Source organism: Sarcina sp. DSM 11001, assembly GCF_900101015.1.
Taxonomy (GTDB): Bacteria; Bacillota; Clostridia; order Lachnospirales; family Lachnospiraceae; genus CAG-791.
Window position 1 is genome coordinate 27,221 of record NZ_FNFZ01000002.1, and the last position, 115,343, is coordinate 142,563.

The following is a 115,343-nucleotide window of genomic DNA, read 5'->3' on the forward strand; positions in this document are numbered from 1 at the left end:
AAAACGGACCGGGCAGGAGGACAGCTGATTTTTTTTTTTGGGTCTGTGACGCTTTTTTATATTAGATGCTTTGTATAATGTACTTGGTCGAAATAGTATTTCTACCTATCCGGCTTCAGCCTGTCCTATATCGCTGAGGCTTGATATAGAAATGAAAGGAAAAAGAAACCAGGAAAGATGCAGCCATATGACCTGCGGCGAAAGACTTTTTAGCTTGGAGGCATCACAATAATGTCAATATCACCAATAACGCTGGAGCATTTGGAAAAACCCGAAGAACTGGAACAGCCGGGACGGAAAACACGATCAGAGAAACAGGTGCGTCTGATCAGGGCGAAGTACCGGACGCGGGAAAGTGGTTCGACACGATCAGCACAATTCCCGAAGCCGGCAAAGATCTCCAAAATCACTTGTAAGGCCCGCTTTGGACATCTCACTGTCCTTGAGCAGACAGACGAACGAAAGAACAGATATGTAGTATGGCGCTGTCGATGCGATTGCGGAAATGATTGCACGGCGGCAAGCCGCGAACTGAAAAGCGGCAGGGCAGTTTCCTGCAAGGATCCTTCCTGTAAATATTACGCAGAAGTAATGATAAAACGCTGCGGCCGGGAAGATTTCACAGGCCGGCGGTTCGGGAAGCTGTTTGTACTCGGTCCGGTTGCGGCAGATCTCGCTTCAGTATCTGGAGAGCCTGTCCAGAGCAGAATTAAGCGGGACGCGAACGGCCGGGTTCTTTGGAACTGCAGGTGTGACTGCGGAAATACCGTTGAGGCCACGAGTACGGAACTTAAATCAGGAAACAGAAAGAGCTGCGGCTGTCTCTCGCGTCCTCCCCTCTACGATTGGGTGGGAAAACGATTCGGCAGGCTGACGGTCACAGCCTATGACGGGAAACGCAATGGCTGTCATTACTGGAGATGCCTTTGTGACTGCGGAACTGAGACGGTGGTTTTTTAGACCAGTCTTCTGCGGGGGCACACCTCCAGCTGCGGGTGCCTTAACAGGTCTCTGGCAGAACGCCGGACTCTGGTCGACGGAACCTGCGTGGAAATCCTGAGGTCCGCACTTTTGAAGGGAACGATCCCCCAGAATAACAGCTCCGGAGTCCGGGGAGTGTACTGGCAGAAAAAACAGCAGCGCTGGTGTGCGCAGATCATGTTTAAAGGAAAGATGATCTACCTCGGGAGTTATAACACGATCGGGGAAGCCGCGATTGCACGCAAACGCGGCGAACAGAAGTACTTTGGAGGCTTCCTCGAAGAGTATGATGCCAGGATTACGGGGGAAGAGCAGCAGAGAGAGGCCGGGGAGCAGCAACTGCAGGATTGCTCTGTAGGGGAAGACAGATGCGGGTGACCCGGCCGGCAATGACAATATAATCAGTCTTGTTAAATGCAGCGGATAAAACATTGTAAAATCATTGTACAGGAAGACCTGCGGGTGAAGCCTTACAGAGACATGCTCACAGGAAAACACTGTAGAAGATACAATGTAAAAGAAACTCGGTAAATGTGTCTGAATTTGAAAGGAATTGGTGAACACAGCGACGACTGTAAAAACCACGGCAGACATCAGACAGCATAAGTTAAGCAGAAGGAAGCGCAAGTAAATATGAAAGCATTACTCCGAAGAATCAGGCAGATATTAAGGGACCGTAGAGTGCGCCGCATTTTCACGAGATTTGTGGGCACAGTTGCGGCCATTGTTGTCTTTGTGACAACGTATGCTTTGGTATTACCGGCCATTACAATGGAGGCAGAGGCGCTGTGCGGCATCGAAGCTCACCAGCATGATGACAGCTGCTACACGGAGAATCTGATCTGCGGTCAGGAAGAGTCCGAAGGACATCATCACACAGAAGACTGCTATACAGTGACTAAGGAACTGGAATGCCAGATCCAGGAACATCAGCACTCCTTGGAAAACGGCTGTTTCGATGAAGAGGGCAATCTCGTGTGTGAGCAGGAAGAGCATACACATTCGGATTCCTGTTATAAAGAGCATCGGGAACTGACATGTGGGCTGGAGGAGTCTGAAGGGCACCATCACACGGATTCCTGTTATGAAAAGGTGCTGACCTGCGGAAAGGAAGTCCACACCCACTCGGCAGCGTGCTATAAAACAGATTTGAAAATCGAGTCTGCAGCTGTGGCTTCGACCGGAGTGACTAGTGCTGCTGCTGTCCCCGATCTTTTTAACGAAGACATCTATTCGGAGGAGCCGGAGCATTCACAGGATGATCCCGCCGCAAACGAAGCTCTGGATGAACAGGATCAGACAGATGAGGATGAAGAGCATACAGATAAAGAGCGTGCAGATGAAGATGCGGAAAACGGGGATGCCTATATCCCTGAAAAAGAAGAGCTGGATTTCAACACTGTTCTGAACAGCCGGACGGGCATTTACTACCATCACGTGGCGGAAGATGAGGAGATTGAGGACAGCTCCGCTATTTCCGACTGGGACAAGGCGGACGAGGACACAGAACTGAACCGCGCGGATCTCATCCGTATGTACCTCAGCTATACGCTCCCCAGGGATACTGTTAACGCGACCAATGACATTGCCAGATACCGCCTTCCCGATAGTCTTCACCTGACGGACGAGCAGGTCGACGCGATCAACGAGTGCGAAAACGGAATATCTTCCCAGTATATTGAATATGACAGTCTTGAGATCACAGATGTCGAGCGCCACACCGCTTACCTGGGACTGGAATCTGTAGAAGGCACCCGCCGCCCTGGTGAAGAGCCTGAGGAAGACGACCAGGAATATATCAGCGCCACAGTCAAAGCTGAAAAGATCTATGACGAGGAAACCGGTGAATACGAGGGAACTGATCTGATCTTCACTTTCAGTCCCTACACCGTCGAAAAAAACGCGCATGCCTATGACAAAAAAGGACAGCCCACCAGAGCCGGTGAAGAAGTGACCGGCTGGCTGACCCTCGACTTCAACATGGGCCAGATCGACTGGGCGGAGGACAACACTTCCGAGATCATTTTTGCGGAAGAAGACCGGGAAAACAAAGTCTCTGAGATCAGCACTGTCCTTAAGCAGGCAGAGGATGATGATCTGGCAGCAGCTGGAATGACAGAGGCAGCTGCCGAAGACATGACTGCAGACGAGGATGCAGCGGATGCAGCGACAGAAACCGCTGCTGCGGATGAGACTGCGGAGATCGCAGCTCAGGATGCGACAGAGGAAGCCGCCGCAGCGGATGTGACTGCGGAGGAGACCGCTGCTGCAGACAATACTGTTGATAAAGCGGAAGAAGCAGGCACAGAGAAAACTGCTGCTGAAGCCCCCGATGATGAAAAGGATAAAAAGGAAGAGTCAGTGGCTGCCGGCTACCCTGCAGCTGTCTTTGACGACTCCATCACTGTCCGCTCCGGCCGCCTTGACAGCGACCTGGATGACACGGACATTCCGAAGAAAACCAAGATGACGGTCCACGTTGAGGCCGATGAAGGGACATTCCCTGAAGGTACCAGGATGGTCCTCAGCGCCGTCGAAGACCTCGACGCCGTGGCCGAAGCAGTCGGTACTGCCATTGACGCAAAGACCCGCGGCTTCCAGGCTGTCGACATCACCTTCTATGACAAAGATCCTTCCGAAGAAGACGCGAAAGAGATTGAACCCCTGAAACCCATAAGGGTTTCCATTAAGAGCGACGAGATCAGGAAAGCTGCAGAGGATTCCTCCACAGCTCCTGTTGTCGTGCACATCGAAGATGACAACACCGCTACGGAAGTTGAGGGCACTGCATCCAAAACTGACAGCGCCGCAATTGAGATCGAGAAGCCCGGCGTGGAAGCGGAAGTGACTGCTCCCGGAAATGACAGCGCGAATAATGAGGACGAGAGTAAAGACGCCGCGAATAAAGCCGGAGACAATAAAGACTCTGAGAATAAGGCCGCAGAGGATAAAGACAGGGAGGATGCGGCCAATGAAGATGCTGCCGACGACAGTACCGAAGGCGTAACTGGAACGAATGATGCAGGTGAAGAGACAGATCCTGCTGCCGACGACAGTTCTGAAGGCGTGACCGGGACGGTTGATGCCGCAGCAGGCGACGCCGTGAGCTTTGAAGCGGGTTCCTTCTCCATCTATGCCGTGGTCTATACCGTAGACTTCCACTGGGAAGTGGATGGAAAATTATATGATTTTAGTATTCCCGGGGGTGGATTTGTCAGCCTTGAACACCTGGTTGAGGCACTGGGTATAGGCACAAGTGATAAAGAAAGCACAAGTGAACACGAGACAGCTGCCAATATTGAAGAAGCAGCAGAAACAGAAGATCACCCTGCGCCCTGTGACGAAGCCATCAAGCTGAACGAGGTAAAAATCAGTGACACTACAAGGAAATTTGTGGCGGATGTAGAGAGGGTAGAATTCTCAGTCCCGGAGCTGGTATGGGTTGGAAAGGCTGATTCGGACAGCACAGTCGGAAGACTCAAAGAAGCCAACGAACTGAAAGTAGAATACAGCGCGGAGCTTACAGAAAAAGAGATCGGGATGATCAATGCACAGACGGTAAAGGCCGGGGACTGGGCTTTGATCAGTTTGCAGCCGTTCACGAGTGAAGAGGCGCTGACTGTGACTATGAAGGATGGTGAGACATTCACGATCCGTGTTACTGATGCGCAGATTAAGAAAACTGTAATTGACGCCAAAGGCGACACCTGGGTGATCACTGTGACTTATGGAGAGGATGCGAAGATCCCGAATGGGGCAGAGCTGAAAGTCAGAGAAATCCTTTCGACCGATGAAGAGTATGAGTCTCTCTGTAATAGTGCGGCGACAGAAGCCTGCAGTGATGCGGGAGAGCAAGGCATCGACATGCCGATCCTTTCCGGTGCCCGTTTGTTTGATATTGAGATTCAAAGTGAAGAAGGTAAGGTTGAACCTTCTGCACCTGTTCAGGTGAGTATCCGTCTTCTTGGCACGGCCCCTGCGGACCATACGTCCGTGGTCCACTTCGAAGAAGATGGAGCAAGAGTGTTGACGGCTCAGAAATATGAAATTCAGATGCCTGAGACCCGTAAATCTAATGTTGAGGCACCTGTAGAAGCAGCAGATGAAACGCAGGGGTCTGCTGAGAACAGATCGAATGAGACAGATGCTACTGAGTTAAGTTTTCAGACGGATTCGTTTTCCGTTTACTCTGTGGTAAATGTAACAAATATGAGCAGTCTCGTTGGCAGCGACAAAAAGTTTGCTCTGGTTAGTGGTATTGCCCATGATCCGGGAGCAACTACGGGCTATTCGGAAACGTGGGGACGAGATTATTTTACTCTTATCGTAAACGCTCATGCGTTATCGGATCAGTATGTTTATGATAATCAAAACAGAGTTGATGGTCTCCGGGTGGAACCTGTCCACGCCTATGAGGATGGGAGCATTTCCTATATCGGCGGCAATCCGGCTCAGTGGCAGTTTGAGAGTGCAAGGAACGGAAAGTATTATCTGTGCGTCGATGGTAAATATCTGCAGAGATTTAACAAAGGCGAGAATAACAACTACGGCTGGGAAGCCCGACTTGTCGAGAATAAAAATAATGCAACGCAGCTCAGCATCACTGTCAATAGCGATGGAACGATATTGATTTATGATGATCTCGGTGGGCAGGGGCAGCAGTATTATCTGCACAACGAAGGACCCAGCCAAGGCAGCGAGTTTAATTCCCGCATCTTTAAATTTACAAATCAGAACGTCAATACAAACTCTGCGGCATACCGGTTCAGGGTTTGTGAGGAGTCTGATCAATTTGAAAGCTTTGCTGCACGTAAGGTTTCCGTGCAGAATCTTACGGTCAATGACAGTTTCCTGATCTACCGCAAGTTCGAGGACAGCCAGGGTAAAGAGCAGCTGTTCGCGCTTGCAAGCGACGGTACTTTTGTACGTGTATATGACGGCGGTGATAGTGTCTACTGGCGTGAGACGGATAAAAACATCTACTGGAACTACAGGCTGGAAGGTAACTATTACACTATCTACTCTACTCTTCCGGGAACCGGCGAACCCGTTTACATCAATCCGATGTATTCGTCTGATCCTAAGCAGACAATCACAAGTACACCATCCGGTCTGACTCTTATCGGGAAAGATAATGGCGAGTACGGAACTGCGATCGAGAACTGGGATCAGACCGCATACGATTATGCTGGTCTGCATGTGACTGTCAACGCACAGGGAGAAGCAAGTTTATCTGCCGGTACCCGAGTCGGAGAAACGTCCGATGTATTCCTGTTCGCGGTTGCCAGCAGCATGCCCGGAGAGACGGCGGAAACGGTTGATACTGTGGACAGTGACAGCCTCGGTATCAAGATTACCATGTTTGACTATGGGAGAGCGAAGGGCAGTTATAGTGCCGGCGATAAACTATCTGAAATGACAGCTGTGGCGGGCAGTGCTGAATATACCCCTCATGCTGCGCATCAGCTTGTCAAGGCCTACCTTGAAAACGGATTACCTTCCAGCAAAACAAACGGTGCGATGGAGGGATTATTTACAGAGGGCGGGAGTGCAGTTACTGCATATAAAGAAAATGTGAATCATCTCTTCCTTCAGAGTTATTATGACGAGAATGGCATGTTCCGTTATCGGTCAGAGGATAACTATGCTTATCTGTCTTATGATCCTGATACAGAAAAAATAACGGGTACTGACTTTACGGTTTATCGTCAGGCAGCTACGCCGTACCCTTATGATTCCCAACCGGGTCATTCATATTATACGCATGGTCATTTTATGCCTTTTAATGACATTGATATGACCCAAAACGTTTCCCGTCTAATGAACCAATACGGGAATATGTACGATCTTGCCCATCCAAATGACATTATCGGAGAATTGCCTATTGGTGATGGTCGGACCTACGAGGATATCTATGCCACACAGGGTATCCCCAACTTCTACACGGGAATGAAAATGGAAGCCAATTTTACCCAGCTCAAAGACGGTAAGCTGGAGAACGGCGATCCCATGGTTTTCAAATTCACCGGCGACGATGACATGTGGGTATATATTGACGGTGTGCTCGTGCTCGATATCGGTGGTATTCACGAGCCCCTGAGCGGGACCATCGATTTTTCTACCGGCAAAGTAAGCAATCCGTCCGGATCCAGTCTTGCCGGAGAGAAGACGCTGTACGATATTTTTATGGCGGTGAAGGAAGCAAATGGAACGCCGCAGGAAGTAAAGGACAAGATCAATTCCATTACCTGGAAGGATGTGGATGGAAATGGAAGGCCGGATACATTCGCAGACTACACCAATCACGACTTTAAAGCGTTCTATATGGAGCGTGGTGCAGGTGCATCCAACCTGGATATTCAATTTAACCTGAAGGTCATGCATCCGGATGAATTCGTTGTTACTAAACAGATTCCCGACGGCGTTGATCCGCGGTTTGTCAACCAGGAGTACAAGTTCCAGGCGACCTTTAAGGACTACACAAATAACGACGAGATCAAACCGCTGTTCGTGGGGCAGAAATACGGTACACAGCAAGAGCTCATCGCCTGCACCAGCATCGTCTACAAGGACCGGAAGGATGAAAACGGCAATCCTGTCCCGGTAAATGTGGGTAACGATGGTTGTTTCACGCTGAAAGCCGGCGAAGCCGCTGTGTTTAAGATGGCGGACAAAAAGCTGCAGTATACCGTTAAGGAAGTGGAAATCGACTCTGTTCAGAAGACTGAAAAGGTTGAAATCAATGGACAGGTAGTAACTATAGCGAATGGAACTGCGGAAGCCGCCTATGCCCGGGTACAGGATCGCAGCCAGCTCAACTACAAGAACCACCCCTTCCTTCAGAACCTGAACATTATTAAACATCTCCTGCCTGAAGGCACCAAGGACGGGCCGGGCGATGTGTTCGAGTTCCGCGTGTATTTGGAATCCACTGTAGAGGTGGAAGGCCAGCTTATGCAGCAACTGGTGCCTTACTCCTATGGGCCGTACTATGTCACCAAGATTGTTGACGGTCAGACCCACTACTATACTTTGACCGGAACGAATAACGCGCCTGTGGATAAGGGAACGACTCCCGTGGTTTGCTCCACCACCGGCAGAAGCGGTTCGATAAACAGTATTCCTCCCGAATTCACCGTTGAGATTCGTAACCTGGCGGTGGGTACACACTTCTACGTCGAAGAGCGACGTGATAATATTCCGTCAGGATTTGTTTTTGATCATGAAGATTTGGTTGAAGGCACTTATGACGGTCAGACATTGGGCACTAATGAGGATATTATAAGTCGTATTATTGCGCGCGACGAAAAGGATCATCAGTCTTTTGACCCCGATACGGTCGGTAAGATTAAAAAAGGCGTGGACGCGCAATCCGAAGTGTTCAATAAGAAGGTCAGTGTCAATGTCCGGAAGCAGTGGCTCAAAATGAACGGGCAGCCTTATACACTTGAGCAGGCCCGTCAGCTTCCCGGCAGCCAGAGCGCGGTGATCACGGCGGAGCTCTGGAAGAAAAAAATCGCTGAGGAAACAAGCGGAGAGACAGATAACCCCGTCACTGTGACCTTTATGGTCAACACAACTGCGGATACAGAATATCGTCAGGTATCTGTTCCGGTTACGATAAAGAATGGTTCAACACTGGAATTCTCTCTTGGCGCCAGAGGAACAAGCCAAGCCCAGGAGATCCATAGTGAACCTGAGTACACTATTTCACGCAGCAGCGTAACATCGAACCCGAAGATCCATTACTCCAATGGACGCCAGAAGGATAAGTGGAGCAAATATACGATCAGCGGGATTACTGAAGACACAAAAGTCTATGCGACCTTCGATGCGGACAAGGTCGGAGATGACTTTGTCGGTCTTTACATCGCTTCGAAGGTGGATCCCGGTTCTTCTGAGACGCCTGTCGAGGAAAAGGTTGCTGATATCACCCTGAACGACGCCAATGATTGGCTGCAGCAGATCCCGAAGGAATCGGGTTATACCTATTTCCTGATGAACGTTGTTGAGACCGGATTGGAGGGACATGCCCACGAGTATACCTTCATTGACTCTCCAACGGTTACCACAGATGCAGACGGGAATCTCATTCTTGCGGTCGCGAATAAGTATCGCGAACCTATCAACGTCACCGTTGAGAAAGTCTGGTCTCCTGCGCTGACAAGTGAAGAAGAAAGCGATGCACATGTAATCGTTGAGCTGCATCGTTATGCCAAAAAGACTAAAGGTCTTCTGGAAGTCGTACTCAAAGACAACTTTGGAGCTCCGATCGAGGGGGCCGTATTCAAGCTGTATAAAGACGGCGTTGAACAGGAACAGACTTATACTACGGACGTTAACGGAAAAATAGCAGCCGGCAACCTGGAACCCGGGACATATAAGTTTAAACAGATCAGCACGCCGGAAGGCTACAGCATGTCCGATTCTGCCCCGCAGACTGAAGATTTTGTGGTGGAGGATAACAAGACCGCTCCGCAGGAGATGCACTGCGAGCTCCAGAATCAGGCACTGGAGACGAATGGTGTTGCAACGTTGACTCTGCTTGATAATAATGGTGCTCCTATCCAAGGCGCAAAGTATGAGCTGAGGAGGAAGGGAACGGAAGAGATTATTAAACAGGGGCTTGTGACCGATGAAGATGGCAAAGTCACGGTCTCACAGCTTAAGGCGGGAACGTACTATTTCTTCGAAACAGAGCCGCCCGCAGACTACAACCTTCCCAATGAATGGCAGGATACTGAATTTACCGTGTTGGAACACCCTGGGATCGTACAGACTTTCAACATCAGCATGGTCAACAATCTGAAGGGAAAAGGCTACGTTGAGATTACCCTTACCGGTCCTGACGGACAACCGGTCAGTAATGCCACATTCGAGCTGTACAAGGGCAGTGAAAAACTGACGGAAAGGACTACTGGCAACGACGGCAAGCTGACTTTCGGTAATCCCGAGAGACTTGCCGCGGGCACTTATGTTGTAAAACAGATAAGCACGGACGCCAATCTGCTTCCGGCGAATCAGCAGTCGTTCACGATCCAGGATAATGGAAATGCGAACCAGAAAAATGAGCTGACCTTTAGCAACTCATACAGGGGCATGGGTACTGCGACTGTAACCTTGACCAGGAAAGACAACAATAATCCTATCAGCGGTGCAAAGTTTGAGTTGTACAAAGATAGTGAGTATTTTATGGAAAAGACCACCGACGAAAATGGTCAGCTGGTTTTCGGTTCTCCGGACAAGTTACCTGTTGGGAATTATTACATTAAACAGATTTCCACCGTAGATGGATTGGACCCTATAGTAAACAATTGGCCTTTCGAAATCCTGGAGAATGGTAATCCGAATCAGACGTATTCCTGGAATGTTCAGAATGAGGAAAATGCCGGGAATGTGACGATTAAACTGTGGAAGAAGGGGGGATTCGGACAATGGAATTGGTCGTGCTTGAATACTTATACAGATTTAAGGCCAGGGCGTACTTATTCGTTTACAGCTCAAATTAATCAAGGGTTTAATATAGAACATCTTTGGTGTTATCAGGATGAATCTGATCACATTAACGCGGATTCTATATCTAATGGTCAAGTGACAAATTTGAATCCTGCCGGATGGGATGATAGTACGTATACCTATCATTTTACAATTACTCCGACAAAGGACAATTCGGTATATTCGTATGTATTATTGACGGATTGGGATGCAGGCAATATTAAATCTATGACCATGGATGAATCGAGCCGTCAAGCGGCAGCCCCCGCTTCTGGTCGCTCCCAGTCTCAGCAGGTCAAGAAACTAGCTGTATCAAAGAACGGTACACCTGGTTCTGTGCAAGATTCCGCTCAGATGGCTCAGGGCGTTCAGAACAATACATCAACACCAGATAGCGGCAACAAGAAGAGTTCCAGTGAATCCAGTAAAGGTTCCGCTCTGAGAGACGTCCCTCAGGTTGTCAGTCCTTCCAGCCCCCCCAGTGATGATTATATCGTGGACGCCAACTTTACGAAGACCTATAAAATCACAAAGGAGGACAACAATTGGAAGCATGTATTTGAGAATCTTGATAAATACGACAATGATGAGAATCCCTACTACTATTACGTTGTCGAAACAGAATGTGTACCGGATTCCTATCATGTAACATCTTATACCAACGACAATCTGACAGAAACCGGTACGATCACGATTACAAATCAAAGAGAGCTAAAAGGTTCCCTTTCTGTGACGAAGCAGACAAATGGTTTGGATTCTGCAGATGCATCAGGAAAGACCTATCAGATTGGTGTGAAAGATGTATCCGGGAATTACTACACATTAAACGGAGAACTTTCAGGAACAAGCCCATATTATGTAACATTCAATGCAAATGATACAAAGACCTGGGTGGAATTGCCCAAAGGGTCATATACAGTTGAGGAAGCAGATGCTGCGGTTTCCGGTTACACATGGTCCGTCACAGGGACCGGCAGTATTAGTGTGCTGGATGGAGGATCAGCTTCAGCAACGGTAATTAACACATATACCAAAAAATATGTGAATCTGGATATTCTGAAAGTTCAGAAAGATACAGAAACACCTCTTGAGAACGCAACGTTTAAGTTGTGGAAGATTGACGGCGAAAGCAGCAGCATAAGCAAAGACAGCACGACAGAACAGACAGTAACAACAAATGCTCAAGGTAAGGCAAGCTTCATTAATCTTACTGTTGGTTACTATATCATCACGGAGACGAATACTCCCGCCGGATATGTAATTACAGGAGATGATTCATTCTATATCGAAATAACAGACAGCGGAATAAGCTTGCTCACAAAGGGAGAAGGCACTCCCAGTACCTGGCCAAAGAATGCTGCTTCTTATGGTATCGTGAAGACATTTACAGCGGCAACGGCGGATTCAAATGCACAGGCGACAATTGAGAATGAACCTGGCGCAGCCCTCCCCAACACGGGCGGTCCCGGCACGTGGCTCTTCACGATCCTCGGCAGCATCCTGATCCTTGGATCGGGCGTGCTGCTGTGGAGACGACGGAGATTAATTTAGCACAAGGTTAACAGAGAAGTCAGTCACTTCGGTGGCTGGCTTTTCTTTTGGGGATGGGTTAGCATAACCTAACTGCCAGATATAAAATGACGCCGCCCGGGACTGTGCCGGACAGCGTCGGTGTGATTATTTTGGTTCGTTTACTTTCTCCTGATAGAGTTTCATCAGCCATGCAACACAAGCTGCCTCGTCGGTCTCTTTGATCGGCATGCCGTATGCCTGCATAACCGCACGGTCATTGTTCATATGAGCTTTGCGGAGCTCAGGCGGCATAAAAGTTGGATCGTACAAATCAGCCAAGCAAGAATTCGAATAAAGAAAGCGGGCATCAAGGATTCCCTGTGCAGTTTCTGCTATACGCTGCTTTTCCTTTTCTGCTGGCTGTGGCCATGGGAAATTATTGTACACAGAAGCCTGGTATCTGAAATCAGACTTTATTCTACCACAGACCACTCTAACCCAAGCCATATGAACATTCGATGTCAAAATACCAAACTCATAGAGCCCCAGATCCGGAATAATAGTACATGCATCACCGGCTATTATTTCAGGCTGTATGAATCCAAATGGGATATATCGCCTTGTCTGTGAAGAATGCCTTGGAATCACCAAATATGTGGACTTGGGCTGGCGTATCTGGCAAAACAGATAAGGAAGATCAGCCTTTTTCTTTACTCTGTCGATTTTACTTTCAGTTCTGAGTTGCCGGACACGTTCTATTCGCTCTTTTACTTCTGGAATATTTCTGATTTCGGACAAGTCGGCCTTATCCAGCCAAAGACAATATCGGGAGTACTGGCCGATCCGATCATGTAGAAATTCGTGAGCGCCAATGAAGGGTTTAATGTATTTAGCCAGGACAGGATACTTCGAAACCAGCGTTTCTCTTTCCTCTGCATCAAGGATGAAATTCCCATAATCCATTGGTTGAGAGCCTGTGGTCATTTTTGGCAACGAGCCCTGCGGCTTGTTTGTACGACTTTCAAGCCATACATCAGGAGCAGCAATGATATAAGGGTTGATATGATCAACTTCCGTCACATCCGAACCATCAAATAGCTTTTTAGGCTTCCGGACAGATCCGTATGTGAAACCTACAATAACACAGTGGACATGGGCTTTAGAACTTGCTTCGCTGTCCCAGATAAACGTCGAATAGGCGAATTGGATCTCCGCTTTATGATCGACAACGAGCTGTTTCCAGAAAGCGGGTACAGATTCTCCTTGGCAAATAGAGTTTGTAGAAACAAAGGCTGCAGTAATGTGACTGACAGCTGTCTCCATATACTCAATTGCTTTTTGATACCAGCAAATGACATAGTCAAGTTTGGATTCAGTTTCCCCTTTTCCAAACACGATAGAGATATCTTCTTTTTGTGCATTTGATCTGAGGTTGTGTCCTACAAAAGGAGGATTCCCCATGATATAGTTCAGCTTGCTCTTGTCCACCACATCATTCCAGTCTATCCGCAGGGCATTGCCTTCGACGATATACGCGTTCGTCTTCAGTGGCAGGAAATCCAGCTGCATGTGGACAATGTCCTCTGTCTCTTTTAGCATCTGGTTCTCGGCGATCCACAGTGCTGTCCGGGCGACCGTGACAGCGAAATCGTTGATCTCAATGCCGTAGAACTGGCTGATGGAAACCTTGATCGGAGAGAAGCCTTCATAGCCAAAGGTGATCTGGCCGTGGGTCAGCAGGCGAAGGATCTCGTTCTCCAGCTTCCGAAGCTGTAAGTACGATTCCGTGAGGAAATTTCCGCTGCCTGCGCTCGGATCGAGGAACGACAGGGATGCCAGCTTGTCCTGCAGGGCATGGAGCTTTTTCTCCTGCGTCCGCAGCACAGAGATGTTTTTGATCTCCTCAAATTCCGCCTTCAGATCGTCGAGGAAAAGCGGGTCGATGACTTTGTGAATGTTCTCGATTGACGTGTAGTGCATACCACCGGAACGCCGGGTCTCCGGGTTCAATGTGCTCTCAAACACCGCGCCGAAGATGGTCGGGCTGATTTCCGACCAGTCAAAATCATCACTGGCCTTACGGAGAAGCAGATCCATGATTTCATCAGTGAAGGGCGGGATCTCGATATCGTCGCCGTCGAACAGGCCGCCGTTGACATACGGGAATGCTGCCAGCATCTGATCGTCGTCCGCAAGATACGGATCACGGTCTTCCGGTTTCTGGTTCAGTACGCGGAAAAGATCCCGCAGCCCCTTACGGGCGTGTGCGGCATCGAACTGCTGCATATAGTCATGGAACATGCTCTTCCTGCCAAAGACTGATGCGTCCTCTGCGTAGAGGCAGAAGACGATTCGGACGCAGAGCTTGTTCAGGGACTTCAGTGTCTCCTCATTCTCCGGATCTTTACTGCTTCAGGAAGGCATCATAAAGTTGACCAACAAGCTCACCGGCCTGCAGGGAGATCTACATCTCGTCGGTAACTTTCCTGACCTCTTTGTTTACGAGGAAATCCAGCATGTGATATTTTGCAGGGAGATCGGTCAGTGTGATCTTGACCGGATCGGGCTTTACAGCATCGCGGTCATAGATCCAGATCTCCTTGAAATTGGATGTGATGATCCAGCGGGCACACTCACTGAAGGGCAGATAGTTATCATAGTATTTGGCTTGCTCATACGGCGTCATGCCGTTGTGTCCGGCCTGCGGTTTATCAAGTGCGATGCCCAGAGATTTCTGTTCGATCAGGACATGGGTCTCCGGGATATAGACATCAATTCTTTTTGTATTGCCGTCGCCGCCGACAACCTTCTTTTCAAAATCCACGCGTTCTGTCACGCGGTCAAACCCGAGGATGTTGGTCAGGATCTCGATCCAGTAGGAGCGGGCATCCTCATCCTCGCGGCCCTTGCCGTTCCATCGATAGAAAAACTGGCGGGCAGCTTCCCTTTGTTGTGCATCTGTCATTGTGGCTTTCCCTCCGATCAGTCGTCTATGGTCTCCATGATATCATCCAGGTGGACATGAAGGGCTTCACAGATTTTCAAAAGAACATCTGTGGTAATGTTTTCCCCTTTGCCCAGCTTGGAGATAGAAGCGCCGCTGATTCCTGCAGCTTCTTTCAGATCCATTTTTTTCATGTTCTTGTCGATCAGTAGTTTCCACAACTTGTTATAACTGATATGCATGGCGCTCCCTCCCTTTTAATCGTAGACCGCGTACATCATTTTATAGTGCTGTCCCTGTTTCATGATTTCAAAAATCTTCTTGAATATGGCCTTGCAGACATCCGGATCGGCGGATTCTTCGACATAGTGAAGCCCGTCGTTGAATCCGATCCGTTCAGGACTGATGTAAGCAAGCATGGACTGTGCAAGGTCAAATTGCTCCTTATCTTCATTGCCGAATTCATCAACGAACGACTATCTTGCCATTTTTATCCAGTGTTGTTAGAATATCTATATCTAAAAATATTTTTCGAACAATTTCTCGGTTCATCCGCAAGGTGACACGCACAAAAGGATAAAATGAACAACAGGATTCACGGGTCAGTCCCCATGAAAACAGGTTGTTTTTTCTGGTTATTCGGGATAATATGTCCATGTGTTGTCCTGTGGCTGAATGTATTTGAGAGGACAATACAGATTGTTGTGTTAGGAGCACTTTCCTTCACCCACAGCGACGGTCGCTTCAGAAGACCTTTATCAGAGGCCAGGTCTTCTGAAGTGACCGTTGCGGGTGTGTGGATACTGACTTCTTCGCGGAGACCTCACGGGGGATTGTCTTGTGTCATATGTATGATTCATAGCACTTAGTGCATTTCAATACGGAAATACCTTACACAAAATAACAATAGCAACAAGGTGTAGGTGCAACATGAGAAAACTTCTTGCCAAAATTCGGAAAATCCTGAAAGACCGCAGGACGAGGCAGCTGCTTACGCGCACTGTCAGCGTCACTGCGGCCATTGTCGTTTTTGTGACAACATATGCTCTGGTACTTCCGGCAATCACAATGGAGGCCGAGGCTGACTGCGGCATCGAAGCCCACCAGCACGACAGCAGCTGTTATCAAGACCGGCTGATCTGTGATATTCCCGAATCCGACGGACACCAGCATACTGCCAGTTGCTATGAGAAGATCTTGATTTGCGGCAAAGAAGTGCACACCCATTCCACGGAATGTTACTCTCCTGCCAATAATACCTCTTCTTCCTGGTCGACGGAGTCCGCTGCCGTTGCGGCAACTGACAGTGCTGCTGCAGGTATCACAGTCCAGACATTTATGGATGATGTGGAAATATTGGAAGACGACTCTTTCTCCTCTTCCACATTTTCAACTTCTTCTACCGCGGACAGCGAATCAGACGATGCAGCAGATCTGTACGCAACATTTTCGGAGGACATAGATGCTTCGGGCGGTGATGCAGCAGAAACAGATAATCAGCTGTCTGAAACTGCTGATTCACCACTGGTTGCTGATTCACCACTGGCTGATGATTCGCCATCATCGGTGTCCGATGCAAATGCGGCAACAGAAACCGATACGGTTATCAATACCGCTGACGGTGCAGCTACCAATGAGATTGCAGCAACCAATGAGACTTCAACAACCGATGATACAGCCATTACGAACCCTGATGCATTTTCAGCATCCGGGACATCCACAAGTACCGAGGCACCTGCAGTTTCAACCACATCTGCTGCATCTGATACATCTGCAGCCGAACCCGCAGCAACATCTTCTACTGCCTCTGTGTCTTCTACAGCTTCCACAGCCTCCACAGCCTCCACGGCTGCCGGAGCTTTTGAGGAAGACAGCTATGTTCCCAGCCTGGATCCTTTGGATTTCAGCCGGATCCTCACTACCGACACTGGAATTTATTACTACCATGTGGAAGACAAAGACACCGCTCCCGAGAATTCAGGAGACATAAAAGACTGGAAACCGCTTGACGAAGACACTGTTTTAGATCCGGCAGATATTCTCCGGGTCTATTTGGCATACTCTATTCCCGCAGGAAGTCTCAATGCAACAAATCCCGTTGCCCGCTATCGCCTGCCTTCGAACCTGCACCTTTCAGAAAAACAGGTGGAGTCGATAAATGCCACCGTAAACGGCATCGCCAACCAGTATGTCAGCATGGACACTCTGGAAATCACAGATTCGGAGAAATATAAAGAGTCGCTCGGTGTTGAGGCGATAGAAGGAAACCGCATCCCTTCTGATGACATCGAAGAATACTTCGAAAAACACCGGGAGCTGGATGGGCAGGAATACATTTCCGCGACCGTCAAGACAGAGGACGTGTACGACGTCGATGAAATTACCGGTGAGTATGGCGAATACCTGGGGCAGGATCTCATCTTTACTTTTACCGACTATACCATCGCGAAAAACCGCCACGAATATAACAGGAACGGACAGCCCACTAAAGCAGGCGAAAAAGTCGACGGCTGGGTATGTTTTGATTTGAAGACCAGCCAGGTGGATTGGATCGAAGTCGAAAAAGATATCCAGATTGATGAACAGGAGGCTGACGGTGTAGAAGACACAGAATCAGTCAGGCAGGGACTGAACGAATCAGAAGATGGCGACAACCAGAAAGAGGATGGGGCGGCTTCGGAAGAAAACAAAGAAAAGGCGGCGTCAAATTCAACTGCTTTAGATTCATCAGCTTCAGCTTCTGCTGCTTCAGATTCAAATTCGTCACATTCTGGTGCAACAGATTCCTCAGATTCTGAAAGTATGGATTCAGAGGCGGCGTCAAAAATAACCAAAACAAGGACCGTCAAAAATGAGGCAAAAGTTGTATTTGCAGAAGAAGTCAAGGAAGATAAGAAAAACGATATCGATGGCATCGAAGAGATCAGCACGACTCTGACGATGGAGGAAACGGTCATCGATGGGCCAGAAACACCTGCGGAAACTGATCATTTAAATGATGAAAAAGAAATAATCAAAGAAACTGACAAAGAAGATAAATCGGATACAGATTCAAATACAGGCATAAAGGCTGAAACTAAGGATGAGTCAGAAGAAAACAATGTGTCTGAAGAAAATAAGGCGTCAGAAGAAAACAATGTGTCAGAAGAAAATGCCTCTTCAGATAAGACTGCCCGAGTTACACCGGAAACACATCCGGCAGCTTCTTTTGAAGAGAGCCTCACTGTTTACACAGGAAGATTAAACTCCGACACTGAAACCGGAAAACTTCCTGATGACACCAAACTGACCGTCAGCGTGTCGGCGGACGAATGCACCTTCCCCGCAGGTACAACCATGAAGGTGTCCGCAGTCACTGATGACCAGATGGATACTGTTGCAGCCGCAGTCGAAAGTGCAGTGGCCAGCGATGACACCGTCAGCAACAGGACCCGGGGATTCCAGGCTGTTGATATTACCTTCTATGATGCGGACGGAAACGAGATCGAACCCCTGAAATCCATCAGGGTTTCTATGAAGAGCGATGAGATCAGGAGAGCGGTTGAGGACGAGACCACCGCTCCCATTGTTGTGCATGTAAGCGATACCTCAACTACAGAGGATAAAGCTGGAATTGATACTACAGATGAAATTGATACTACAGCTGAAATAGGTGATATAGATGAAACCGGCAGAACCGCTGAGATCAGCCGAGACGATGATGATGAAAATGCTGATAAAAATGCAAATGATAATAAAGAAAACACAAATGAAAATGAAGAAAATACAAATAAGATTGAAGAAAATGCAAATGAAAATAAAGAAAAGAACAATGAAAAACCTGGAAAGGAGACTACTGATCTCATTGCCACAGTGATTGAGACATCCACAGGAGAAGAAGCAGAAAAAGACGCTGACCTGACCTTTGAGGCAGGAACGTTTTCCGTATATGCGATAGTTTATACAGTGGACTTCCATTACGAAATAAACGGAAAAATGTACGATTTTTCACTTCCTGGGGGCGGTTTTGTCACTTTGCAGCAGCTTGTGGAAATACTTAGTATAGCCAACAATGATACATATAATGAAAATGCGTCTAAAGCAGAGGAGAATAACGAGAATTTTCATACGGAAGATGACGAATACAGCGCAGGGAAAGTGCAGAGTGTAGATGATGGTGCATATGGGAAAGAAAACAAAAAAGTTGACAATGTAGCAGGGGTGCATGGGACTGATAGTAAAAGTGCGGGCGATGGCTCTGAAAATAATATTGCTGATACAGCTGATGCTGAGAGTACTGCATACGAAAAAGCTATCAGCCTGAATAATATGTCAGTAAGCGAGAAGACGAGAGAGTTCGTTGCGGACGTGATGAGTGTGGAGCTTTCGAATCCTGAGCTGATTTGGGTTGGTAAAGTTGAAGAGGCTGTCACAATAGGAGAATTGAAAAAAGCTTACGGTCTTCAATGTCAGTACAGCGTGGAACTGACTGAGGAACAGATATCAGAGATTGACGAGAGCACAGTTGAAGGTGGAGACTGGGCTCTGATCAGTATGCTTCCGTTTACTAGTGAAGAAACACTGAATGTCACCATGAAAAACGGAGTTCAGTTTACGGTGAAGGTGACGGATGACCAGATCAGCAATTTTGATTCGCTGGTCAATAATGAAAGATACGTCCTCTACATAGACGTCAATGGCACATATTATGCTCTTGACAATACAGGAAACACAGTCCTTGTTCCGGACAATGATTTGGACATACTTCCCAGTGAATATCTTTGGAGATTCTCCTCACAGGAGAATGGCTCCTATCAATATGACAATGCCTGCAGTTGGCTGAGTGGAGGTAATTATCTTGACGTTTACTATACAGACAAGGAGAAGCCTGTAGTCAACTCAGCAAATTCTGATAACTGGATTCCAATTGTAACACTGATCCAGCATGGTGACGGATTTTATTTCCGAGATCTGAACCCGGATCGTTTAAGAATGGACCAATTCTGGAATACTTACTATCAATGTCGTTTTTTGAAAGACAATTATGATTCTGACACGGACACGCACAATCTCCAGACTGTTTTTGGGAATGAGTATTATTACGATTTTTGGGGGGGACTCCATGGGAACCCTTATAACGGGGCAGCTGTCATCCATGTCTACAAACAGGGGTCGGCTTACACCGTAAAGACCCAGTCTAATGATGAGACGTTTGGCCATGTGAGATACACGCACGATACTACTAATGAGCAGACATCTGCATCGCATACATCTATAGAAGTTTTGACGGAAAACAATGTCGAGAAGAATAAGGCTGTTCCCGGCAGCTTTACTGCTGTTCCTGAAAACGGATACAAGTTCACAGGGTGGGAGATAATCCATATCAACTCATGGGATACCTGTGAAGTTACGGACTGGGGCCCCGGCGCCACGCGGGAATCCGCCACGATTCAGCCGACTGTCAACGGCAATCTCATCCTGCAGGCAAACTTTGCTCCGGAGAAGCTCTATCCGTTTACAGTAACAACCAATGATGAGACCATGGGTACAGTCGGCGGAGGGAACAAGGAAGGCTCTAATGTGGCAGGCCAGAATACCTTCACATCTATCTCAGGGGTTGTGATTGATGGAACGGGATGGAATGCATATGCATTGAGTGCCGTACAGAAACCACTGCATAAATTTGTCGCGTGGGAGCTGAAGAATGCCAATGGCGTAGTGGTTCAAACTATTGGGAATGACACTATTCCAGCGCATTACTTTGAGCTTACAGAGGATGGCATGACCCTCACGGCAATATTCCGGATAAAGACCGAGACGGAGATTGATGAGGGAGATATCGACACGCTGCTGGGTTCTTGGAAAACGGACATGACCAGCGACTTTGTCGGAGTTGATAAGACTGCGCATGTTCATGATCCTGAAAATCGTATCTATGAAATCGATTTGAGCGCATCCTCCGGCAAATGGGCAGTGGAGAATAATATTAATCTGGATTTCATCACAGATACCTCACGGTCAATGTATTTCCCGGCAAACCTGGAATATGCAAAAGGAACTGAAGAGGCAAGTTCCTGTACGAAGCTCAAGAGCTGGCTGAATGATAACGGCACAATAGGCGAGACGTATTATGTCATATCGTCTGATAATACTGCTACCATGTACGCAGTCCACTATGAAGATGGAGAATGGAAGTACCGAGATGCATCGTATTATTACTATTGGAAAGGCGAAAACCGGACCTCAACTCCTGTTCCAGATAGTTTGGGTCTGTCAAAAACAATAACAGGTATAATTTATAAATCGAGAACGGCACCTGCGTCTTACCAGGCTCATGGAGGTGTGCCATCCTCTTTGGAGGAGTACTGGTCGCGACTGGATTATCTTTATAAGGCGGTCATGACGGCTACAGAGACACTGAAAGCAATTGATCCGCAGGCTGCGGTCCATTTAACAACATTTAATAAACAATCATTTAATAATGGATGGATTGTAAAATCTACAGATTCTCCGCTAACGGAGGAACAAATATTCACCAGCAGCTTAACGGGCGTTACTCTGAGCGGAGGTACACGTCAGGACGAAGGCCTATATACCTCCAGAACGGGAGAGGATCGGACCGGCACAAGTGGAGATGGTCCAGGCCCGGGTACGATAGAAGGAGTTGGTACTGGCGAGAACTGTGCATTTGCTGACAGCAGTCACAGACATTTTGCAATCCTCGTTACTGACGGCGCTCCGAATGGCGCGACATGGGGCAGCGAAGACAATACTGCATACAATACAATTTTCGGTCAGGCAAAGCGGTTAAAAGATATTGAGGATGATAAACATAATCCACTTACATTAATGACTCTGGGCATAAGTTTGAACTTTGTAAATGAAACGGACAGAACTAATCTGCAACGTATATCTTCCAGTCCTTATTCTGACAAGTATGCAAAAGCAGCAAACAACGGCGGTCAGATTGTAACGGCTATCGAACAGCTTGTGGAAAGCATGGCCTGCAAGGCCGCTATGTTCGGAACTGTGTCCGATACGCTGGATCCCGCTTTCTACCCTGTGAAAGCTGACGGAACTCCCATCACACCTGGTTATTACACGATGGATGGAGACTCTTACAGCCCAGCGGCAAATGACACAAACGAGTACTGTCAGTGGAGCAGAAACGGCGATTCCTGGACGGTCACTTACTATAACCAGACTTTTAAATGGCCTGAAAGAGATGGCAACGGTAACATTACCACAAACGGATGGGAACACGCTTTTTATGCCAAGGCAAAAGAAAACTTTATGGGTGGGAATGCCATAGAGACTAATTCTGTAGGCAGTACTACCTTTACCGGGACTCACACCATTTTAATAGATAGCTCCGGAAATGTTCGGCCAGATACGAAAAAGGAGGTTGTAGATAATTTAAACCAGGCGAAACCCATTACCAAGAGCGACATCCCGACACCGCATGTCAATGTCAAACAGCTGACCCTCATGGAGAACAATACCGAGTGGAAGGTTTACGTTCAGACGGGGGTTGAGCCCCTGCCCCAGATCAAAGCTCTGTATGACAATATCTTGGTTCAGGAGGTCGTTGACAGCTCTTCAGAGCACATGATCACGAACAAATCTGCCATGCTCTTCAATCCTCCTAAGGAAACCGACCCCGAGACCTTCTATTTGAAGGATGTGTTTGGGGATTCAACTACTATAGACTGGACGGTGCTAACCGCAGCCAGGGAGGAAGGTGAGCCGCCTGCTTATGTGGACTTGCTTTACAATAACACAGACCTTAATTATGGTCATACCACTGGATACATTCGCGTGACACTGACAAAGGAAGGAGATACTGCGAATTATGATGATCATTTGACGAGCAGCAATCTGAACGATGTTGAGACCTATGTATTGTCAGCGCAGTTCATTCCTTATACCGCGAGTGAGATGATCGATGCGCACGGGGAGGAGACGGACACGCATGACCATTTGTATCATACTACGTCGCTTCAATCACCCGGTGTGGAACAGTTGAGTGGTAAACCTTCAGAAAACACCCACATAATCGATCTGTTCGTACGAGGTCTTGGTATCACCAAGACAGATGAAAACTTCGCACAGGGATTAGCGGGAGCTGAGTTTACGGTATATCGCCCCGCTACAGCAGAGGAAGTCGCAGACAGTGAAAATGAGATCAAGACATTTGAAGGTGATTCCGGCAATTACATCTTTGACAGAAATCTTTCTTTTGATAGCAATGGTGTCGCATTTGTAAACGGTGTTCAATCACTCACTGCTCCCAGAACCACATACTATCTGGTTGAAACGAAAGCCCCGGACGGGTATGACCTGCGTGCTGACCCCATCCCCGTTGTGCTGGAGGTCACGAACGAGTATACCCCGCTTCCTGTCGCGAAAGGAGAACAGCCTGTTACACAGAACACGAAACCTGAGTCTGGAATGTATAACTGGGTAGAGAAAGCCAGCCTTAAAATGGTCTCTGACTATGGGATTTTGCGTACAACTGGTTCTTATGATCCAACAAATCCAGACACCGTGTATGGTCATGATGCAGAACCCACTTCTGAATACGAAGTAATGTATTACCGAATTTCTAATAACCCGGGAGTTGAACTTCCAGCCACCGGCGGTTCCGGCACAAACCTCATTTACATCCTTGGTTCCATACTGACAAGCCTTGCGAGCGTAGGGCTCGTGATGAAACGGAAAAGGAGAGACAGAAGTGCTGCAGCGTAAGAGCAACCGAGGACCGGCCCCCAATTCACATAAGAATTGAGTGGTAATTCAGCTGAAACTGCGTGTCTGATCTACGAAAAAATGAAGCAAATGTGCAAAAAGTTGATGACTTTTGGCGCATTTGCTTCATTTCTCAATTACTGTTTATCAGGAATACCGGAATCTATACGAGCCCTATTTTTCTTTCTGATTCTATTCTCAGTAAAAAGTCCTTTTGAAATCCCGATTTTAGATGCAATGGTTTTGACAAGGACCATCTTAAATCTCATATGACATAAGAAAAGCTCCAAGTGAATAACGAACAGAAAACAGAGCATTGAAGATATCTTCATCGCTCTGTTTTTTGTTCGCTATTATCATTATGGAAGAGTGGCGTAGTGAGCAGCTTGACTCAGTAATCACTGTTATTGGGTGTAATGAATATTGTTTATGACGGGACGGGTGCTTGCTTTCAATGAAGCTTTCAGACTATACTTCCTGCTCTTTGTGACGGTTTTTTAGAGGATGATTTGATAGACTCTATTTAAATAGGTCTCTATGACCTTTTTTGACTGTGAATGGATCTTTGACGGGAAACAGCTTTGGCTGTTATCGGATTACCGTTACAGTTTTACATGGTGAATGCTCTGTCTTAAGAGCATTTTGCCTCTACGATACACGCTTCTATTTAAGATACATATAGCTTAAGATACATATAGCTGTTAAGATACAGGCAACTATTTGATCAGTATCAGCTTCATCGGTGCTCATACTCTCATAAAAGCACCAACTCTATCCGGTGCGTATACCCATAAGGAGTGCAGAAAAATGAGAAAACTTCTGGCTAAAATACGGAAAATCTTACGTGATCGCAGAACCCGCAGATTCCTGACGCGATTTGTTTCAGGAACTGCAGCCATAGTCGTTTTTGTAACGACCTATGCGCTGATTCTTCCCGCCATCACGATGGAAAAGGAAGCTAACTGCGGCATTGAAGCACATCAGCATGATGATTCCTGCTATACCGAGGAGCTGATTTGTGACATACCGGAGAGCGGCGGACACCACCATGACGAGAGCTGCTACAGTATAACATCCACCCTCATATGCGGGATGGATGAGCATGAGCACAGCGTGGAAAACGGCTGCTATGACGAAGACGGAAACCTCATTTGTGAGATAAAGGAACACAGGCATAATGACGAATGCTATGAGGAGACCCGGGAGCTGACATGCCGGATTCCGGAGTCGGAAGGCCACCAGCACACAGATGCGTGCTATGAGAAAGTCCTTACCTGCGGCAAAGAAGTCCATGTCCACAGTACTGCCTGCTATGAATATGATCCTGTGTCTGATTCTGCTGTGGCGGCAAGCACAAGCAGTGCTTCCGCTGCTGCTACAAGTGCCGGCAGTGTTTCGTCCGCAGGGATGACGCTGAGTTTTGTAGATGAGACCGTCAGACCAGGCGGGACTGATGAACAAGCTGCTATGGACCAGCCGGTCGATAATAATAGAACCAGCGATAACGGTGGGTTCGTTGATAATGATGGATTGGGTGAAACGGATGGACCAAGCGGATCAAGCGAGATTGGCGGATTAAGCGAAACTGACAGATCCAGTGAAACTGCTTCATCGGGTGAGGGGAACACGGAAGTCCCGATGGAAATGACATATGGTAGCGAAAACGCCGGAACAGGAAGCACAGAAGCTTCAAACGCTGCATTGACCAATGCGGACAACAGCGCAGCTGCCTTAACCAGCTCAACAGCTGCAGATCAATATATTCCTCTGTTGGAGACTGTTGATTTCAACACAGTCCTCAATGACCGCACCGGCATCTACTATCATCACGTAGCGGACGGAGAGACTGTAGAAGACAGTTCTGCCATCCCAGCAGAAGACTGGAACCGGATTCCTAATAACACTGATAATACTGACCTGATGGAGAATATGGATGACGTGGAACTCGGAGGCAATGACCTTCTCCGGGTCTATTTGAGTTACACGATTCCTGCCGGAAGCCTCAACGCGACCAACCCTGTCGCCCGCTACAGGCTTCCTTCCAACCTCCACTTGACAGATTCCCAGGTCAAAGCCATCAACGAAAATGTCAACGGCCTTGCCGGACAGTATGTTGATCTGTCCACGTTGGAAATCACAGACCCGGACATGTACAACGCTTACCTCGGGGTAGAAGCTGTAGAAGGAACCCGCAGACCGGACGAAGCTGTTGAGGATTACCTGGCAGAGCAGGCCCGAAAAGCCGGCACAGACCCGGATGATGCCGCTGAGTACATCAGCGCAGCAGCCCGTGTGGAAAACGTCTATGATGCTGACGGCATTTACGGGGAGAAGGATGCGTATCTGGGGCAGGACCTGATCTTCACTTTTGCCCCCTATAGCATTGAAAAGAACCAGCATGAATATGATTCTAAAGGCCAGCCGACAAAGGCAGGCCAGGAGATCAAAGGGTGGCTCACCCTGGACCTCAACCTGGGACAGGTGGATTTCGGTGAAGCAGAGATTACCACGTCGACGGTTGACTTGTCAGAGGCAGAAGACGTAGACGGCCTCATCGAGGATGACCTTGCTGAAGACGGCCGCACCGAGGATGATCGTAATGAGGATGAGCACACCGAAGACGGCCGTATCGAAGATGACCGTAATGAAGGTGACCACACTGAAGACAACCGCACTGAAGATGGCCGTATTGAAGATGAAGACGCATCAGAAGGTCAGACCGAAGATGAACATAATGCGAATGATAACAATGCAGAGAATTCTGGCGAGGATAACGAAAACAATGCAGCCGGAGAATCCGGAGAAGAAACTGAAAACAGGCAGAACAAAGCTGTGACCATAGAGCGTGCAGAACGTACTGCTGAAATTGTTTTCGTCGAAGAAGGGTGGGACCAGAAAGACAATAAGATTGACCAGATCAGTACAAGGGTCACAGTCGTAGAGAAAACTGTAATTCAGACTCAGGATAATGATACTGAGGAGAATGATGCAGAGGCTGCCGCAGAGAATCCTGAAGAGCCAGGTGCGGGAAATACTGAAAAGTCAGCGGAAGGGAGTACCGAAGAGTCAGTAGCAGATAAAGATGCAAATCAATCGGACAAAGGAGATACAGACCAGGTCATCATGCCTGCCATGAGTTTTACTGACTCCATCAGAGTTTCCACAGGCAAGCCTGCCGGAATTGATGAGGAGGCGGAAGGTACCCTCGGCAGTGCTGTGAGATCTCTCCCTCAGGAAGCAGAAGTCTCCGTACGTGTGGAGGCTGATGAGGGCACATTCCCGGCCGGCACGACAATGGTGCTGAAAGCAGTAGAAGACCTTGATGCTGTGGCAGAAGCTGTCACAGAAACGGTGGAAAACAGCGATCCGTCCGTATCTGCCGATGGCGCGGATCATCAGTCGGAACAGACGGAAGACAGTAAAAACAATAACGGTACAGAAGAAAAGAAAAATCTGAAGACTTACGGCTTCCAGGCGGTGGACATAACCTTCCTTGACAAGGATGGTAAAGAGATCCAGCCTGCAAAGCCTGTTCGTGTTGCAATGACCTCGGAGATTGCGGAACAGGTGAAGGAAGAAGCAAAAACCGGTGCAGTGCCTGATCCTGTCGTTGTCCACGTGGACGATGACGGAAATGCAGAGCAGATGGAACTGGTTACGCCGGAGGAAATAGAGCCGGCACAGGGAAAGAAAGAGGAAGATCTTCTGGAAGAGGACCGAACTTCAAACGGTGAACAGGAAGAAACCGGAACCATGGATGTAGCTGGTGAAGCTCCTTCCGTTGGTTTTACCGCCGACTCTTTCTCAGTCTATGCGATCGTTTATACTGTGGACTTTCACTACGAGATAAATGGCAAAACTATGGAATTCAGCATTCCCGGAGGCGGTTTTGTCTCACTTGAACATGTAGTGGAAATGCTGGGTATAGCATCAGCTAATGAGAACAGGGAAAATGGGGATGAAAATGCCGCGAACGATGCTGAAAACGGAGATGCATTCGTAGGAGAAGTGCTGGGTGCAGATGTAAATGATGAGAACGATAAGGTCTACGAAGAGGCAATTAAGCTGAACGAAGTTGAGGTCAGCGAAGCTGCGAAGAGATTTGTCGCGGATGTCCAGAGCGTAGTGTTCTCTGATCCTGAACTTGTGTGGGTTAGCAAAGTTGACAGCGATACCACGGTAGGACGGATCAAAGAGGACAGAGGGGTAGAAGTTGAATACGGTGCAGATTTGACAGAAGAGAAGATCGCGGAGATTAATGCGCAGACGGTGGAAGCCGGAGACTGGGCTTTGATTAGTGTACTTCCATTTACGAGCGAAGAGACGCTGACTGTGACCATGAAGAATGGGGATCAGTTTGTCATTAAGGTGACAGACGCGCAGATTTCCACACATGTGATAACGGCAGACGGACAGGACTATAATATCACTGTGACTTATGACGACGCAGCACAAATTCCGGAAGGCGCGGAGCTGAAGGTTACAGAGATCAATGAAAAGGATGTACATTTTGCAGATTACCTGCGACGAGCTCTTGTAGAGATCGAAGGATCAGATGCTGTTGAAACGTCTGATGAAATGGAATCCAATGCAGAATCGCTGCCGGATGTAATACCGGATGACAGTGAGAATGCCTGGACGGCGAAATCAGTATCCGCAACAGACGCTCAGACATATTCCCGTTTCTTCGATATTGAAATTCAGGCAGATGGTCAGGACGTGGAGCCTAAGACGGAAGTCTTTGTACAGATATCTCTGACGAATGTTCCGGAGACTGCCCAGAATGGTCTGAAGGTGATACATTTTGGGGAAAATGGCGATGAGCTGATGATGGTAGATGCGAGCTCAGATTCAGATAAGAATACTTCCGAGATATCCTTTGTGACCGAAGGGTTCTCTGTTTATGCCATCGCATCTCGGGGTGACGGCACAGATGTCAATATTTTCAACAAGGAATATGTATTGGTTCATAACAATGTGGCGCTCTCCCCAGAGCCAAATCCGGGCAACAATAATCATCTTCGTGGTATTTCTGTTAGCATTAGCGGAGATTTAATTTCCACCAGTGAGAACTCTCTGCCGGTGTGGAAGATTGAACGTTACTGGGATAATGCAGCAAATGACTGGCGTTACTATCTGTCAACGATGATGGATGGCTCGAAAGTCTACCTGAACCTTCAGAATCAGAGCGGTGGTTCAGCTACTGTTTCTTCTACACCACAGGCTTTGCTTCTGGATACTCAGAACAATGATCATTATGAATGCAGGTTCCGCGTGGCGGAGAGTCCCAATGCGGCATTGGATTTGGATTATAACAGTATTAATAACGGCTTTCATGCGTATGTTAACGGAAGTAATGTGTATTTCAGACTTTATGAGCTGGGCGATGAGGTTTACAACAAAGTTACAGTACATTTTGTTGACCGCGAAGGAAATCCTGTGCCCAGCGTGACGAACTACAATGGACCGTACAAAAGTCAAGTAACGGCTAAAGGCAACAACACATTTGAGATTCGATATGATTGGAAGAGCCAGGATGAAGCCATCGTTAATTTGAAAAATGATTTTGCCACATCTGGTTATACTTATGCCAGCAGTCACTTAGCCGGAACTCGTTCAGGGGAGAACGAACTGACTTACGGAGGTCTCACCATTGATGAGAAACTGCATAGCACGGGCAGTTCACTTGAGTTTTATTCCGATCGCGGCAAAAATCAAATGCCGGTCGGAGTTGCTTATCCTTATGCTAATCCTAATGAAGTAGGAAATGTAGGATATTTTCATCCGGTACAATACAATTTCAACAATGAACTAAAAACATGGAATTCCAACAATCAGGAGGTACTTTATTCCCCTGCGGGAGTAGATAAGGATGTATATGTCATATTAGATCGTAAAATTGCGGGTGCCGGATCAAGCAACAGTGGGTCTGGGAGTGGCTCTGGAAGCGGATCCGGAGACAGCGGAGACTCCCTGGAAGTGGATGCCCCTAACTTCAATAAGAAATTAGATAAAAACCCGGATGGTACGTATACCTTGTCTCTGAGTGTAACAGGACATGCAAAGAATATTGAAGAGCGTCCAAAAGCAAATATTTTGCTGGTAGTAGATACATCTTCCAGTATGACTAAACCAACTACAGGCAGCAACACTCGCCTGAGTGACACCAAGGCAGAACTTAAAATACTGGGAGGCCAGTTGCTGGACAAAAATACGCCAGGAGATCCAGACCCTAGTGTAGAGATTACTATGATCTCTTTTGACGGTGGCGTTAAGAATGAAATTACTGATGAAAATAATGAACCGATTTGGATAGATGATAAAAACACTTTTAACAGCATTGTAACATCTTCTTCTCATCTGGTTCCAACCAATGGAACGGACTGGGAGGACGGGCTCAAGCGGGCACTTGAAATTGCTAACGATAAAAAAGCTTCAGAACCGGATCAGCCGGTATTCATCGTGTTTTTCACGGATGGTGAACCTTCCCAGTATACGAACTTTCACGGTAAAGGCAGCGATGGGTACTATCATTATTACGGATATTATCTTTCCAGGGAGGCGTCTAAGGATGAATTGCGTACTATCGTTCAGGCGGGGCATCGTCTTTACGGTGTGTATGCTTTCAATAGTTATACTCCATCTACCAATTATGAACATCCGACTAATCCATATAACGCTGAGACAGGTGATCAACTTCTTCATCACGCAATTCAATATGGTTATGACACAACGGCGAATTTAGAAGGTTCCTATTATCATTATGCTTCAAATAGGACAGACTTAAATAATACCTTTACATCCATCCTTCGGTCTATCAATGAAATTGTCGGCTTTGATGACCTGGTGCTGAATGATAGCATTACTTCGCTTACCAGCGTGGGTGCCACTATAGAAGACAGCAATACTTATGGGTTCAAATATACCCGTTCCGGAGGCAAGTATGGTGATGGGGAAACCTGGACTGACGCGCCGCAGGTGACTTTCACGGAAGCGCAGGGTGATGAGCTTGCCAAGGTGTCCTGGGATTTGTCTAATATCGGATATCTGGAAGATGGCGTGACCTATACGGTTAGTTTTACCGTGTGGCCCACTCAGGAAGCTTATGACTATGTCACGAAGTTGAACAACGGGTTTATTGAAATAGATGATATTCCGGAAGAAGCAAGATCCTGTTTCCTTTACAATGAATCTACCGGGAAATATGAGGTACAGACCAATCCCGTGAGCGGTCCTGATGGTGAAGGGAATGTGACCAACGAGATCGACTATAAAAAGGATCAATCATATACTGTCAACGAGGATGAGATACCTGCAGACGCTTCAAGAGATCCCGAAAATCCGGATATTGTAACTTTTCAGGAGGGCGACTGGCCTCAGGTCACGACGGAAACCTGGTATGAATATATCGAAGAGGATGATACATGGATAAAGCATGTGACAACTGAAGTGGTGACAGCTTTCGGTCCGCCTGACAAGAATATGGAGTTGGAGGACAGCGCTTTTAAAATCCAAAAGAAGTGGGAAGTCAGCAGAGAAGAAGAAATGATCCACTTCCTTTATGATGCGACAACGGGCTTGCCCAATGAAGATCACAAGTATTTAAGGTTTGACGTACAAAATGTGGACGTCCCTGTTGCTCCTGTGATTTTTTCAGGGGTTGACATGGGTTACGACGAGCAGCTGGGTGATTATAGATGGGCGGATACTACGCATACTGTTTACGTGCATGAAATTCCTCATCAGTTAGGCAAGATCTGGGAGAAGGATCTGGACATTTCCTATGGACTGATGATCAGCCCTGAGTATGCTGCTGAACGCAACTTGTATCTGGGGGATCCCAGGTTTATCCCGATTTATGCCAGTGAAGTTGCCAGACAAACCGGTACTGTAAGCTACTATGTGCTGGAGAAGGGGCATGATTACAAGATCGCTGAACCGGCTCTGGATTATCGTTTTGAATTCCGGACAGAGGTTTACCACCCCATGCTGGTGAACGGCACGCCTTCAAATGTCAAGATTACGTACAACGGAAATACGTACGGTATCCTTGAGGAATCGGAGAGCGAGTCTATACTGATGGGTAGGAACGTGCTCCGCGGCGAACTAAAGATGCGCAAGGTCGTAATTGGCCCGGATGGTGTGCCTTTTACAAACAACCAAACTGTGTTTGATTTCAAGGTTACCCTGACCAATAATGATGATCCGGGTCCATTCTATGATGATCCTGATAACCCTGATGAGCATAACATCCCCTGGTACGGTGTTAAGCTAAATGGTGTAGGAGATTATTTGTACTATCATAAGACAGAACCGAACCCGGATGGAAGTATCGAATACACCGATGAACTGAATGCATGTGTTAACGGCAACTACAACAACGGATTGCGTGAAGGATATGAGGGCAATAAGATGGAGCCGGACAGCGAAACGCCCCAAAATATTGTTACCGCAGACATCAAGATTAAAGCGACAGACGAGTGGAACATTACCAACATCCCAAGCGGGACAGCGTATAAGATTGAAGAAACCACGACAGATGGATATGTATTTGTAAAGGCCGAGGAGAAAGGTAATACCGGTAATCTGGTCCAGGCATCATCGAATCCTGTAATTGAAGGTAATATCCCTATTAATGCCGCTACCGAAGTTATTTTTACCAACACTATTAACACGGCCGTTAAAGTGCAAAAGGTGTGGGCTGATGACGGATATGAGGGAGTCGATCACACAGGACAAACGATAAAGTACAAAATCTACAGAATCCCGTATCGGATGATTAACGACCCCGAAAATCCTGAGGGAGAAAAGATAAGGGTAAATTATCCTGTGGAAGAACTGGTCAAGACATCAGGTGAACAAGGAGTCGGCAAGGTCTACGTGAAGTCTATGACGGGTTATACCGGACAGCTCAAGTACAATGCTGACGAGGAAAAGTGTTGGAAGGAAACAGTTACAAAGCTTCCTAAGGCAGGCCAATATACAGATGGCGATGACACAGTCTACGTATGCTACGACTATTATGTCTTGGAAGACGAAGAGGTTCCGGGATATAAAACTTCAATTGATGGCGGCGAGATAACCGAGGGAGAAAACCAGGGCACATTTTCTTATATAATTACAAATGAGCCAATGGGTCCCACGGATCAGGAAACATCGATAGATGTCAGAAAGGAGTGGAAGAATGCAGATGGTGAGCCTGATGAGGATCCACACAAGACGGATTCCATCGTGATGACCGTTACCCAATACAAGTACGAAGCGAAGGTGCTTATAGGAACAGGAGAACAAGCCCAGCAAAAGATGCTGTATCCGATAACGATTAACCTGAATGACAAAAATGGTGATAATAACAATCCTCGTGTAAATCACACATATGTTGTATATGTGCCGGAAGGTGCTTCTTTTACCATGGAACCGCATTGGGTTGAGAACGGAGATAATGTGAATAATCATACGGTGTATGTATATGGTAACGATGTTACAGCGATTCCTCGTAACCAGTCACCGGCGACCATTATCTATGAACAGTATCCTGCTCGAACGTATTATTATCCCGGTGCCAAATTTACAATAGAAAATGTCGACTCTGCGAAAGAAGTCACACTTGTGCTTCACGCCGGAGATGATAAGTGGATGGATTTGTACGATATGTACCATTTGTCCGAGGAAGAGGTGCCTACTTACACAAACAAACATCAATGGACCTGCGAAATGACGAGTCCCTATGAAATTATTTGGGATTTGAATGAGATGCTTGATAACGTGCTTGAAGGCGCTGCTGGCCCTGCGAATATAGAGCCTGTTCTGGTAAACACCAGTTATCCTAACTACACGATGAAGCTTACCAATAATGAAACCGGTTTACCTACGGTTATCACTAAAGGTGAAAATGCGCCGGGTCATGGAGAAGGCTCTGAAGATGAAAAATGGGAAGGCAGTATAACACATCTTCCATGTTATGAATACAAGGCACCGACAGGAGAAACAGCAGGCGCCTCATACATATACACATATGAGGTGGCAGAGAATGCGGTTGGTTCGGACAATGTTGACACCACCAATAAACCTGTTGAACCAGCTGATTATTGGAATGGCCAGACTAAGTCCTATCTCGTAAAATGGGAACAGAATACTAACGAGGAAGACGATGAGTATGAGTTGTGGACCATCATAAATCAGAGGAAGCCGGATATTTCCATTCACAAGGTAGACAAGGATGACCTGGAAACGGATGATCCGGATCTGTTGGCAGGGGCCAAATTTAAGCTGATCAAATACTCTTCACTGACGCCAAAGAGTATCGACAGTTATTGGGGAACAAATGGCATATCTGAAGTGGTTTCAGATAATACTGAGAATCCGGGCATCTTTACTTTCCGGGATTTGAATGCCGGGTATTATGAAATTGTAGAGACTAAATATCCGGACGGCTATATTCAGACAACTGAGAGTCCGATTTTCCAGGTGCAGTATGAAATTGTTACAGAACCCGATACTGTAATTGATCCTGAAACTAATGAAGAAACCAATATTGAGAAGATCGTCTCTGTTAAGCCGAATATCTTTCTTGTTCACGTAGTAAATATCGCGAGTGAAGATCCTTATGAGTCTGAGGAGCGTGTAGTTGAACCAATTATCGGAAATAAGACTGACATGGTGAGATTTGATGTTGATAACAAAGACTTCATTATCGGCAATACCCCAGGCGCGGCCCTTCCGAGCACAGGCGGTCCCGGAACCAATCTGCTTTACCTCCTCGGAATCATGCTCACAGGCTTTGCAGGCACGAGATTAGTGATGAAGAAGAGAAGAAGAGATGCGGCATAATATCGACGACCCCGGAACAAGGCTCTTTACGATTCTTGGATCGATCCTGATCGCAGGAGCAGGCTTGTTGCTGCGGAGGAGACGAAGAACACTTTAACATGATTTATGGAGAGGCCAGTTCACTTCGGTGGACTGGCCTTTTATCTGAACATCGCACTTTAGCGCGGAGATTCGTTAAAGCGCACAGATGCGGGCGCTATTGCGGCACTTCTTTCCAAAAGGGATGATTCAGCAGAATATTCGATGAACAACAGAAACTCTATCCCGGAGACAATGCAAAGATCGTTCAGGAAATAATCAGAATCTGCTATGGATTTACAATGAAAACTGGTCCTTCCGCATGTCTTAGTGATTTGCTGCGTTTATCCGGATATCTCCGTAAAAAGTGCAAGCTGATGCGGAAGACCCAATATTCCTTGAACAATCAACATGTGTCTACGCGTTTTCAATGCGACATGTGTGATGCTTAAAATCAGGTTTTTTACTGGACACGTCTTTGTTGTAATCAACAGCAACCAGCAGGATATTTCCTTTGTAATGTTCCAGTCTGTCAGGATATCTCTGTTTTCTGATCTGAGAGATGGCTGTCTCTGCTGACTGATCATATTTCAGCTCAATGAGCAGTACTGGGAGTTCAGGGTACAGGGGAGCAGGAAGATAGACAATATCCGCATATCCTTTTCCACTGTCCAGTTCCAGAATCGTAGTGTAGTATTTCTGCGCTGCATAATATCCAAGTTGAATCGCATAACTGAGGGCCGCTTCATCATGATAAGTTTTATTGCCGGCGTTATTGTGCGCTTCTTCCAATAATTCTGCAACTCTGGCTTCATTCTTATCCCAGGTTGCGCGGAGCAGCTCCTGGGATTTTTCGTAAGCGCGGAAAGCACCTTCCCATTCTTTGGTTTTCGTGGAAGTTCTGAACTCACCCAGGATTTCCCTGTTTGGGATGAAAACTTCGCTCCTCTCGTCATTAAACCCCAGATATCCCAGATGGATCAGGAGTGAGAGCACATCATCTCTTCCGTGAAATGTTGTCATATCGTTCTGATAGGTAGATGTATCTACTTTGAGTCTTCCGCCATCCATTAAAAGCGTGACAGCGTCTTGAAGCCCGTCAAAATCCTTACAAATGTACTCCACTAATGCCTCATATGTTTCCGTTTCATTCCAGTAATCTCTAATCACCCCTGTAGTCATTGCTTCTACGACGGAAAGCGGACTGTACAGCTCGTAGCGGGCTGCTTTCGGGGCTATTCCGGTTGCTTTTTGTTCTTCGTGATCCGGATCCGGAGGCACTACATCGCTGACAGCATAGCCATCGTACCAGTTTTTGACAGCTTCATAGTCCCGCCCATAACGATTACAAAGAGAGAACACTTCTTCTTCTGTGAATCCTGTATATTTAGCTGCCTGGCGGGGAAACATCATGGAATATTCCGTAAACATATTCAGGGCGGAGTGCCTGCCGTATTTCTTGATGGGGAGAATTCCGGTCATATAGGCGAGCGCAATGTAGGGCTTGTCTTTCATCCAGTCCCTCAGGAAATCAAGATACTCCGTCTGCCCGGCTCTGTCTTCTTTTTGAATGCGGAAGACGGCGTCCCACTCGTCAATTAAAATCACAAACTGGATATCGGATTTTCTGTAAAATCTGTCCATGCTGTAGATCAGATCGTTCGGATCATAACGCACACCGGGATACATCTCTTCCAGTTCTTCCAGGATTCTGGAGGTCATCGTCCGGATACCATCAGCAATTTTCCGGCCCTGTTTGAAAAAATCAGTCATGACAAGTCTGATCACATCAAACTTCCCCAGATAAGCGTCCCAGGGAATTTCATTTTCACCATTCTTAACAGGCGCAGAAGCGGCCAGTTTTCTCTTCTCGAATACTTTCCTGCTGTCAGCCCCGCGGTCATAATAAGCGCAGAGCATGTCTACAGCCATGGATTTTCCAAAGCGGCGGGGGCGAGACACGATGGCATACCTCTGCTGCGTGTTGACCAAAGTGTTCAGAAAGGCGATCATCTCGGTCTTGTCTACAAAAATTTCGGAATTGACCGACATTTGAAAATTATTCCTGCCGGGATTCACATAGGTTCCCATCCCCAACCTCCTGTGCTGTTGAAGCATTCTGTGACTTTTCTTTTTCGTTAACGAATATATTTTAACAGTCATGGCTTGACGACGCAATTAATATACTTTCCAGATACCTGAAAAAGAGCAATGTGTATTTCCACATCAGGGGTGGGTCAGTTTTCCCTGACAATCAACACGCCCTCCCGAACACCGGCGGTCCGGGAACAAGGCTCTTTACGATCCTTGGATCGATTCTGATCGCGGGAACAGGTCTGCTGCTGTGGAGGAGATGGAAATTTGTATAATGGAAAGGTATTATGACACAGGGGATTTTGGGAATGCGGATCGTGGACTGTCCTGAGTATTTTGAAAGATCAGGCTCAGGTATGGGGTGATATAATTTTCATCATTATAAATGGTGTCATATTTTTATCAATTTGAGCAGTATGCGGCATGATTACCCGCTGAAATGACTGAAAATAGTTTTTTTGGGGTTTTTTTGGCTTTTTTTGACGGGTTTTGTGACGCAAGAGACTGTACAATTAGTTGAGAATTAGGTTATACTTAGCCATAGTATAACCTTTTTTTATGCTTGGTAAGGTTGATGTCGGGTAGCAGTCATGGTATAACAATATAAGTAAATTGAAACGCTCCGGCATCTACGATCCGACAGCAGGCTTTATTTCTTAACAGAAAGCAGGAAAGCCAAATGAAAAAACTCATCGCTAGAATTCAAAAAATTTTGCATGACCGCAGAACCAGACAATTCCTCACCCGGTTTGTCAGTGTAACTGCGGCTATTGTCGTGTTTGTGACGACATATGTTCTGGTTTTGCCTGCCATCACAATGGAGAGGGAAGCCCATTGTGGTATCCAGGCGCACCAGCATGACGACAGTTGCTATGAGGAAGTACTTGTCTGCGGCCTGGAGGAATCTGAGGACCACCAGCACACGGCTGATTGTTATGAGAAAAAACTGGTCTGTGGTATGGAAGCACATACGCACTCTCCTGCGTGTTATAGTGATGAGGTTTCTGCAAATGATAAAGAAAACGCAGCCGTGGCAGCTACGCATTCCCTGGCCGGCGCGGTCAGCGAAACCGAAGGAAATGACAACAGCTTCGATGCCTATGCAGGTGATTTTGAAGGGACTGATGCCGCGGTAAATAAGAGCATTCAGGAAGCTGATGACGAAGCCGATAACTATGAAGAGAATGCAGCCGGTGCTTCCTTCGACGAAATGAGCACCGATGCCCCGACAGATTCCCCGGATAAAACAGACAATAGAACATCTGCGGGAGAGACAGTATCAGATACCATTTCAGAAGAGAAGGATTCTGAAATATCTGCAGGAGAGGCAGCATCTGATACAATTTCAGAAGAAAAAGATTCTGAAATATTAGCGGAAGAGAAAGACTCTGAAATATTTGCGGGAGAGACAACATCCGGAGCAGTTTCTGAAGCGAATTTCGCTGAAATAGACCAGGCAGACACTGCCCGTACGGAAGAGGTCTCAGGTGAAAACATCAATGCAGATCCATATGTTCCTGCCCTGGAGCCGGTAGACTTTAATACTGTGCTGACTTCTTCAACCGGGATCTATTATTACCACAAGGATACACACAAGGATACAGAAGCAGACGCTGAAACAGACGCTGATACGGACGATAAAACAACACCTGTGACCTCTGCAGAGATCACTGATTGGAAACCCGTTGAAGAAGATACCATTCTGGCCCCGGAAGACCTGATCCGGGTGTATCTGCGTTACTCTGTCCCGGCTGGACAGCTGAACAGCACGAACACCCTTGCCCGATACAGGCTCCCCGAAAACCTCGTCCTTTCAGAAGAACAGGTAACAGCGATCAACAAAGCTGAAAACGGGATTTCGGCACAGTATATGGATTACGACACCCTTGAGGTGAAGGATCCTGTTGCACACGAGGAATCCCTCGGCGTTGAAGCCATTGAGGGGACCCGCACCCCTGACCAGGACGTGGACGAGTACCTCGCCGGCATTGCCGGCCCTGAAGGCGATGCCCGGGAATATATCTCCGCAACCGTAAAAGTTGAAAATGTTTATGCTGAAAACAGCTATGCTAATGAAGAAAACTACGAAAAAGAAACAGCTGCTTATGAAAATGAGGGCCACGCAGATAACGGAGAAAGTGGATCTGACAGCGCATGGCTCGGCCAGGACCTGATCTTTACCTTCACCCCTTATACAGTTGAAAAGAACCGGCATGAGTATGACTCTTCTGGTCAACCGACCAAAGCAGGACAGGAAGTCGATGGATGGCTCGCCCTGGATTTCAATATGAGCCAGGTTAAATGGGTTGAAACAGACAGAGATGCTCAGACTGTGGAGCAGGTGACCGATACTGAGCCTGAGGATGATATTGAAAGCAATGAACACAACAGCGGCGAAACTGCTGATCATTCCGACCTGGGGACAAAGGATGAGGTTCCTTCCGATAAAGAAGAGGAAAACCCCAACTCCGGGAAACAGGACACTCTGGATCCTTCAAAAACCGTAAAAACGATTACGACAACAACAGTCAGGAAAGAAGCGGAGATTGTTTTTGTAGAGGAAATTAAAAAAGACAGAGATAGTAACATCGAATCCCGTGATGAAATCAGCACAAAACTGACACTTGTTGAGACAAGTGCTGAGGAAACGGAAGCACATGCAGATGGAGCAGCCGTGGATGAAGAAACGACGGCACGTTCAAAGACACAGAATGCGGATGATTCCAAAAAACAGGGGGGAGATAAAGAAAAAGAAGAAAAAGATAAAGAGAATGATCAAGAAGAAGCAGAAAAAGAATCTGAAAAAGAAGTGAACAAGCTTACTGTCACTATGCCGGCAGCCACCTTTGAGGATTCCATTGTTGTCCGGAGCGGAAGCTTAATCTCCGACACGACAGCGACGGAACCGGAAGAAACAGAGATCAAAGTCCATGTAGAGGCTGACAAAGACACCTTCCCGGAAGGTGTGAAAATGGTGCTCAAAACCGTATCTGAAGAAGATCTGGAAGCGGTCGCATCAGCAGTTGAAGATGCTGTATCTAACGATGACACTGTCAGCAATAAGACCAGGGGATTCCATGCTCTGGATATCAGCTTTGTCAATAAGGACGGCAGAGAGATCGAGCCGTTAAAACCGATCAGAGTAAGCATGAGCAGCGAGGCCATCAGAGCCGCAGTCGAAGATCAGACGACGGCTCCGGTTGTGGTACACGTGAAAGACGATAATTCAGATACTGATACAGAAACTGCTGATCCAGACAAAACAGAAAATAGAGAAACTCCTGAGATTTCTGAAAACCAGGATCAGGACACTTTCGGGAACCGGGAAGAGAATAAAGGCACAGTTACAGAAGCAACTGTTATCGTAACAGAACCTGTGAAACAGAATGCTGCGGAACAAAATGCCGCGGAATCTGAGGAAGAGAACTCTACTGACACCATCACATTTACATCGGATTCCTTCTCTGTTTATGCAATAGTCTACACCGTCGACTTCCACTTCGAAGTAAATGGAAGGGTGTTTGAATTCAGCATTCACGGTGGTGAAACCGTGAGCCTGAAGACCGTTCTTTCCGCGCTGAACATAGTACCCGGAGAGGAAGGGGAGGAAAAGTATTCCGGATCGGAACAGAATTTCACGAATGCAGACGTTGATTCTGCGCCTGGTGACAATGATGCTCAGGAGACTTCTGAGGAACCTGCAGAGGACAACAGCGACTCCCCTGCTGACGGAGATGATAAAACAGCTGCGCCCCTATATGAGGATGCAGAGGAATTTATTTCAAATATCAAATCGGTGACATTCACCGATGAAGACCTGCTGAGGGCAGCACAGATTACCGGGAAAACAACTGCCGCAGCGTTGAAAAAAGCGCTGGGGCTGGTTGTCGAGCCGTCCGCTGAGATCACAGAGGAAAAACTTGCCGAGTATGACGCGCGTGAGTTAACTGCGCCGGACTGGGCTCTGATCAGCTTGAAGCCGTTTGATACTGAGGAAGAGTTGACTATCACCATGAAGAATGGGGATCAGTTCCTGATCAAGGTGACGGATTTGAATGAAAATCCTTTTGGGTTAAACGGGAAATCATTCAAGATAGTAAATAATTCAACTGCCATGAGGAATAATGTGGCTGGAACATATGGTGCCGGACAGGTTTTTGATCAAACCAACACTCTCAGCTCAGGTGAAACATGGACATTTGAATACACTGGCACTGATACCAAATTCCTGTTAAAAGACCATCAAGGGAGTTATTTGGTGATGATACCGAGTGCTGATCCGGCAAATGGGCTTGTAAAAGGTCTTCAATTGACTGCAGACAGAACGCTTGCTGAGATGTATCCGATAGTTGTCCAGGAGGTGATTGACAGAAACGGAACTCGCGGATATGCGCTTTTAGACTCGACATCAACACATGGGCTGATGCATAACAATAATAGTTATTATCTGGCAGAAGAAAACTTTTCGGGAAACAATACTAAACCAGAATACTGCATGCAGCTTCGGAATCCATCCAATACCGGCAAGCCCGGCACGATAGGCACGGCGGATACCAGGTCAGAAGGAATTACCATCAATCTGTTTGATTATAAATCCATTGTCACTAAGTCCTATCAGAATCCGAACTACCCGTGGAATTGGATTTCCTATGAAACTGATGAGCTGGACGAAGCGGCCAATGCAGTGCCAAATGCATATAATACAGGAATCAATAAAGGTCATGATTTAAAGTTTACATCTCATGGTACAGCCCCGGATTCTTCCAGTAATGTGTCTATAAATAACTGGGCTGATCCTTCCATGAACAATAGTAAATATGTATCTATACAGGGTGTCGTACAGTCTGAGCTTGAGAACGGCTTTCCGAAGCTGGCTACCGGCAGTAAGGAAAATCTGGGATATCTATTCAATACGACAGCGATTGAAAATGCAAAAGATGTTTACGCTGACGTTAACCATCTTTTTATCAAGGACGAAAGAGGATATTATCGTTACAACAGCGACCAGAACTATGCCTTCTATAATTCTACGGAAGGTGGAGGTGACTTTACAGTCTACGCCGGAACATTCAACGAAGAAGGTGGAGATGGTCATCTGAACGAAGCAATCGGTTTTTTCCCGTTCAATGACTATGATGCCAGTCATACCTGTATACACGGCGATGGAAATGATTTTTATTATTATAATGGTCACAATTCATCGCAGACCCCCGGCTGGTACAACCACCAGTTTGGCATGACGCTGGAAGCAAATTTCGTCATGACACCGGACGGCAAGTATCTTGGCGATGATATTGTGTTCAACTTCTCTGGCGACGATGACCTGTGGGTGTTTGTGGACGGTGTGCTGGTGCTGGATATCGGCGGCATACATAATCCCGTTGCTGGCAGCATCAATTTCAACTCAGGCAAGGTTACTGTGAGGGATGATGTTAACGGCGGGACACCTTCTCAGATGGTCGTAAATGGTGGAGTGGCGGGTCCCGGGTCGATAGAGGAAGCTTTTGAGCGTGTTACTGGTAAGGAGTGGGATGACAGTCCTTATACTCGTCACAAACTGCAGGTGTTCTATATGGAGCGCGGTGGCATGTATTCCAACCTGTCCATCAACTTCAACCTGCCCGTCTACAAGACGGTTACCGTCCAGAAAGAACTGGACGGTCTCACCGAGGCACAGCTGGAGACCTACAATGATGAATACTTTTACTATCAGGTGAATATCGACGGTCAGCCGTACACCGGCCCGTACGGCGTACTTACGCGACCGGCAACACCAGAAGAACTAGCAAAATGGGAATGGGATACAGAAGATCGTACCAGCGGCCATTGGACCGATGGCGGTACTCATACAGAAACTATCAATAAAAACAACGAATTGGTCAAATGGCACATCTATGTAAAAGACGGCCTCGTGCGCGTAAAGCCCGGCTGGTACTTCACGATTGAAGAATTGCCCCAGAATGCCACTTTCTCTGTGGTGGAGCTATACGGATATGATTCCAGTTATGCAGGTAAATTCCATGACGGACAGGTTGATACTCCACAGACTGCCAATCTGATGGATCCTTTCCTGACCCCCTGGGCGGATTACAGATATAAAACTGACCCCCTTAATCCCTTGATCGAGGAAGATCTACCTTTGCATGAAGTGACTGTAGACGGCCGCAAGGCCTGGAGCAGCCCTAATAACCCTGAGAAGCCGATACGATATTCCGATTGGGTCTTGTTCCACAATCATCTGTCCACAGCGCTTCAGGTTGAAAAGGTGTGGTATGATCGCGAAGGGCATGTAGTCACCCACACAACGGATCCGATCAATTACAAGATCCACCGGATTCCTTACCAGATAGTCGATGATGATGACCCTGAAAATGAGACGGGGAAGAAACGGATCGATTACCCTGTGCAGGAAGTTGTAGATTCGCCTGAAAAGGTAGTAGGAGCAGGTCAAGTCTACGTACAGTCTATGCAGGGCTATACCGGAACGCTTGCCTACGACGGAGAGAATCCTGAGAATTATTGGAAAGAAAAAGTAACAGGACTTCCAAGAGTTGGCATGTATACGCCAGCCGGTCAGACAGACCCGATTAAAGTGCTTTTTGAGTACTACGTCACGGAAGAAACTCATGTTAATGGGTATAAGCATTTTATCGAAGGCGGCGAGATAACAGATACCGATGATCCAAATTACGGTGAGTATTCGTATGAAATCAAAAACGAACCGCTGAATCCGACGGATCAGCAGACGCAGCTCGATATTGAAAAAATATGGGAGGACGATGATGATGACCTTCACAAAAACGACACCATTGTCTTTACGGTTACGCAAAAGAAATACCTTGCCGAGGCTAATTTGAACGGGACAAAGCGTAAGCTGTACCCGATCACCATTAACCTGGTCGACGAAGGCGGTCATGCCGGAAATCCTCGTGAAACAGATACGAGAGTCGTGTATGTTCCCGAGGGCGCATCATTTACTCTGACGCCCTACTATAATGATTCAGGAAATGAAAATGAACATGTGGTGAGTGTGGGCGGCAATGGGGTTATTGCCGGTACTACTACCGGCGCTTCACCCAGAACCAGAACAATTGTCACCAGCAATGGAGCTCCAAGCACCACATATTATTATCCTAATAATCATATTTCGGGGTATCCCGGCAATTCTCAGCTAACGTTTACATTTAATAATGTCAACGAGGCCAGGGAAATTACGCTGTGGCTTTATGCTGGAAATGATGAGTGGGTCAAGCTTTATGACGTTGACCATCCGACAGTTAATTATCTCGATAAAACCATTCCGGGCGGTCAATCGGAATATCATCACTGGACGTGCGAACTGTCCAGTAATGGACGGATTATCTGGGATATTGAAGAGGTTTTGGATAACATTGTCCCGGGCCACAATCCGAATATTGATCCGAATAACCTGTCAGAGCCTGTGTTGACCACTTCGTACGAGTACACGATGAATCTCACCAACAGCAGCGAGAACGGATTGCCGACGCTTTTCACCAATGGTGTCACAGGTGGTGTTGTTGCACTGGGATATGCTGAGGGTGCCGATGACCAAACATGGAAAGGCAGCATTACGGAACTTCCACGTTACGAATATAAAGGAACTCAGAATTTACCTTACATCTATACATATGAGGTGACAGAGGCGCGTATTGGCTCGGAGACTGTGATCGTTTCGCCGGTCTATGATACGGAGACTCCTCCGGGATTGTACAATGGCCAGACTTCGCAATATCTTGTGAAGTGGAAAGAACAGTCTGAAGGAAACTGGAAGTTCACGAACAAGGCAAAAGAAACAACAGAGGTGAATGCGTCTAAGAAATGGGTGGATTCGGACGGGAATCCAATGACGCCGCCCGAAAGCGCAACCGTGACCTTTGAGCTGTTGGCGGACGGAGAATCCACAGGAAAAACCATCATACTGAACGGCACGACAGTTACGGAACAGATTGCCCAACTCGAGGCAATTACAGATATGACGGAAGAACAGGCTGCAGAATTAGCATCTCTGAAGGCTTTGGCGTTTGGGGAGCTGACAACAGCCTGGAAAGCCGAGTGGAAGAATCTGCCCAAATATAAATATGAGGTAATAGAAGAAATACCGGGAACGGCTCCAACCGTGACTCCGAACCAAATTATTGCTTATACCGTGAAAGAAACGGTGGAGTATTCTGGTTATCAGAATATGAATCCGGACGGCGTCGGAAATAATGGCGAAATAACTAATAAACAACTCAAATTCAGCCTGAAGATCTTAAAGGTTGATGCAAACAGCAGAGAAAAAGCTCTGTCAGGAGCCACATTCCAGCTGATGCGAAGGCTTCCCGGGGAAAGCATCTTTACAAAATTTGAGAACGACAGCTTCGAAGTAGAGGATAATAATAAGAGAACGGGGCCGTTTACAGTGTCATCACCGCAGGGCATCACCCTTGATGGGCTTGTTCCGGGCGAATACCGGATAGAGGAAAAGGTGGCTCCGGATGGTTATAATATTATTTTACAGCCATTTACCTTTACGCTTGTCACAGATGGAACAGTAACGACTTCGGATTCAGATAATTCACTGGTGGTGCTGTTCCAGAAGAATGGTGACGATCCGTCAGGATTGCAGATTGGAAACACTCCCGGTTCTGCGCTTCCGCATACTGGCGGTCCGGGTACCAAACTTTTCATCTTCCTCGGAATAATGCTTACAGTATTTGCCGGAGCTGGCCTGATCATACGGAAAACAAACTGATTTTTTGCAGAACAGTGTCAGGTATCGACAGCAATAGTAAGCGATAGTAATAAAGATAAAGATACAGATAAAGATACAGATAAAGATAAAGATAAAGCCCTGTGGAGATCATCCTGCTTCACAGGGCTTTATCTTGAGTTTTGCCGCTTTTGCGGATTAACGCGATAAAGCGCATTTAGAGCGTTTGAATAAACAAAAAATGATTCCGTCCATATCGGGTACTGATTTGCCATGAATACAAAGAGAAATTTTGTTTAAAATTTCACACAATTATGCTTTTTCCTCAGCTTGTGACGCTTTCTTATATTGTTCAATTCGTATAATGCATTTGGTCATACCGCCGAGTCTGGATATGACCATGATAAGGACATCATAGATAACAAGAAACCAGGTAAGATGCAGCCATATGACCTGCGGCGAAATACTAATTAAGTTTGGAGGCATCACAATAATGTCAAGGCAAATGATAGTGCCGGAGCACTTGAAAAAAACGGAAGAACTGAAACGGTCAGAACGCAATATACAGTCGGAAAGTCAGAAGTGCCTGGTCAGGGCAAAGTACCGGACACAGCAAAATGTTTCGACCCGGTCCGGCCAGCCTCTGCAATCGAAAAAGACTTCCAGAATCATATGCGGAGCTCGTTTCGGTCATCTCACTGTTCTTGAACAGACAGAAGAACGAAAATGCGGATACGTGGTATGGCGCTGCCGCTGCGATTGCGGAAATGAATATGGGGCGGTAAGCCGTGAACTGAGAAGCGGCAGGGCAGTTTCCTGTAAGGAGCCTTCCTGTGAATATTACAGAGAAGCCTTGAATAAACGCTACAGCCGGGAAGACTTCACAGGACGGCGGTTCGGGAAGCTGCTGGTACTTGGCCTGGCTGCAGAAGATATTACTTCACCATCTGGAAAGCCTGTCCAGAGCAGAATCAAGCGGGATGCAAACGGCCGGGTCCTCTGGAACTGCAAGTGTGACTGTGGAAATACCGTAGAGGCCACGAGTTCGGAACTTAAATCAGGTAATCGAAAGAGCTGCGGCTGTCTTTCACGCCCGCCCCTGTACGATTGGGTAGGAAAACGATTCGGCAGGCTGACGGTAACAGCCTATGATGGAAAGCGAAACGGTTATCATTACTGGAAATGTCTTTGTGACTGCGGAAATGAAACTGTCGTTGTCCAGACGAGCCTTCTGCGCGGACACACCTCCAGCTGCGGATGTCTCGGCAGGTCGCTGAAAGACCGCCGGACTTTGGTTGACGGAACCTGCGTAGAGATCCTGAGATCTGCTCTTTTGAAGGGGACGATCCCACAGAATAACAGTTCCGGAGTCCGGGGGGTGTACTGGCAGAAAAGACAGCAGCGCTGGGTCGCGCAGATCATGTTTAAAGGAAAGATGATCTACCTGGGAAGCTACAATACCATCGGGGAAGCAACGATCGCCCGTAAACGCGGCGAACAGAAATACTTTGGAGAGTTCCTCGAAGAGTACGATGCCAGGACTGCAGAGGAAATGCAGCAAACAGGTACCGGGGATTAACGGCAGACATCAAACAACATATGTTTTAACAGAAAGAAGCGCAAGTAAATATGAGAGCATTACTTCGAAGGATCAGACAGATATTGAGGGACCGCAAAACGCGCCGCATTTTTACCAGACTTGTGAGCACGGTTGCGGCCATTGTTGTCTTTGTGACAACGTATGCTTTAGTATTACCGGCCATTACTATGGAGGCAGAGGCACAGTGCGGCATAGAAGCCCACCAGCATGATGACAGTTGTTATGAAGATGTGCTTGTCTGTGACATTCCGGAGAGCTCCGGGCACCATCATGACGAGTCCTGCTACAGTGTGGATCTGCAGTTGATTTGCCGGATTGACGAACACCAGCATGATGCCGGCTGTTATGACGAGAATGGCAAGTTGACCTGTGGAAAGGCCGAACATGTCCACAGCGAAGAGAATGGCTGCTACAAAGAAGTCCATGACCTTGTGTGCGGCCAGGAGGAGAACGCCGGACACAAGCATGATGACAGCTGCTATAAGAAGGTGCTGACATGCGGGAAGGAAGTGCATACCCACAGTCAGGCCTGTTATCGTTCTGATGATGCAGAAATAAACACGGAGAGTGCGGCAGTCAGCAGTACGGGTTCAGCGGCGTCCATAGAGACAAACGCGTCTTCTGCGTCGACCGAAACAGTCGGCAGGGAGGGGGCGGGCGCATCAGCTTCCACAGCAGAAACGGATATTGAAAATATAGATAATACAGGTTATACAGATAGTACAGGTGCCGTAAATTCCGGGTCTTCTGCAGCATCCGGATCTTCTGAAGGTTCCGGGAGTTCTACAGCCTCCGGGAAGACTACAAATGATGAAGCATCTGATGAAGCATCTGCTTTATTTACTTCATCTACTACATCCTCTGCATCCGGCACATCCACAGTCGTGGGCACTGCCTCAGGAGATGCATATGTTCCTGTGCTGGATTCTCTGGATTTCGACCGGATCCTCACAGACAGCACCGGCCTCTACTATTTTCACGCCAAAGACGGAGAAACTGTTCCTGAGAATTCCGTGGATATAACGGACTGGAAGCCCCTGGATGAAGATACCGTTTTAGCTCCGGCAGATATCATCCGGGTCTATTTGGCGTACTCCATTCCTGCAGGGGGCCTCAATGACACAAACGCCGCAGCCCGTTACCGCCTGCCTTCGAACATCCATCTTTCAGACAGTCAGATGGAGTCTATCAATTCCAACGTAAACGGCATCTCGAACCAGTATGTCAACATGGACACACTGGAGATCACGGATCCCGTCAAATACAGCCAGACTCTTGGCGTGGAAGCTATTGAAGGAACCCGCAAGCCTTCCGATAACTTTGAAGACTATTTCGCAAAGCACAAGGAGTCGGACGGGCAGGAGTACATTTCTGCGACCGTAAAAGTCGAAGATGTCTATGATACAGACGATTTCGATGCAGCAAAGAACGGGACCAGAACCAGGTTGGGAACTGACCTCGTTTTTACCTTCACTCCCTACTCTGTTCGGAAAAACCAGCACACCTATGACAGTGCCGGAAAACCCACCAGTGCCGGACAGGAGATCCAGGGCTGGATGACCTTTGATCTCAGAACCGACCAGATTGATTTTGAGACCATTGATGTAAAATCAAAGAAAAATAAGGATTCGGAGCAGAGCAAAGATGATCAGGCCGAGACGGATCGAAGCGAGACTGATGGAGCCAAGGCTGATCGAACTAAGGCTGGTTCAACCGGAACTGATCCAGTCAAAACTGATTTAGCTAAGACTGATCTCAGCGAAAAAGAGACTGTAGAGAAAGAGGCAACTATCGTCTTTGTTCCGAAAACCAGTAAGTCACAGTCGGGATTAGATATAGACGAGATCAGCAAGACCCTTCATCTGCGGGAAAGCGCTGCAGGTTCTGTAACTGCTTCCGATGGCAGAACAGAAGAAGCAGATAAAAAATATGATTCAGATAAAGGGACAGAATCAGAGGAAAAATCAGATTCAGATAAAGACGTAAATCCGGATACAGCAGGGATAGGTGACAGGGCGGAGAAACTGCCTTTGCGTTACCCTGCCCTGACATTCCGGGATTCCATCACAGCTTCCATGGGAGCTTTGTCCACAGATACAGAAAACGGACAAACGAACTCGATTCCGGAAGAGACCGAACTGACTGTCCATGTGGAGGCAGACGAAGGAACCTTCCCGGAAGGGACCACCATGAAACTCTCCACCGTTGAAGACATGGGCACCGTCGCCTCCGCTGTCGAAGAAGCCGTGACCGCTGACGATGCAGTCAGTAGTAAAACGCGTGGCTTCCACGCCGTGGACATCAGCTTCTGGAACACGGAAGGCTCCGAGATTGAACCCCTCAAACCCATCAGGGTCTCTATAAAGAGCGAAAGCATCAAACAGGCTGTCGAGGATAACTCTACGGCTCCGGTTGTTGTACATGTAACTGATTCCGTGACGGATAAGACCCCTGCTGGCAAGACAGATGAAGCCGAGACAGAGCATTCACGGGTAATGAACAAGGAAACAAATAGAGGATCGGCAGAGGAAAAAAGAGAAACGGAAGAGGATACGGAGACCGAAGAAACCATAGACGAGGAGGGGGACAGCAAGACTCCTTCTGCGACGATCGTAGAAACTGAAAAGCAGATTTCAACTGAAAATAGTAAAAAGGACGATACTGACACCATTACATTTGAAACAGGAACCTTCTCTGTCTACGCTATTGTGTACACAGTGGATTTCAACTGGCAAGTAAATGGGAAAATGTATGAATTTTCTATACCAGGGGGCGGATTTGTAAGTTTTTCAAAACTTATGGAAGTCCTCGGTGTAGCAGAAAACAACACGCAGAGTGACTCCGGGAAAAAGTCTGCAGGAGCCCGGGAAGAGGAGAATATGCCGGTTACATCTGCGCTGACACAGGACGACCTGCAGATAAGCGAAGAGACAAAAGAATTTGTCGCAGACGTGGATAAAGTTGAGTTCTCCAATTCGGATCTGGTATGGGTTGGGAAGGTTGACAAAGAGAGCACAGTCGGCCTTCTGAAGAAAGCAAACAAACTGGACCCAGAATACAGCGCAGAACTGACAGAAGAACAGATTGCGGAGATTAATTCGCAGACGGCAGCCGCGGGCGATTGGGTCCTGATATCTTTAAAACCGTTTTTGAGCGAAGAAAGCCTGACGGTATATATGAAGGACGGTGAGATATTCACAATCAGTGTCACCGATGCACAGATTAAAAAGACTGTAATAAGTGCGAGAGGAGACACCTATGAGATCACTGTCACATATGGAGAAGACGCGCAGATTCCGAAAGGAGCTGAACTGAAGGTCAGGGAAATCACTGAAAAAGACAGTCAGTATGAGGAACTCAGGAAGAAAGCTGATCGTGCTTACGAAGGTAAACAGGGCTCAGCTCCTGACAGCCTTGCTTTCTTTGATATTGCTATCATGGATGGAAATGTAGAAATTGAGCCGGCAGACGGCAGCACTGTTGCCGTGGAAGTCCGTATGCTCAAGGAACTTGCGCAAAAAATGCTGAGCAATGATAACGATGAGGATCAGTTGGAGTCTTCCTCCAATGGAAACGTGCCGGATGAATTCAAAGACGAGGTCTTTTTGGAAGGATCGGGCGTCTGGCTGAATGGTGTCCCCGTTTCTCAACTGTCTGCATCAGAAATTAAAACTGAGAATGATGGCTCGGTGGCAGATCAAGTACCACAGGATGTTTTTTCAATCATTCACTACGATGAGACAAATGAGACATCGTTCGTGAGAGATGTCAAAAATGATTTAGAAGAAAAGCCGGGTCTGACCCTGTCATTCTATACAGACTCCTTCTCAGTTTATTGCTTTGGTTCTTATTATGGTGATTACACAAATCCGAATAGTGTTAATGCTATTCCAGATACACTCTATATCGGCGAGACTATGCAATTCCAAGGATATGATGCAAAAAACTATTTGGTGTCAAATGTAACTAATGAATGCATAGATCTGAGTGAACGTGGTGACAATCAGCATAGGGTGCTTTCAATCATTAATGAAGGTACTTTTACCCTCCAACACACAACGTATCCCAGAGCGACTAAAACATTTACTGTTAAAAGCAGAAAGACAACGCCGTATTCAAATACCATTGATACGGTCAATAATAGTGATATCGGAATCACTATGAGTCTGTTTGATTATGACCTTGACAATCAGCTGAATGAGCTTTGGTGCCGAACGTATGATGGCCAATGGAGCACTGTCAGAGATTATTATATGAAACATGGTATCAATAATGGCCACGTCCTGAAATTCTGGGCAGGTGGACCTACCTATACCAGTGCGGCAAACCATCCCGAATACAATGCATGGCTCGGTGACGAACTCGGAAAGACGATTGTGTCGACTGACATAAATAGCAAGGGTTATCCACAGACAACAAGTGGAGAGTCACTGGAGTATTTGTTCGAAAAGAAAGATGGTACAGATAAGAAATATTACCCGGCTAATAAACTGTTCTCCGAAGAAAATGGCTATTATGTATATAACAGTGGTATGACTTCGGACGGAGGAGCCGGACATTACGCTTATTACAATAAAGATACGAAGGAATTCGAAGTATACGACAAAACATATTATTACACAAAGGATGGGAAGCAGTTCCCGATCGGTTTCTTCCCGTTTTCTCAGCTTGATGAAGACGCGGTCAAAAACGGATTTCTGAGTTCTAACCAGTATCCGAACCATCATTTTGGGATGTCCATGGACGTGGAATTTGACATCCCGGAGGACAAGCTTGATCCGAAAGACAATCACATTACCTTTGAATTCTCTGGTGATGATGATATGTGGGTCTTTGTTGACGGGAAACTTGTTCTGGATATCGGAGGTATCCACCAGCCTATCGGCGGAAAGATTGACTTTACGACAGGTGAAGTTACATACCAGGACAAGAATGGCGGTACTCTCATAGACAATGCATACAGCCCTGACCTGGACAACCTGATCGGGGATCGAAATGTAGCCGTCAATTCGTTTGGAACGCATAAGCTGCAGGTGTTCTATATGGAGCGTGGCGGCGGTGACTCCAACTGCATGATCGAGTTTAACACAATTCCATATAAAAGGATAAAATTCAATAAGATTGATGCGGATAACAACAGGATTCCCGGCGCAGAGTTTAAACTCTATAAGGATGAGCAATGTACCCAGCCTCTCATGATCCCCAGATCAAAGATTGAAGGCGGTCATATGGTGAACTACTATGAGGAAGCGACCTCCATTTCAAATAGCAGTGGTGAGGTTATCTTCGACAAGATTCCCATCGGCACTTATTATATGAAGGAGACAAGCGCTCCCACGGGATATGACCCGGACGGAAAGGTGTACACTGCCGTAGTTACGGCATCCCGTGTCGGGGATCCGGCCGATGACAATTATGCGACGATCTATTGGAAGAACAAAGACCATCTGATTGGAAACGGTGTCATCAACTACAAGCAGCGCCCGCTGCAGGTTACTAAGAAATGGGTAAAGGCCGGAACGACCGACGAGGCTCAGTGGCCGGAAGGATGTCAGATCAGTTATAAAGTCATCAGGCATGTGTATCTGGAAACCGACGATGGTTTGAAGGAGATTCCCGATACGTCAGCTGTTATATTCACAGCTGAAGACGACGCGCTTCTGACGAAGACGCATGACTCCCATATTATAGAGAACCTTTCCCAGGTTGGGAAATGGAAATCTCCGCTTGCTATAACTGTGGAAATGCAGGCTTTGGGCATTGAATCGAACAAAGAGTATCCGGTGACATACAAATATACGGTTGAAGAAAATCCGGCGGGGTCCGTTCTGCCGGCGGGCTCTCCGTATGTACTGCTGCCGGTGCAGGCTGAGATGACAGAGAATACAGACGTCACGGTCAATAATGAGACGGTACATGGCATCAAGGGCCTCCTGACCAATGAGATCACTGAGCTGTCTGTGCTGAAGAAATGGTCGGATGATAATAAGAATCATCCCAATGACAAGGTGACTGTTCAGCTGTATCGTGTGAGCGTGGAAAATGATACTCCTCCTATTCACGATGATCCTGCAGATGAAAAGATTTCAATCCTTGTAAATACACGGTGGCTGTATGAAAACGGAACCAGTGCTGACCTGAAAAACATCCCGAAATCCGGGAAAATCGTCGCACAGATCTCTGACGGAGAGAACAGCTGGACAGTGGAACTTAATCCGGACAACAACTGGGCCGCTACAAAATCAGACCTGCCTAAGAAGGGTGAGGACGGGAAGAATATCACCTACACAGTGACATATCTTCAGCAGCAGAGCGGCGGATTCGGCGGAGTAAATGTACAGCGTGTTGTTGTGACACAGCCGTCCGCAGTTGTCGGCGCAAACGGTAAGGTCACCCTGGAGGCAACAGTAAAGAAACCTGATCCGGTAAATACGACCATGGCTGTTCCGTTTGACGTCACCTGGGTAAACGACAAAGGCGAAAGCGTTACTCCGCCTGATAATGGAGAGATTACCGCTGTGGTGAAAGACGCTGATGGAGTTACTGTAGCCACAGTGGTACTGAAAAAGTCAAATAACTGGGCATACACGCAGACGCTGCCTTGTATCAAGGATGATGAAACTGTCCAGTACACCGTCGAGTATTCGGGCAAAGGGGACTATGTGACCGGAGCCGATGGAACGAGAAGCTTTTCAGGGCAGGGAAGCGCTGCTCATGCCGTTGGACAGATTACGATACCAGAGGTTTCCGAGGGGAAGATGGCGCTGCAGGTAGTGGCAAACGGGATCAAAGCCACCGGAAATGACCAATGGATGATCCAGATAAATCAAAGCGTCCACAGGGTCGACCAAAATGGTAATGACATCTGGGACAAGAACCAGTACAGTTTCCCGGATGGTATTCTGAATGATTCAACCACAAGCAGCACGATCACGGAAATGAACGTAAAGGATTCGGACAATCAGACAATTCGCTACAAACTGCATGTGCAGGCGGAGCACATTACAAGCGGAACCATCAGTGTGGTTAATCCGAATGGAAATGTGATTAAGTCGCAGAACTTCACTGATGGATGGACTGGCGATCTGTATTTTAACGCTCAGCCCGGCACATTTACGGTCCGGATCAATGGGGAGAATGCAGCAAAATCCAGGAAGACGGCAGTTCGAAAAATGAATGCAGCCCCTTTGAAAGCAGGGGGAGACCAGAAGACATTTACAGATGAAATCAGCCATTCCGGTCTCATTCTTCCGGCAGATGCAGATCCCGTAGGTGAACCGGTCGAGCTGAACAGCGGGAATGAGTGGGAATTTCAGTGGCAAAACCTTCCCGTAAAGGACAGTGAAGGAAATACTTATTATTACTATTTGAAAGAGGTCTCTGCCACAACCTCTGGAATCGTCTATGAACTTGGAGCAGTTTATGAATACGATAACTACTCCGGGGAAAGTGGAAGAATACGTGAACTGACAATTACGAATACGCCAATAATTATTAAATCAGATGTCCAGATTAAAAAGGTGGATGATGATGAAACACTTTTGTCCAATGTTCCTTTTACACTCTGGCAGAAGGGAGGAACCGGCAGTTCAGGCGGAGAATATATCAAAGTGGAAGGCTATACCGATGTAAAAACAGAGAATGGGATCCTTACATTCGAAGATTTACTTCCAGGTGATTACAAGATCACCGAAGGAACGCCGCTTCCCGGGTATTTGGATTTTTCAGAAGAGATTCCATTTACGTTGAGTGTAGATGGAAAACTTACAGGATTTGAGAATACTGAACTTGTAAAACTCAATGAGGAGGATGGTACATTTATTTTTACCATTATAAACCAGAAAGGCGTAGAACTTCCTTCCACCGGCGGGCCCGGAACAAGGCTCTTCACGATCCTTGGGTCGGTCATGATCTGTCTGGCCGGTGTGCTGCTGTGGAGGCGGCAGAATCTTGTTTAGGAAACTTGTGTAATAGGACGATAAACGGGCTGTGAGAAAGCGAGAGTGATGATCAGTTGCTCTCAGTTTTATCGATGAGGATGACATCATCTTTTATGAAGCCGCCATGGAGAAGCATCGGTCTTACGGATCGGTGCTTTTTTCCTGCTTAAAGATAATTGTAAAGACATTCCCCATCGTTCCCAGGACAACAAAGATCACCAAGGTCAAAGCCGGGAAAAAGAAGCTGACTGTGAAATGGAACAAAAAGGTCCTGTCGTCAGGAGGTTATCTGATGCAGTATAGTTTGAGTCCAAAGTTCACAAACGCCACAAAAGTGAGAATCACAGGTTCCGGCACCACATCCAGGACATTCAAGAATCTGAAATCCGGAAAGACCTATTACATACGGATCCAGGTATCCGGAAAATCGAAAGCTGACGGTAAGTATTATTATTCAGCTTGGAGCCCGATCATGAAGCAGAACCCGGTACAACAAAAACAGAGAGAAGCAGATCCTTTTGGAAATGCTTCTCTTTGTTCTTTATTTGATAGAATGTCATTGCGCTTTCCATGCAAAACAAAATCTTTTTCCCAATTTACCTCCTGAAATGATACAATAATGCAATACAGAAAACATCAGGATCCGCATGGAATTAATGGATCAGGCTGTCGGATTTACTGGCAGCAGCGGTCATTTACCAGTACGCACACAGGAAAGGACCAAAAATAAATGTATTACCTGGATACCGCAAACGGGGCATCCATGTTCCGTGAAGCCCGGCAGCACACGGATTTCGTTGACAAATCTGCTTTGATTGACGATATTTACAGATATGCCCGGAAGGAGAATAAATATATAGCCATCACAAAGCCCAGACGTTTCGGTAAAACCATGGCAGCTAACATGCTTTCCGCTTTTTTTACAAAAGGGCAGGATGCGGAGGAACTTTTTTCCGGGCTTGCTGTCGAGGAACGGAAGGAGATATGGGGGCTTCGGAACAGTTTTCATGTGATCCACATGGATTTCCTGCCTGAGCTGGGAGAGGCCTATTCTTTTACGCAGTTTCTGGACCGGATTCGGACCCGGCTGCGGATGGACCTGGTAGAAGCTTTCCCTGCGATGGAAGTCACCGATGTGGATGATCTCCCATCCCTGCTGTCAAAAACGGGGGAGTCCTTCGTCTTTATTCTGGACGAGTGGGACGCTGTATTTGAGTCGGGCTTTATGACAGAAGAAGACAGGCTTTCTTATGTTCTTTTTCTGCGGGGATTGTTCAAAAACAGAGCTTATGTGCATCTCGCCTTGTTGACAGGGATACTTCCCATTGCAAAATATACTTCCGGATCGCCGATGAATATGTTCCATGAGTTCAACAGCTTCGGGAGAATCGGGTTCGAGGAGTACTATGGTTTTTCCGAAGAGGAAATACAGGGGCTGATTGAAAACAGGAGGGCACGGGTTCAGGAAAGGCAGGTAAAGGTTCAGGAAAGGCAGGTAAAGGCCCAGGAAAGCCAGACACAGGCTCCGGATAGGAGGGTACAGGCTCAGGAAAGGCAGGCAGGGGCCAACGGTATGAGGACAACAGTTCCGGATATAGAGGAGATTCGTCTTTGGTACGACGGATATGTCCGCAGGTCTGATGGCGGGCATATTTATAATCCGGATTCTGTCTGCAAGGCGCTGATTGACGGAAGGTGTCAGAATAACTGGGTCGGAACAGGCCCTATGGACGACATAGCGAACCTTATTGCGGGAAATGCTTTTGAAATCCGAGGGGATATACTCAGGATGCTCGCCGGAGAATCAATTGAGATCCAGCTGGACGGATTTGGAGCGGAGGAGAGGGTCCCTACGACGAAAAAAGATATTCTTTCCGCAATGGTCGTTTACGGGTTTCTGGCCTATCATGATGGAAAACTGTCCATCCCGAACCTGGAGCTGACTCAGAAGTTTTCCAGAGTGCTGGACAGAGGGACCCTTGGTGTGCACATGACACTGGAGGAATCGAGAAAGCTTCTGGAAGCTACTCTGTCAGGCAGGGAAAAAGAGGTGGCGGCAGCAATAGAAAGAACTCACGATGAGCAGATCCCTTTTATTGTTTATTCTGATGAAAACTCTCTCGCCTGCGTCATCATGTATGCATATTACGCCGCATCTGACTGGTATGAAGTGCGCAGGGAGGAAAAATCCGGGAAAGGCTTCGTGGATTTCCTGTTTTCCCCGTTAGACCACAGACACATTCCAATCATCATGGAACTGAAATATAACCGGAGTGCCCGTGCTGCTATCGCCCAGATCCGTGATAAGAATTACATCCAACGCATGAAGGACAGTCCGGAGGTACTCTTTGTCGGAATTAACTACAGCACCAGGACGAAAAAGCATACCTGTCTGATCCGCCGGACGAATTACGCTGCCGAAATGGCGCTCAAAGATTCGGAATAAAAACAGAGAGAAGCAGACCCTTTTGGGAAAGCTTCTCTCTCTTCTTTTTATTTGAAAGCTATTCATTCAGCAAAGGAAATGCAGGATTCAGCTGAAAATGTCCGGAATTTCTTTTACGCCTCTTGAGAGGCAGATCAGCGGGGTGGGGCCATCCCACGTAAGGGGATTTCCCTCAAGGTCTGTAACAGTACATCCGGCTTCTGCCGCGATGAGCGCGGCTGCGGCGTAATCCCAGAGCTGGATCCACAGTTCAAAATACAGGCCGCACCTGCCCAGGGCCACACAGCACAGGTCCCATGCGGCACTGCCGGATCTGCGCAGATCCACACAGAGCGGCAGCAGGTCCTTTGCCAGCGCAAAGGTGCGGTCCCTGAATCCGTCATAGTAGGGCGAGGTTCCGAACACTGCCAGAGACTCGGACAGGGGAGATTCTGAGGACATGATTCTCTCCCCGTTCGAAAAGGCGCCCTGTCCGGAAACGGCATGCAGCATCATATTTTCAAAGGGATTATATACGACCCCCATGTATGGCTTTCCGTCTTTGAGGAGGCCGACAGAGATCACTGAGGGGCGGTAGGAAAACATAAAATTGGAAGTTCCGTCGATCGGGTCGATCACGAAGCAGTAGCCGCTGCTCATTTTTTCGGTGAACACATCCTGCCCGTCCTCTTCGCCCAGGAAGGCAGCTTCAGGCAGCACTGTCCTCAGATTTTCAATCAGAAAAGCCTGGATCTTTTCGTCGGTTTCCGTGACGAAATTCGCATGACCGCCTTTCTCCATTACTTTCGGATGGACAGCTGTCAGCATGATTTTTCCGGCTTCTCTTGTGATGTCTTTGATTTTTTCCATCAGCTTTTCTTCGGACATTTCGCTGCTCCTCCTTGTCTGTAATGACCTGGAAAATATCCTTAACAGATCTTATATTTCCGGATCAGTTCAACCAGGCTTTTATGTTTTGCCTTTCGAAGAGTTTTATCGAATTCTGACCGGACTTCTTCATTGGGAATCCATGCCAGGCCGGTCAGCACATCTTCTTCATCGTCATCATAGGAATCCGTTACTTCTTCATAGGTCAGGTAGCCAAGATGGATAAGAAGCGTCAGTACGTCATCTTTGCAGGTAAAAGTTTTGACATCATTCTGGAAGAAGTCCGGGTCCACCACAATGCTTTCACCGGCAATCAGCCTGGCAATATCTTCCTGAAGTCCGTCCTGATCCATGTCGATGTAGGTCATGAGCGCTTCCGCGGCAGAAGTCTTTTTCCAATAAGACTTGATTTTTCCGGTATCAAGAGCCTGCATCACGGAATAGGGATTGTAGACAGAATGCCGGTCTCCGACAGTGTACCCGTCGTACCATCTCTTTATGGCGGTAAAGTTCCTTCCATGCAGTCTGCACAGTTTCTGTACTTCCTCCTCCGTGAAGCCCACATATACAGCAAAGTCCTGCGGATCCAACATGGAATATTCCTGAAAATCAGAGATTGCGGACTGAGAACTGTCTTTTTTTATAGGAAGGATTCCTGTCATATAAGCGGCCGCAACAGCTTTAGGTGTGAAATTGTTGTTTTTAAACCATCCCCTGAGCAGGTTCAGATATCTTCGCTGAGCCTCTTCGTCGGTATCCGGTTCTCTGATGATGGAATCCCACTCGTCAAGGACAAAAACGATTTTTTTCCCCGTTCTGTTTACCAGTTCAATCAGCACATCATTTAGAGATTTCTTCTTTGTGACATCCGGAAGGATTTCCTCAACCTCGCGCCGGAGCGCGTCAGAGATCTGCATAGGAATCTCCCGGAGAGAGAGGCCTTCTTTCCTTGATTCTGAAATAAAATTTGTGATATCAAGATCAATGACATGATATTTGTTGAGATGCTGCTCATAAGAAGGATCCTTAGAAATACTGTATTTTTCAAACAGTTCGTGTGAATCGCAGGTCGCATCGTAGTAGGCGCACAGCATCTGCGCCGCATAGGATTTTCCAAAGCGGCGCGGTCTGCTGATGCAGGTGAGATTTTTTGTGGTGCCTATGGCTTTATTCAAAAGTCCGATCATGCCGGTCTTGTCAACATATTCGTTGTTGGCAATCCTGGCAAACCCGCCGTTTCCCGGATTCAGATATGTCCCCATTTTTTGTTTTCCCTTTTTACTGTTTATATGATTCTATCTGAAAAAGATATGCCGCCTGTGAGCATTCCCGGTCAAATCTTTTTTTCTTCAAGGTTCTCTGCCTGATACCATTATAGTCTATTCCTGCCTGTTTTTCATCCGGAAAATAGGACCTCAGGGGATCAGAGGGACGGCTCCCAGGTCTGCTCCTCGTCTACTCCTCATCCTGCAAATCTTTCTCCCAATCCCATCCCTGAAATGTTACAATATTGCAATAGATAAAGTCTGTGACTTCATATATAGAGACAATTATTAGTGAAAACCGACTTTTTTTACTTGTTGGTGACTGGAGGTGGAGAATGAAGTGTCCTTTTTGCGGCAGTACACGTCTTGCACCTATTATCTTCGGACTCCCGGATTATACGGAAGAGCTGGTGCGCCGGGTGGAGAATGAAGAAGTATATCTGGGCGGGTGCCTCATTATGGATGGGTATCCGCAGTACCATTGTTTCGCCTGTAGGCAGAATGTTGGCAAGAGGCCTGTTCTCCGCTCCAAACGCGGCCTGGAATACTATCGCTGCATTGTCACGGGCATCCATTTCCGCGATGACGGCTTTCCGCAGATTTTTATGGATAAGAAAGACGGTCATATCCGGCTGGAGATCCGTCCTGCCTGCACGGATACAGAACCAGTCTGTGAGCGGCAGCCTGCTTATGAGCGCCTGATGTCGGAAACAGAATGGGATGACCTGCTGAATCTGCTGTACACAGAATTGTATCTGCACGAATGGGGTGGTTTTTTTGTCAGCCGCAGTTTTCCTGACGGGGAACGATGGGAGCTGACGATAAAGTTCACAGAGGACAGGGAAAGGATCTATAGAGGTTTCGGAGGCTTCCCGCCCTACTGGGAAGAACTGAAGGCAGCATTCCGGCCCTTCATCGAGGAGAGAGGGATTTGCTGAAACATTCTGGTGGGGGAAGCAGAATATGCAGAACATAGGAAGCGGAATATACAGGGCATAAAAAAGACAGAGAGACGGTTCTTTTGTCTGCTGATTGGCAGAAAAAGAACCGTCCATCTGTCTTCCTGAGGTTTATGTATTCCCGGATTTACCACATTTCTTTTTTAAATACAGAAAATTTAAATACAGAAAAGTTTGACTGTCAATAATTTCTCTTTTATAAGTTTTTATGGGTCGGTATTAGTCTATTCCCCTTACTCGATCAGAGTGGATCGTGCACAGAAATTTGAAAATCACTTCTTCTGGATGAATATTTTATAGTTGTAGTGGTTGTAGCTGTCATTCTGGTTGTTTACATGAATGAAATAGGCAACGCCTTTTTTCAGGTTCGTTGTCACGCTCATGTACTGCCCTTTCTCAATGTGGGAATTTCCGCCCAGCTTTGTATTGCTTCCATTCACCAGAGACCCTCTGATCCAATCAGTATTATCCAGGTTCTTGACAACTACTCTGTACTTTCCTGTCGCCTCGGGTACGAATTTGAAATAGTCATTATCCAAAACAAAGTCATTTGTCCCATAGTAGTTCTTGCCGACTTTCAGACTCTTTGCTTCGCGCATCAGAGCACCTTCCGGATCTGCAGCGGACAGGATATGGAAGCCGACCTGTCCCGCACCTCTGTTAGAGTTTTTGATAATGATGTAGTACCAGCTGTTCGTCTTCAGAGGTTTCGTGTCTGCCTCAAACAGGCATCCATTGGTTTTTACAATATTTTTGTTGTTACTGACTGCACCGGCGTCTTTTTTATCTGTTCCGCGCAGATATACACTGATCGGCTGTGAAACACTTCTGTTGGAAACTGACACTAAATAATAGGACCGGATGCTGCTTGTTTTAAATTTAAAAATAGAATAGGTTTGTGAACTCTTGATCGTAGTGTAATAAGATGTGTCCGTTTTGATGGTTTCAGCAGTTCCCCTGCTTCCTCCGCCTGTAACCTTTGTATCAGCCGCCGAGACCGGGAATGCAAAAGCTCCCAGGATCAGCATCAGACATAAGACAGGTACTGATTTCTTCCACATTTTACGCATAATGTCCCTCCTCAAATGTCGTGTGGTATCCGGTATCCCGTTTGTTCGGGATGAGGAACTGCCCGCCGATAATCTGACCATTTCGAACGCGCAGGTTTTTAGGTGACAGGTCCTGAGGTACAGGTTTTTTGCGGTTACTTCATATATAGATTTAAATAAAACTGGTTCATATATTGCCCCTGTTTTAATTATCCCTGTTTTCCGCAGTGCTGCAGTCCCTTTATTTAATCTTAGCACAAAAGAACAGATTTTGTATAAATTTAAAAATTAGCACAAGCCGATTATGCCGGAATTTGCCTTTTTAGCTGACATTTAATGTCCGCTTTGATATAGAATGATCATGGAAAACGGATATTATTATTCCAGACAATTTCGGACGATTTCCAATAGGGGGTGGATATGGTGACGATCGAGGAAATGAAAAGATGGAAAAGGACACTGGGCATGACTTCTCCAGGATCCTGCGCAGGATTGAACGATACTACCTGGACTGACAGCCGACCAGAAAACAATCCGATGTGCACGCTTCTTAGCGGTACCAGTGTGCCGTCTCAATCATAATTAGAATTAAAATCACCATCTCGGACACTGTGAAACTGTGTTGCCGCCCGCATCGTTGTTGTCAGTCGCCGATGGGCTGGTGAGTCGGGCATCTGCAGTAAAACCCGCTGCGGGGAGCCGCACCTCTGTTTTCGAGGCCTTATTTTGTGTCAAATCTTGTCACGATCATGTGGACGATGTAAGGGATCAGGATGACCGGGATGGCCAGGTAGGCGATGGTACTGTAGGCGCGCTGGATCAGGGTCAGCAGGCCGAACTGGGCGATGCCGAAATCCGCCAGGCAGCATACCAGGGCAATCACGATGGTCTTCAGGACAGGTTTTCCCTGATCAGTGAGCGCTTTTTCTTCGTCTGTCTCGATCGCGTTTCCAATACGCCGGACCATGGCGGCGACCATGTTGACAGCGGTAGTCACTGCCCCCAGGATGATCAGTATGGAAATGAGAGGAGTCAGAACACTGGCGCCCACACCCTGCTGCACCATGAACAGTGTGGGGACGGACTGTTCCGTCATTTCAGGCTTGGCGTAGACGGTCAACAGGCCCAGGACTACGACCAGCATGAGGGCGGAGTTGATCACCCAGCCAATCAGCATGCTTTTTTTGGCGTCGCCCGGTTTCTCAAAAACCTGGCCGTGCTGGACGAAGACTGCGACGTTGCACAGCTGGAAGGTACCGTACAGGAAAGCGGAATAGAGAGCCTTTCCAAAGGGGACCGGCGCAGCCTGCATGGCTGCGACGGATGCGCGGATCCCATCGGCGTTCACAATGATATTCGGGACATAGACGGCAACCAGGCTTACGATGATAACGATTGACAGTACGGAGGAAACGCGCCGTACCAGGTCTGTACCAAAAATTGCCACAATGAAAATAAAGATTCCGATGAGCAGTGTACACAGCAGGTAGGGCAGGCCGGTGACCGTGCTGAGCGTTGCGCCGCCCGTCGCGAAGGCCACTGCCGGGGCTACGCACATTACGACGATATAGAGAAATTCAAAGAGATTCGAGAAAACCGGTGCGAACCGTCCGTAAAAATGGTTGTTGTAGGAGCGGTAGTCATACACTTCATGTTTTCTGGCATACCGCAGACAGTAGCTGAAAAAGAAGGCATTATATGCCATAGCCAGCACCGGCATCAGGAGGCACCAGAGCCCGAACCGCAGATAATAGGAATACAGCTGGGCGCCGGAGGCGAAGCCTCCTCCGAAATGCGTGGTAAACCACACGAACGCAACTCCCATGATCAGCGAGCCGGGTGTACTTCTGTTTTGTTTCATTTTCAACCTCCATACCTTTATAATAATTAGTTTATAGCTACATGCCCGCGCAGCCGGGCGCGGTGACAATCCTGCCGTTGCGAAGTCAGCCCCGCAACATGTGATCGCGGTCTGACTATCTACGGCGTCATTTCGCTCGACCTTCCGGCGAGGAGGAGACATCTGGTGATAATCGTAGTGATTATCGCGATGGTTGTCGATTATTTCGTGATTTTCTGCAGTTCTTCGAAGGCCTGCACCATCATATCCCTTGTGATCACATAGGGGTTGTGGTCAATATCCGGCATGGCGAGGGCCTTGTCGATGACGGCATCCTGATCTGCGGCGGACAGCCCCAGATCCTCCAGACGGGTGGGAAGACCTGTTGCGCGGCTGAAGGCCAGCATGCGGTCAAATTTTTCCCGCATGGACGGATCGACCTGAGACTCGACCAGGAGCAGGACCAGCACTCCGAAAGAGACGATCTCACCGTGCAGGTGATTGTGCTCTACCTCCGGGTAAGAAGTCAGACCATAATTGATAGCGTGCGCCAGGCCGGTGTTGTAGTCAATGATCTTGTCCTTTGTGACCAGAATGGAGGTCAGGGCGGTTGTCACGTTGATGGCCAGGACGACATTTTCAAGCGCTTCGGACGCGATGCCTGCCTCATTATCCCGGAGTGCCTGTTCACCGTACTCCAGAATCGGTCCCAGACACATGCGGCTGATCGTCACCCCCAGCCCGACATAATGGCTCAGTGATTCGCCCCGGGAGGACATGTCCGCCTCGAAAAACTTCGCGTACGTGTCACCCATCCCGGCCCACATGTAGCGAGCGGGGGCCGCGGCGATGATATCCAGATCCAGGAAGGTGTGGAGCGGCGGTCTGGTAATAAAGAAGGGCTTCAGGAAGCTCCCGTCCGTGTTGTACATAATGCTCACGCTCGTGCATCCCGCGCAGTTCGAAGTGATGGTCGGGAAGGCAAAGACAGCTTTGTTGATTTGTTCCCCGAGAGCCTTTACCGTATCTGTGACTTTGCCGCCTCCGACTGCGAACAGAAGCTTTGCCTCCTGTACAGCCTGCTCCGCGGCCAGCCGTTCGACATTCTCATACGCGCATTCTCCGCCGTACCACAGGATGCCGGTAACAGTGATCCCCCCTTCCCGGCATGCCTGCAGAAGTTTGTCCTGCGCGGCCGCCAGTGCTTTATGCCCGCCGATGATGACGGCGGAAGTGCCGTAGTCACAGCAGACCTTTCCGACCTTTTCATAGACGCCGTGACCGATCGTATAACAGGGAAAATACATGCTGTAGCCTTCCATAGACTCCTCCTTGACCCTTTTAAATACTTTGTGTAAACATCCTGTTTCCTGGAACTTCCCGCACCGGAAAAGTGCGAAGCCTGTTTTACTATGGGGGATTTTCGTTATCCGGTGACCCTTTTAAACAGCCTCCGCCAATGCAGTTTTTCTGAAAAACAAAAAAGCCCGCCCCTGCAAATCTTCATTTGCCGGGACAGGCTGATCATTCATCCTGCGGTGCCACCCTGCTTGGTACAATAATACTTGTACCCACTCTGTGCGTACTGACATACGCCGGCCTTTGTTCACGGAGGGCCATCTCCGTCTCGCATACTCAAATCCCGTCCGACCGTATTCTCAGATTCAGAGAGTACAGATCCTGACACATGATTTTTTCCGCTTGCCCTCAGAAGTCCATTCAACTGCATATTGCCTGCTGCGATTCCACCATCCGCAGCTCTCTGTGAGGCCAGGGAAACAGTCTACTCACTCTTCTTCAACGGTTTGAAAGCAAGTTTAACACATGATATTTTGAATTGCAACAGATACTTTAAGGGGGGTGTACAGGCCGGGAAACAGGATCCGGGAGCGTTTCTGACGCAAAAGCTCTGAGGCAAAAAGCGAAATGGATTGTAGGCGGCTCTCTAATTGTATATAATCATTTTGTATGCATAACTGTGACCGAGGGCATTAAGAGTGCTCCCGGGAAGGATTAAGGGTATTCCCTGAGCGGCACTTGGAGGAGAGGAGTTTATGGGTGGAATAACATTTTTTGTAGATGCCATTTATGATGTTTACAACAAAGCGGTTCCTAATGTTGAAGAAGACCAGAAGCTCCCTGAAAGGGAGGTGCTGGACGAGGTGTGTCAGATTCTCCTTAATGTCGGATGCCTGCGCGAGGAAGGCCGGTTTCCTTCTTTCAGGGTTTGCTTTATCCCCCCGGAATCGAAATTTCTGGATGCTTATATCTACGCACACGTCCTTCTTTTCAATAAGCCCGTAGGTTTCAACACCAGGGAGATCCATAAGCTGGCCCCTGCACTGAACGCCGATATGAGTTACCTGATCGTGGATACCAGCAAAAGGCCCTTTATGGCAACGGGGATTCTTGCCGCTTATACCACCTGGGAGCGGATCATGACGAGGGAGCTCACATCCGGAAACAGGATGCCCAGGATCCCCAATATTCTTGTGAACGGTCCGGGGGAGCTGGGAGCCTGTTTCGGAGAAATTCCTTTCGTCAACTATCATGCAGGCAGCTGTGTCTTTTTCCGCACGGATACGTTTACGTCGACACTGATCGCAGACCAGCTCAGAGAAGGTACGACCGTACCTGAAAAAGAACGTCTCCGTCTCCTTTACAGGATACTCTGGCATGCGGGCAATTACGGACATGGCGGTACGGTCCTGATCGTTCCTTCCGAGGAGTCGTGCGCGGAATATATAGACATGAAATATCCTTTGCCGGGCCGGTATTTGTTCGAAAAAGAGAACCGGTCGGGGAAGCATTCGGAAATGATGGTCGAGAAGGAGACCGTCACCTATGCCGATCTGATCGCCAAGTTTACCTCTGTAGACGGGTCGGTTGTCCTGACTAAAGATCTTGATCTTGTGGGCTTCGGAGCGGAAACTCTTGTTGACAAGATGGAAAACAAACAGCCGGACATGAGGTTTATCGGATATAACGACTCCGAAGATAGTACTAAACTGTTCAAAGATTATGGAATGCGCCACAGGGCCGGATACAGGTTCTGTGATACTGTGGAAGGAAGTGTAGCCATTATTATTTCACAGGATGGTGTGATCCAGGCCTGCACAAAGCACGACGGTAAGGTCGTGGTTTATGATAATGTTGCGCTGCCGATGTTTTAGGAGCTGCTGAAAAAACAACCAGGGGAGCTTTAAAGCTCCCCTGTTCTTACCACTACAGTAGTTATGGATACTTGTGACAGTTAAATACTGCCGCATTTGGATTTATGCTGGTGCACATGCGGCTTTATCGGTTCAGTACCGTGCGGACAGCGCCGTACATGCCGGCATCGTTTCCAAGGACAGCGAGTTTGAATTCGGTGTCACGGCAGGCGTGGAAAGCCGCAGTGCGATAGTGTTTTGTGATAGCATCGATCAGGATCTGTCCGGCTTTGGAGACACCGCCGCCAATGACGATGACATCAGGGTCTACAACCGCGGTAATGTGGGCGAGGGCTGTACCGAGCATTTCTCCCAGGGTGTCGACCAGGCCGAGGGCGGCATCATCGCCGGCTTTGGCGGCGTCAAAGATCTCTTTGCTGGTGATTTCTTTTCCGTCCAGAAGGCTCGGCAGCTTTCGCTCTTCTTTAAGTGCGAGATGAGCCATACGGACAATACCGGTGGCAGAAGCATATTGCTCCAGGCATCCTTTTTTGCCGCAGCCGCAGACGGCGGTCTCGTCTTTCCGCATCTGGATGTGGCCGATCTCTCCTGCCGCACCGTGGCCGCCCGCAAGGATCCTGCCTCCGACGATGATGCCGCCTCCGACTCCGGTGCCCAGAGTCACCATGACGACATTCTGATGGCCTTCACCACCGCCCTTCCACTGCTCACCAAGGGCGGCGACATTGGCATCATTAGCTGCGACGACAGGAATACCACCCAGAAGACCGGAGAGCTCCTCAGCGACATTGAACACACCCCATCCCAGATTCACACAGCCATTGACTACTCCGTTCGCCAGAACCGGACCGGGGACACCGATGCCGACGCCTTCCACATCTTCGGGAGAGACATTGCGCTCTGAGAGTTTTCCCTTAATGGCAGCCGCGATATCCGGAAGGATCTGCACTCCGCCATTGTCTTTTATTGTCGGGATTTCCCATTTTTCAATTAAACTTCCATCATTTTTAAAGAAACCGCACTTGACGGTCGTTCCGCCGAGATCGATTCCGAAAGCATAGGGTTTCATCTTTGTTCTCTCCTTTCTGAAAACCTGCATCAGTGTTCTTTTGCCTGGCCTTTTCATTATACACGATTTTATCCGGAAATTTTACGGAATAAAAGACAAAACTTTACTATCGGGTCATTACCAGTGTAGAATGCTACAGTACACGCCCTATCCAGGGAGTGTACTGTAGCTTGCGAAAATCCCGTTCCAAATCGCTTCGCGATGGGGGGGTCGCCGTAGAACCCGGGCTTTTCGCGAAAAAGCCGCGAAAAAACACCGTTATCTCGAGTTTCGAGGGAGACTTTACTCCTGTAGAATGACACTTATATACATTACGGACTTATATACGTTATGGAAGAAAGATACATGGGGCCGGAGTATGAAATTGATCGTTGAATTGATCCGCCATGGAGAGACAGAGCTGCAGGCACAGGGACGCTATCAGGGCGCTGTTGATGTCCCTCTTTCCGGAGAGGGAAGACGAAAACTTTCTGCCGGGAGAGAAAGTTTGTCGACCGATGGGATATACCGGGATCCGGCTGTGGTATATGTTTCTCCTCTCAAAAGGGCAAGGGAAACGGCTTCAATCCTTTTTCCGGAGGCAGTTCAGGTTGTGATTCCGGGATTCTCTGAGATGAACTTCGGGAAATTCGAGGGCAGGAATTATAAAGAAATGGAAAATGATCCTGATTATCGCGCCTGGGTGGCGGGCATGTGTCTGGGAAAATGTCCCGGGGGAGAATCCAGGGATGAATTCTGCGCCAGGACCTGCGAGGCTTTTCTCGAAGTGCTCCGTCAGGTGCCACAGAATGCAACGGAGACTATTTATAGGAATTTTAATATAGAAACCGGGAAAACCTGGGAAAGTGGAGAAACCGGAGAGAGCAGGGAAACCTGGGAAAGTGGGGAAACCGGAGAGAGCAGGGAAACCGGGGAAAGTGGAGAAACTGGAAAAACCGGGGAAACCGGGGAAAGTGGAGAAACTGGAAAAACCGGGGAAAGTGGAGAAACTGGAAAAACCGGGGAAAGCAGAGAAACAGGGGAGAAGATTTCCCGCCTTGTAATTGTTGCCCACGGCGGCACGCAGATGGCGGTGATGAACAGATTTAACTGTGATCATTTTTCGGGAAAGGAAAGCAGAGAGAGCCGTACAGATGATTATTATTCCTGGCAGCTTCCCTGCGGACAGGGTTATGTACTCGAAGCACAGACAGATGGGAAGGAATGCTGTATCCGTGTACTGGGGATCCGGGACTATTGTAAGCCGCAGGAGCAGGAGCCCTTTGCCGGATAGATATGGTTCTTCCGCATCTGTTTGTATTTTTTGAAAACCCCGGGCTTCAAGGGAGCTGACCAGCAATAACCATGGGCTTTATTGGAATTGATCATTGATAACCCCCGGGCTTCATTGAAATTGATCATTGATAAACCCCGGGTTTCAAGGGAGCTGACTATCCTGCCGCAGCGGCTGCAGGATCACGCTCCATGCTTCAGCCAGTCGGTCAAGGCTCCATGCGGCATTGGCCGGGCTTGTGGAGGGCAGGGTGATGGAGTCTGCCGGGCAGGTGAGTTCGTCTTCGTTTTGCTTCAGTACCTTTTCCTGATATTTTCGATATAATCGTCCTGCAGTTTGTCCGTTGGTGTAGATCTGCCGGATGGGGGCGGCATTCAAAATGATTCGAAGGTCATTTGGCGTCACATTCCGGATGCTCGAATCGGAGGAGCCGCGGATCTCGCAGGATGCAATAACATCCCAGACAGCTATGTGGCGGCGCAGAAGCAATGCCCGTCTGTCCGGGATCGTCTCGGGGAAGGGTTCTTCGAGAAGCCTGCTCAAAACTTTCCAGAAGCGGTTCTGGGGATGCCCGTAAAAAAATGCGGTTTCTCTGGACTTGACCGAGGGGAAACTGCCCAGGATCAGGATCCTGGATTCATGATCATATAGCGGCGGGATCGGATGGACGATCAGACCGCTGTCTTCTTTTTTTATCATAAGATGATTCCTTAGTGATCAGTGAGTATTAACTGGAATTTTGCGATATTGCGATAAGGAAAATCCGCTGTTTTCTCTCTATATAATCTTATGATATAATCAAAATTGTTCCGGCACAAGGAGCGGTTTTTCTGAGAAACGAGACGGAAAACGGTTGGAAGACAGATGGGAATGGAAAAAAAGAGCGGAATTCATTATTACGAATCGAATGATTCTTTGAATATAGATCGCAGAGCGGGGACTGCAGCCGGAGATGAGCTGACAGCTGGTGATAGTTCTGGCTCTGATGCCGGTCATCGGGTCCGTATGGATAATAACGGACGGGAAGATCTTGATGTCCTTTTTCCTGCTTATGGAGAGAGACGGAATCAGGCTGTGAACAGAGCGCAGAGACAGGCAGGGGCGGGAACGGTTTCTCTTGGATATAGAAGAGCTGGTGCCGCGGCTTATGGCAGTGCGCCGAGGGGAAGGATTTCTTCTGCCGGTTCTTCTGCCGGCACTGCAGATCCGATTGATGCGGGAGCAGGGAGGCGTACCCGGAGCAGCAATACAGGACGCTCTGCCCGCGGCTATTCTTATGAAAGCAGAGATCCTTCCGGGGAAACGGTGATCAGGAGGCGTGCGCAGAGCAGCAATACAGGACGCCCTGGCCGCGGTTATTCTTATGAAAGTGGAGATCCTTCCGGGGAAACGGTGACCAGGAGGCGTGCGCAGAGCAGCAATACAGGACGTGCCGCCCGCGGTTTTTCTTCTGAAAATAGAGATCTTTCCGGAAATGCATATTCGTCCGGGAGCGCAGTGACAAGGAGACGTGCGCAGAATCGGAATGCAGAACGTACTGCCCGCAGTTATTCTTATGAAAATACGGATCTTCCTGAAGATGCAGAAGAGCAGATGCGAGCCCGCCGCCGTCGCCAGAGGGAGAAGCTGAGGCAGCAGCGCGCCAGAGAAGTCAGGAGAGTGAGGTTCCGGATCGCGATTGGGGCGGTTTTGGCGATTTTTATTATTTTTATGGGCTCAAAACTCATTAACAGGGCATGGGCTCAGAGCAAGCTCTCTGACTCTGTGCTCAGTTACAGATCTACCGTGGAGCATTATGCGCAGCAGGAAGGCGTCGAAGATTATGTGGACACTCTGCTTGCGATCATGATGGTGGAATCGGAAGGTCAGGGCAAGGACGTCATGCAGTCCAGTGAATCAAAGGGACTTGCGCGCAATTCACTCAAACCGGAGGAGTCCATTGAGCAGGCATGTATTTACTATGCAGCGCTGATCGAAATTTCCGAAGATCTGGGGATCGATGATGATAAAGCCCTTATTCAGGCTTACAATTTTGGCCCCGGGTACCTGAACTATCTCGCCGAGCATGGGGGAAAACACCGGCAGAAATACGCGATCGAATATGCCAAGGAGCTTTCGGGTGGAGAAAAGATCCGGTACCTGCACCTGTATGCGATCCGTAAGAACGGAGGATGGATCTATAAGTTCGGAAATATGTTTTATGATGCTCTTGTGGAACAGTATCTGTAGATCTGCAGGATGAACGAACTGGTAATATAGCAATGGTAATATAGCAATGTTGATCGGTACGTTAACCGGACTGCAGCAGTCAGGCAGTCTCATCAAAAAAGGAGAGAAAGAATGGCGGCTGTTCTGTCTAAGATTAATGATACTCTGTACACATGGCTTTTGATTTATCTGCTTGCGGGAAGCGGGATCTATTTTTCAATCCGGACCCGCTTCGTCCAGATGCGGCGGTTTAGAGATGCCCTGCGCTGTATGATGGAGAAAAAGGAAGGGGACAAGGGTGTCTCTTCCTTTCAGGCACTGATGATCGCCACGGCTTCCCGCGTCGGCACGGGAAACATGGCGGGTGTGGCGACCGCGATCATCATGGGAGGCCCCGGCGCGGCTTTCTGGATGTGGCTTATGGCGATTCTGGGTTCCTCGTCGGCGTTTGTAGAGAGTACGCTGGCGCAGATTTATAAGAAGAAAGAGGGAGATTCCTTTAAGGGAGGCCCGGCTTACTATATTGAGAGGGCGCTGCACGCCCGCTGGCTGGGCATTATTTTTGCCATTTCCCTGATCGCGACCTTTGCCTTTGGCTTTAACGGGCTGCAGTCCTATAATATCGTATCCGCCTTTGGCGTCTATGTGGAGGATCTCGAACACAGCATCCTGCCCACGGCGATCGGTCTGATTCTGGCCGTTTGCGCTCTGATCATTTTCTTTGCAGGAGACATTATCGGAAAGATCTCCTCGGTACTTGTCCCTCTGATGGCTGGTCTGTATATCCTGATCGGAATCTTTGTGATCCTGACCAACATCACGCGCATTCCGGGCGTGATGGCTGTCGTGCTGGCCAATGCATTTGATTTCAGGTCTATTTTCGGCGGCTTTGTAGGTTCCTGCATGGTGATGGGCATCAAGCGGGGACTGTTTTCCAATGAGGCGGGCATGGGCTCCGCCCCGAACGCCAGCGCATCCGCGACAGTTTCACACCCTGCCAAGCAGGGCCTGGCGCAGATCATTTCTGTTTACATTGATACCCTGCTGATCTGCTCCACGACAGTCTTCCTGATCCTGCTCACTGGTGACTGGTCGGATACCGGTTATTCGGGAATCCCGCTCCTGCAGCAGTGCGTAGCCCGGGTCATCGGACCCATCGGGATCCATTTTGTGACGGTCATCGTCTGCCTGTTTGCTTTTACCTCCATTATCGGTAATTATTTCTATGCGGAGGCAAACATCCTTTTTATCACAAAAAACAAAACAGCCATGACTGTTTTCAGGATCGCGGCGGCTGTCATGGTCTTTATCGGTGCACGCAACAGCCTGAGTGTCGCCTGGGATCTTGCGGATATTACCATGGGTCTCGAAGCGGTCGTCAACATCATCGCGATCCTGCTCCTGGGCCGCATCGCTTTTGCCGCACTGGATGACTATGAAAAACAGAAGGCGCAGGGCCTCGACCCCGTCTTTCACGAATCCAATATCGGCCTGAGCGACACGGATGTGTGGAAATAAGTTATTGTGTCCGGATAGAGACAGGTTATGCATACTGAGCGACACGGATGTATGGAAATAAGTAAATGTGTCCGGATAGCGACAGGTTATGCATACTGAGCGGCACGGATGTGTGGGAATAAGGGATGTCAGCCTTCCAGATAAAGCTCCCGGAGCTTTTCGCGTTCGTCCTGTGTGATCCCCAGGCCTTCGGACAGATAGGTGTCCATATTCGAATATTTTTGTTCAACTGTATTGTAGAAAGTCAGAATATATTCCTCTTCCGCGCTGAAAAGGTAGCGGAGGGATTCATCAGCGAGGGGACTGTCCGTCCCCTCTTGTTTTTTATACATTGCGGACAGACGGAGGATATCTTCAGCGAGGCATTCGCGAGTGTAGAGATAGTCTGCGATGATCTCTTCCCGGGAGACCCCAAGGAGCTCCAGAACGATCACTGTCGCGACCCCGGCCCTGTCTTTGCCTGCGGTGCAGTGCCACAGCACGGCTTTGTCCCGGGGGACTGTCAGCAGCCGGATAAATTTCGCATACTGGGAGAGGGCGTACTTACCCATGGCAAAGGAACTGTACATATCGCACATATACTCCTTTGCTTCTTTCGGTTTGTGCAGCAGGAGGGCGACGGCGCCCTTGTCGGATTCCTCCTCCCTGGTGATACCCGCTGTGAGAGAGTCCACTACGGGAATATGGTGGTATTCCACACCGGGGATCTCCTGGTCAGGCTGCTTGTTTCTCTCCTGGTTTGTGCGGAAGTCTACGACTGTACTGAGCATCTGTGAGAGCAGGAACCGGTCATCATCCGACAGATTAGCCAGGTGGCCGCAGCGGATCAGACGGCCCCTCCGGATCCGGCGGCCGTCCCCGGTCTGTATTCCGCCCAGATCCCGGATGTTGTGCAGATTATCAAATTTTAGCAGTGTACTAGGCATTTCTGATATTTCCTTTCATTTTCACTTCCATATTCATTTGTATCATTATCTCACGGAGCAGACAAAACAACAATCACCGGATTCTCCGGATAAAGCTGACGAAAGGAAGATTATGCTGAAAATTACCATAATTGTCTAAATTATCTGAATAAACAAATAATTTTAAAAAATATAGATATTTTTATTGACAATTCAGGCCTAAATGATATAATAAACACATCAAAACGATAGACGTTACCCGGGTAAAACATATACGATCGTCGATTGAAACTGTTGTTTAGCAAAACATTAAAAAGCAGTTCATTGTAAACGTCTTGAAGTATTTTATTTAAAATAGATTAGATTCATGATATGAAAAATAATCTGTTTGCCGTAACATTGGAATCTGGGTAAAGGAGGTACGGTCCGAAGAAATACTAAAGTTTCACCATCATTTTAACCAGACCAGTTTTTGTTTTCAGCAAAGATCAACCAGTTTGTAACCGTCGGAATCCAGGAGAGGAAGGTACGGACCAATTATCTAAGAATCTTTTTTCTCAAAACAATTCGAAAATCACCGATATTGTGAAGCGAGTTCGTTAAGGGGCAGGTTTGATAGATAATATATTAAGATGAAACAGGATCATCTACAAATATCGGTTGATTTGCGAAGATGAACTGCAGCACTATCGATATATAAGAGAACCAGTACATCCCATATGAGTGATGAAAAGAGTTCCGGGTACCATCTGCAGACGAGAAATGCAGGCGGGAAATAAGATCGATCATCCTGCAGTGAATCAAAAAAATTTAATACAGGAGGTACAAACCATTGGACAAGAATTCCTGAGAAGGGATGTTGATCGCAGGCAGAGTGGACAGCCGCACAACATCCCTTCTCTTTTTTTTGTGTCTTTTTTGGATATTCAAAGTTTTGGATATTCAAAGTTCTTTAGGGTTTGCCAAAGTTTTTTGTGTTTTTTTGTGTGGAGACTTTGTGGTGAATTTATTGTGGAAATGTGGAAATCTTTTTGAGAATAATGGATTAATCCCACATCCGCCTTGAAATCCCTGATGAATATGATAATGTAAGAAGCCAGAGAAAAAATGGACGGAAATGGACGAATTATCTATCTTTAAGAGGTGATTTCGATGTGTGGAATTTGCGGATTTACCGGTCAGAATGTTGACCGGGGGCAGGTGCTGACCGATATGATGAACCGGATCATTCACCGGGGACCGGACGGTGCAGGGCAATATATGGACGATGAGATCGCGATGGGCTTCAGACGCCTGTCGATCATTGATCTTGAGGGCGGGGATCAGCCTATGCGTACTGAAGACGGCAGGCTGGTCATCACTTTTAACGGGGAAATTTATAACTATCGTGAACTGCGGGAGGAGCTCAAGGGCAGAGGACACAGCTTCCGGACCAGGTCGGATACGGAGGTCCTGCTGCACGGGTACAGTGAGTACGGTGTGAAGATCCTTGACCGGCTGCGCGGAATGTTTGCCTTTGTGATCTGGGATACCCGGAAAAAGGAGCTTTTCGGTGCCCGCGATATGTTTGGCATCAAGCCTTTTTATTATGCGCAGGCAGAAGGAAGCTTTATTTATGGCTCCGAGATCAAGAGCATTCTGGAATATCCCGGATACGAGCGCGAAGTGAATCTGGAGGCACTGGAGCAGTACATGTCCTTCCAGTACTCGGTGCTCCCGGAGACTTTTTTCAAGGGGATCTTCAGGCTTCCGGCGGGACATTATATGATATGGAAGGATGGAAAACTGCGGACACGCCGGTATTTCGATCCCATGCTGACACCTGTGAAGGCAAAGGACAGGGAGAAAGAAGAAGGCAGGAAAACAGTCGGAGAGAAGGCTGTCGGGGAGAAAGCTGCCGGGGAAAAAGCTGCCGGGGAGAAAGCAGACAGTCATAATTGTATTGATGGATCTGGAGCCGGGCAGAGCGCGCACGACCGTCTCGTCGATGAGATCGACCGCGCTGTGCAGGAGTCGGTTCGCTACCACATGGTGAGCGATGTGGAGGTTGCCTCCCTCCTTTCCAGCGGAGTGGACTCCTCTTATGTCGCCGCGACCTTTAAGGGAGCCAAGACCTTTACGGTGGGCTTTGACTACGAGACCTACAATGAGATTCCTTATGCCGAGGCGCTTTCCGGCGAGGTCGGGATCAGGAATTACAGCAAGATCATTTCCACCCGGGAGTACTGGAAGGAATTTCCGAAGATCCAGTATTATATGGACGAGCCTCTGGCAGACGCGTCGGCGGCGGCGCTCTATTTTGTGGACCGCGAGGCGTCCAGGCATGTCAAAGTCATTCTTTCCGGGGAGGGGGCCGATGAGTTGTTCGGCGGTTATGTGATCTACCATGAGCCCTTTTCTCTCAATGCTTATCAGAAGATTCCGGCCGGAGTGCGCCGCGCCGCGGCCGCAGCTGTTTCCGTGTTGCCGGGACATCCCAAGGGGAAAGGCTTTATCATGCGGGGCGCGAAACCGGTCGAGGAAAGGTTTATAGGTAATGCCAATGTCTATACTGTAAAGCTGCGGAACAGGGTCCTCAGGCACACGACAAAGAATTTCGACCCGAAAAATCTGACCGCACCTTATTACAGACGGGCACGCCATCTGTCGGACACGGAAAAAATGCAGTACATCGACCTCAATTTCTGGCTCCAGGGGGATATCCTGCTCAAGGCGGACAAAATGAGCATGGCCCATGGGCTCGAGAGCCGGGTCCCCTTCCTGGACCGCGGTGTCTTCACGACGGCGAAAAACATCCCCCTTGAAGAAAAGATCAGCAGGACCAATACCAAAACAGCTTTCCGCGAGGCGGCGCGCAGATATATCCCTGAAGCGGCTGCCCAGAAAAAGAAACTGGGCTTCCCGGTCCCGATCCGCATCTGGCTCCGCCAGGACAAATATTACGGTATTGTCAAAAAGGCGTTCCTGAGCAAAGAAGCACAGCTGTTTTTCCATACAGAGGAGCTTATGAAGCTTCTGGACGCACACCGGGCCGGTCGGGAGGACTACAGCAGACAGATCTGGACCGTGTATACCTTCCTGGTCTGGTACCGCCAGTACTTTGTCCCCGGAGCCTGCTCCGTCACGATAGAAGATGAACTTGCCATGGAGCACATGCACGAGGAAAAAAACCGCGAAGCTCTGGAAGAAAGCGGAGCAGCAGCCCCTGCCCTGGCCCGGTGATTCCTCTTTGTTTGTGACGAGGAACAGAGAACAGGCTGGACTGACGTATGTAAGTCAGACAGACAATAAATAGATTAAGATGGGTGAACACCGCTAAAAAAACACTTAGCAGAACCAGGAAGGGGACGGTTCTTAGTCTCTGTCCCCTGTCTCTTTTCAGGCAGGTCTGTAACAGCAGCAGGGAACTGGTCTTTGTTCTGTAAAAAGAAGATTGCTATTTTTATCTTTCTGTGGGAAAATATTGGAAACGCGAAAGCAAGAAATAATGGAAATACAGGAGGCGGACTCAGTTATGGAACTTGGTGTTGTAGTAGGGATTGCGGCGATCAGCATTATGACCCTGATCGCAGTACTCATGGGCATTGTTGCGGCAGTTTCCACGGTCTCGGGAATTGACACACGGGACAATGAGGGAGACTGACTGAACGGCCTTGTTCAATAGAATCTCTGCCTGAGAATCTCTGCATGCCGTGAAGGATAAAGACTTATGTCCGAAGAATTTATGGACCACTCGTGATCAAGGGAATGATGATCAGGAAATTTATGATCATGGGATTTATGAGCAGCAGATGATAATAGTATGCCCCGGCGCAGGACCTGAAAGAGGAATCCAGCCGGGGTATTGTTGTGCAGGAATTTTCATTTCAGTTTTTACAGAGTCTCATAACGGCAGATATACACCATCAGAACAGCAGATATACACCAGACAATCAGCAGGTATGCGGCAGATAGCGATTTGACAGGAAGAAATAGTTATGCTCAGAGGCAATTTTCACACACACACTACGTTTTGCGACGGGAAGAACAGTGCTCAGGAAATGGTTGACCGGGCTCTGTACCTCGGCTTTACCCATCTGGGCTTTTCCGGGCATATGGATCCCGATATCAGGATGGATCTGGAGGCTTATGATAATGAGATCCGGCGCCTTCAGAATCAATACCGGGGGAAACTGGATATCCTCCGGGGCGTCGAGCTGGATCTGCTTTACAGCCCTCAGAACAGGCAGGAGCAAGAACTTCTGGAGGGGATGGAGTATCTGATCGGATCGGTGCATTTTCTGGAGATGGACGGAAGGGCGGCTTTTGCGGTCGATGATACAGCCGGGCGGCTGGATGCGGGCTGCAGAGAGTTTTTCGGCGGGGATTATTACCGCATGGCAAAGGCCTATTATGAGCAGGAGGCGCAGATCTTTGACCGGCTGCACTGCACATTTGCAGGGCATTTTGATCTCATCACCCGCTTTAATGACGACCGCCATGATCTGGATGAAAGCGACCGCAGGTATTATATGCCCGCACTTGAGGCGATGGAGTACCTGGTATCGAAAGAAATTCCTTTTGAGATCAACTGCGGGGCGGTCAACAGAGGCAGAAAGGCCGAACTTTATCCCAACCGCTTTTTACTCGGAAATCTGCGGAAAATGGGAGGACAGATCCTGATCAATTCGGATGCCCACCAGAAAGAGCTTCTGAACGGAGGATTTGATATTGCAGTGCGCACAGCTGTCGAGTGCGGATTCACCCATACCCTCTTTCTGGAACATGCCGGGGACGGCAGTGTGCGTTTCTGTCAGATTCCTCTGGATTGAAGTGCTGGGCGGAAATGCTGGACTGAAGTGCTGAACTGAAATACTGGGTTGAAGTGCTGGGCTGAAGTGCTGGAATGAAGTGCTGGGCGGAAGTATTTGAAGTTTCGGCGGGCTGGGGCTGCTGACGGAGCAGATTTGCCGGTTCATACTACGGTCCATACTACGGTTTATACTATATGTAACGGGTCAGGGAGAAATCCGTCTTATTTTGCAGTGAATCGCCAACTGACAATTGCCCGCTGCCCGGGCGTACAGCTCCAGAAACGAGAGGACAGGAGGAACATAATAAGATGAAGAGGAAGAATGTAATGCTTTTGAAAAAGGCTGCACTTTGTTTTCTGATGCTGAGTCTGATGCTCGGAGGCTGCGGCGGCTCTGCAAAGAACAGCGCTTCAGAGTCGCGGGATTATTCCGCGGAGAACAGCTTCCCGGGAGAACCGTCGGCTGTGTATGAGGCAGACGAGGATATGGAGGAAGAGTATACAGAGGAGGAGTATACAGAGGGGTACGACCCCGATGATTCCGCCCTGGCAATGGGGGATTATTCGCAAACCGTTGCCTCTGCGGCTCCAAAAGACACGGGAGGGACTGCGGCTCCGGAAAACGGAGGAGAAGGGAGCACAGAGCTTCCTTCTTCAAACCGCAAGATCGTCTACACCGGCAATATTTCGCTCCAGACACTGGAATATGATAAATCCTCTCAAAGTATCCACGATAAGATCAACAAATACGGCGGGTTCGTAGAAAACGAGGATACTTTTAATGAAGATCCTTACTGGTATTACAAAAACCGCACCGGCGCGGCGGCAAACCGCACAAAACGGAACCTGAACATCACGGCGCGGATCCCGGCTGAAAAGTTTAACGCCTTTATGAAGGATCTGGAAGAGGACGGGCAGGTCATCAATACCTCGGTTAATGCCAGGAACATCAGCGTGCAGTATGCGACTCATGATGCCTCCAGGAAAGCACTCGAGATCGAGCAGGGCCGTCTCCTGGAAATGATGGAAAAGGCAGAAACTGTCGAGGAGATGATCGCTGTCGAAGAACGTCTGACGGAGGTGGAGCGGGAGCTCAATGATGAAAAGACCCAGCTCTCGGCCATGGACAGGGATGTGGGCTTTTCCACGATTTATATCAGCCTTCAGGAGGTATTTGAGTATTCAGAAACCGTTGTGGAAGTCAGTTACGGAGAGCAGCTCAAACGGGCATTTGGCAGGGCATGCGAAGGGTTTGTCACTTTCTGGAAGGATCTGATCCTGTTTATCGTGGAGACATTCCCCTTCCTGATCATGCTCGGAGTGATCATCACTGTGATCGTAAAGCTGATCCGCCGCGGCCGCAGGCGCAGACTTGAAAAAAGAGTCCGGATGGAGGAACAGCGCAGGGCTGCTATGCAGGCCGGAGCCGGTCTGACCGCAGACAGCGGCCTGACAGGAGACGCTGGTCCGAAAACAGATGATAGTTCGGAAGCAGACGAAAAAAGGCGGAAACGTTAGAGGATGAATGCTCGGGAAAATCATGCTATAATAAGTTTTATCGGAAGCAGGGGAGATGCCTCTGTATGGAGAATCTTTTGTTTAAGAAGATCATCAGAATCATTATAATCACAATATTTGCTTAAATACATGAATCTTAAAATACCTCGTTTAAATACTAAAGAAAAAAAGAATAGGCGCACAGATCCGGCCGGGAACCCCGCCTCAGATGCTGCTCCGGATGATTTTTCGAGCGGCAGTTATAATCCCGAAGAGGCTGAGGGGGCGGAGCATTCCCGCGATGCGGAGGCCGGAACTCCTGAAAGACGTGTGGACACATCAGTGGGTACTCTGCTCAGGGGATATGCGGTCTGGGCGGTTCTGGTCCTTGCAGTCTGTATCCTTCTGGAGCTGGTCATTTTCAATTATGATCACTGGGGGTCTCCCCGCGGGAGGGAACTCACGGCAGGTTTTTATGAACCGGCAGCCGAAGACGGACATGAGGTAAAAGGAGACTTCCTCGCGGTTCTGGGACCGGGGCTTGAACTGACCGAATACGGGACTTTTGAGATCACGGACAACGAAAAAGCCTATATTGAGCTTCAGGAGATCCATGCAGAGGTGGAGAATATCTACCTGCATGTCATCGATCCCGCGTCCGCGGTGGTCTATTATTCTGTCCAGTATACAGACAGCGCCAATGCCAGTCTTCGTGAGCTGGGGGAGAGACCGCTTGTCAGCACAGTGCCGGAGAGCCGCTATATCAGGCTCCATCTGACCGGTATGACGAGAAATATGAGGATCTGTTTCCATGCGGAAAACGGGGAGGAGCTCCATATCCGCCAGATCCGGCTCAATGTCCATGAGCCTCTCTTTATCCATCCGGGCAGGGTAGCCTTTCTGTGGCTGATTGGGATCCTGCTCGTCATCTTCGGACCGCGCTCCTGGATCTACACGACCCGTCTGAATCTGCGCCAGGGACGTCAGCGCTTCCTGGTCGCGGCTGTCCTTGTGATCAATATCATCGCCACTTCCTGGGCGGGACGGGCTGCTGACCCGTCTGTCTGGCGCGAGATGCGCGATGAGCGCGACTATCAGGAAAAGGAGTACGAGCTCTATGCGGATGCCCTTCTCAAGGGGCACACGTATCTGGACATTCGTCCTCCGAGATATCTGACAAAGCTGCGCAATCCCTATGACAGGCTTCAGAGGGATTCGGTTGCCCACCAGTATGATGAAAAGGTCCTCTGGGACGCGGCCTATTACAACGGCAGGTACTATGTCTATTTCGGCATTGTACCCGCTCTCCTGAGTTTTGTGCCCTACAGGCTGGTGACAGGATCTCCCCTGCCGACCTGGCGGGCGGTGCTCATGATGGCAGACCTGATGTGGATCCTGTCCTTCTGGTTTGTTTATATCCTGATCAGGAAATATTTTTCAAGGACAAGCTTTGGAATCTACCTGCTGCTGGCGGGGGCCTTTGTCCCGGCGGCGGGAGTCATCTATCTGGCGGCTTTCCCGGTGGTCTACAGCGTTCCCTTCATCTACGGTCTCGTATTTACGATGGCCGGGCTGTGTCTCTGGATGAGGGGCTTTGACAGAAAAGGCCATGTCCACCGGATCCGGCTGGCAGTCGGATCACTGTGTATCGCCCTGACCCTGGGCTGCAGACCGACCATGATCCTGTCCGTGATCCTGGCCTTCCCGATCTTCTGGGAGGAGATCCGGAAGGGGCGGTTTTTCCTCCCGAAAAAGAACAGTCTGCTCAACACAGCCGCTGTGATCCTGCCCTTTATCCCGGTCGGCCTGCTGCAGATGCAGCTCAATAAGGCGCGGTTCGGTAGTCCCTTTGACTTCGGCGCGGACTACAACCTGACCGTCAGCGACCTGACTAAAAAGACATTTTCCATCGCGAAAAATGTCCCGGCGCTTTTCCAGGAGCTGTTGCAGCCGCTGCATATCCAGCCGCAGTTTCCTTTTATTTCGGAAATAGAGGTCGCTACCGGATACCAGGGCTATATGTTCACCGACAAAATGATCGGAGGCTTTTTCGTCCTGAACCTGCTCGCCCTCTTCTGCTTCTGGATCTTCCGGATCCGGAAAAAGATGTCCGCGCAGAAGGTATTCGGCCTGGCGGCGGTCTCTTTTGCCCTCGCAGTCCTGCTCATTGAACTGGACGTACAGATCGGAGGGATTTCTCAGAGATATATGATCGATTACGGCTGGCTTTTGATGCTGACCTCTATCCTGGCCATCCTCACGATCCTGGAGAATACGGATGCCCACGGCTACTATGCATATCTCAAAGTGATCCTCGTGATGGCGGCGCTCTGTATCGGGATCAATTACATGAGCGTTTTCAGCGACGGACAGGCGATTTCAGTGAGAAATTATCATCCGGAGCTTTTTTACAGGATCCAGTATCTGTTCACTCCGGGGTAAACCGGGAGCACTGACCGGGAACCCTAACCGGGAGCATAAAACGGTTGTGTTATCAGGAGCATAAACGGGGAGTGTAAACCGGGAACATAAACCGGGGGCATAAACCGGGAACATTAACCGGGAACAGCAGAGCCGGAACTCGCCGGCGGGCAGCAGGTATACAGTATTTCGGGTAAACTGAGCAGACTAAACGAAAGGATTTTCGGCATAAAATGAAGAAAAAAGTCATTATTATAGGCGGAGGACCCGCCGGCCTGACAGCGGCCTATGAACTGCTTCGCACGCCGGACGAATATGAAGTTGTGCTCTTTGAAGAGGGCAGCCAGGTCGGCGGCATCGCAAAGACTGTGAATTATAAGGGCAACCGGATGGATATGGGAGGCCACCGCTTTTTCTCCAAGATGCCGGAGGTGAATGCGTGGTGGAACGAGATGCTGCCTGTGCAGGGAGCGCCGTCTTATGACGACAAGGTACTTTTCCGTGACTGCACGCTGGAGGAGGGAGGACCGGATCCCGAGAAGGAGGACCGGGTCATGCTGCGCCGGAACAGGATCTCGCGCATTTTTTTCAACAATCGGTTTTTTGACTATCCTATTTCCCTCAAACCGGAGACCTTTACCAATATGGGGCTGGGGACGACGATGAGCGCCGGATTCAGCTACATGAAGAGCATGGTGCACAAGCGCAAAGAGGTCTCGCTGGAGGATTTTTATATCAACCGTTTCGGCAAAAAGCTGTATTCCATGTTTTTTGAGCACTATACGGAAAATGTGTGGGGCCGCCATCCTTCGCAGATGACGGCGGAGTGGGGTGCCCAGCGCGTCAAGGGCGTTTCGATCACAGCAGTCCTCAGGGATGCTGTCGGCAAGGCTGTCCATCTCAAGGGGAAAAAGGGCGGCGAGATCGAGACCTCTCTCATCGAGGAATTCAGCTATCCCAAATTCGGGCCCGGGCAGCTGTGGGAGATCACAGCCCGGGAGATCGAAAAGAAGGGCGGCCGCATTGAACTGAATGCGCGGGTGACGGCCATTCACAAGATCAAAAACAAAGAAAAAGGCCGCCTGCTCACAGGCATCATCTGGGAGCGCGGCGGACAGACCTTTGAAGAGAAGGGTGATATTTTTATTTCATCAATGCCGTTAAAGGACCTCGTGGGCGGCATGAACAATGTCCCCGAGGTGCCCGCGAAGATCGCGGCGGGCCTTCCCTACCGCGATTACATGACTGTCGGCGTGCTCGTCCCGAAGCTGAAGCTCAAAAACAAGACACATATTCCGACCATTGGCAACATCGTGCCCGACGACTGGGTCTATGTCCATGACCGGAATGTGAAGATGGGCCGTTTCCAGATCTTTAATAACTGGTCGCCCTATATGGTGGCGGACATCGAGCACACTGTCTGGGTGGGGCTTGAATACTTCTGCAACGAAGGCGATGAGATGTGGTCCATGGCAGATGAGGACTTCGCCAGGATGGGTATTACCGAGATGGTAAAGATCGGCATGATCGAGAGTGAGGACGAAGTCATCGACTCCCACGTCGAGCGCGTCAAAAAAGCCTATCCCGCTTACTTTGACACCTACAGTGACATCGACCGCCTGCGCCGTTACCTCGATCTGATCGGCAACCTCTACTGTGTCGGCCGCAACGGCCAGCACCGCTACAACAACCTCGACCACTCCATGATGACTTCCTTTGAGGCCGTTAAAAACATCCGCAGCGGCAATACCGACCGGTCCAATATCTGGAATGTCAACACGGAACAGGTTTATCACGAGAAGAAATAGGGCGTTTTACATTCGTTTATTTTTCCCGGAGCGGGAGCGTGATAAAAATATGACGGAGGGACGGTTCTTTTGCCATCTTTCAAAGAATGGCGAAAGAACCGTCCCTCTGTCTTTTTTTCTGTCTTTTTTCCCTGTATTCAAATCATTTAGCTGCCAAAGCAGATAAGCTGCCGCTGCTCTTTATTTCAGCCGTTTTTCATTATGCCCGGCTTCATTGAGTTCGGGGATCACGACGAGGAGCATGGTGACAAAGCATGCCATGCCGCCGAGGACATTGGAGACGGGCTCCGCCGCGAAGACTCCGTTTGTCCCCATGTGGAAGACATAGGGCAGCAGGTAGGTCAGCGGGACGACGATAAAGGCCTTGCGCAGCAGGGAAAAGAAGATGGCATAGTTCTTTTTGCCCAGCGATTTGAAGACCATCTGGCCGGAGTGCTGGAAGACCATGAAAATAAAGGTCGAAAAATACAGGTGGAAGGCGGGGAGGGCCGTCTCCAGGATGGACTTGTCGGAGCTGAAAATACCGATGAAAAACTGCGGGAAGAGGCAGAGGAGGATCCATATTGAACCGGCATAGCCCAGGCCGAGCAGGACCATGATCCGGATGGCGTTCTTGACGTCCTTGTACCTTCCGGCTCCGTAGTTATAGCTCATGATCGGGGAAGTGCCCTCGGTGACCGCGAGCAGGGGTGTCTCAAGCATCTGGCGGGCGGAGTTGATGATCGTCATGATGGAGACGTAGAGGTCTCCTCCGACGTGGGCGAGCACGCTGTTGCAGCTGATCGAGACGACGCTGTTGGTGAGCTGCATGATGAAGGCGGCCATGCCCAGACCGATGATCCTGCGGGCCCGGGAGAGGCATTCGGGAATCTCGTTCAGGCGCAGCAGATGCAGGCGGTATTCGACCTTGTTTCCGAAGAGGAAGCGCAGGACAAAGAGGGCGGACAGCGCCTGGGAGAGTATGGTGGCGATGGCGGCGCCCCGGACGCCCATGCCGCAGACAAAGATGAGGATAGGATCCAGGATAATGTTGGCGACAGCACCGATGATGACAGTTGTCATACCTACGGTGGAGTATCCCTGGGCATTGATAAAGGGGTTCATGCCCGTCGCGATCATGGAAAAAACGGTTCCGATCAGATAGATCCGCAGGTAGGGAAGCGCGTGGACCAGCGCCTGTTCAGAGGCTCCGAAAGCGATCAGGACAGGGCGGCCGACGATCTCGCCGATGATGGTCAGTACTATAGCTGTGGAGATCTCAAGGAAAAAGGCCGTATTCTGGATCCTGTGCGCTTCTTCCCGGTTTCCTGCCCCGCGGGCGATTGAGAACAGGGGAGCGCCGCCGCTGCCGTACATGTTGGTGAAGGCTGTGATCAGGATCACGATCGGAAAGCACAGGCCGACTGCGCCCAGGGCCGCCGTCCCGATCTCAGGAATACGGGCGATGTAGATCCGGTCCACGATGTTGTACAAGAGGTTCAGGGCCTGCGCCACGAACATGGGCAGAGCCGTCGCCAGTATGTTAGTCAGAGTTTTTCCATTTCCAAAATCTACTCTTTTCATTTTTTAAAGACCTTTAATGTTTCTGAAAGCCTTTTTTCGTTCAAGACTCACACGCGAGTCTTGCGCCCCGCGTGCGGGTTTTCCTTTTACGCTTGTATCCCATGTCTGAGACAAGGGTATTACGCGATGAAGAATAAAGCCTCTTTTCTGAACAGCCTTTCCTGCGTTTGATCCGTACAGATGATGGGGCAGAATGCTGCGGGCCTGCTTCTCATTCAGCCGACGGAGATGATTCTCACTAAGCCAGCCGGGGCAGTTCTCATTGACTCAATATCCCTGTTCCGTCAAAAACCGGAATATAGGAAGGTGAAACAGTGCCGCTTTCCTGGATGAACCCGTTTTGTATGCCGAGGTCAATGGCGTAGTCGACCAGGGCGTCGTATTCCTCATCCGTAAGATGGCGGCAGAGGTTCGGATCTGATATGGTTTTTTCTCCTCTCTTTCCGTCAAACACCTGGGGCATGGGCGTGTACTGGTTCATGATACTGATGAAGATCCTGTCTCCGTAGGTTTCGTGGAGATAGCGAAGTACTGCCCGTGAGTCTTGCCCGCAGCCCGGCAGGGCCAGGTGGCGGACCAGAACACCGCGGATCATGAGCGGGTCATCGGCGTCGTCCGGGCAGTCGATCGTATGGCTTCCGTCTGAGAAGACCGGTTCGGGGCATTGGCGCACCATTTCGGCAATGGCGGCGGAGGCGCAGGAAAAATAATCCGCGGCTCCCGTATGACGGGCGGACAGGATGGAGGAGACGTACTTGAGATCCGGGAGCCAGACGTCCACGAGGCCTTCCAGGGCTTTGACTGCCTCCACCTTCTCATAGCTGCCGGTGTTATAGACGACCGGTATGGTGAGCCCCTGCCTTTTGGCCCTGTCCAGGGCAGGAACCAGGAGAGGAACGAAGTGCTCCGGAGTCACCAGGTTGATATTGTGGGCCCCCTCTGCCTCCAGTTCAAAAAAGATCTCCGAAAGACGCTCCGGGGAGAGCTCGATCAGCCGGGGAAGCCGGGGTTCTCCAGCTGTTTTTTTACCATTTTCATTTCCGGATTCATCGGGAAAACCAGGTGTTCCACCGAAAAAAACAGGTGCTGCAGCCGGAAGGTCCCTGCCGGGCCGGGAGATCTGCCGGTTCTGGCAGTAGATGCAGCCCAGATTGCAGCCGGAAAAGAAAACAGTCCCGCTGCCGTTCCTTCCGGAGATCACGGGCTCTTCCGTGTAGTAAAGAGCGGCGCGTGCCGCCCGGAGCACACCGCTTTCGCCGCAGAAGCCGCGCTGTCCCTGCAGCCGGTTCACATGACAGTCCCTGGGACACAGGGCGCAGTCAGAGAGAACGCGGACGGGGTCTGACAGGGACAGGCTTGCAGCTGCAGGAGTATTTTTATTCTGATTCATTTGCTGGCTGATTACGATTCATTTGAAGGAAATTATTTCATCATTTTTTTGGCGGGTTTTGTAAATAAAGCAGTCATGATGGAGAACATGACTGTAAAACACTGATTTAAAATCACTAATCCCAAAACAGGAAATCCCCGCCGGGATGAAGCGCTGAAAGCTGCCTGCCGGCCACAGAGCCAGGCACCCTCGCGGCACATGAAAGATCCCGCTTAGTGCTGCTATGTTCCCATCCTGACACGGTTCACAGGTTTCCATTGCGCGAGACCCGAACCCATGCGTGCAGACAGGCAGCTTTCAAAACTCCATCCCCCGGCGGGGATGCTTTGTATACTATAGTCAAAAGATTCCGGAATGTCAAGTGCCGGCGGATGAACCGGAGTGGACGGAATGGCCTGAGGAAACGTTTCCTGGTCCACCTGATTCAGGGCAGGTTAAACAGCTGCTTTAGGTTCTCCGTATTCTCGCTTCATGGCATCGGATGAAATAACCCACTGCTTGCCAAACTTGCAAACGTCGATACCGTTAATTAGTTTTCCATATGCTATTGCTTTCCGCAAGGTGCTTTCATTGAGACCCCAAAGCTGCGTGGCATCGCTGAAAGCAATCAGTCCGTCAAAAGGCGTTTGAATAGTTTTACCATTATAGAAGAGTTCGTCACAGGTAATATCAATATCATCGTTCCAGATGATACCGTAGCCTCCGACATCTACTTCAACGGAGGTGAATAGCCCGGGATGATCCTTCAAAGGGAGAAACATCGTATATTTGTCAAACAATGGATTCATATCGTACTGTTTGGTAACGCCTTCAGAGAACTGGACAAGGAGCCTGTAATCAGGCGATGGTGTTACACTCTTGATTTTATGGAACATAAAGCACCTCCTTATTCAAGTGGATCAATAGAACGAAATTCCTGAGTTTTCCAGATGGAAAGAAGATCTTCCTTGTGAAGTTCGATTCATTCCCGGACCATTGACAATGCCTTAGGCGGCAGATTCCCTTCAAGTAACTCGCCTGTGCGGAGAGCAATCGCAGCTGCTTCTTCACCATAAATGGCGTGGATATGCGGTGGGTTGTGTTCGGCCTGAATGAAGTACATAAGGATAATGATTCCGTAGAAGCGTGACAATACCGGCATAAAAACATTTTCTCCCTGCAGCAGATTTTACTGTAAATGCCCGACATACTGGTGTTTCGCCGGCATCATACTGTTGATTCTTCTTGATAGAGAATTTATCACGGTATCGTGATATCGTCAAGGGGAGGAATAGGCGAAACCGGGGGTGGACTGGGGAAACTGTCCCCCGGTCCGGTGGAATGTCAAGTGCCGGCGGATGAACCGGAGTGGACGGAGGAAGTGGCTGAGGAAGTGGCTGAAGAAGTGTTCTATGGTTCACTTGCTGCGTTCGCGGAAGCGGCTTCCTGCATCCGCAGCATCTTTTTCCGCTCCTTGTTGCGCCGGCGCAGGTCCTTGAAAAAACGCTGGAGGATCTCAGTGCATTCCTCGCGCATGACATCGTACAGGACCTCGGCCTGGTGGTTGAAGTCGGGATTCTGGAGGATATTGAGAAGTGTGCCGCCGCAGCCGGATTTGGGGCTGGTGGTGCCGATCACGACCCGGTCGATGCGGGACTGGATGATGGCGCCGGCGCACATCTGGCAGGGCTCGAGGGTGCAGTAGAGGGTACAGCCCTCGAGCCTCCAGTCGCCGATCTTTTTGCAGGCCTTCCGGATGCAGGTGATCTCGGCGTGCGCCAGGGTCGTCTTATCGGTGTTGCGGCGGTTATAGCCGCGGGCGATGATCTTTCCTTCATAGACGATCACAGCGCCGATGGGGACTTCGCCGATGGCGATGGCTTTTTCCGCCTGTTTCAGGGCGGCCTTCATATATTTGATGTCTTCGCGGGAGGGGGCTGGTACAGCCTGAGTGGTTTCATTCATAATTATTGGTTTCATTCATAATAATTTCAGCATAATTTCAGCTTTTCAGGTCTTCTGTTTGTCTTTTTTGTCCAGTACCCGTCTGCCCGGCTTTTGCTTCACGTCACCACAGTTTTTGAAGCCTTTCATGGCGGCATCTCAGCATCCTGTTTCGTTTGCGCAATTCTTCACGTCACCACAGTTTTTTGAAGCCTTCCGTGACTGCGCCCCAGCTTCCCGTTCCGTTTGCATAGGCTTCCAGAGCGTTGTTGATGGCATTGATCCAGGAATCATAGTTTCCGTTTTTGTAGTACTGGATGACCGGGGGTCTTCCTTCCTCTTCTTCTTCGAGGAGTTTACGGAGGAAGAGGTTGTCGGGAGCGGACGCGCCCTTGTAGGGAATGAGAAAATCCATGTCTGACGCCATTGTCTGGCGGCCGTCGTCCGAGGTGACCAGCCACTGGAGAAACTGCAGGGCTGCCTCGATATCATCAGCAGAGGCATATTTGTTGACGCACCAGAAATAGGAGGTTGTACTGCACTGTCCATGATCTTCCTCTCCCGGGATTCCCATGTAGAGGGGAAGTACGTCAAGGTTATTTTGCATCGAATCTTTCAGCATCCTGTAATCCCAGGAGCCGTCCTGATGGAAAACGGCTTTTTGCTGTATGAATTCCTGCTGGGCGTCCTCCAGGGTTCTTGAGGTCGCCTGTTTGGGAGAAACACAGGAGTTGTTCAGGCAGAGGTCTATGTAGTCTTTGAAATAGCCCATGTAGTCGCCGTGCAGCGTCATGCCGGTGTTAAAGTCGTTATCCCTCAGCTCATAGTAGAGGGGCACGGCCGGCGCGTGTTCCGCATACCGGTAATAACCGTGGGCGGAGGGGCCGATGGAGGGAGAGGTAAAAGCGGAAAATCCGAGGGACTTTTTCCGCGAAGTGATGTCCTCTGTTATCCTTTTCAGGTCCCGGAAAGACTGGATGTCCGAGATGCTGTAACCGGCCTTTTCGAGCAGGTCCGTGTTGACAAGAAGGCCGTAGGACTCCACGATGCAGGCGAGGCCGTAAGTCCTGCCGTTTGTGCCGTGCAGGGCGTAGTCCTCACTCAACAGTTCTTTCGCGGCGGCGCAGTCCGTCAGGTCCAGACACTGTGAGCCATATTTCTCAAAATCCCTTGTTCCGCTGAGTATAAAGATCGTGGGATCGCTGCGGCTCCCCGTCAGGTTTTCGGCGAGAGTTGAAGTATATTTACCTGTTTTGGGAGATTCCACGGAAGTGTCTATCCCGCTTTCTCTGGCAAAACGAGCCGCCAGAATATCAAATTCTGCCCTTTCTGTATATTTTTTGTTCAGGATCCGGAGATGGCCCTCCGTGTTGTAGACAATGGCCGGTTCGCTTTCGGACGATTCTTCCAGTTCGGATTCTTCCTGCACCGGCTCTTCCCGGGATGTGGGAACCTCTTTATAGATGAATACCACAGTGTTGTCCTGTGCGTTGTCGGAGAGAACAAGGGTCTGCCTGTCGTTATCCAGGGTATATCCTTCCAGCTCAGGGGCAGTGACCTCGATTTCTTCTCCCGCTTCACCTGTCCCGGAATCATTATCCAGAACCGGACTGCCGTCTGAATCCATGTACATGACGAGATAGCTGACAGAAGAGGATGGATCAGCGGATTCATTATTGTCTGGATCATGCTGAGCGGAACCGCTGTCTGCATCATTTTGTCCGGCTCCGTTGTCTCCGGCGGCAATGGGGGTATGACCGCTTTTCCCGGAGGTGTCCTGCTGATTTCCGTTTCTGTTAAAAAGGAAAAAAACGGCCAGGAGGATCAGGATGCCCGCTGCCGCTCCGATAAGGGCAGGAACCGGAAATTTGTTACCGGGTGGGTGAACAGGTGTGCCCGGTATTTGTCTGCCGCCGGATGAGGATCCCCTGCTTTCAGACTGTGAAGTCATGGAGAAAGATCTGCTGCCGGAGGCGGAAGCATTTTCTCCATTGGAAATAGATATTGAAAAAGGGCTTCCTCCGCTGCTGGGGGCAGCTCCGTCCTGATAAGCCTGCAGGGCGCTGCTAAAGGCCGCGGCGCTCTGGAATCGGCGGTCGGGATCGGGGTCGCAGGCCATGCAGAGGATGGAGGCGAGGTTTCGGTCGGCACGGGAGGGAGGCGGGAGAGGTTCCCCGCGCAGACGGCGCATGTTCGCGCTGTGGATCTCCGCGTGAGCGGGCCGGCGGGCACCATAAACCGGGATCAGGGATCCGTTATTCGGAGATGCGGTGCTGCCGGGACCATAATCGGAGCTCTGGCCGCGGGAGACATTGCCGGTATCACAGAAGGGGGGAATGCCCTCGTTCATGAGCAGGTAGAGGACCATGCCCAGGGAGTAGATGTCGGCCGTGTGGTTATAGCGCTTTCCCAGATAGATCTCGGGGGCCATGTACTGGATGGTGCCTGCGCTGGTCATGGACATCCGTTCATGGATGGAGTCCATTGTCCTGGAGATCCCGAAATCCCCGAGCTTGTATCCCGCCCTTTCGCTGTAGTAGATATTGCTTGTTTTGATGTCGCGGTGCAGGATGCTGCATTTTTCACAGGAGTCCAGCGCCGAGCAGATATCCATGCCCATCCGCAGGATTTCTCCCAGTGCCATACCGCCTGACCATTTCAGGCGGACGTCCAGACTTTCCAGCAGCTCCATGCGGATCAGTATCGTGCGCTGCCCCTTTTTGCGGAGGACAGCATAGTCCTCGATGGCTACGATATGGGGGTCGCCCTTGAGCTTCATCATCAGGTCGATCTCATTGCTGATGCTGCGGACAAAATCCTCGAGGGCATCTTCTCCGTCCTGCGGGGAGAAGCGGTCAGAGCGGTAACCGGTCTGATCATAAGCCTGGCTGAGCCCGGAATCTCTGGTCCCGGGTACCTCTCTAAAGCCCTGCTCTGTAATGCCGGTACCGGATCTGTCCTCTGAACCTGAATAGCCATGCCCGGTGTTTAAGGGAGTTCCGCCGGATTCATCCAGGCGGCCGGAGGCTGTGTCATAGACTGTATGGCCGATGCGGACTGTCCGGTCTTCTTCTGCACTGCGGAGCAGGCCTGCACAGGAATCCTCTGCGTCTTCGTCTTCCATCTGGAGGACCTTGAGGGCGCAGCGGTAGCCGGTGCCCAGGTCATCCCGGAGGATCTCATAGACGGAACCGTAGGTGCCTTTTCCGAGCTTCCGGGTTATCCTCCACTCCGGCCAGACGGAGGAGAGCTGCTTCTGCATATAATCGAGTTCACTGTTCATTTTTCTTCTCCAGTATCATCTCCAGCCCCTGCTGCTTTCATAGGCCAGGATTTTTTCCAGATTACGCCGTTCGTATTCGTTCAGGACAGAATAATCAAAGGACGAGGGATCTGAGGAGCTGTCAGGTTTGTACCAGGTCCTGATTGTAAAGAAATCCTGAAGTCCCCTGTCAGAAAAAACATAGCCGTGTCTGGCATAGATCTCACTGCGGATCAGGATGAGTTCTATCCGCGTCAGAGAGGAGAGCTGCTTGTCTGTAATGACGGCGGTGTCGGTGGGAAACAGGTATCTGCCGGTTGAGAGTTCATCGGGAGAGATTTTTTTGGCATAATCGCTCCTTGCATAACCCCAGACTCCCGGTTGTACCATGACATGGTACCAGGTATGTTCTTTGTGGTCGGAACCCTCTCCGCGTCCGGTTTCACCAAAGAAATACAGGGCTGTGTTCTCATCCGTGGAAATGACCAGATCGCTCTCGTGCTTTGGCTCACTGCGCAGGTTGATCTTGTTGGGGGCGATACCGCTGACATAGAAATCGATGGCGATCCTGTCGTCCGGCAGCGGAAGGGAAGCACTTTCCAGGCTTGAATCCTCAAAATTGTTTCCCGTTTGGGAAGCTTCTGACTGAGATATTTCTGTCTGAGGATTATCTGTCTGAGGATTTTCTGCCTGAGAAATTTCTGTTTGAGGATTTTCTGCCTGAGAAATCTCTTCCTGAAGATTTTCTGTCTGGAGAGCTTCCGCCGGTTCCTCCTCGTATAGAAAGACAACGACGTTCTCAACGGGATTTTTCTGCAGGACGATAGTCTCTGTCTCCTGCTGTGCTCTGTATCCGGGAATATCTTTTGCAGGGAGTGTGATCTCTTCGCCGATATTACCTGAGGCGGTCTCATTGCTGCTCAGTGATTTCCCGACTGCACTGTCCTTGTAGATGACAGTATATCCAACAGATCCCTTCGGGATCCTGTCCTGCGCGGTGAAGATCCTGACAATGACCACGACAATAAGAAGAGCCGCTGCGGCCAGAACGAGGTAAGGGGCTTTTGAAGGCTTTTCCGGAGGTTCAGGGGGCACTGGCTGGCGGCCGGCCTGACCAGTGTGTGCTGTGCTCTTTTTACCTGTCTTAAGATCACCGGATACCTCTTGCCCGTAAATGGGATCCGGATTGGAAATCAAATCCGGATCCATGCATTCAGAAAGTGCAATTTTAAATGCGGAAGCAGATCTGAACCGCCGGTCCGGATCAGGGGAACAGGCACTGCGGATCACTTCTGCCAGAAGCATGTCAGCGTTGGAAGGCGGCGGCAGGGGTTCGCCCCTGAGCCGTCTCATATTTGCGCTGTGGAGGGCGGCTCTGTCCATTGTCGCGCCGGGAGAGGTAAGCGTCCTGTCGTAGAAAGGCGGATAATTGTCATTGAGCAGCTCGTAGAGTGTCAGACCCAGGGAGTAGATGTCAGCAGTATTGTCATACTGCCTTCCGAAGTAGACCTCCGGTGCCATGTAACGCGGAGATCCGACTCCGCTCATGGACATTTTTTCCCGGACGGAAGCCATTGTCCGGGAGATTCCGAAGTCACCCAGTTTGAAGCCTGCCCTGTCGATATAAAAAATGTTGCCGGGCTTGATGTCTCTGTGAAGGATGTTTTTCTGGTGGCAGTATTCCAGAGCAGAGCAGATGTCCATACCCAGTCGGATCACTTCAGAGCGGTCCCTGCACCTGCCGCGGCTGAGCATACTGGAAATGCTCTCGAGCTTTTCCATGCGGATCAGGATCGTGCGTTCGCCGTACTTTCTGAGGACAGCATAATCTTCGATAGAGACAATATGCGGAGCACCCTTAAGCCGGATCATCAGGTCGATTTCATTGCAGACGTCCCGCACAAAGTCCTCAAGTTCGCCTTCGCTGTGCCCTGACAGACCGGCGGCCGGATAGATCAAAGGTCTGTTTTCCTGCATGATCTTCACCGTGCCTGAGGGGCGGGACGTTTGAGACCGGGGACCCTGCAGGTGTCCGAGGCCTACGGTACGGGTAATGGATTCTGTCGGTTCCGGGTCGGAAATGTCCGCATGCATCTGCAGAACTTTGAGGGCGCACCGGTAGCCTGTGCCCAGATCATCCCGGAGGATCTCGTAGACGGCTCCATAGCTGCCCTTCCCGAGCCGCCTGGTGACCTTCCATTCCGGCCAGACGGAATTGAGCAGGGATTGAATATAGGTGAATTCGTCAAACATGTTTTTCGTCCTGTGATCTGCCTGTTAAAAGGCACACTGATCTGTACCCTGATTGATAAACAGGGCTGTTCCGATTCGTACGTTTTATGAAGGATATTCCATAATTTTATAGTATAGGGGGACAGATGGAAAAAGGCAAATGCCGGATAAAGAATGTGGACAGCCAGCTCCGTTACTGTCCACGCCCCCTCGAAGGGCGTGGACATGTAACGCTTGCGCGCGGCGATTCCAATACGCTTCGCTTGCGCCGCGCGCCGTTGCACTCGGGTTTTTCGCGAAAAAGCCGCGAAAAACGCCTCGAGTTTCGAGCCGGTCTGTACTGTAACCCAGCTGCCCCGGGAAGCATCCGCCCCGTCCATTATGTCGTACACTTTTTTTACAGGATGTGTTAGAATTTAAAACAAATCGTCTGCTTAATACCGGGTGTGACGTCTCAATCATAATAAGAATTAAAAATGATGGAAACGGCACACTGGCATCTTTACTATATCTGGAAAGTAAGAGGACGGCGGCCTTGATGATCGAATCTTTTCAAAATCTGATTTCCGGGCACTGGCAGGAGATCCTCCTGGTGCTGATCCCAATTCTTCTGATCAGACTGGTCAGATATTATCTCCATAAAAGAAAAATGAATAAAAAGCTCCGGGAGGAGAAGGAGCTGGCGGCGCGGCTGATGCAGGATGAAGCCCTCAATGACGAGATCCTCAATCCTGCCAGGCGGGAAGGGGATGTCGAGGAGAAGAAATATCCCTATAAGGTCAGCTATGCCGAAAACGGGAGAGCCCGTAGAAGAGGAAAGGGCAGGGTTTTACAGGAAACCGCAGAAACGGAGGAAGACGTTCTATTCAGCCGCGGAAAGACTTCCCGCGATGAAGACTTCCCCGGGAAAAACTACTCAGGGGGAAACTATTCTGAAAATCCCTCTCCTGAAAAAAACTTATATGGGAGGCCTTTTTATGGAAAAGCTTCTCTGGACGAACCCTTTCCTGAAGAGTCCGGCCTGGATGGTTCCGGCCGGGGAACGCAGGGCGGGAGACCTGATCAGGAGCATGCGGGTGTGTTCCTGAAAGTGGAGGAGCACAGCGGTTTTTCTGTAAAGTCCTACATGTACAGGCAGCAGGAGGTCATGAGGGTCGGAAACCGGTACGGGAAGACGGATATCATAGCCGGGGACACGGGCGGATGCACGCTCTACTTCGAGATTTTCTGCAGGGACGGTGTTTTCTGTGTACATTCATTCGGAAATGCCGGGGTGACGATCCAGAGAGGAAAGCAGCGGAAATCTCTCGGGGCGGCAGCCGTGGTGCTGCGGAGCGATGACCGCATCAAAGTAGAGGACCGGGTCTACGTCGTCAGTTTTGTGCGATGAAGAATAGATGAAGAATAAAAGGGGAAACGGATCGATCAGGCAGAGAGCCTGGAAAAAGCAGAGAGGGGACCTTATGAGTGTTGTTCTGATGATCTACAGCCGGAGCGCATGCAGGGAGTTCGTGCTTCCCGCACTGCACAATGAAGAATACAGCATCAAAATTGACAGCGAGATCTTTGAGCTGTACCAGGATGTTTCGCTCCATCTGGAGGAAAACCGGGGAGAATGGTTTTTCCTCGCGGACGAACAGTATATTGTCTACGGGGCAGCTGGAAATGTCGGCGCGGGATCCGGCCGGAAGCATTCGGGCAGGGATGCCCATATCCGCCTGCTGAACGGCGCAAACTATACGCTGGATCTGGGGAGGGAGAGGCTGGCTGTCATCGTGCGATTCAAGGAGACCTCCTTTGTCAGCTACCGGAAATACGTGCCGGAAAATGTGGCGGAGATCACCATCGGCCGGGCGTCGGGCAACATGATCCGCTATTCCTACAGCTATGAGGGAAATCAGTATATCGGCCGCAATATGGCGGAGATCCGCTTTTCCAACGACGGCGCCCTCCTGGTCGACAACCAGAGCAAGAACGGGCTCTATGTCAACGACCGCCGGGTCAACGGCAGCCGGCTCCTCGCTTTCGGAGACCACATCCATATTTGGGGTCTGGACATGGTCTATCTGGGACAGGTCCTGGCGATCCGCGAGGAAGAAGACCTGCAGGTGGATACTTCCTATTTGAAACTGTTTGTTCCTGAAAAGAAAGAAGAGACTGCCGCCATGGAATCCGGGACCGCAGAGCCCGGGAGTGCAGAATCCGGGACCGTGGAGACCGAACCCTACAGGAGGACGCTTTACCACAGAGCGCCCCGCAGTCTGGAGGCAATCGACAGGGAATCTGTGGAGATCGAGCAGCCTCCTGCCAGAAAAGAGATCCCTGATCCCAATCTCATGCTCACGCTGGGACCTTCCCTCACGATGGCGATCCCCATGGCCATGGGCAGCGGCCTCGCTATCTTCGGGACCAGGCTTTCGGGCGGTAACGCGAGCCTCTTTATGTATACCGGTATCATCACGGCAGTGGGGGCGGCGACGATCGGAGCTTTCTGGGCCCTGATGAACCTCAATTACAATCAGAAGAGGGCCAGGCAGGAGGAGACCCACAGGTTTGAGGCCTACAGTGAATACCTGATCCGGTCCTCAGACAAGATCAAACACAGTTATGTCAATAATGCGGAGGCGCTGCGCAGGATGTATCCGGCCGCGTCATTTTGTGTGACGCCTGAGATGGAGACGCAGAACCTCTTGTGGGGCAGGAACAGCACCCACGCTGATTTCCTGGCCCACAGAGTCGGCATGGGGGATATCCCCTTCCAGGTTCAGATCAACGTGCCCAAAGAGCGCTTTACCCTGCTGGATGATTCCCTCAATGAAAAGCCGCGCATGATCCGCGACAGCTACCGGACGCTCCATGATGTCCCGATCTGCATCGACCTGCTGCAGGAGAATATCATCGGTATCGTCGGAGGTCCGCAGAAGATTGGAGCCTATGAGGTCTTTTACGATCTGGTCGCCCAGATCGCGGCGCAGAACAGCTACACAGATGTAAAAATGGCCTTTCTTCTCTCAGGGGAGGGCGATCACGAGAGCCGCCGGAAAAAATGGGATTTTCTGCGCTGGCTGCCCCATACCTGGTCCCAGGACAGGAGGATGCGGTATTTTGCCTGCGGTCCCAGTGAGATCACGGACGTACTGTATTCACTTTCCAGGATCCTCAGGGACAGGAGCGAGCAGCAAAAGAGTGTTTCGGTGACCAATGAAAAACATATTTACAAGCCTCATTATGTCCTGTTCGCGGAGGACGGCGCCCTGCTTGAAGGGGAAATGATCAACACCTGGCTGACGGACAGGGATGCCGACCTGGGTGTCACGCTTGTCCTCCTGGCGGAGAACTATGAGGAACTCCCCAATACCTGCGAGTGCATCATCGGAAACGAGGAGAGCTTCCGGGGCCTGTACCGTGTCCGGGAAGGCACGCGTGAAAACATTGTCTTTGACAAGGTGGATCCGGCGATGCTGGGCAGCTTTGCCCGTCATCTCTCCAATCTGGAAGTCAGCGAGGTCGAGGTCGGCGGAGATATTCCGGCGGCGATCACCTTTTTTGAAATGTATGGCGTGACCAGGATGGATGAGCTGGGAGTCGTGGACAGGTGGCGCAAAAACAGGACCTATATCTCCATGCGCGCCCTGGTCGGCCATATGGCGGGCGGAGCTCCCTGCTATCTGGATGTCCATGAAAAATACCACGGCCCGCACGGCCTGGTCGCCGGCACAACAGGTTCCGGCAAATCGGAGACCCTGCAGACCTATATTCTGTCCCTGGCCATTAATTTCAGCCCCGACGATGTGGGCTTTTTCCTGATCGATTACAAGGGCGGCGGCATGGCGAACCTGTTTGAGGACCTGCCTCATGTGATGGGGACCATTTCCAACCTCTCAGGCAACCAGGTGACCAGGGCCATGGTCTCCATCAAGAGTGAGAACCGCCGCAGGCAGCGCCTGTTTAATGAGAGTGGTGTCAACAACATCAATGCCTATACACAGCTGTACAAAAACGGAGAGGCCAGGATCCCCGTCCCTCACCTTTTCATCATCATTGATGAGTTCGCGGAGCTCAAGAGAGAACAGCCCGATTTCATGAAGGAGCTGATCAGCGTCGCCCAGGTCGGCCGAAGCCTCGGTGTGCACCTGATCCTGGCGACCCAGAAGCCGGCCGGGACTGTGGACGACAATATCTGGTCCAACTCCAAGTTCCGCCTCTGCCTGCGGGTCCAGGACAAGCAGGACAGTATGGATATGCTCCACAAGCCGGACGCGGCCTATCTGACCCAGGCCGGGCGCTGCTATCTGCAGGTCGGCAACGACGAGCTGTACGAACTGTTCCAGTCCGGCTGGAGCGGGGCAGTCTATGACGAAGAGGACGCCAATGCCCACAGGACACTGGCCACCATGCTCACCGGGACCGGCAAGGCCGCCCTGATGGGCAGTTATGTCAAGCGGCGGCAGAAGGAGAACCAGAAGGAAAAATGGATCGCCTCTCTGGTAGAGGTGCTGGAAAAATCCAATCCCGGCGCGGAGGGATCCGCAGTTTCTCCGGAGGCCTCCGACACCCTTATGGACCGGTTCTTTGCTCTTTTGCACGAGGAGGGCATCGATTATACAGATAATGATTTTAACCGCAGGGCGGCAGGCTTTTTCATCCACATGGTCAGGCAGGCCGGAAAGCAGGTCCCTGACTGGACCAGGCTGTCTTCCATGGAGAAGGCGCGGATCCTCCTGAATGCCGAGGGAGGGATGGACGGAAGGCTTCCCGAGCAGAAGGACAGGACCCAGCTCGATGCCGTCATCGCTTATCTGGCCCAGGTCGCGGAGACGGAAGGCTACAGGAAGCCGCAGAAGCTCTGGCTTCCCGTCCTGCCTCCGGTGCTGCCGCTTGACGCTGTGGAGGCGGCAGCCGGCGCTTCGGATGTCGGAGGCGGAGCCGGAGCCGGCGTTGCAGCCGGTTTTGACGGGGAAAAATGGTCCGAATTTCCTAAGAAGTGGTCGCTCAGTGCCCGGATCGGTATGTACGACGATCCCGCCAACCAGGCCCAGGAGCCGCTGGAGATCAGCTTTACGGAATCCGGAAACATTGCTGTCTGCGGCATGCAGGAATCTGGCAGGAGCACAGCCCTGCAGACCATCCTCTACAGCTTTTCGCGGAAATATTCCCCTCAGTATCTGGGCCTGTATGTGATGGATTTTTCCAGCCGGATGCTGGCCTGTTTTGAGAAGGATCCCCACTGCGGAGGCGTCCTTTATGAGGATGATATCGAGACTGTCGCCAAGTTCTTTAATATGCTGCGCGCGGAACTGAAGCGGCGCAGAGAGCTTTTCAGCGGCGGCAACTACTACCAGTATGTCATGAAAAACGGCGTGGACCTGCCGGCCATCATTGTCGCCATCGATAATTACGGCGGCTTCAGGGAGAAGACGGGCGGAGTCTACGATGACATGATGATGCAGATCATGAAAGAATGTAACGCCTGCGGCGTGTATTTCCTCCTCAGCGCGGCGGGCTATAACAAGGACGAGATCCCCAACCGTCTGCATGACAACATCCACTACACGCTCGCTCTGGAGATGATGGATCAGTTTGCCTATGGAGATGCCCTGGGCGTCATGCGCGTGCCGCTCATGCCCGAGAGCGGGATCCCCGGCCGCGGTCTGGCCGCTGTCAGCGGGGCGATCCTAGAGTTCCAGATGTGCGTCGCCTCGTCGGCGGGCGATGACTACCAGAGAGGTGAGATCCTCGAAGAGCAGTGCCGGCAGTGGGCCGAAGTCTGGACGGGCGATACCATCCGCAGGATCCCCCGTATCCCCGCAAAGCCCCTCTGGGAGATCTTTGCCGGGACCAGGGAGGTCGCGGAGATGGCGAAGGACGGCATCCACCTGCCCCTCGGCTATCTCGAGACGACAGCAGAGATCTACGGGATCGACCTCAGAGGCACCTATACCTGGCTTGTGCAGGGCAAAAACCGCAAGGAGCGGACCAATGTCCTGCAGGTCCTGGCTAAGAGCGCAAAGCTCAGGGGAGGCCTGGTCACAGTCATCGAGCCGGAGGGGACGCAGTGGCGGAGCTTTGCCGCCTCCGAGGGCTTTGAATATCTCAGCGGCTTCGAGGACTACCAGACTTTCTTCGGGACCAGCTTTGTCCCCGACTTTGTGAGCCGCAATCAGAAAAAGAAGGCACTTCTGGCAAAGGATATGCCGGAAGAGGAGATCTATCACAGGATGAGGGAGGACCGGACCAGGTATCTGATCATCACCGACCTGTGCCGCTTCGCCAAAATGCTGCACACGGAAGACAGAAAGCTTCTCGAAGCCCAGATGACAAACCTGCTGGACAAGGGCTTCCTCCACAACATTTATGCCTTTGCCGGGATGAATCCCGATGACCGCACAGAAGTGCTGGACAACACGATCTTCAGGACCTTTACGGCGCCGAAAGCCGGCATCCACCTGGGAGGAAGGATCCCCGAGCAGAGGATTTTTGACTTCTCCACGATGCCTTTCTCCGAGCAGAATGCTCCGGAAAAGGCAGGCCGGGGTGTGACGGCCCCCACAGAGGCAGAGGAGTGGCACAGGATCGTGCTCCCGATCGCGTAAACTGTATTATTCCTAACCCGCATAAAGCGGAACAGCGCTTATCGGAATCTGGCCATTTTGCGCAAAAATTATCTGTAAGCGCCTGAACTGTTGTTTTTCAGGGAGAGACTCACGAAAATGATCACCGTACTATCTTATCTGGAAAAATTGAACAATATTCCGGTCCTGCAGGAGGAATTTCACTCCCAGGCAGCCTTCCATTCCGAGGAGGACTGGAGGTATTTCCTGTACACAAAGCTGGAGGAGCTGCGCAAGGCCCTGAAGGCGGAGCCCGTGCTGGACATTCTCTGCTGGAATGTCTCAGGAAAGCAGGCTCTTGCGGAGCTCGAACAGACCAGGAAAAAATATATGGAGGCCTTCCTGCTGCTCATCGCGGACAGCAGCATCTCTCCCATGGAATATCTGCGTCCTTCGATCCTGCCGACGGCCCTGCTGCTGAGCCCTTTTGACAGGCTCCAGTGCAGTCAGGTCCTGGGAGAGCTGATCAGCAGCTACTGCAGCCAGTTCAAGAACAAGGAGGACGAGGACACCTTCCTGATCGAGACGAGGGAGGGGCGCCAGCGGGTTCCCCTGTCCCAGATCTCCTTTGTGGAGGCCAGGGACAAAAAGATCTACATCTGTACCCGCAGCGAGTCCTTCGGCTTCTATGAGACCATTGACCATATGTCGGAGCTTCTGCCCGCGCACTTCCTCAGGTGCCACAGGAGCTTTATCGTCAATATGGAAAAAGTAAAAAAACTCAATCTTTCAGAAGGAATGATCGAACTGGACAACGGAGAGACAGTCCCGCTGTCCAGAAGCTACAGAAAGGCGGTCAGGGCATATGGGAGTACTTGAATTAATCAGCGGCGCTGAAACAGATTACGAATTTACCCTTCTGCAGCTTATCCTGCTCATGGAACTGGCGGACGCGGAATCCGTATTCACTTACCCGCTGCCGGAGGATGGGGAATTTACGGATGAGGACTATATCCTGGCAATGCACGACCTGATCGGCAGGGGCTTCGTGGAGGTCACGGAAGAGGCTGACGGGGAAAAAAGGGAAGGCCTGGCAGGACCTGTCTTCAACCTCAGCAAAAAAGCCGCTGACCTGTTTGGAAATATATTCTGTGCCGGCCATGTTCTGGAAGCCGTTTCCGCCTGGGAAGGAATCCTGCCATCCCTGATCTACAGGGGGCCATCTTCCTGTACGGTGACCCAGTGGGATCTGCAGAACGGATATATCAATGTCAGCAGTGTAGAAGCTTCCGGACTCGGCTCATGGCTGGAGGAGGCCGGTTTTCTCCCCGGTCATCCCTTTGAGACTGAGCGCGAGGGCGGGAAGGCTCTTCGCTATGATGCCCAGACCCTGGCGTCGCTTGACAGGATCAGGAGCCGCCTTGTCTGCACACCGGATGTGCCGGCTCCTCTGTGGGCTCTGCAGGAGGATGCCAGATGCGTCCTTCGCACAGCGGAGAAAACAAAGGACGATCCCGGGAAGCTTGTGGTCTTTTTTGAAACAGATATGGAGTCCTGGATCCTGATCAGCGGTACGGGATCCGGAGAGAACGCTCCCGGAACAGGAAATGATGAGTGGGAGATCGTCCCTGACTCGCGTGAGCGAAGGGACAGGCTCTGGAGGGAAATAATATGATCATGGCAGATGTTTATGTACCTTCTATCGGACGGCAGTATGATTTCAGCCTGGACGAGCAGGCGGTGATAGCGCAGCTGATCCCGGAGATCGCCGAGGTCATCTGCCAGAAGGAGAACTGCACTCTGGGCGGAGATCCTGAGGATCTGATGCTGTGCCTCCTGGATGACCGTCAGATCCTGGACAGCAGCAGGTCTCTGGGCAGTTACCACATTGGCAACGGCTCCAGCCTTATCCTGGTGTGAACAGGGCCGGGGTGATCGACAGCGGGCGGCGGAACCGGTCATTTTATCAGGAATACCTGCATTTCGTCAGCTTCCGGCAGATCGGGGAAGCGTTCATGATATGGTAGCAGTGTCAGAAAGACAGATGCAGAAACAAGTGACAGATGCAGAAATTAGTGAAGTGAGAAGATTAACAAGAGGCAGAAGAGACTCCTGAAACCGGCGCGCAGGCACGTAAACGGCAGGACCGGGAAGGCAGTCTCATGAACAGATACAGAGAGGACAGTGAGGATGATGTTCAGATTTGAATCCCGGGCTTTTCAGCAGACCGCGGAAACGCTGCAGAATGCCTGCAGCGACCTGGACCAGTACGAGGAAGTGCTCCGCGGGATCTCCCGTGCATGGAGCCGCGATCCCGACAGGCCTGCCCCCAGGGAGAGGCTCCGCAGGGAGCTCGACCGTCTGGAGGAAAGAGAGACCGCCCTTAATATGATGAAGAGAAAGCTGGAATCCGCGGCCAGGCTCTATGAAGCGGCCGAAAACAGGATCCTGGATTCAGCGGAAGAGACAGAGGGAACCGGCGATTTATCAGGTGATCCTTTTTATCAGGACATCCGTTACGGAGAGGACAGCTCTCAGAAGGAACCGAAGACAGATGCCCGTTTAGATTTTGACCTCTCTAAGCTGGCAGACCTTCTGCTGAGACATCTGAAAAGAAGGCGGGGCGGGTACCTCCCGTTCAGACCGCTGATCTACATCCTCCTGCCCGGCCGGTTCCATCCGCATTTACGGCCTTTTTATCCCTGGAGGTACAGACCGCATCCTATGCCGGGGCCGCATCCCATGCCGGGGAGGGAACCTTTTATCCCGGATCCTTACGTCTTCCATCCGCGCAGACACTGGCCGTCCTGGCGGAGAAGAATACTCCTCCGGCCATTCAGGCCGGTGAGACCTCCGGTTTATCTGCCCCCTGCTGTATTATTCGAAGCAGTCACCGCCTGGAGAGACGAGGGCAGCACCCGGACATTGCAGCCTGTCGGAATAGATTCGGCTCAGCGGCAGGCCGAAAGAGCAAGGATATCAAAGCTCTTCGGGAGACTCCCATGAGGACATACAGGAGATCGTGATCGCTTTTTATAAGATTAGATAACACAGAATAATAGAGGCTGGAGGTCGCCAACCCAGCCGGAATCAGGGCGCAGCGGAGGGGAGAGATATGGCTATTAAGGAAATAGAACAGAACACGGACCGGCTTTCGGATGATATCATCCGGCTGGAAGAGGAAAAGGCAGTCCTCGAAAAGTCGATCGATGCCATGTTTGACGCAGTCAAAAATCTGGATACCATGTGGGACGGACCGGCAAACGAGGCCTTCCGGGCCCAGTTCCAGACCGATTATCAGACCTGCCTGGAGATGAACAAAACTCTTGGGATCCTGATCGAGAAGCTCAGGAAGGCAAGGGAGGAATATGATAAATGTGAGTCGGAAGTGGAGAACCTTGTCCGCGCGATCAGGATCTGAACCGTATACATCCGCATACATTCTGGAAGGATAAATGTTCGGATCCAGTGTGACCGAAGCAAAGGATTTTCACAAAAGCGGCTCACAGCATAAAGGGACGCCGGGAAGGAGAAACAACATGGCTATTCAGGGAAATGTTGAGATAAAGGTAAAGGACGATGCGCTGCTGTCGGCAGCGTCGACCCTCAAGGACAGGATCAGCGATATGCGGTCCTCTTATGACAAGGTGATGGAGATCGTCCAGAAGACAGGCGGATACTGGATCGGCCTGGCGGGAGACGCCCACAGGAGCGCCTTCCTGGAACAGCAGGACGACATTGACCAGATCGTCAGGCGCCTGTCCGAACATCCGGATGACCTGCTTAAGATCGCCAACCTCTATGTGGAGAAGGAGAGGGAGGTAGCGGAGATCTCGGCAAGCCTCGGCGCAGATCTGATCAGCTGATCAGGGAAGTCAGGAGAAGGCAGGAATGCTGCTTTTTGCAGGCAGACTGAATTTAGACTGCATTTCATCGGAAAAAAATACCGTCTGTCAGAAAAGCACCTGTCTTTTACGAAAACAGTTTATCCTATAATCACAGACAGATGAAGCGCAAAAACGCTTCACTAACATAATTAAACACGATTCAAAATACACCTCCGCAAGGAGAAAAAAGCATTTACACAGACCCCGGCAGATCCGGAGCGGAAAGGAAGGAATCATGGCAGCAAATTTCAGAGTATCACCGGCACAGCTCATCCAGCAGGCCCAGGAGCTTCAGTCACTGAACGAGAGGTTTAAGACGGAAGTGGCAGCGATGACAGAAAAGGAAGAAGCCCTGTCCGGCATGTGGGAGGGCGAAGCGAGAAACGCTTTCCATAACGCCTATGCGACAGACGCTGAGAAGTTCGCGAATTTCTATAATGGGATCGCCCGTTTCGTCGAGGCCCTCACGGAAGTGGCTCAGACCTACGCGAAGGCAGAGAGCGAAGCAGCAGCGCGGGCAACGACAAGGGCATAAAAGGGTTGTTCTCTGATCCGGGAAAGGAATCCTGGAAGGGGATTCGGGAAGGGAATCCCGGAACAGAGCATGAACGAAATATAAACCGCAGTACAAATTAAAACTGCTACAGGAACAGACAGATGAGATCAGCTTATCCGGCGGAGAACGAACAGGTCCTGCCTGTAGATTCAAAAGACCAGTCAGGACAGCTGGACAGTACGATTGAATATATCGGATATTTCATAGAAAGGATTTGACATGGAAGGAATTATTAAAGTATCGGCGCAGGAACTGATGAATGCATCCAGTGAATTTCAGGCGAGGAATACCTCGATCAACGATATCACAGCCCAGATGCTTTCCCTGGCGAGAAATCTGAACAGCCAGTGGGAGGGTGAAGCGGCCAGCGCCTATATCAATAAATTCAATGAACTGGAAGACGATATGCAGATGATCAATAAGAAGATCACGGAGCATGTCAATGATCTGCAGGAAATGGCACAGCAGTATGAGTCGGCTGAAAAACAGGCCCAGGAGCTCAGCGCAGGTGTGAACGCTAACCTGATCAGCTGATCATCGACAGGGACATCATCGACAGGGACATCATTGACAGAGACAGATCTTGAGCAGGGGCAGAAGCGGGATACAGATACCGCATTCTGTCCCTGTAGAAACGGGAAGCAGACAGGCACGGGAAACAGCATCAGACGGTCTATGAAGGTGAGGGAGAGGACAGATGAAAACAGCAGGACAGATCAGTATGAATTACCGCGAGGCGATTCAGCAGGCCAGGGACCTCGATACGCTGGCGGATAAGGTCCGGTCTACGGCCAACGACAAGGTGGAGCAGTCCATGCAGGTGCTCTCCTCCGGATGGAAGGGTAATAATGCCACCGAATTTCTGAGAAAATACGGACAGTTGAAACAGCAGATCCTCGACAGCGCAAAGGAACTCAATGCCATCGCGGACGATATCCGCAGGACGGCAAAGATCGTCTATGATGCGGAGATGGCGGCCCTGAGGATCGCCCAGACCCGCAAGGCATGACAGAAAACCAGATTCTCCCGGATCCAGGATCCACAAGGGGATATCGGATATATCAGACTGCGCAGTACTGCGAGGGCGGTGAAAAACCTGAATATACAGAGACTTAAAACAGCAGCAGACGGATCGTACAGAAGAGACAGCACAATAGGCATGTGACGGTTGGAGGACACCGGAATGAATGGATTTTTAGTCAGATTTTCGAATACAGAAAGCGCGCTGGATCACATGCAGCAGGTGGAATCTGAGATTCATTCTGAAGAGGAAGAGGTCTCCAGGATCCGGAGGGGGTTCAGGCACGAATTCGGAGGAAAGGAGAGAATCCTGCAGAATCTGAAAGCCCAGATAGACAAAATGGCTGCGCTTGGCGATCATGTTCAGACCTTGCAGACTACTCTTTCTTCGATCATGGAACTGTATGCGGCTGTTGAGGAAAAACTCGTGGGCAGTATCGAGATTCCGGATACACAGTCACAAGCACCCTCCGCCTCCGCCCGGCCGGATGGAGCGAAGGCCCGGGAGGACGGTGAGAGCCGGAAACCTGCGTCTGTGTTTGATACCATCCACGAAGCTTTAAAAATGGATGAAAGTAAGGGGGTTATCGTCGGAGGAAGCCTGGTTGGCGCAGCTGTCCTGGGATCTGCTGCAAAGGGAGCTGTTCTGGAGGGGGATCCTTCCGCAAGGCTTCAGGCGGAAGGATTTATTTCAGGAACTGAGGGGGAAAACCTGCCCGGGCAGATGGAGACCGGGCAGGAAGGAACTGCAGCAGTGTGCGCGGATATGGATTCTCTCACCTCGGCTGTTCCCGAGTTTTCCGGAAATTTTTTGAAGAAGCTCTCCGAAGTCTCCAGCTGGGATGAATTTCTGGCTCTTTTTCCGACAGATACGGTCGATCAGCTGCCGGAGGCCGCAAAGAACTATCTGCAGCAGTTGTTTGAGCGGTTTAATACCGGACATTTCCCTGTGGGGGATGTGGTTTTCCCGGAAATGCCGGAGCTTCTGACCTGCGGTGTATGGGGAACTTTTTTTACTGCCGTCATGTGGTATTTTTATCTGAATGGAAATGAAGAGGCGGCGGGAGCTCTACCGAATGAACAGCAGCAGGAAGCAGAACTTCCCTCCGAAACGGGAAAGGAAGTTGAACTTCCTGACGGCAGGATCCGGACTGCGGGCAAGGGTCAGATAAAACCCCTGTCCGGCGAAAACCCGAAAGATGGTGCGAGCGCGGCCGGGGACAGCAAATCAGGCGGCAGCAAGAGTTCAGGCGGCGGAGGAGGCGGCCATAAGGGCTCGGGAGGCGGAGGAGGCGGCTCCACAGGTTCTTCCATGCCGGAATACCATTCTTCCATCCAGGATGACCCGTCCTCCGGAACTTCGGGATCTTCGGCAGATCTGTCCGAAGGTATGGTTACAGGAGCTCCCGAATATACAGCGGAAGTAAATACGGATGCCACCGGTGATTACCTGCGCACTCTTCTGGGCGATGGAAACATCGTTACAGACGGTCTCAAGAGCTGGACAAAATCCAATATGACCAGCTGGGGAGCCCGGGCGGCACAGAAACTTCAGAACGGCAGTGCCTCCTTTTCCGGGACAAGTCCGGCCGGCAAAGTCGCCGGATCCGTGGTCCGCGCGGCTGTTGTGAACGCCGGAATCGAAATTGCCGCACACGGAGCGGGCGCAGTGAGCGCGGCCGCAGGCGGCGGAAGCAAGGACATCTTCGAAGAAATAGAATAAGTCATTTCTACGAAATAGAATAAGGTATTTTTTAAAAAATGGAATATATTATTCGAAGAAATGAAATAAACCAGGGGTGAATACATTGAAAGAATTATTACCTGTCGGGAGTATCGTGTTGCTGAAGGGCGCTGTAAAAAAAGCAGCGATCATGGGTTATCTGCAGAAGGTCTCTGCCGAAGACAAGGAGGCTGCTCAGACGGACCCCTCCCTTGTCTACGATTACATGGCGGTCCCTTATCCGGAGGGATTTCTCGGTAAGGGAAGCATTTTTCTGTTCAATGAAGAAAACATCAGTGAAGTCTGCTTCCGCGGCTATGACAGCGAGGAGAGCAAGGGATTTACCCAGCTGATCGGCATGGTTTTTGATGCGGCGCAGCAAGGACTGAAATGAGGGAAGAGCACGTATGAAGATGAATGTTCTTCTTTTTTGCTAATTTTTATTTTTTAAACCCGGCTGCAGCGAAACAGATGCTAAACGGGGAAAATAAAATCAAAATCTGAAAAGAGAGTAGTATAATGGGGCAGGATGGCATTTGATGTCATTTCGCCCCATTATATGATGTAGGAAGCAGGTCAAATAAGTGACCTGACTTTTGAGGACTCTGTGTTATATGTTTTTAGGAAGAGACTATATTCAAGAACAACTGGACCGTGTATTGCCGGGATGGGTGATCACAGGAAGGCTCGGAGCCGGAACATATGGTTCTGTCTATGAGATCTGCCGCAAGGATTTTCTGACAGAACAGGGAGGCAGGCCGCTGGTGTGCGCCCTGAAGGTCCTTTATATGGAAATGCCCGTGCGGGAGGAAAAGCCTGTTCAGGTATCTGATCGGGATGAGGGAGACGTCGTGCCTCTGACTTCCCGGATACTCGAATGGCGGGAACGGAAGACGGAAGCGGGTTTCCTGAACGAAAGATTAACAGGAAGCACCTCATCTCTCTTTATGAATGGCGATCAGGCGGGAGGAGGAGATTCCACTACCCTCAATAAGGATCAACTGATCTACCATCGGGTCTCTGGCACTATGATGGATGATTTTATCCGGGATGTCAGCAACGAGGTCAACACGATGATCGATCTCAAGGGACACCCCCACATTGTTTCCATCGAGGATTTCAACATCAGCAGGGACGACCAATCCTGCATGATCATGATCAGGATGGAGAAGTTGGCCTGCCTGGCGGGAGCCATTCGGGAAGGCCGACAGATCATGAGCAGGGAGAACGTGATCCGGCTGGGCATTGATATCTGCAAGGCGCTGGAATTGTGCGAACAGAAAAACGTGATCCACAGAGACATTAAGCCCAGTAATCTTTTTTTCAGCGACATTACCGGTTTCAAGCTTGGGGATTTCGGCATCTCGAGGACAATGGAGTCCATTTATGACAGTGCTTCCATGAGCGGAGTCGGGACTCCGGATTATATGGCGCCGGAAATATTCTATGGGCGAAGATACAATAATACTGCGGATCTTTATTCGCTAGGGATCGTGTTGTATCAGTTGGCGAATGATTCGTATCTTCCCTTTATAAGAGAAAATCTGGAAACGGCAGGGGAACGGCGGAGCCGGGAAGCCTTTATGCGGCGTATGAGCGGGGAAAAGCTTCCGGCACCCGCCCAGGCGGATCAGCAGCTGGCTTCTCTGATTCTGAAAGCATGTTCCTATGCCCCTGAAGGGCGTTTTTCCACGGCGGCAGAAATGCGGGCTGCTCTGGAGAAGTGTCTTGACAGTCCGGTACCCGGCGGGAGCTCCGGGAACAAATCCTTCTGGTTAAAAACCGGCGCCGGGGTCCTGGCTGTGCTTTTGATCCTTGCGGCAGGCCTGGTCTGGCATTCTCTGTCAGGCAGAACAAACAGCAGTGCCGCAGATTCTGATCCTCAGACAGATGTGTCCACAGCGGACGGAGGGGTGCCGGCGGAGGTAGACGTGAGCATCGGGAAGGGTGATGAACCCGGCACCGATGAGCGCCCGGATAAAGAAACTGCCCTTTTGACAGACTCGTCAGCAGATCCGGAAGAAGAGGGGCTTTCGACTGCCTCTTCAGCGGCTTTGGAAGAGGCAGAGTTTTCAACAGACCCGATAACGGCCTTAGAAGAAATAGAAGACCAGGAGCTTGCCTTCGCGGATCCTGCCCTGGAAAAGGCGGTCAGGACAAGCCTGCTGCAGTCAGGCTTTCAGATAGAGGAAGACGAGCCCCTTACAAGGAAGATTGCACTTCAAGTCAGAGAACTGGACCTTGGAGGAGGGGGCAAGGAGGAGAAAGACAGAATCTCGGATTTGACCGGGCTTTCCGCCTTTGAAAATCTAGAAGACCTTGACCTGCAAAAAAACAAACTCTCTGATATAGGGGAACTCGCGGCAATGAAAAACCTGAAGAAGCTCAAGCTTGAGAGCAATCAGGTCAGCAGTCTCGTGCCGCTGAGCGGGCTTAAGGATCTGAAGACCCTGGAGGCGGCCTACAATGAAATCTCTGATCTTACACCGATCTATTCACTAAAAAATCTCGGCCTGCTTGAGGTGATCGGAAACCGGATCGCCAGCATCAAGGGAATAGGAAGCCTGAACAAACTGCACACGCTGCGGATCGGGGACAATCAGCTAAAGGATATCAGCCCTGTCGGGGAATTAAACGATCTGACTTATCTGGGCTTTGGCTATAACGATGTCGAGGATATCAGCGTTTTGTATTCTCTGCCCATGCTGCATTATCTGACGATGAGCGGCAACCGGATCCGTGATATAAGTCCTGTTCTGGAAATGAAGGAACTTAAATGGCTGGAAGTGACAGGCAACCCGATCGAAGATGAGTCAGTATTTGATAATCTCCCGGAAAGCGTAAAGCACCTGGAGAAATAAGTCCTCTCTGCGCGACAGATCCTGACACAGGTTCTTTAAAAACATCTGAAAAAACCGCTGCCCGTGGTAAACCAGGGCATTGCAGTCAGGGCTTTATTGCTTGATCTTGACATTTTTGGGCAGTTTGTTCAACGGAGTTTTGTCAGCGATCGGATTACCGTTGACTTCCAGCCAGTAGAGGAGCGGGAACCTGGTGACCACGCTGATATCCTTGATTTTGTTGTTAGGGACAGCAAGGACGGCGATTTTCTGGAGATCTTTCAGCATGCTGATGTCTTCGATTTCATTGTCTCCCAGGCTCAGGTAGTCCAGGTCATAAAGCTCTTTCAGCTGGGAAATATCCCGGATATGGTTTTTGCCAAGGTATAATTGCTTCAGCTTTGTCAGGCTTTTGATGCCGTCGACTGTGCTGATGTTATTATCCCTGAGATCCAGCATGGTCAGGTTTGTGAGACGCATCGCAGGGGAGGCGTCTTCGATGTTGTTGAGATACAGATCCAGGTGGGTCATTTTTCTCAGGTTTTTCAGGGGAGTGATGTCTTTGATCCGGTTCTTCTCCAGACACAGCCACTCCAGATCCGTCAGATTTTCAAGTTCGGAGACGTCAGCGACAAGATTGTCGCCGAGATCGAGCTTTTTCAGGCCGGTGAAGGCAGAGAGTCCTGTGAGGTCCTTGATCATACCGTAATTGTTTTCCAGCGCTCCGGAAAGATTCAGTTCCCCGACCGACTTTGCTTCTGCGAAGGAGATTCCCCGGCTGCTGCTGGTGAGGTTCATGGAACGGCGGACTGCATATTCCAGAGCGGGATCATTAAAGGTGAGGTAGATCTTCTCATAGGTAAAAACGATCTGATTGCTGTCTGCGTCTTCGGAGAGAGTGAGGGTACAGGAATCCTGTTCTTCTTCCTGCAGGATATACTCGTCAAGATCAGGAGCAGAAGCAGTAAAGGTCTCTCCCGCGAGTCCGTCCACGGTATGGCTGTCGAGAATATTTCCTTCAGTATCCTTGCACAGGACCGTACAGGTCGTGGGCAGGGATTCTTTGTCATATACGAAAATGACAAGGTTGTTGTCTTCTTTACGGGATACGATGAAAGATTTTTCCTCCTCCTGAGGGATATAGCCGTCAATGGGGGGACTGGAGACAGACAGCTCCTGTCCGGCCTTTTCAGAGGATTCTTTTTCCAGAAGGACTGCCCCTTCCGTGTCCACGCATCGTACCGTATAGGAGACGGAGGTCTGCGGTTTCAGGATCAGAAAGACGGCTGTCAAGAGTATAATAATGACAGCGGCCGTGATCCCGGCGATGAGGGCGGGCCTGGAAGGGACGGGAGGATGCGGAGAGCCAGGAGGGTCGGGAGTCGGATCGGTTCCGGGGCCGGGAGCCTCTTTGTCAGCAATAAGGCACTCTTCCAGAGCGTCATGGAACTGCTTGGCGGTCTGGTAGCGTCGGGACGGGTCGGAAGAGCAGGCTTTGCAGATCGCGTCGGCAAGCTTTTGGTCTGCCCCGGCGGGAGGAGGGAGCATTTCTCCATTCAGACGCCGCATATTTGCGCTGTGGATCTCAGCCCTGTCCGGCACTGGCATTCTGCCGGAATGAAGAGGATTTGCCTCGCACAGTGGAGGGATATTTCCGTTGAGAAGTGTATAAAGAGTTATCCCGAGAGAATAAATGTCGACAGTATTGTTGTATTTGTGTCCGAAATAGACCTCAGGTGCCATATACTGGATCGTCCCGATCCCGCTCATGGACCTGCTTTCGTAGATGAAGTCCATGGTCCGGGAGATCCCAAAATCGCCCAGCTTATAACCGGCTCTTTCCCTGTAAAAAATGTTGCTCGGCTTGATATCTCTGTGGAGGATCCCAAGCTGCTCGCAGCAGCTGAGGGCATTACAAATATCCATGCCCAACCGGATGACCTCTTCACGGGAGAGATTTCCATCAGCCTGGATCAGATATTGCTCCAAAGTCACCAGCTCTTCCATCCGGATCAGAATGGTGCAGATCTCTTTGCTGCGGAGAATGGCATAATCCTCAATGGTGACGATATTGGGTGCTCCTTTGAGCTGCATCATGGCATCGATCTCTGCACTCACTCCGCGGACGAAGTCTTCCAGAGCATCATTCTGACGGCTTTCGCCGGGAATGTGCGCATCGAAAATATTCCTGCTGGTCATAAGCCGCATGGTGGCGGCGTCTCCGGAATCGTCCGCCTCCATCTGGAGCACTTTCAACGCACATCTGTAACCGGAACCGGTGCCGAGATCATCCCTGAGGATTTCATAGACTTTTCCATAGGAGCCTTTTCCCAGTATTTTAGTGATCTTCCAGTTTGGCCATACTGAGGAGAGGAGCTCCTGAACATAAGAGATTTCCAGAGTCAGGTTCATTTTTTAGTATCTCCGTATTAGAAACGTATTAGAAAAATGAGGAATCCCGGAGGACAGAGCGCAGTGCTTTTGTACCGGGAATCGCTTTACGCCTTATTTTACAGGGGCGGGAAATAGTTTTCAACAGGCTGTTCAGGATTCAATATCTTGAAACCCGTCCGAAGTGTGACCAGAAAGGCTCGATCATAAATGTGGAACTTCTGCGTAAACAGAGATTGCATTTCGTCAGGAAAATCTGCCGTTCATCAATGATCTGCATTTGGAATATAAGAATCTGCTACTATGTAGACACAGCAGGAAACAGACTGGTGGATATTTTCAGATCCTGCTGAATACTATTCAGAACGGCGCGCGGATCCGTACGGCAGGCAGCACAGGACTATAGGACGGAACACAAATCCGTACGGAAAACAAGACAGGACGGAAAACAAGGCAGGACGGAAGACAAGGCAGGACGGAAGACAAAACAGGACGGAAGACAAGATTGGACGGAAGACTTAGTGCGGATATTCCTGTACCCTGAAGGGGCAGGAATATCTGCATGTAAGATTCTTACACTAAGATCCTCAATTGTATGTCCGGAAGGAGAAATACAGCGATGGGAAGAGAGTTTATAGTAAAGACAAAAGACATGACTACTGCAGGAAATGGTATCCGGGAGGCTTCCGGAGATCTGCAGAATGCCTGCTCTGGACTAAGCTCTGTTAAAAACTCCCTGTCTTTTCAGATCAGCTCCCGGACCAGGATCCAGAAAAGACTGGAAGATCAGATCGCCAGATTAGAAAAAGAGAGCAGGGCGGCGGGTAATATCAGTTCACAGCTGGATGCGATCCTGATGGCCTACATCGGTACAGAGAGCAGGCTGGCGGGTGCGGCGGGAGACAGGAGTGCTGCAGTACCTCCCGAAAACGTGTATGAGCAGCTTCGCGAGATCCTGGACAAAATCGACCGCCAAAGCCCCGCTTCTTTTACGCTTCATCTGGTAAGAGAAATACTGAAAAAGCTTGCGGACCTGGCACGGCTCCACCCGAACAAAGAGCTGCGGCATCTGCTCGTGATGATGTCGACAGGTGCTTTGGTATTTGCGGATTTTTCCGCACATGGCGGCCGGGACGGGAAGAAGGGCACAGCAGAATCCGGAGAAGAGGAGCCTTCCTACCACACAGGGTGGGAATTCACCAAGAGCATGACGTCTTTCCTCGGCAAATATCTGAAAGAAGTAAAAGAAAAGAAAGGGGCGGGCAATATCCTGGGTCTGGGAGGCAAAGGACTTGGCTACGCGGAGGATGTGTACAATTTCCTGAAAGGTGACAAAAAAGGCCTTTCCGGGGCATCAGATCTTTGCAGCCTCGGGGATTCCAGCTGTGAAGTCTGGAATGGTTTTTATAAAGTTATTGAGAATAAGTATAAGGATGCTTTCAAGAAGGCCGGTGACATTCCGACTCCATATGGGACCCGGATGGCCAATATCAGCGGCAGTGTCAGTGTGATCGGAGATTTGTTCGGACTGGGCGGGGACCTTTTTGATGCCATGGATTCCGGCAAGAATCCTACAGGGGCAGATAAAAATGCGGCTTTTATCAAAAGTACGACTCACGTTGTAGATATGGGTACGGATATTTATGACTGGGTGAGCAAGGCTGACACGAAAGGCATGTATACGCCTGCGGGCATTTACGGGACGATTGCCAGTTCTTATATTGAGTCCGGGAGTGTTGCCTACAAGGATATCATGAAGATGAAGGCTGACGGACAGTGGACTATAGATGACACGGCTCAGACTATGCTTGATTCCAGTACGGCGGGTCTGTACAAGATGATCGATAAACTGTCTTTCGGCCTGATCTCGGAGAAGACGACGAATGTATCCGCTCAGCAAATTTCCGATGCCCTAAAGAACGGAGCGGTAAAGTGGGGGACAGATGCAGGTATGCGCGTTGTCAATGACCCGGCTTTGAAGCGCATATATGATAACGGAAATGAGTTCGTCAAGGGTTGTGTGACGGTCTATTCGATCGCAGAGACAGGGAAGGATTATAT

General features: G+C 49.6%; 57 protein-coding genes and 1 other RNA gene (1 of these 58 cut by a window edge). 35 read left to right on the forward strand and 23 right to left on the reverse strand.

All coding sequences use genetic code 11. The features are described 5' to 3' along the window. Positions 1-231: 231 nt before the first annotated feature. The 3 genes from BLT02_RS01150 to BLT02_RS01160 all read left to right on the forward strand — a co-directional run bounded on the left by BLT02_RS01150 (position 232) and on the right by BLT02_RS01160 (position 12,027). On the forward strand, positions 232-960 hold the full coding sequence (locus tag BLT02_RS01150; protein WP_139187349.1) for a hypothetical protein: 729 nt from the start codon (positions 232-234) through the stop codon (positions 958-960). Positions 961-1,071: 111 nt separating this feature from the next. Next, on the forward strand, positions 1,072-1,359 hold the full coding sequence (locus tag BLT02_RS01155; protein ID WP_175453628.1) for an AP2/ERF family transcription factor: 288 nt from the start codon (positions 1,072-1,074) through the stop codon (positions 1,357-1,359). A 255-nt stretch (positions 1,360-1,614) separates the two neighbouring features. Beyond that, complete coding sequence (locus tag BLT02_RS01160; protein WP_139187351.1) at positions 1,615-12,027, forward strand: SpaA isopeptide-forming pilin-related protein; 10,413 nt, start codon at positions 1,615-1,617, stop codon at positions 12,025-12,027. Between the two features lie 126 nt (positions 12,028-12,153). Here the strand turns inward: BLT02_RS01160 and BLT02_RS01165 are convergent, their stop codons facing one another. From BLT02_RS01165 to BLT02_RS17030, 4 genes are all read right to left on the reverse strand, one after another. Continuing rightward, the gene (locus BLT02_RS01165; RefSeq protein WP_347474857.1) at positions 12,154-14,370 is read right to left on the reverse strand and encodes a class I SAM-dependent DNA methyltransferase; all 2,217 of its coding nucleotides are present in this window, start codon (positions 14,368-14,370) and stop codon (positions 12,154-12,156) included. An 82-nt stretch (positions 14,371-14,452) separates the two neighbouring features. Further along, positions 14,453-14,953, reverse strand: a complete 501-nt coding sequence (locus BLT02_RS17665; protein WP_242869664.1) for a type IIL restriction-modification enzyme MmeI — start codon at positions 14,951-14,953, stop codon at positions 14,453-14,455. A gap of 17 nt (positions 14,954-14,970) precedes the next feature. Further along, positions 14,971-15,174 (reverse strand): helix-turn-helix domain-containing protein, encoded by a 204-nt coding sequence (locus tag BLT02_RS01170; protein WP_092991035.1) that lies wholly within the window; start codon positions 15,172-15,174, stop codon positions 14,971-14,973. 15 nt (positions 15,175-15,189) lie between these two features. After that, entirely contained in the window at positions 15,190-15,351 is a 162-nt protein-coding gene (locus BLT02_RS17030) for a hypothetical protein (RefSeq protein ID WP_175453629.1), read from the reverse strand. 919 nt (positions 15,352-16,270) lie between these two features. Between BLT02_RS17030 and BLT02_RS01175 the strand changes: the two genes are divergently transcribed. Continuing rightward, positions 16,271-23,659 carry a SpaA isopeptide-forming pilin-related protein gene (locus BLT02_RS01175; RefSeq protein ID WP_175453630.1) on the forward strand — a complete coding sequence of 2,463 codons (7,389 nt, stop codon included), beginning with the start codon at positions 16,271-16,273 and terminating at the stop codon, positions 23,657-23,659. 882 nt (positions 23,660-24,541) lie between these two features. Here BLT02_RS01175 and BLT02_RS17035 read toward each other — a convergent pair. After that, positions 24,542-24,958 carry a hypothetical protein gene (locus tag BLT02_RS17035; RefSeq protein ID WP_175453631.1) on the reverse strand — a complete coding sequence of 139 codons (417 nt, stop codon included), beginning with the start codon at positions 24,956-24,958 and terminating at the stop codon, positions 24,542-24,544. 27 nt (positions 24,959-24,985) lie between these two features. Here BLT02_RS17035 and BLT02_RS01185 point away from each other — a divergent pair, with 27 nt between their 5' ends. Then, a complete protein-coding gene (locus tag BLT02_RS01185) occupies positions 24,986-34,489 on the forward strand; it encodes a DUF7604 domain-containing protein (protein ID WP_175453632.1) in 9,504 nt (3,167 codons plus the stop codon). Between the two features lie 435 nt (positions 34,490-34,924). On the opposite strand, the gene BLT02_RS01195 is transcribed toward BLT02_RS01185, so the two are convergent. Further along, entirely contained in the window at positions 34,925-36,598 is a 1,674-nt protein-coding gene (locus BLT02_RS01195) for an AAA family ATPase (RefSeq protein ID WP_175453633.1), read from the reverse strand. Between the two features lie 682 nt (positions 36,599-37,280). Here BLT02_RS01195 and BLT02_RS01205 point away from each other — a divergent pair. From BLT02_RS01205 to BLT02_RS01225, 4 genes are all read left to right on the forward strand, one after another. Then, the gene (locus tag BLT02_RS01205; RefSeq protein ID WP_092991042.1) at positions 37,281-45,356 is read left to right on the forward strand and encodes a SpaA isopeptide-forming pilin-related protein; all 8,076 of its coding nucleotides are present in this window, start codon (positions 37,281-37,283) and stop codon (positions 45,354-45,356) included. A gap of 451 nt (positions 45,357-45,807) precedes the next feature. Beyond that, the gene (locus BLT02_RS01210) at positions 45,808-46,893 is read left to right on the forward strand and encodes an AP2 domain-containing protein (protein ID WP_175453635.1); all 1,086 of its coding nucleotides are present in this window, start codon (positions 45,808-45,810) and stop codon (positions 46,891-46,893) included. 50 nt (positions 46,894-46,943) lie between these two features. Continuing rightward, on the forward strand, positions 46,944-54,872 hold the full coding sequence (locus BLT02_RS01215) for a SpaA isopeptide-forming pilin-related protein (protein WP_092991044.1): 7,929 nt from the start codon (positions 46,944-46,946) through the stop codon (positions 54,870-54,872). Between the two features lie 712 nt (positions 54,873-55,584). Next, entirely contained in the window at positions 55,585-57,300 is a 1,716-nt protein-coding gene (locus tag BLT02_RS01225; protein WP_092991046.1) for an AAA family ATPase, read from the forward strand. An 87-nt stretch (positions 57,301-57,387) separates the two neighbouring features. Here BLT02_RS01225 and BLT02_RS01230 read toward each other — a convergent pair whose 3' ends face one another. After that, positions 57,388-58,167 carry an inositol monophosphatase family protein gene (locus BLT02_RS01230; RefSeq protein ID WP_092991047.1) on the reverse strand — a complete coding sequence of 260 codons (780 nt, stop codon included), beginning with the start codon at positions 58,165-58,167 and terminating at the stop codon, positions 57,388-57,390. A gap of 41 nt (positions 58,168-58,208) precedes the next feature. Continuing rightward, the gene (locus tag BLT02_RS01235; RefSeq protein ID WP_092991048.1) at positions 58,209-59,429 is read right to left on the reverse strand and encodes an AAA family ATPase; all 1,221 of its coding nucleotides are present in this window, start codon (positions 59,427-59,429) and stop codon (positions 58,209-58,211) included. A gap of 338 nt (positions 59,430-59,767) precedes the next feature. On the opposite strand from BLT02_RS01235, the gene BLT02_RS01240 reads away from it, so the two are divergent. After that, positions 59,768-60,370, forward strand: coding sequence for a hypothetical protein (locus tag BLT02_RS01240; RefSeq protein WP_092991049.1), 603 nt, complete (start codon positions 59,768-59,770; stop codon positions 60,368-60,370). A gap of 293 nt (positions 60,371-60,663) precedes the next feature. On the opposite strand, the gene BLT02_RS01245 is transcribed toward BLT02_RS01240, so the two are convergent. The 3 genes from BLT02_RS01245 to BLT02_RS01255 form a co-directional block, all read right to left on the reverse strand. Further along, a complete protein-coding gene (locus BLT02_RS01245) occupies positions 60,664-61,461 on the reverse strand; it encodes a hypothetical protein (protein ID WP_092991050.1) in 798 nt (265 codons plus the stop codon). A gap of 700 nt (positions 61,462-62,161) precedes the next feature. Further along, complete coding sequence (locus BLT02_RS01250; protein WP_092991051.1) at positions 62,162-63,301, reverse strand: YkvI family membrane protein; 1,140 nt, start codon at positions 63,299-63,301, stop codon at positions 62,162-62,164. A 200-nt stretch (positions 63,302-63,501) separates the two neighbouring features. Then, positions 63,502-64,602, reverse strand: a complete 1,101-nt coding sequence (locus BLT02_RS01255; protein WP_092991052.1) for an iron-containing alcohol dehydrogenase family protein — start codon at positions 64,600-64,602, stop codon at positions 63,502-63,504. Between the two features lie 732 nt (positions 64,603-65,334). On the opposite strand from BLT02_RS01255, the gene BLT02_RS01260 reads away from it, so the two are divergent. Continuing rightward, positions 65,335-66,453 carry a putative sensor domain DACNV-containing protein gene (locus BLT02_RS01260; RefSeq protein ID WP_092991053.1) on the forward strand — a complete coding sequence of 373 codons (1,119 nt, stop codon included), beginning with the start codon at positions 65,335-65,337 and terminating at the stop codon, positions 66,451-66,453. Positions 66,454-66,577: 124 nt separating this feature from the next. Here the strand turns inward: BLT02_RS01260 and BLT02_RS01265 are convergent, their stop codons facing one another. Then, on the reverse strand, positions 66,578-67,522 hold the full coding sequence (locus tag BLT02_RS01265) for an ROK family glucokinase (RefSeq protein WP_092991054.1): 945 nt from the start codon (positions 67,520-67,522) through the stop codon (positions 66,578-66,580). 358 nt (positions 67,523-67,880) lie between these two features. Here BLT02_RS01265 and BLT02_RS01270 point away from each other — a divergent pair, with 358 nt between their 5' ends. After that, on the forward strand, positions 67,881-68,795 hold the full coding sequence (locus BLT02_RS01270) for a histidine phosphatase family protein (protein WP_175453636.1): 915 nt from the start codon (positions 67,881-67,883) through the stop codon (positions 68,793-68,795). A gap of 144 nt (positions 68,796-68,939) precedes the next feature. Here the strand turns inward: BLT02_RS01270 and BLT02_RS01275 are convergent, their stop codons facing one another. After that, positions 68,940-69,494, reverse strand: a complete 555-nt coding sequence (locus tag BLT02_RS01275; protein WP_092991056.1) for a DNA-deoxyinosine glycosylase — start codon at positions 69,492-69,494, stop codon at positions 68,940-68,942. Positions 69,495-69,659: 165 nt separating this feature from the next. On the opposite strand from BLT02_RS01275, the gene BLT02_RS01280 reads away from it, so the two are divergent. Together BLT02_RS01280 and BLT02_RS01285 are read left to right on the forward strand one after the other, a co-directional pair. Further along, positions 69,660-71,024, forward strand: a complete 1,365-nt coding sequence (locus tag BLT02_RS01280; protein ID WP_092991057.1) for a lysozyme family protein — start codon at positions 69,660-69,662, stop codon at positions 71,022-71,024. A gap of 111 nt (positions 71,025-71,135) precedes the next feature. After that, positions 71,136-72,521 carry an alanine/glycine:cation symporter family protein gene (locus BLT02_RS01285; RefSeq protein ID WP_092991058.1) on the forward strand — a complete coding sequence of 462 codons (1,386 nt, stop codon included), beginning with the start codon at positions 71,136-71,138 and terminating at the stop codon, positions 72,519-72,521. 128 nt (positions 72,522-72,649) lie between these two features. On the opposite strand, the gene BLT02_RS01290 is transcribed toward BLT02_RS01285, so the two are convergent. Next, positions 72,650-73,447, reverse strand: a complete 798-nt coding sequence (locus BLT02_RS01290) for a tyrosine-protein phosphatase (RefSeq protein ID WP_092991059.1) — start codon at positions 73,445-73,447, stop codon at positions 72,650-72,652. 1,131 nt (positions 73,448-74,578) lie between these two features. Here BLT02_RS01290 and asnB point away from each other — a divergent pair. The 6 genes from asnB to BLT02_RS01320 all read left to right on the forward strand — a co-directional run bounded on the left by asnB (position 74,579) and on the right by BLT02_RS01320 (position 83,944). Continuing rightward, complete coding sequence (gene asnB, locus BLT02_RS01300) at positions 74,579-76,648, forward strand: asparagine synthase (glutamine-hydrolyzing) (RefSeq protein WP_092991061.1); 2,070 nt, start codon at positions 74,579-74,581, stop codon at positions 76,646-76,648. Positions 76,649-76,940: 292 nt separating this feature from the next. Then, entirely contained in the window at positions 76,941-77,069 is a 129-nt protein-coding gene (locus BLT02_RS18075; RefSeq protein WP_278277364.1) for a hypothetical protein, read from the forward strand. A 334-nt stretch (positions 77,070-77,403) separates the two neighbouring features. Beyond that, the gene (locus BLT02_RS01305; RefSeq protein ID WP_092991062.1) at positions 77,404-78,237 is read left to right on the forward strand and encodes a histidinol-phosphatase HisJ family protein; all 834 of its coding nucleotides are present in this window, start codon (positions 77,404-77,406) and stop codon (positions 78,235-78,237) included. A 290-nt stretch (positions 78,238-78,527) separates the two neighbouring features. Next, a complete protein-coding gene (locus tag BLT02_RS01310) occupies positions 78,528-79,736 on the forward strand; it encodes a DUF4349 domain-containing protein (protein ID WP_092991063.1) in 1,209 nt (402 codons plus the stop codon). Positions 79,737-79,865: 129 nt separating this feature from the next. After that, on the forward strand, positions 79,866-82,157 hold the full coding sequence (locus tag BLT02_RS01315; protein WP_092991064.1) for a hypothetical protein: 2,292 nt from the start codon (positions 79,866-79,868) through the stop codon (positions 82,155-82,157). A gap of 212 nt (positions 82,158-82,369) precedes the next feature. Continuing rightward, positions 82,370-83,944 (forward strand): NAD(P)/FAD-dependent oxidoreductase, encoded by a 1,575-nt coding sequence (locus BLT02_RS01320; RefSeq protein ID WP_092991065.1) that lies wholly within the window; start codon positions 82,370-82,372, stop codon positions 83,942-83,944. Between the two features lie 180 nt (positions 83,945-84,124). Here the strand turns inward: BLT02_RS01320 and BLT02_RS01325 are convergent, their stop codons facing one another. The 8 genes from BLT02_RS01325 to BLT02_RS01360 form a co-directional block, all read right to left on the reverse strand. Continuing rightward, positions 84,125-85,507 (reverse strand): MATE family efflux transporter, encoded by a 1,383-nt coding sequence (locus BLT02_RS01325; protein WP_092991066.1) that lies wholly within the window; start codon positions 85,505-85,507, stop codon positions 84,125-84,127. Between the two features lie 259 nt (positions 85,508-85,766). Further along, positions 85,767-86,897, reverse strand: coding sequence for a radical SAM protein (locus BLT02_RS01330; protein WP_242869665.1), 1,131 nt, complete (start codon positions 86,895-86,897; stop codon positions 85,767-85,769). A 174-nt stretch (positions 86,898-87,071) separates the two neighbouring features. Further along, positions 87,072-87,171, reverse strand: an RNA gene (gene ffs / locus BLT02_RS01335) — signal recognition particle sRNA small type. Between the two features lie 160 nt (positions 87,172-87,331). Next, positions 87,332-87,772, reverse strand: coding sequence for a DUF2442 domain-containing protein (locus BLT02_RS01340; RefSeq protein ID WP_092991067.1), 441 nt, complete (start codon positions 87,770-87,772; stop codon positions 87,332-87,334). A gap of 86 nt (positions 87,773-87,858) precedes the next feature. Next, complete coding sequence (locus tag BLT02_RS01345; RefSeq protein WP_092991068.1) at positions 87,859-88,038, reverse strand: DUF4160 domain-containing protein; 180 nt, start codon at positions 88,036-88,038, stop codon at positions 87,859-87,861. A 248-nt stretch (positions 88,039-88,286) separates the two neighbouring features. Then, the gene (gene tadA, locus BLT02_RS01350) at positions 88,287-88,841 is read right to left on the reverse strand and encodes a tRNA adenosine(34) deaminase TadA (protein WP_092991069.1); all 555 of its coding nucleotides are present in this window, start codon (positions 88,839-88,841) and stop codon (positions 88,287-88,289) included. A gap of 172 nt (positions 88,842-89,013) precedes the next feature. Continuing rightward, on the reverse strand, positions 89,014-92,103 hold the full coding sequence (locus BLT02_RS01355) for an extracellular solute-binding protein (protein ID WP_092991070.1): 3,090 nt from the start codon (positions 92,101-92,103) through the stop codon (positions 89,014-89,016). A 15-nt stretch (positions 92,104-92,118) separates the two neighbouring features. Beyond that, positions 92,119-94,335, reverse strand: a complete 2,217-nt coding sequence (locus BLT02_RS01360; RefSeq protein ID WP_092991071.1) for a protein kinase domain-containing protein — start codon at positions 94,333-94,335, stop codon at positions 92,119-92,121. Positions 94,336-94,852: 517 nt separating this feature from the next. Between BLT02_RS01360 and BLT02_RS01365 the strand changes: the two genes are divergently transcribed. The 14 genes from BLT02_RS01365 (at position 94,853) to BLT02_RS01430 (ending at position 110,912) form a co-directional block, all read left to right on the forward strand. Next, positions 94,853-95,704, forward strand: a complete 852-nt coding sequence (locus BLT02_RS01365) for a hypothetical protein (protein ID WP_092991072.1) — start codon at positions 94,853-94,855, stop codon at positions 95,702-95,704. 7 nt (positions 95,705-95,711) lie between these two features. Beyond that, positions 95,712-100,907 carry a type VII secretion protein EssC gene (essC, locus tag BLT02_RS01370; RefSeq protein WP_092991073.1) on the forward strand — a complete coding sequence of 1,732 codons (5,196 nt, stop codon included), beginning with the start codon at positions 95,712-95,714 and terminating at the stop codon, positions 100,905-100,907. Positions 100,908-101,024: 117 nt separating this feature from the next. After that, positions 101,025-101,744 (forward strand): LytR/AlgR family response regulator transcription factor, encoded by a 720-nt coding sequence (locus tag BLT02_RS01375; RefSeq protein ID WP_092991074.1) that lies wholly within the window; start codon positions 101,025-101,027, stop codon positions 101,742-101,744. Continuing rightward, the gene (locus tag BLT02_RS01380; RefSeq protein ID WP_092991075.1) at positions 101,731-102,540 is read left to right on the forward strand and encodes a hypothetical protein; all 810 of its coding nucleotides are present in this window, start codon (positions 101,731-101,733) and stop codon (positions 102,538-102,540) included. The genes BLT02_RS01375 and BLT02_RS01380 overlap by 14 nt, the downstream gene beginning before the upstream one ends. Positions 102,541-102,542: 2 nt before the next feature. Next, entirely contained in the window at positions 102,543-102,785 is a 243-nt protein-coding gene (locus tag BLT02_RS01385; protein WP_207649382.1) for an EsaB/YukD family protein, read from the forward strand. A 270-nt stretch (positions 102,786-103,055) separates the two neighbouring features. Further along, on the forward strand, positions 103,056-103,871 hold the full coding sequence (locus BLT02_RS01390; RefSeq protein WP_092991077.1) for a hypothetical protein: 816 nt from the start codon (positions 103,056-103,058) through the stop codon (positions 103,869-103,871). A gap of 109 nt (positions 103,872-103,980) precedes the next feature. Then, positions 103,981-104,286 carry a WXG100 family type VII secretion target gene (locus BLT02_RS01395; protein WP_092991078.1) on the forward strand — a complete coding sequence of 102 codons (306 nt, stop codon included), beginning with the start codon at positions 103,981-103,983 and terminating at the stop codon, positions 104,284-104,286. 118 nt (positions 104,287-104,404) lie between these two features. Beyond that, positions 104,405-104,731, forward strand: coding sequence for a WXG100 family type VII secretion target (locus BLT02_RS01400; protein WP_175453637.1), 327 nt, complete (start codon positions 104,405-104,407; stop codon positions 104,729-104,731). A gap of 256 nt (positions 104,732-104,987) precedes the next feature. Continuing rightward, complete coding sequence (locus BLT02_RS01405) at positions 104,988-105,287, forward strand: WXG100 family type VII secretion target (RefSeq protein WP_092991080.1); 300 nt, start codon at positions 104,988-104,990, stop codon at positions 105,285-105,287. A gap of 240 nt (positions 105,288-105,527) precedes the next feature. Continuing rightward, positions 105,528-105,842, forward strand: coding sequence for a WXG100 family type VII secretion target (locus tag BLT02_RS01410; RefSeq protein WP_092991081.1), 315 nt, complete (start codon positions 105,528-105,530; stop codon positions 105,840-105,842). Positions 105,843-106,005: 163 nt separating this feature from the next. Next, a complete protein-coding gene (locus BLT02_RS01415; RefSeq protein ID WP_092991082.1) occupies positions 106,006-106,317 on the forward strand; it encodes a WXG100 family type VII secretion target in 312 nt (103 codons plus the stop codon). Positions 106,318-106,491: 174 nt separating this feature from the next. Beyond that, positions 106,492-108,051, forward strand: a complete 1,560-nt coding sequence (locus BLT02_RS01420) for a hypothetical protein (RefSeq protein WP_092991083.1) — start codon at positions 106,492-106,494, stop codon at positions 108,049-108,051. A gap of 85 nt (positions 108,052-108,136) precedes the next feature. Further along, a complete protein-coding gene (locus BLT02_RS01425) occupies positions 108,137-108,445 on the forward strand; it encodes a DUF4176 domain-containing protein (RefSeq protein WP_175453638.1) in 309 nt (102 codons plus the stop codon). A 220-nt stretch (positions 108,446-108,665) separates the two neighbouring features. Then, positions 108,666-110,912, forward strand: coding sequence for a protein kinase domain-containing protein (locus BLT02_RS01430; protein WP_092991085.1), 2,247 nt, complete (start codon positions 108,666-108,668; stop codon positions 110,910-110,912). A gap of 93 nt (positions 110,913-111,005) precedes the next feature. Here BLT02_RS01430 and BLT02_RS01435 read toward each other — a convergent pair whose 3' ends face one another. Further along, positions 111,006-113,303: a protein kinase domain-containing protein gene (locus BLT02_RS01435; RefSeq protein WP_092991086.1), complete on the reverse strand. Its 2,298-nt coding sequence runs from the start codon at positions 113,301-113,303 to the stop codon at positions 111,006-111,008. 598 nt (positions 113,304-113,901) lie between these two features. Between BLT02_RS01435 and BLT02_RS01440 the strand changes: the two genes are divergently transcribed. Next, positions 113,902-115,343, forward strand: partial view of a hypothetical protein gene (locus BLT02_RS01440; protein WP_092991087.1) — the 5' portion only. The gene runs 121 nt beyond the window's last position; 1,442 of the gene's 1,563 nt are visible here — the first part of the coding sequence; its start codon is at positions 113,902-113,904; the stop codon falls past the right edge of the window.

Coding starts and splice junctions, on each gene's coding strand:
- BLT02_RS01150 (WP_139187349.1), top strand. CDS start 232: ATGTCAATATCACCAATAACGCTGGAGCATTTGGAAAAACCCGAAGAA.
- BLT02_RS01160 (WP_139187351.1), top strand. CDS start 1,615: ATGAAAGCATTACTCCGAAGAATCAGGCAGATATTAAGGGACCGTAGA.
- BLT02_RS17665 (WP_242869664.1), bottom strand. CDS start 14,953: ATGACAGATGCACAACAAAGGGAAGCTGCCCGCCAGTTTTTCTATCGA.
- BLT02_RS01170 (WP_092991035.1), bottom strand. CDS start 15,174: ATGCATATCAGTTATAACAAGTTGTGGAAACTACTGATCGACAAGAAC.
- BLT02_RS17030 (WP_175453629.1), bottom strand. CDS start 15,351: ATGCTTGCTTACATCAGTCCTGAACGGATCGGATTCAACGACGGGCTT.
- BLT02_RS01175 (WP_175453630.1), top strand. CDS start 16,271: ATGGATGATGTGGAAATATTGGAAGACGACTCTTTCTCCTCTTCCACA.
- BLT02_RS01195 (WP_175453633.1), bottom strand. CDS start 36,598: ATGGGAACCTATGTGAATCCCGGCAGGAATAATTTTCAAATGTCGGTC.
- BLT02_RS01205 (WP_092991042.1), top strand. CDS start 37,281: ATGAAAAAACTCATCGCTAGAATTCAAAAAATTTTGCATGACCGCAGA.
- BLT02_RS01210 (WP_175453635.1), top strand. CDS start 45,808: ATGTCAAGGCAAATGATAGTGCCGGAGCACTTGAAAAAAACGGAAGAA.
- BLT02_RS01215 (WP_092991044.1), top strand. CDS start 46,944: ATGAGAGCATTACTTCGAAGGATCAGACAGATATTGAGGGACCGCAAA.
- BLT02_RS01225 (WP_092991046.1), top strand. CDS start 55,585: ATGTATTACCTGGATACCGCAAACGGGGCATCCATGTTCCGTGAAGCC.
- BLT02_RS01230 (WP_092991047.1), bottom strand. CDS start 58,167: ATGTCCGAAGAAAAGCTGATGGAAAAAATCAAAGACATCACAAGAGAA.
- BLT02_RS01235 (WP_092991048.1), bottom strand. CDS start 59,429: ATGGGGACATATCTGAATCCGGGAAACGGCGGGTTTGCCAGGATTGCC.
- BLT02_RS01240 (WP_092991049.1), top strand. CDS start 59,768: ATGAAGTGTCCTTTTTGCGGCAGTACACGTCTTGCACCTATTATCTTC.
- BLT02_RS01245 (WP_092991050.1), bottom strand. CDS start 61,461: ATGCGTAAAATGTGGAAGAAATCAGTACCTGTCTTATGTCTGATGCTG.
- BLT02_RS01250 (WP_092991051.1), bottom strand. CDS start 63,301: ATGAAACAAAACAGAAGTACACCCGGCTCGCTGATCATGGGAGTTGCG.
- BLT02_RS01255 (WP_092991052.1), bottom strand. CDS start 64,602: ATGGAAGGCTACAGCATGTATTTTCCCTGTTATACGATCGGTCACGGC.
- BLT02_RS01260 (WP_092991053.1), top strand. CDS start 65,335: ATGGGTGGAATAACATTTTTTGTAGATGCCATTTATGATGTTTACAAC.
- BLT02_RS01265 (WP_092991054.1), bottom strand. CDS start 67,522: ATGAAACCCTATGCTTTCGGAATCGATCTCGGCGGAACGACCGTCAAG.
- BLT02_RS01270 (WP_175453636.1), top strand. CDS start 67,881: ATGAAATTGATCGTTGAATTGATCCGCCATGGAGAGACAGAGCTGCAG.
- BLT02_RS01275 (WP_092991056.1), bottom strand. CDS start 69,494: ATGATAAAAAAAGAAGACAGCGGTCTGATCGTCCATCCGATCCCGCCG.
- BLT02_RS01280 (WP_092991057.1), top strand. CDS start 69,660: ATGGGAATGGAAAAAAAGAGCGGAATTCATTATTACGAATCGAATGAT.
- BLT02_RS01285 (WP_092991058.1), top strand. CDS start 71,136: ATGGCGGCTGTTCTGTCTAAGATTAATGATACTCTGTACACATGGCTT.
- BLT02_RS01290 (WP_092991059.1), bottom strand. CDS start 73,447: ATGCCTAGTACACTGCTAAAATTTGATAATCTGCACAACATCCGGGAT.
- asnB (WP_092991061.1), top strand. CDS start 74,579: ATGTGTGGAATTTGCGGATTTACCGGTCAGAATGTTGACCGGGGGCAG.
- BLT02_RS18075 (WP_278277364.1), top strand. CDS start 76,941: ATGGAACTTGGTGTTGTAGTAGGGATTGCGGCGATCAGCATTATGACC.
- BLT02_RS01305 (WP_092991062.1), top strand. CDS start 77,404: ATGCTCAGAGGCAATTTTCACACACACACTACGTTTTGCGACGGGAAG.
- BLT02_RS01310 (WP_092991063.1), top strand. CDS start 78,528: ATGAAGAGGAAGAATGTAATGCTTTTGAAAAAGGCTGCACTTTGTTTT.
- BLT02_RS01315 (WP_092991064.1), top strand. CDS start 79,866: ATGAATCTTAAAATACCTCGTTTAAATACTAAAGAAAAAAAGAATAGG.
- BLT02_RS01320 (WP_092991065.1), top strand. CDS start 82,370: ATGAAGAAAAAAGTCATTATTATAGGCGGAGGACCCGCCGGCCTGACA.
- BLT02_RS01325 (WP_092991066.1), bottom strand. CDS start 85,507: ATGAAAAGAGTAGATTTTGGAAATGGAAAAACTCTGACTAACATACTG.
- BLT02_RS01330 (WP_242869665.1), bottom strand. CDS start 86,897: ATGAATCAGAATAAAAATACTCCTGCAGCTGCAAGCCTGTCCCTGTCA.
- BLT02_RS01340 (WP_092991067.1), bottom strand. CDS start 87,772: ATGTTCCATAAAATCAAGAGTGTAACACCATCGCCTGATTACAGGCTC.
- BLT02_RS01345 (WP_092991068.1), bottom strand. CDS start 88,038: ATGCCGGTATTGTCACGCTTCTACGGAATCATTATCCTTATGTACTTC.
- tadA (WP_092991069.1), bottom strand. CDS start 88,841: ATGAATGAAACCACTCAGGCTGTACCAGCCCCCTCCCGCGAAGACATC.
- BLT02_RS01355 (WP_092991070.1), bottom strand. CDS start 92,103: ATGAACAGTGAACTCGATTATATGCAGAAGCAGCTCTCCTCCGTCTGG.
- BLT02_RS01360 (WP_092991071.1), bottom strand. CDS start 94,335: ATGTTTGACGAATTCACCTATATTCAATCCCTGCTCAATTCCGTCTGG.
- BLT02_RS01365 (WP_092991072.1), top strand. CDS start 94,853: ATGATCGAATCTTTTCAAAATCTGATTTCCGGGCACTGGCAGGAGATC.
- essC (WP_092991073.1), top strand. CDS start 95,712: ATGAAGAATAAAAGGGGAAACGGATCGATCAGGCAGAGAGCCTGGAAA.
- BLT02_RS01375 (WP_092991074.1), top strand. CDS start 101,025: ATGATCACCGTACTATCTTATCTGGAAAAATTGAACAATATTCCGGTC.
- BLT02_RS01380 (WP_092991075.1), top strand. CDS start 101,731: ATGGGAGTACTTGAATTAATCAGCGGCGCTGAAACAGATTACGAATTT.
- BLT02_RS01385 (WP_207649382.1), top strand. CDS start 102,543: ATGGCAGATGTTTATGTACCTTCTATCGGACGGCAGTATGATTTCAGC.
- BLT02_RS01390 (WP_092991077.1), top strand. CDS start 103,056: ATGATGTTCAGATTTGAATCCCGGGCTTTTCAGCAGACCGCGGAAACG.
- BLT02_RS01395 (WP_092991078.1), top strand. CDS start 103,981: ATGGCTATTAAGGAAATAGAACAGAACACGGACCGGCTTTCGGATGAT.
- BLT02_RS01400 (WP_175453637.1), top strand. CDS start 104,405: ATGGCTATTCAGGGAAATGTTGAGATAAAGGTAAAGGACGATGCGCTG.
- BLT02_RS01405 (WP_092991080.1), top strand. CDS start 104,988: ATGGCAGCAAATTTCAGAGTATCACCGGCACAGCTCATCCAGCAGGCC.
- BLT02_RS01410 (WP_092991081.1), top strand. CDS start 105,528: ATGGAAGGAATTATTAAAGTATCGGCGCAGGAACTGATGAATGCATCC.
- BLT02_RS01415 (WP_092991082.1), top strand. CDS start 106,006: ATGAAAACAGCAGGACAGATCAGTATGAATTACCGCGAGGCGATTCAG.
- BLT02_RS01420 (WP_092991083.1), top strand. CDS start 106,492: ATGAATGGATTTTTAGTCAGATTTTCGAATACAGAAAGCGCGCTGGAT.
- BLT02_RS01430 (WP_092991085.1), top strand. CDS start 108,666: ATGTTTTTAGGAAGAGACTATATTCAAGAACAACTGGACCGTGTATTG.
- BLT02_RS01435 (WP_092991086.1), bottom strand. CDS start 113,303: ATGAACCTGACTCTGGAAATCTCTTATGTTCAGGAGCTCCTCTCCTCA.